Genomic DNA, 114848 nt, shown 5'->3' with positions numbered 1-114848 from the left:
GCGGATAGTTTTGATTGTAAAGGAGCTACATGTGTGGAAAGCGCTGGTACGCCGCCCCAGACCACTGACTGGGCAGCCTCCTGGAATGACGTGAAACAACCCCGTCCCGGTTTCCTGCATAAATTTGCTTATGACAGCGTGACCGCCGGAGGTCCGTATTACTGGATTACGCTGGGGACGGACTGGTCTAATTCACCGGCTAATGCTGATCATGGCGTATTGAAAGTACGCGTCAGTGATATGACCACGGTTGGGTATGTCGACCTGAAGGCCATCGGTGGGTTGCGTCCGCTGGATGCGGCGTTTGATGGCACTGCGGTGTGGGTGACCGCGTACGGGACTAATCAGGTGTATCGCATAAATCCGACGACCTTGGCGGTGGAAGCAACCATCAATCTGGTGAGCTGTGCTGACGCGCACGATACTGACCCACAATGCAATCCCGAAGGTATTGATTATGATCCAACCTCCGGAGATATTTATGTTATTAATCAGGAAGCTGGCGGCGGTGGCGCTGGTGGCAATTGGTGGGGTTCAATATCACGCATAGATCCCGCGACCAATACTGAAGTCCATTGTGATACTGGCCTCCCGGCAGGTGGTGCGCCGCGTCGCTGTGGTCGCTGTTCTAATTCAGCCTATGCCACTGAGGCGGCATGCATTGCCGTTGCTGGTACGCATTGGGGCACTGGTCGTCGTCCCGTAGATGCAAATATTGATGTGACCACTCATTCATTGTGGACAGGCCATGTTTATGAAACATCCATCGCGCGTCTCGACTTGAATACCGGAACGATTCAATCCATCCCGTTGCCATCGGGTTATGCCTTTGCGTATTATGACGTGGTGCGGGTTAATGCCAGTTTGTATGTACCGCTGACTGCGTCGTCAAGTCATCCACGAGGTCAGTTTGGCATTGGCGCGGTAATGATTATTGACCCAGTCGCCGGTTCGATAATTGATACGATAGAATTTGATCATCCCCAGTATCCGCAGGGCATTGCCTATGACGGCCGTTATCTCTGGATGACGGCACATACGGGACTAGGTAATTGTAATAATGATGCGACGATTCTGTGTAGCGCCCAGGGAAGTGAAGGAACCTGCGCTATCGGTGGAGCTGTCTGTGATTTTGATTATCAATGCAGTGGAGCGGGAAATTATTGTCAGCGGGCGGCTTGTAGTTCGGTCGGTGGCGGGTGCAGCAATTCCCAAGCTCGAATTTTCCAGTATGAGGCCTCTACTATGACACTGGTTAATAGTTATAAAGTTTCTTCACGTGATTATGTCATGGGTTCTCAGATTATGTATCGAAATAATGCGATTTGGACGGTCACGACCTCGGGCCTTCTCAGTGGCGGTGGCAATCTGGTAAAAGTCGCGCAAGCTACTTCGAGCGGGCACGGCTATGGGTATTGCTATGACCAAGCCGGATCGTCTGGCCAGCGGTATGGCGTGTGTTCCGATGGCATTGGTGCGTGCGTGGCCGATACCGATTGTCTGGCCGGTGAATCATGCGTCTTCGAGACATGCGCTACGCAGAGTGACTGTCCTGATTACGCTCCCACGGGCGCTGATGAGCAGTGCAAGGCAATTGCCACTGCCAGCTTCAGCGGTATCACTCGAGAAGTTACCGGATGGGCGCGTATCATGTCCCTGAAGTCAGAAGGGGAAGCGCTGGGCTATGATGATTGGGGCTGGATTCGCCTGGGTGGTACGTACGATGATGGGGCGACTCGTTCCGGTCGATACACATTATCCGGCACCGAGATAGATTCCCAGCAATTCCTGGGCGACCCTGATGTAAATCCAACGGACGTATCCCTCTACACATTGTTTGGATGGGGCTGGCAAGCTTCACTCATCCCGCAGACGCACAATAATTCAGTTTGGTTGCCGCATGTCCGCGTGACCGCCTCAGGTCGGGCGGCGAGCGATCAGGGGGATAATTACGGCTCGCCTTCACTGGTGGTTGATTCCATCGGGGATCCACATATGGCCTGGAGTGAATATAATAGTACTAATAACTCGTATCAAATTTATTATGCTCGGCTCAAGGCTGGTGAATGGGAGACGGCAAATGGAACTGCGTATGTGCCAGGCACGACCGATCCTCAATCATCACGTCTGAATGTGAGCAATATCAATGGCGTGGACGCATTTTGGCCATCGCTCCAATTAAGTGGAGATAGGCCATATATTGTTTGGCAGCAAGGAGGCACGTACGATCAAAATGGGGAAGTATTTTTCTCCTATTATGATGATGCAGGAGGAAATTGGACGACTCCGGAAAAGATAGATAATGGCGGCATGCCTGACCTCGCCCTGGACGCGGGATCGAATCCTCATGTGGTGTATCGTTTTGGCAATGGTAATACGGCTGAAGTGTATTATCGTTGGAAATCAGGTGGGGTCTGGATTGATCCCGACGGCGGAGTTGATGATATTCAAGTCAGTAATAGTCTTGCTGGATCAATTCCCGAATGGTTCCCAAAACTTACCGTTACCCAATCAACCCCAGCTATCCCCCATATTGTCTGGGTTAATGGTGCGCAGATTAATTATCGCACTTGGAATGGTGTGAATTGGGTAACCGCCAGTGGTCAAACCAACACAACTAATCTGCAGGTGAACGCAGGCGTTGATGCATTAGATGAGATTGTCACTATCAATGGGCAGGATCCGGACATCGCCCTGACATCGGCAGGACGGCCGGGTATCGTCTGGCGCGATCCACAGTTCGTACTGTATCGGACGTGGAACGGGACTAATTGGGTAACGGTCAGCGGAAGTACAGCGATGACTAATATATTGGTTAATGGTGTAGTCACGGGAGAAACCCAGCGCCATGCTCAGATGGGCGGGGCGCCAACTTTGGCGATTGATGCTGATGACCAACCGCATATTACTTGGGCTGATGATACCGAGCCTCCCGCGGTTCCTGATGTTCGATATCGGTATTGGGACCAAGAATCAAATGGTGGCCAGGGAGCCTGGGTTACTGCTACGGGGGATTATGGGATTGAGGGTGGCATGCAGAATTATGATGATCCTCAGTTAACAGCCGGGGTGACTGCGGATTCTTCGACGAGCCCAAGTCTAGCACTGGATCGAAATGCAAATCCGCATATTGCCTGGAATGAGCTGCACTACAGCGCCACCGCATGCAATCCCGCCAATGGCGATGCGGATTGTGGTGGCGAGGATCCCGTATGTCTCGAGGTTTCGACAGCGCCTGGCACCTACCGCTGCGCATCTTCAAATGTTTTGTATACAAAATTAAGCGGAGGGGCTATCCTCAGCGGAGTCGGCTGGATTGAATTCATCCCAGCCAGCGCGTTATTGGGCATCCCGTATATTCGGACGTCATTTGGTGATGTGTACTCTGGTGAAAATGTGACGCTGGCTCCACCGCCAGCTGGGTCAAGCCAATACACGGCCACCTATTTGATTCAGGCCAATGGAGACATCCAGGGGATCCCAGGGAATTATGCTTCATCTCAGACTGGCTTACCAACCAGCCAATTACAAGAGCCGGGATTGAATCCCTTGGTGACCGGTGCTGGATTGCCGTTTGGTGAAAAGGTGCTGTCTCGACTCGATATCGACTCATTGATTACCGACGTTGGTGGTGCGAAGAATCGTTTTGGCCATGATTTAAATGTGTTAACCGCAGGCGACTTGGCCAACGGATCGCGTCTGGGCACGGCGCCGGTTCTGAACGGAGAGGTTTACTATGTCAATGGTAACGCGGTGATTAATTCGGCAATGACGATTACGAAAGGTGCGGGTGGTACGACTGGCAATGGGTTAATCGTTATTGACGGTGATCTCGAGATCAATGCGGCAATAACCTATGACAATACGGCGCTTACTGATTTAAGTGAAATGCCGTCAGCCGCGTTTATTGTGCGGGGCAATATTACCGTAAATTCATTAGTTGACACTTTAGCTGGCGTGTATGTGGCGATCGATCGCGATCCTGATGATGGCGTTGCATCCGGCATCATCAGTACGGGGCGTAAAAATCCGGTGGCGTATACGGTTGCCGTATCACCTGATGACACGACGGTATTATCGACCGGCGCTAATACGCCGACGAGCACGACGGCTTCATTTGGCGTCAATGCATCGGGACAGGCAATTCGCACGTTCCTTCGTTATCAAATGCCCGATGTACCGGCGGGAGCCGAGATTCGCCGTGCTTACTTGCGATTTGATTCGACTGGGCTTACCAGCGGAGGGGATTTCACCGGCCGTATTTATCTCATGGATTCAAACAATGTTGGCGGGGTTAATTTTACCAATACTCCTAATCTGCCACTGTTTGATTCAGTTGTATCGAACAGCGTTACCTATGATACTACTGCGTGGAATACGGTTGATTCCCACGATAGTCCCGATATCACCTCATTGGTAAAACGATTCTTGAATGATGAGGCGTATGCCCCCACGAATTATATTGGTTTGGTTTTGCACGAAGGACAGGCCACTACCAACCAATTCAAGACATTCGCGTCGCAGGACCATTTGAGTTTAGCCGCGCCCGTGCTGGTTATTGAGTATGCCCCTCAGCGGACCATTTATACATTGGCTGATGTGGCAGCTGACCCATTTGACGATGATGCTGCTGCCTGGGGTACCGGCGGTAGCTGGAGTTCGAATTCGCCGTGTCAGAGCGTGGGCTGGTATCTGAATAATCCCAATCGAGTTTACTTACGTTTCGCGCCGCAGTCGGGCTTTACCCAGGTGCCCGATAATGCCCAAATCGTTGAGTCTCATCTGCGCGTACAGGGAAATGATTGCAATAGTTCAAGTGCACCGTTTGAGCTCCGCCAAGGATTGCTTGAGGCAGATGATATGCCGGTAATTGGAGCAAATCCATTTGAATACGCGATGACTCAGGATGTATCAGAAGTGGCAGAAGATGTAGCCGCCGGGGCCTGGGGAACAGGGAGTGTCCATTGGCTGACCGATAGCACATCGCTCATTCAATCCTGGATTGACCGCGCTGGCTACACCGTAGGAAATCACATTGGCATTCGTCTGCGCCGCGGTGGCAATGAAACATTTGCCGCGCTCAATGAAACGCGACCTATTAATCCAGCCACGAGTCAGCTGCATATTGACTATCAGACGCCGTTGTATGTGTCAGGGCTCTTCATCGCCAGCGGTTATAATTTTGATCGTACCTATACCAAAAACCTTGAAGGTGCGGAGCAGATTGTGTATGATGGTAGAGTCGTGGCCAATACGCCGCCGGGCTTAGCTGACTTCACTCGAGCGTTGCCACTTTATCAGCGCGTTGTTCCCTAAAGTATTTAATAATGAGTAATGTATGATGTATAATTTTCTGAACATAGATTATGCATTATAGATTTTACATTATACATTAATTACCTATGGCAAAAAAACAAAGTTACGTCGGAATCGATTTAGGAGGATCCAGTATTAAGATTGTTGAATTGCAGTTAGAGCAGAATCGCCCTCAGCTGGTGACGTATGGTTTTATTGATGAGACATACAATATCGTGAAGGATGATACGAAAGAAGCGCGGGCGGCAATCGCTGAGCATTTGCGTGAGTTGCTGAAGCGCGCCAAGGTATCCACAGAAAATGCGGTAGCGGCACTGCCAAGCTTTAGCGTATTCAGTTCGATCATCAGTCTACCCGCCATGAATAAGAAGGATTTGATTTCAGCGGTGCGATGGGAAGCGAAGAAATTTGTACCTATTCCCTTAGAGGAAATGATTTTGGATTGGGAGGTATTAGGCGGCATGCCTGGCGACGATGGTAAGCAAGAGGACAAAAAGAGGAAGAAAGAGAAAGAGATAAATACTGCAGGATTGAATGTCCCGAACACAAATCCAACGGATAAAGGGGCTTCAGCGAAAGATACCGTTGATAAGCGGAGTATTATTGGAGGAGACTCAAAACCAAATCTGAAGGTTCTCTTAACCGCCGCTCCCAAAAATTTAGTAAATAATTACGTTGCCCTTTTTAAAGACGTTGGCCTCCGATTAGTTGGTTTGGAAACAGAATCATTCGCTATCGAGCGCTCGCTGGTAGGGAATGATCACAATCCCATCATGGTCATTGATATCGGCGGCGGAGCGACGAGTATTATCATTTATGCTGACGGCGTGCCTATCTTGAATCGGAGTATTGACCTCGGAGGGAAAAGTATCACCCAGGCGATTGTGGATTCGATGCAGGTTTCGTATGAACAGGCTGAGCAAATGAAGCGTGATCTCACTATTTCAATGGCTAATCAGCCGCTTGACCAATTGCCAAAGCAAGTGAAATACGTGATCAACGCTATCATGAATGAAATTCGATATATTACTAATATTTACCGAAATCAGAATAAACAGCCGATTTCAAAAGTTGTGTTAACTGGCGGTTCGGCTTTTCTCGGTAACATAACCCAGTATATTCAAGAAAGCTTCAACATTCGGTCGTTTGTGGGCGATCCTTGGGCGCGCGTGGTGCATCCGGTTGAAATTGATTCATTATTACGTGAATTGGGTCCGCGCATGTCCGTTGCTATCGGTTTGGCCATGCGAGAGTTGCAATAATTTGAATTATGCATTTTAAGGTCAGAGGTGCTTGACTTTAGTTTTTAAATGTGCTAAAATATATGTATATTAAGGTAAATATAGGGAAAAACTATTATTTGCCTGAATAAAAAAGCCGAGCACCCTGATATGAGGGTCTTGGTTGTATCCGTGCATCTCGCCAAAGCACGTACCCCACAAAACAAAAAACAAAAGGAGGCAAAACTATGGCGATCAATCTCCTCCCTAGCGAGGAAAAAGCAAAAGCAAAAACCGAAAAACAATCCCGCGAACAAACCATTGTCATGACTGGCCCCACGCATAGCGAAAAATCGCGATCAAGCGTGAAGCGGGCAGGTGTTTTGACATTTTTTAAGGGTGCTTTTTCTCGACCAAAAAAACAAGTTGCTGACGAAACAGCAGTTCGTTTACCCGAGCGCAAAGTGAATATTGAGGAGCATATTGTATATCGAGCGGCACCCGCTCTACCTGAAAAGAAGGTAATCACATATGTGAAACCAGCGGCGAAACCAGTTGTAACGCCCCATCCATTACCAAAAGATTCGGGTGGATTTTTGGCGCGCTTTATGCGGCGTCAGTCGGCTCCAGTTGCGCCCGCTGTACCAACCCAGCCACTGGGCGAACGGTTTCCTAAATACTCGCCCGTACGTTCAGAAAGGGAAGTATCACAGCCCGTGGATGATCAGCATCGTCATGGAGACGTGATTACGGTGACGACTGTTGCTGGTTTGAGCAAGTCTACCCATCAGGGATCATTCTTTACTCGATTATTGCATTGGTTACGTGGGTTGTTTGCGCGAGCAGAGAAGCCGGCAGTGGTAAAACCTGCGGCAACAGAAATAGAGGCAATGCCCACACCGGTTGAGCCCGCCTTGTCAGTCCGTTTCAAAGCTGCGGCAGTTTCATCGCCAATCATTGCTCCAACGCCAAAAGTAATTCAACCGGTACGTCCAACGGTTATTGCGCCCACGACACCTTCTCCAGCTCCGGCGATTAAATTTTCGAAGCCGGTAGTTTCGAGTGTACCAATTCCGTCAGTTGCCAAACCGGCTGTGCCGGCAATGCCCGTGGTTCCGCCAGCCCCGACAATTCCGATAGTGCAGGCAGTGCCGAAGAAAAAACACGCAACAAACGAAGCTATGCGCATGACTGAAGCGCAACCCATGACCCAGGCTGAGCCAAAAAAACAGCAGCTCTCGGGGTGGATGCGTTTGCTGCAATGGTTCAAGGAATTATTTCATCGGCCAGCAGCGGCCTCTCACACGCTACAGGCTCAGGCTGGTTTGGGCGCTGGCGCACCGCTTGGCACGAATTGGGAAGTCAACCTAGTACCCGAAGAATCGCTTGAACAAGAAATTTCGATTTCGCGGGTGATGATGCTGGCAACATTTATTGTAGTGGCCGTGGGCGTCGTTTTTGGCGGGTGGCTCTGGGCAAACTGGTATTACAATTCGATTACTACCGAGATAAATAAAATGAATAACCAGATCGTCATTGCGGATATTCAAATACGGTCATACGAGAAAATGCTTAATGAGATTAATGAATTGCGCGTACAGATTGATAATGTTTCCACACTGCTGGATAAGCACGTGTATTGGTCATCATTCTTTTCAGAATTGGAGCGGGCAACCAGTCCTGACGTGTATTTCACCTCAATGTCTGCTGATGTAAATGGCACCGTAACACTGCAAGCGGTTGGCCGTAATTATGACGCCGCGATTAAGCAGCTTATGGTATTTGAAAAGGCTCAGTCATTTGTTTCTGACGTCACGGTTTCCGGGATTGCTTTTACTGGAACCCTGGCCGAATCAACAAACACAACCGCGACTTCGGCGATAGGGAGCGCGACTCCGGCTGCTCGAGTCGGGGACACGCCAGTGACCTTCACCGTCGAATTGACGGTTCAGCCAGCCATCTTTTATTTCTCACCGACCTTATGAAATCGAAATTACTCAAACGTCGAATAGCTTATATTTTTAGCAGGTACTTTATTTTTGTCGTCATCGGCTGCGTGGTGCTGATATTGGGATTGGGTTATCTCTTTTTTGTCCAGCGTATTGTGACCGATATTCAGGAAGCGGGCGTGGTTGATTTGAATACACAGCTCGAAGCGCTTAATCAGCGCCGGATTACCCTTGAGCGGCTCGAGGATCTCGAAACTCGCTATCGGGCGGTCACTCACGCACAGATTGCTCAGCTGCAGTCAGTCCTACCCCATGAGTCAGAAATCCCGCAAATTATGATTGAACTGAAGGATTTCGTCGCAGATAATGAATTATCATTAGTTAGTATTGATAGCGGCCCATTAAGCATACCGGACGGCTCCAAAAAAGCGGCCAAGGCAGCAATTAAGACACTTAACATATCTCTGGGAGTGCAAAATGTTACCAGCTACTCAAAAATGAAAAGTTTTTTGGATGCGGTGAGCACGCAATTGCCGCTGCTTGAATTAACCTCATTGGCATACGATCCAGATCAGACAAACTATACGCTCAACCTTACGCTGTACTATCAATAATATTATATGTTGATTCAGAAACACAGCCTCAATAAACGAACTGTCAATCTCATTATCGCGCTACTCGTGATTGTGCTGGGTGGTGGATATTTCGTCTACAGCCAATTTTACGCAGCGGCGCCCAGCCAGCAGCAGGTATCACCGACGGGAGTGGTCAGTACCATGCCTCAGGTAAGCGTGCCGAAGTTTGAGGAGGATATTTTTTCTGATTCCCAGTTAAATGGCTTATCACGCAAACCGCACGAGGGATATGCCGATCAATACAGCGGTGTCGCTCTTGATTTGAGTGTACCCTTGCCCCCCACCAATGTGCACATAGAAAATCCCGGCGTTGGTAATACGCTTATTATCTCATGGAAAAATCCGGCGTTTGTTAATTTTACGTCAGCGCAGATTTATCGATCGCAAAATACGTCTGATAGGGGAGAATTAATCGCTACACTGGAAACATCCGATGCATCCGCGGAACTTAATTACCGAGATACAACGGTGGAAAATTTTGTTCGATATTATTACGTAGTGCGCATGGCAAATGCTGAAGGTGATACATCACCGTACTCGTCTAATATAGCAGCTATCGCGACTGATGAAGTTCCACCCGCGAGTCCCACCAATGTGGCGGTAACCTCAAACGACGATTCATTGACCATCACCTGGCAATTATTAGATCCAAGTGACGTTGCCTTAGTGCGAATTTATCGTTCTGCAATAAGCGGTCAGCTCGGCAGTGTACTAGTGGAGGGTGCTCCTCAGGGGGGCAGCGGAGCCGATAGCGACAAATATTCATTTAGCGATACGTCAATCCAGCCGAATACGCCGTATTATTACACGGTTACTGCAGTCGATGCTGAGGGAAATGAATCGACACGCGAACTCGTGAGCGTGCCGTATCACGCTAATCCTTTTGAGCCAATCAATTTCTAAGCGAGCCGCTGAATATGGATGATCAATTGAATCAAAATTTTCAATCCCCAGCTCAATCAATTGTTGATGTTGTCACTCAGCAAGTACAGTTACCTGCTGACAAATTAGCCAGTGTCCGCGAGCACGCCACGGATGACGAGTCGATTATCGCTGAATTGCTCCAGCGCGGATTTGTTTCTGAGGAGGATGTGGCGCGTGGTCGATCGCAATTATTAGGGGTTACCTATATTGATTTATTTGGGAAAACAATTTCCCAATCAGTTTTGAATTTGATCCCTCGCGAATTATCCGAGAATTATCACGTGGTTGCCTTCGCAAAAGAGGGGAACACGGTTTCGGTCGCCATGGTTAATCCGGGAGACTTCAAGGCGATTGAAGCCATAGAATTTATTGCACGAGAAAATGGGTACAAATTAAATTATTTTTTGATTTCTGATGCAGGTTTCCGCCAAGCGTTTAAACAATATGCAACGCTCGGCGCTGAAGTCGAAGAGGCGCTCGCAAGTACCGAGCAGAAGGATGGCGACGAGGATATGTTGGAGCAGGCGCTAACGAAGGAAAAGGGAATGGAGGAGGTGGTCAAGAGCGCGCCTGTGTCTAAGATGGTGAATGTTATTTTGAAGCACGCGGTCGAAGGCAATGCATCTGATATTCACATCGAGCCGGTGGAAAATGAGACGCGCGTGCGGTATCGAGTTGATGGCGTGCTGCACACATCGTTGGTATTACCGCGGTATGTTCATAATTCTATCGTGGCTCGGATTAAAGTTATGTGCAATTTGAAGCTGGATGAAACGCGGGTGCCACAGGACGGCCGGTTCCGTACGGAGTGGGGTGGGCGTATTATTGATTATCGCGTTTCGACGCTGCCACTCTTTGCCAATGAAAAAGTCGTGATGCGTATTTTGGATCGTGCGGCGGTGGTGCTTGATTTAGAAAAATTGGGGTTTGAGGGACGATCATTAGACTTGATGAAACGCGCTACAGAAAAAAGCGTGGGTATGATTTTACTCACCGGGCCGACTGGTTCGGGTAAATCCACCACTTTGTCAGCGTTGTTAACTATATTGAATGACGAGGCAATTAATATCGTGACCCTAGAGGATCCGGTTGAGTATTACATCGAAGGGGTGAATCAGTCGCAAATCAACCCTGATGTTGGACTGACCTTTGCCGCTGGATTGCGCTCTATTTTGCGCCAAGATCCGGATGTGATCATGGTCGGTGAAATTCGTGATAGTGAAACTGCTGAATTAGCCGTGCACGCTTCGCTGACGGGACATTTAGTTTTATCCACACTACACACCAATGATTCATTTGGCGCGATTCCCCGCATGATTGATATGAAAATTGAACCATTCTTGATCACGGCTTCACTTTCAACAGTGGTGGCTCAGCGCTTGGTGCGTCGGTTATGTCAGTACTGCCAAGAAGAAGTGGCGCTTCCCGCTGAATTAATGAAAGAGGTAGAGAAGCAAATGATGGGCATCCCGCCAGAAGCCTATAAACGCCATCTCGGCGTGGAGAAGCCGGAATTCAAATTTTATGAAGGCAAGGGCTGCGTCCGCTGCGAAAACACTGGCTACAAAGGACGTATTTTGATTAATGAAATTATTGAGGTCAATGATGAGATGAAGAATATTATTGTGAGTAATCCTACGATTGACGCTATCCGCGAGACCGCTCTCCGCCAAAATATGGTCGTGATGGCACAGGACGGCATTATGAAGGCTCTGGAACGCAAAACGTCATTTAGTGAAGTATTAAGCGCAACTAAAAAATAGTCATATGGCCAACTCCAAAACAAAAATATTACTGGTTGAGGATGATGCATTTTTAGCCGGCATGTACGTTACCAAGATGAACCTTGAAGATTTTGAAGTGGTTTTGGCAGGTGACGGGGAGGCGGGACTTGAACAAGCGCAATCAATCAAGCCGGACATTATTTTGCTCGATGTCATTTTGCCGAAAATGAGCGGGTTTGACGTGCTAAAAAATCTCAAAAGCGACCCAAAAACAAAGAATATTCCGGTTTTGATGCTGACCAATCTCGGACAGCAAGAGGATGTGCAGAAAGGCCTGGCAATTGGTGCGGTGGATTATTTGATCAAAGCGCATTTTATGCCAGCGGAAGTGGTGGAAAAAGTGAAATCAATTATTAGCAAAACGAAAAAATAATTTTTACCCATGTCGGAATTTGCGTATAAAGCGCGTACAATCGAAGGGCAAACAGTAGATGGCGTCGTAGTGGCGCCGTCGGAAAATATTGCGTATGGCATGTTACGCGATAAGCGCTTATTTATCGTATCGCTGAAGGAGCGGAAATCCCGGCAATTATTTTCAGGACTGTCATTTGGATCGGGGGTCAGTTCGAAGGACATCGTAGTTTTTGCTCGGCAGTTGTCGGTGATGATTTCATCAAACGTGCCAATTGTGCGCGCGCTGAAAGTTATGGTGGCACAAACAAACAGCGTCAAGCTAAAATCAGTGCTGTCTGATGTCGCTGACGAAGTTGATGGTGGCGCTAAATTATCTCAGGCCCTGGGGAAATATCCTCGCGTGTTTTCAAACTTCTTTATTCAGATGGTGCGTTCAGCGGAAACGACTGGGCGACTGGATGAAATTCTTGTTTATTTGGCCGATCAACAAGAAAAAGATTATGACCTGAAAGCAAAAACGCGCGGCGCATTGATTTACCCTTCGTTTATTGTGAGCGCTCTTATTTTAGTCGGAGCGATGATGATGATTTTTGTGCTGCCGCAGATCACTTCAATTTTTGAAGGAGCGGATGTTGATTTGCCGCTGACCACTATCATCTTCATTGGTATCAGTGATTTTTTGCGTGGATTTTGGTGGCTTATTATTTTATTGGCGATCGGCGCAGTCATTTTATTCCGTTGGTATAATAAAACTCCAGCAGGCAAACGGGTAATTGATAAAGTAAAAATTCGGCTACCTTTGGTTGGGGCGCTGTTTAGCCGATTGTATTTGACGCGATTTGCTCGGTCATTGTCGACGCTGCTGACCTCAGGCGTACCCTTAACCAAATCTTTGGATATCGTAGCTGATGTAGTGGGGAATACCCTGTATCATGATTTAACTCGGGAAACCATTAAAAAGGTTGAAGGCGGCGCTTCAATCACGACCGTTTTTGTCCAGAATAAGGACGTGCCGTTGATGTTGTCGCAAATGATGAGCGTGGGTGAGCAGTCGGGTCAATTGGATAAAATTTTGGAGAAAATCGCTGACTTTTATCAGCGGGAATTGGAGAATTCTCTGGGGAATTTAACAACGGCAATCGAGCCAATTATTATGATTGCTATCGGTGTGGCCGTCGGTTTCTTGGTTTCTGCCATTATTCTGCCACTGTATAACCTGTCCAGTACTATTTAAGCTAATAGACGCTGGCTTTTTACGTAGTTTTAGTTGACAATACGTACGAAATGTGATATTATTGATTTATTCTATACACAGGATTTGCATCAGCTTGTCGTACGGCACATTCAATTATCAGTTTCAATCTAAGAAACTAATAGTATCCCAAGTGGTTTCCTAGACATGTGGTATCCGCTTTCGTTGCTCTGTGAAGAGCACGGGTCAGGCGGATCCGTGATCTGTGATATTTCGCAGAACGCGGAAGCATATTGCATGTCTTTGCCACTATATAGAAAGGGGGTGAAGACATGAAACGAAAAGGTTTTACCCTTATTGAGTTATTGGTCGTTATTGCCATCATCGGTATTTTGGCAACGATCGGTTTGGTAGCCTTAAATGGCGCCCGGGAAAAAGCCCGTGACGCCACACGTAAATCTGACCTTGGTCAGATTCGTACTGGTTTAGTACTGTACTCAGACGATTACGGCAGCACCTACCCGGCAACGAGTGGTATTGCTAACGTAGCTTTGAGCGCATTAGCGCCGACCTACATTACTCGAGTTCCGGATGATCCTCAGGATACGACTCGGCACTACCGCTACCAAGCATGTAACGGTGGTCTCACCGCGCCGTTCTATATCCTGTATGCACAGTTGGAGTCTCCAGCTGCCACAGGACATTATTACTGGTTGAAAGGTGATGGTACGAATGATGATGATTACACGACTGGTGCTATTGGCTGTGGTATCACTGCTGACTAGTATCTTCGGATATTAAAAACAAGAAGCGTTCTGGATATTCCAGAGCGCTTTTTGTTTTACCATTGCTGCGGAAGTGAGAAGGTGGTAGGTTCATAGTATGATTAATCGGCAGCTACAAATTCGGGATTATTTTTTTCTCGGCGGAATAAGTATTTTTAATTATGTCATGTATTCGATACATCTCGGAAGATACCACTGGTTTCGCTATGATGAGGTCGCCTATGTATCTGCAGCACGTGGGTTTTTTGATGGGGTACTGATTAATAGTGAACACCCGCCGGTTGGTAAATATATTATCGCTCTGGGCATACGACTATTTGGCGATAATCCTGACGGCTGGAGAATCTTTTCTGTTGTGGCTGGTGTCACAGGTGTTATTTTTGTGTATCTCTTAGCCAAGCGCATGTTTGGCGGGTACATCGTGCCGGTACTTGCTGCAACTTTTCTCTCATTAGAAACATATTGGTTTGCCAGCGGTCGGCTGGCGATGCTTGATACTTTTTTAGCTACGGCTATATTGGTGAGTCTGTATTGCATCTGGCGGTATATTGAGGCGGGGCGGGCTGCCTGGGCAGTTGGCGCAGCCGCTATGATTGGTTGCACGGCAGCTATTAAGTGGACTGGTGGAGGTTTGCTGGTGCTGCTCTGGGGAGCAGCTCTCATCAAACGGAATCATTGGGTACGAATGATGGGTTTCTCGACGGTGGTGGCGGTTGCCTGCTATTGCCTACTCTTCATGCCGCTGTATCTGCTTATTCCTGGTTTGCCAAATTTATTGACACTGCATCGTGACATGGCTGAATTTCATAGTGCATTTCGGTCCGGTGCGGATTGGTTTAATGGGGGGATTATTCAATGGTTTCAATCATTCCCCATCCAGAGTGGCGCTGCCTATGATAATCCCGTGACCTGGCAGAGAGTATATCAGGTAGTGTACTCGGGCAATATTATTATCTTGTGGGCAGGCCTGGGCGTTTTGATAGCTTCTGCTGTGCGTTTGATACGGAAGCGGGAGGCCGGGCTGGTGTTTATAGTTAGCAGCCTGTTTGTTGTGGCAGTGCCATGGATTATTATCCCTGGCACGTGGAATGTTTTTTTGCCCCTAGTGCCACTAATTGCCCTTGCCCTTGCCTACTGGTGCTGGCACCTGTGGTCGGAGCATGGGATGACGGGGAAGCTGAGCGTGGGGCTATTTGTTGTTCTGAGCCTCGGCTGGTATTTGGCACTGCTGCCTCGACTTTGGCCGCTCTTGTATCAGCATAGTTTTATTGATACATTGATCATATAATTTTTTCTCGTCTGTATGCAGCAGGCTGATACCGCAGTCATCGTATTGAATTGGAATGGTCGCCAGCATCTTGAGACCTGTCTTGCTTCAGTGTGCCGGCAGGACTCCGTCCGTGCGAAAATATTTCTTGTCGACAATGGTTCACGTGATGGTTCAGTCGAGTATGTGCGGAATTCATTTCCCGAAGTAACAATAGTTGCTAACAAAAAAAATGTAGGGTTTGCCGAGGGGAATAACATTGGCATTCGCGCGGTACTGGAGGATTCTACCATTCGTTTTATCGCGGTGCTGAATAATGATACCGAAGTTGATGCCGGGTGGCTCAGGGCATTGCACACGGCTATTGAGCGCGATGTTCGTATTGGAGCCGTGGCCAGCCGGATGATGAATTTTTTTCAGCGAGACGTCTTTGATTCAGCGGGGGATTATTTATTGCCCCATGCCTTCAAGGTAGTTACACGTGGCGCAGGCGAGAAAGATAGGGGTCAATATGCAGAGGAAAACGAATGCTTCATTGCGCGTGGCGGCGCCGCACTGTATCGAAGGGAAATGCTTGAGGATATTTGCCTGGATGGAGATTATTTTGATCGCCATTTTTTTGCCTATATCGAGGATACCGATTTGTCAGTACGCGCTCGTTTGCGCGGGTGGAAGATCGTGTATGCGCCGTCAGCGGTGGTTTATCATAAGGTGTCGGCTACCGTGAATACGCTCGCCTCAACGTTTCGACTGTTCCATTCTGGTCGGAACCGGATATTTTTTGCCATAAAAAATTTACCCATCTCGCTTTGGCCGGCGGCGGTACGCGATCGTGCGGCGCTGGCTGCCGGCACCGGTGGAACACTTGTCCGGGCGTGGCTATTTATCCGGATTGGAGTAGCGGCACTGATTGCCTTGCCTCGTTTATTCCGGCAGCGCTTGGTGATTGGGCATCGAAGAACACTGACAAAGCGTGATATACTGGATTGGCAGCGTATGTTTAGCATCTGAATGGTGAAACGTTTTCCCGTTATGAATCATATTATGCCGGCAGTATCAGGGCGTGACCGAATCATTATGGTTTTGTTCATGGCACTGCTCACGGTGACCTCATTTTTTTCTGCAGAATGGAGCAAATGGGTGCACGCAATTGTTCTAATTTTTTCTTTTTTATTTGCCTTTTTAATTCTCCGAGGTCATCGATTTAATACCGCATCGACTCGCTGGAGATCAGTCGTCAGCCATCCGCATACATATATGATTGGTTGGCTCGTCATTGGGCTGGCGGGGGTATTTTTTTCCGTACATTGGTATGGGAGTTTGAGCTACTGGTTTTTGCTGGCTGCCTATATACTTATTTATTTTTCCGCTATACATTTTTTTCGTACCTGGCGACATATTGAACTGTTTAATTGGGGAGTCATTGGGGTTGGCGTGCTTGGGGCACTCGCTGGATTCGTAATGTTTCTCAATCAATCGAGCCCTCGCTTGAGCGGTTTTTTGTTTAATGCAAATGCGATATCTGGCGTGTTCATTCTCCTCATACCATTGGCGTGTATACAGTGGATTCAGGCGGAGCGGAAACTGTACAAAACAATATGGGGATTATCTGCACTAACCATGATCGTGGGGCTGGCTCTGACATATTCATACACCGCCTGGGTCAGTAGTATTATTCCACTCTACATATTATTGCGTCGTTTTCATCGACAAATATTTAGTCGTACAACGGTAGTGATCATGCTCCTCTGTGCCATCCTTGGCGTAGGAGGACTAATTGGTTTTCGCTATGCTCAGCATAAAGACCTGGGGCGGGCGATTAAAATTTATGAGACCATTTCCTATTCCGATTTCATATCAAGTTTCAGCCAGCGTTGGAATTTTTTGGTCAGCGCGATTCACATGGCAATTGACCACCCTATTATTGGGACCGGTTTGAATACATATCAAGATATGTATGCTCGGTATGCTGAGACGGTCAATGAGCAACCGCGTTATGCGCACAATTATTATATGCAGGCATTTGCTGAGCTGGGCGTTTTTGGAGGAGCGGCCCTCGTTGCTTTTATCATATTAGTAGGCAGGCGCATCATAGTAGTGATTCGACGCGAGACTGATGAACACCGGCGAGGAATCCTGATCGGCGCAGCCCTGGGCGCGCTCGCATCAGCAACGCATGCAGCATTTGATTTTGGTTGGCATTTTGCCCTGGTGTTTATTTTGTTTTGGTTGATGCTGGGGGTATTGATGGCCTGGGGGCGTCAACAAACGGGCGAATTAGCTTCAGCAGAAGCCGACAGTGATCGCCCGTGGATATCAAAAATGATATCGGCCGGCGTGCTCATAACAGCGATAGTTGTATTGTTTCGCGGGCTCACTGTATTTATGGGTGCGTACTTATTTGACATGGCTGAGCGCCAGGCACAACGTGGAGAATTTGAATCAGCGTTTGCTTCATATGAGCAAGGGCAGCGCTTTGATCCGGATTTGGTTGTTTATACCCAGTATGCTGGATTAGCGATAACCAATTTGTCGCTGCTGACGGCAGATCAGCGGGCCGCTCTGGAGCAGCGATTACTAACTTTGACCCAGCGGCAGCCGGAGCAGTATCGCCCATTCTGGATGCTGGGGCGATTGTACATTGCGCAGGATCAGTATGAGCGTGCGATCGTGCCATTGACTCGGGCAACCGAGCTTAACCCTTTATTTTTGCCTGATATTTTTTACGACTTAGGTTTTGCACTGTATTCTCAAGAGCGCTATGATGAAGCGGCGCAGGTTATCCGCGAGTACCTCGATGTATATTATCCTGGTATACGTGTTCGTAATCCGAATTTACCCACTCAATTAGCCGCACTGAATTATTTATTGGGAGAAATTATGAAAACGCAGAGGAATACTGCACGTGCCGAGTATTATTATTTACAGTCCTTGCAGTACGTAGATCAATTTGGACCGGCTATTACCGGCCTCCAATCGTTGAGTGAAATGCAATAATAGGCTATACTTGTGTTCAGAATGCGGTAACCCGTAATACGAACTCGCATGAGACAAAGCGTACCAAAAGGATTTACATTGATTGAACTCTTGGTAGTGATGGCGATCATTAGCATTTTGGCGACGATTGGCATTGCTACGCTAATGGATACGCGACGAGACGCGCGGGATGCGAAACGATTTGCTGATCTGACCGCAATCAGAGCAGCACTCGAACTGTATCAGGAGACGTATCAGCACTACCCCATCCCCATCGCGGCGAGTGGTACCGGCCCGGATCTCAGTACCAGCGGTGCGGTTGGTAGCATATTTTCCGCATCAAACAACCCGCTCTTTCCCACGTTCATGAGCAAGGCAATAATGGATCCAACAAACACCATTGGCAATGGTCTCTATTATTACTATGATACCAATGAATCTGCGCAAGTCGGCCACCGAAATTATGTATTTTGCTTCCATCAAGAAGCAAATTCAGGACAATGGTTTTATTATTATTCCACTGGCGTCTCGGGCGAGGCGAATAATTGTCCGACATTGCCAGCGACATAATGTATTTACACATATGAAATTAAATCAATCAGGAGTTAGCACTGTTACCATTCTCACCATCATCATTGTGATTGGCGTGCTTGTGGGGGGCGGTTTTTTCTTACTCAATCAAGAGCGATCAAAAACGCGTGATGCCAAGCGGATGGCTGACATGGCGCGGCTGCAGGCCGCTTTTGAAATGATGTTTAATAATCGAGCAAGTTACGGTGATGCGGCGATCAATGGCTGCGCCACGGCTGGGGATTTAGTCAGCGCCTGCAATTTGTCTGGGTATCTTTCTGATAGTGCCCAATTCAAAGACCCGGGCGGTGGTGCGTATACCGTGACAACCGTGCCAAGTGAGCTAACCTATCAGGTGACCTTTTCCCTGGAAAATGCTTACGGAAATTATGCCGCCGGGCAGCACACCCTGTCTCCGGAAGGGATACAGTAGGCACCATTTCATTAAGCTTCTTTCTATACGAGAGGGTTATTTTTTGGTATAATAAAGCGACTATGGACGCTTTTTTAGTACTTATTTTAGGCCTGGTGGTGGGGAGCTTCTTAAATGCGGTGATCTATCGTTTGCACGCTGGAGTTAGTTTTGTCCGCGGGCGGTCGTATTGCCCGCATTGTAAACACGATTTATCTACCTGGGATCTTATCCCGGTTTTTAGTTTTGTGATGCTGCGCGGGAAATGCCGCTATTGCCACAAGCCAATTTCCTGGCAGTATCCACTCGTTGAACTAGCCACTGGATTACTCCTCGGGTTATTGTGGTGGAAGTTTGGGGTGTCGGTACAATTCTTCGTGTACAGTGTCTATACTATTTTTTTGATTGTCATGTTTGTGTATGACCTGCGGTATTATTTGATCCTTGATCGCGTCAGTATACCGGCGATGGTGGTTAGCGCTATCTTATCTATTGTGGTATTGCGCGTGGCGGTCATTGATTTGTTTATCGGTGCGGTGATCGGCGGGGGCTTTTTCTATGTGCAATACATTATTTCTCGGGGTAAGTGGATCGGCGGGGGAGATATTCGCCTGGGTGTCGTCATGGGTCTGATGCTGGGGTATCCATATATATTGATTGCGTTTTTCATTGCGTATTGCTGTGGCTCGTTGGTAGGCATCGGGTTAATCGTCGCTCATACTAAGAAATGGAAAAGCCAAGTACCCTTTGGAACCTTTTTAACCGCGGCGACGATTATTTCATTTTTTTTCGGTGAACGCATTTTAGAATTTTATCGTGGACTAATCGGTTTATGATAGCGAAACCCAATAGTCGAGGATTCACCCTGCTGGAATTATTGATTGTCATGTTTATTATTGGTGTGCTTACGATGATCATCGTCGTTAATTTTAACCGCGGCGATAAGACGCAGGATTTACGCTCGACCAGTACTCAATTAATTCAATCAATTCGGTTAGCACAAGGGTATTCCACGGGAGGTAATAGTTTATTTTTTTGCGGACTTGGAGCGACGCAGCATGCGTATGAGCGGTGTGCTAATGACGCGTACTGCGGGGGCGCAGTTAACTCATGCACTGACGCAGTACCGCCGGGCGGATACGGCGTACATTTTGGCGCCCCATATAGTTATACGCTTTTTGGCAATACTAATACCGCAGAAAATTATTTTTCAGTGGTTGATCCACTCATTTTCCAGGCCGACACGCTTCCTACGCATGTGGGCATGATCGCGTATCGCATCGGCGGCGTCACCCATGCGGCGGAGGTTGATTCGTTGGATATTGTTTTTATCCCTCCGACCGGCACCATTTCATTTTTTGTTGGTGCATTGCCTGATGCCAGTACCCAGGTCGATTTGCTGATGAAGCATCAAGAAATAGACACAATCTGTCGCATTATTTCCGTTAACCGGGCGTCTAATCAAATAAGCGAAAGCCAAGGCGGATGCACATTCTAGGGAGTAAAAAAAACCAATCCGGACAAACGCTGCTTGAGCTTATTTTCGCTCTCGGCATCATGATTACCGCGCTGACCGCCACGATTGTGCTTATCGTATCCAGTATTAACGCGAGTCGGGAAAGTCGGCAGAAATTAGTCGCCACCAGCTTAGCGCGCGAGGGGATTGAACTCGCGCGCGGGATTCGGGATAGTAATTGGGTGACGGTGCAGTATGGCATTTGCACTGACAGTGGGTCTGGCGTCACTAATGAAGGCTTGCCCTGTACCTCTGATTCCTTTTGTGGCGCTGGCACCTGTGCACATGAAGTATGGGATGCCGGATTGACAGGGGCGAGTCCGGCTATTCCCGTAATAACCGGTTCCAGTCCGTACGCCTTTGATTTTTCCGTTGCCGCATTTACTGATCAGACCGCGCGTATCTATTTGAATAATAATTTTTATCGGCAAGGCGCTGGCGTGACAGGTAATCCTACGGAATATCACCGATTAGTCTACCTCAATCCGATTTGCCATGACGCGGGCGGTGCAGAACGCATTGTGGATAAATTTGATAATTATACCTGTGGCCAGGGCGGCAGCCCAGTCGCGGCGTATCCGGAAACGGTCGGGTATCGGATTATCAGTGAAGTACGGTGGCCTGATGCTGCATCAAATCGAAAAGTGATTCTCGAAGATCGTTTGTATAATTGGCAAACGCTATAATATGTATACTCGACGACACAACCAATCAGGCTTTACCCTCATCGAGATGATCGTGGCGATGGCGATTTTCACCGTGACTGTATTAGTGGCGACCAATGTGTATCTACTGGTCAGTAACAGCCAGCGTCGTGCGCTCGCATCACAAAAGATTTTGGATGACGTGCGGGCGTTGTTTGAAACGATGACCCAGGAAGTGCGGCTGGGTACCATTAATTATGATTACTACGAATCGCAGGGAACCGATTTACATCCAGCCGCTGGCAGCGGGGTGGACACCCTGGCATTGCGCAGCCAGAGCGGCGAATTAGTATTCTTTCGCCATGCCACTGACCGGGTACAATATTGTACAGAGGTTACGGCGGGTGAATGCGATACTGCCGGGACCGGTTGGCTTGATGTGACACCAGTCGGCGTCAATATTGAAGCGCTTTCATTTACGATTACCCCGAGCGCCGATCCTTTTGCTAACATTCTTCCAGTTGATTGCCAATTATTGGGAGATGCTGCCTGTACTGCCGCTGGACTGGATTCCTATCGTTGTGGTACGGACGACATTTGTCGTTACTACAGTAATGGGGATAATGTTCAGCCGCACGTGCTGATTATGATTAAATCAACGGCTATCGGTCAGAGCCAGGCAGAACGAGCGAGTGTGAACATGCAGACTCTGGTCAGCTCTCGGATTATTACCAGTGCATTACAAAACCAGTACCATGATTAATCGACGCACAACTCAACCTCAGGGGATTGTATTGGTGTATGTTCTCTTGATTACTTTTTTGATTACCGCCATTGCCATCACGGTATCGGTGGTTATTATTAATGAGCTGAAGCTGACGACTACGGCGGCTGACTCCGTCCTGGCCTATTATGCGGCTGAGTCTGGCATTGAGCGCGGTTTGCATACGCTGAAACGAATGCGAATAAATGGCAGCAATACCTTGGCCGATGCGGTGACAGCTATCCAAGGATTATCCGCGTCATTATCCAATAATACGAACTATGATAACGCTGGCAGCAGCCAGCAATCGTCAGTCATTCAAAATCAGCTGGTATACGAGAATCAATTTGTTCAAGCTGATTATTATGATTTTGAAAATTCATTGACACTTGATTTGAATTCAGTGGCTGAATCAATAGTCGTGACGAATGGAGGAGCGGATCCAAGTACCTGGGCAGAGGTATCTTGGATTGCCTGGGATGAGCAGGGTACGCTGGGCGAGTCCGTGGCCGCTCGAAAACTTATTGGGCCGACTGATCTCGCCAATGGCTGGACTATTAACGAACTCGACGTATTTGACGATCCACTCAATAACATAGTTCCGCGCGGCTATCGCGTGCGGATTAAGGCACTGTTTGGGAATTTATCTCGCGTCTCGGTTATCCCGTATGACGAGCCCAATGGTGCCGGAAATGTTGTTGACCTACCCTCATTGATTCAGATCAAATCAGTGGGTGAACGCAGTGCCCTGAAGCAATCATTAACCGCGACAGTTCCATGGAAAATACCATTGTATGGACTGTACGATTATGTGTTATTCAGTGAGGGTGAATTATTGAAAACAATAATTTTGAGCAACCCTACCTACAGTTCAGGGCCTATTCATGTAGAGGAGTCGCTGGGTGCGGGTGTCAGCTGCGGAGATTGCGCTACATGTCAGGCGGCTGGTTGGCTGGCTAGCGCCTGCCACTCCACGACTAATACCTATGCCTCATGCGGCACCGTGTCAGGAGCGGGCGGCTGTCTTATCAAAGGGTTTAATAATATTTGGGGATTTACATTGCCTATTCCGGTGAATGTGTCGGCCGGGGATGCTTACTATGTCAGTTTGCGTATGAATTACAATTGTTCCGGTAATCCCTGTACTCCAGCTGGACGCGATTTGGCAGTCGAAATTAGCGGGCAGTCCGTCGTGGTTGATGACCAAGCGCCGGGAAGCAGTGATGTGTGGCGAACCTGTACTATTCCTGAGCCATTTCCCATTGGATCTACGACGTTACCAACGACTGATCCATCTCGTTCAATTCAGATAACCGATCATCCGTTTGGTTTGGCTGAGGGTGGTTGGAGCAATCATGAAGCAGTATTTGTTGATTGGTATCAGCTCAGTACGTTTAAGCTATTTGAAGACTGTATTTAACCTATGGACATGCACTCAGCTCGGCAACGCGTGAAACAATTGCGCGCTGAGATTAATCGCCATCGTTATCAGTATCATGTTTTAGACCGGCAAGAGATCTCAGACGCGGCGCTTGATTCATTGAAGCATGAATTGCAGCAACTTGAGGAGCGTTATCCTGAATTGATCACGCCCGATTCGCCGACGCAGCGTGTCGGCGGCAAGCCGCTTGATGATTTTAAAAAAGTTCATCATGAACATCCAATGTTATCGTTGAATGACGTTTTTGCAGCGGGTGAAGTAATCGCCTGGGAAACTCGCATCAGTAAATTATTGCCAGATGCGCGTCAGCTCGACTACTTTGCAGAATTGAAGATGGATGGCTTGGCACTTTCACTAGTGTATCGTGGTGGGGTATTGTATCGAGCGGCGACGCGGGGCGATGGTCGTATCGGCGAAGATGTCACGCAGAATGTCAGAACTATTGAAGCAGTTCCATTGCAACTGCAGCTGGATGGACTATCGCCGACATTGCGGAAGCAGGCGCTTGATGAAGTAGAGATTCGCGGCGAGGTATATATGACTAAGCGCACGTTTGATGCATTGAACCGTGAACAGGAGAAACGGGGCGAGGAATTATTTGCCAATCCGCGCAACATTGCTGCTGGTTCGATCCGTCAGCTTGATCCTACCATAACGGCATCACGCCGGCTCAGCTTCATGGCGTATGATTTGCCGACTGACCTGGGGCAGCAGACCCATGCCGATACACATGCATTATTAGTACAGCTGGGCTTCCGCGCTGGGGATCATAATCAGGTGTGTAAAACACTTGATGAGGTGGAGACCTATCATACGATGATCGGGAAAAAGCGATCAGGATTTAATTATTGGTCGGATGGAATTGTCGTTACGGTTAATGACATTGCGACATTTAAAAAGCTCGGCGTGGTGGGGAAGGCGCCGCGCGGATCAATCGCCTATAAATATCCGGCAGAGCAAGCGACGACCGTGGTGGAGGATATTCAGGTACAGGTCGGCCGCACCGGAGTACTGACTCCCGTTGCTCATCTACGTCCAGTCCAGGTGGCCGGTACTACGGTTTCGCGCGCCACGCTGCATAATATTGATGAGATTAATCGGCTTGATGTGCGAATTGGGGACACTGTAGTCATCCAAAAAGCCGGCGACATTATTCCCGACGTGGTGCAGGTGTTGGCGAACATGCGAGCCGGTTCAGAAAAGAAATTTGTCATGCCCAATAAGTGTCCGGTCTGCGGTTCGTCCGTGGCTCGGCGCGAAGGTGAAGTGGCGTATTATTGCACTAATTCGAGTTGCTACGCATTACAACATGAACAGCTCCGACACTTTGTATCGAAAAAAGCATTTGATATTGATGGATTGGGACCAAAGATATTAGAACAATTATCGGCAGCCGATTTGGTGAAGTTACCGGTTGACCTCTTTGATCTGACTGAGGCAGACTTAGAGCCGCTCGAGCGTTTTGCCGAGCAATCGGCACATAACTTGGTTGATGCAATTCATAAGGCCAAAAAAGTTTCATTGGCACGATTTATCTATGCTCTTGGCATCCGGCATGTCGGTGAAGAAACGGCTCGCTCATTAGCTGAGACGTTTCACACTATTGATCGCGTGATGGTAGCTTCGCTTGAGGATTTCCAGCGGATTCCCGATGTGGGTGGGGTGGTAGGAGAGAGTCTCTATTCTTATTTTCAAAATAAGAAAAATATGCAGCTGATTGCTGGATTGCAGAAACGCGGCGTGATCATTGAACGGGCGGTGGCGCAGAAAAGTGTGGGAGCGCTGCAAGGGAAAAAGCTTGTGATAACGGGAACACTGGCATCATTGTCTCGCGAAGAAGCTGCGGAACGGATACGACAAGCGGGTGGCAAGGTTCAATCTGCCGTTTCAGCTAAAACCGATTATCTAGTCGTTGGCGAAAATCCTGGCTCAAAGCGGGAGCAGGCAATGAAGCATCGTGTGCCCATCTTGAGTGAAATGGATTTTTTGAACTTGTTAAAGAAAGCGTGATATACTACCAAAACACTATGGCACTAACCGAACAAGACATTCAGCGATTGGCACATTTGGCGCGCATTGAGCTCACCCCGGAGGAAGCTCAGGTTTTTGGTGAGCAACTGTCGTCGGTTCTAGAGTATGCCAAACAAATTGAAGAAGTTGATACGAGCAGCGTTCAGCTGTCGTCACATATTGATTACCTGACGGACGTTTTTCGTGCGGATATTCCTGTCGACGCGTCATTAGCGGATGAGAGTATTGCGCAATTTCCTCAGGCAGCCGGCCGGCTTAATAAAGTAAAAGCAGTGATGGAATAATATGGCAGCACCCTGGACGATCCGGACAGCTTATGAGGCATTAGCTGGTAATAAGATTTCCTCTCGTGAACTTACAGAGGAATATTTGGCGCGCATAAAAAAGTATGATCAGCGGATTGGCGCTTTTCTCGAGACCTATACCGAATCAGCCTTAGCCGAGGCTGACGCGGCTGACCAGCGTCGAAAAGAAGGAATGGCTGCCGAATTGACCGGCATCCCATTTGCTATTAAGGATTTGATTATGATAGCTGGCCGTCGTTGTACTGCCGGTTCTCAAGCATTGGCTGATTATCGCGCTGCATACGATGCGACAGTGATTTCTAAATTAAAGGAAGCCGGTGCAGTATTTCTGGGGAAAACCAGCCTCGATGAATTTGCTATGGGTTCATCAAATGAAAATACACGGATGAGCCAGCCGAAAAATCCGTGGGATACGATGCGCGTACCTGGTGGTTCGTCAGGTGGCTCGGCGGCAGCCGTGGCTGCAGATGAATGCGTGGCAGCGCTTGGTACAGATACGGGTGGTTCAGTTCGCCAGCCGGCGTCATTTTGCGGGGTGGTTGGTCTCAAACCAACCTACGGCAGCGTTTCGCGTCATGGAGTTATTGCGATGACCTCTTCGCTCGATCAAGTAGGGCCGCTTACTAAATCAGTCTATGATGCGGCGCTGGTTTTTAATGCAACTTGTGGGCGCGATAGTCATGATAGTTCAATTGCTAAAGGTGTTCAGCACATTGATCTAGCTCAATTAGAAAAACCAATTAAGGGGATGAAGATTGGCTTGCCCGAGGAATATTTCGTTGAGGGAATGGATGCGGCAGTGAAAGATTTAATTGATGCGGGTATTAAAAAACTTGAGGAATTAGGCGCTGAGATTATTCATGTGTCCCTGCCACTCACGAAATACGCATTAGCGGTTTATCAAATTACCGCCACTTCGGAAGTTTCTTCAAATCTTGCCCGGTATGATGGGATGCGGTATGGGTTAAGTGTAGAGGCAGAGCAATTACTTGAGGTATATCAGAAATCTCGAGCGTTGGGTTTTGGAAGTGAAGTAAAACGTCGCATCATGCTGGGCACCTTTGCACTTTCGGCGGGGTATCATGATCGGTACTATGTTCAGGCACAAAAATTGCGGACGATGATTCGCCAGGAGTACGCAGACATTTTTAAGCACGTCGACTGTCTGGTGAGCCCCACCTCACCATCCACGGCATTTCTTCATGGCGAAAAATTTGCCGACCCACTGATGATGTACCTTTCTGATATTTATACTGTTCCGGCAAATATTGCTAGCATTTGCGCAATTTCAGTGCCGGCGGGATTGGCAAATGGATTACCTGCAGGAATACAGTTTATGGCCCCGGCATTTGCTGAAACGAGACTGTGCCATCTTGCTCATCAGTATGAGCAGGCAACCGACTGGCATACGTTACAGCCAAAGTTGGGTTGACACTGATGCGATGTATTGTATACTATACCCATCACCGCGTTAAAAATATTATACATTTGTATGACCGCAGAACAGAAAAAACAAGACAGAAAAATTATCCTGGTGGAAGATGACAAAATGTTAGCTGACATGTACACCACGAAATTTGAGAAAGAGGGTTTCCATATCATGCGCGCTCATGATGGTGCCGAAGGTTTGGAAATGGTCAAACAAGAGAAGCCGGATCTGGTATTACTCGATATCATAATGCCAAAATTAGACGGTTTCGCAGTATTGCGGGAGATTCGAAAAATGCCGGAATTAAAAAAGACGCACGTCCTTTTGCTCACCAATCTTGGCCAAACTGAAGACGTAGCCAAGGGTCATGAATTGGGCGCCGACGATTATTTTATCAAAGCTAATCACACGCCAGCGGAGATCGTCGAAAAGGTGAAATACATGCTGGCGCATTTAGACACGAAATAAGCATATGACAAAGAATACAGATCCGCGTCTCGAACGCACGGTTGTTTTACTCAAACCCGATACCGTCAAGCGGGCATTGGTTGGCGAGATTGTTACACGATTTGAGAAAGCTGGTTTTAAAATTGCCGGCATGAAGATGGTCTGGGTAGATAAATCAATGGTGGCAAAGCACTACACGGATGATAAAGATTATCTGACCTCAATCGGTAATAAAACCTTAAAGACGTATGAAGAGTATGGCCGCGATGCGAACGAAGAAATCGGCACGAAAGACCCTTATGAAATTGGCAAAATGGTACGGGAATGGAATATGGATTTCTTAAGCTCAGGTCCGGTGGTGGCATTACTGCTGCAGGGGATTCATGCCGTTGATGCAGTGCGGATGATGGTTGGGCACACCTTACCACGCTTTGCTGAACCGGGCACGATTCGTGGTGATTATTCACTCGATTCTCCCATTCTTGCAAATAAACAAAAACGCACGATTCGAAATATGATTCATGCTTCGGGTAATGTTGAAGAGGCTGAGTTTGAGGCACAGCTGTGGTTTCGGGAGAATGAAATTCACAGCTACAAGCGAGCGGATGAGGAGATTATGTTTGAATAGATCATGAAAAACCCCTTTTAGAAAAGGCGTTTTTCATCTCTTTTCGCCAAAATATTTACATGGCTCGTCGCAGGTAACCCGAGACCTCCATCTCGCCATTCGTTTGTATTTGACACGCGATGCGGCCGTGCTATTATTGTCTATACATTTATGGAATCAATCAATAAGCTCACAACTGAGAATCAAAATTACACCTTGATTGGTGCGGGGCTTATTATTGTCATTATTATTCTTACGAGCGGGTTGTTGGTTAGCCGGTAGGTTTTTTATCAAAACGCATACACAGACTAGCCGACAACCGGCTAGTTTTTGGTGCTATTCGATTTTCTTTGTTTGAACTGCTGGCAGCGCGAATGCCGGTATATCAAAACAAGAAAACAAACCATTCGTTCTTTACACAGGAGTACTATCATGAATACCGAGCTGTCGGTTAAGCAGGCGCGGGAGGTTATGGTGTCGTTGATTCAAGCAGGGATATGCCCAAAATGCGTTCTCGAGGGGCGGGGTGAGCGATTGCTCACTCTAAGCATTCACACTCACGACCCATGTATGGGCAATACGTATTTGGCGACTTGCCATGAGTCAAACCCGTGTGGATTTACTGCGGTTATTCAGTAAGTTCATAATCTAAATCTGGTTCATGATTGAATATTCGCCCCGGTTATATGCTGACTGGGGCGATCTTTATTTCGCAAATGATTATTATTATGTGTATGTGGGTAGTTTTTTAGTCGAAAAGTATGGTATTATGGTCATAGTAACGTAATAATTATTTTTTATATGAGAAAATTATTTGGCCTTATCGTCATTTTATTAGGCATCGGTTTTTTGCTTGAAGCCATGGATATTGCTGGTGCAGAGAATATTATTGCTACCTGGTGGCCTCTGTTGATCATTGGCATTGGCGTTATGTCTTGGTATTCTAATCGTCGAATCTGGTTTGGCCCCATGATTATCATTTTGGTTGGGCTGGCCATGCTACTCGATACATTAGATTATTTTGACGCATCGGCCTGGAATTATTTTTGGCCAATCGTACTCATTGCCATCGGCATCCGGTTGGTGATGGGTAAACAGTGGGGCAAAGATACGGCGGAAACAACGGGTGACGCGAATGCATTTGTCGGTTTCAGCGGGTTGGAGAAGAAAGTAAGTGGCACCTTTACTAAGGGTGAGGTATCAGCGTGGTTTGGTGGAGCCAAGATTGACTTACGCAATGCTGACATACAAGATCAATCAACGCTGGATGTTTTTGCGGGATTTGGCGGGATTGATATATTGGTTCCAAAAAATGTGCGCGTCGTGACGAAAGTGATGCCACTTTTTGGTGGCGCCGAGGATAAGACACAACCGGAGAACCCCACGATCACTCTAAATGTAAGTGGGACGGCCATGTTTGGCGGTATTGGGATCAAGAATTAGTTTCGCGTTTCATATAATAATCACTATGTATTCGCCAGCCGAGTAATGGCCTGGTTTGTGTTTTTCTCGCAATCTGATAGGATTATTACCTGCAACGGGGTGTGGCGCAGCTCCGACGCTCCGACTGAAAGTCGGAGGATCGGAGCCTCGACCGAAGCGTCGAGGTTGGCAGAAGTTTATATGAAAGCAGTCCTCTACATTTTACAGTCAGAAAAAGGAAGATATTACATCGGTAGTACAAGTAATTTAGCGCGTCGATTAGAACAGTATAGCCGGGGACATACAGTAACAACGAGACGATTTGGCAGTTTCAAGCTCGTGTTTACACAGTCGTATGGTGAGCTATCTCAAGCCCGGAGCGCAGAACGTAGGCAAACGCAATGATTTCATTCAAAAAATAATAAAAGATGGTAGAATAGATATCGTCTAATAACGGGGTGTGGCGCAGTTGGCTAGCGCGCAAGGCTGGGGGTCTTGAGGCCGCGGGTTCAAGTCCCGCCACCCCGAAATGAGTGCCATTTAATAAGCGTATAATTATTTTTGAATGTTTCTGATTTCACCACAACATATTAATAAACTCATATATTGGTGTCGATGACACCATTTATTGTCTTAGTTCTATTTCTCTTATTGTCGGCGTATACTGCTGCCGCAGAAGCTGCGCTCTTGGCAGTGAGTCGGATTAAGGTACGTTCATTTGTGAATCAAAAACGCTGGGGGTCGATTGCGCTTCAGCGGTTAAAGGCTCGCCCGCGAAGAATGATCATCACCACATTGCTGGGAAATAATATTGCCAATACCGGGGCGGCGGCACTGGCCACGCTGTTGAGTAGTTCTTATTTTGGCTCCTTAGGAGTCGGAATTGCCACGGGTATATTAACCGTATTAATTTTAATTTTTGGCGATATCATTCCTAAGTCATTTGCCGCGCGACATGCCGGATACTTCGCCCTTCGACTGGCGCCATCAGTAATGTGGATAGGTCGCATTTTATTTCCGTTTGTCCGTTTTTTTGAATGGGTCACTGGTTTTGTTGATCGGTTGGTGCTTGAGTCCCAACATGACCGCATGACCGTTGAGGACATACAGTCTATGATTCAATTTGGCGTGGAAGAGAAGGTTATTGCTCAACATGAGCATTATATTATTAATCGAGTACTGACTTTTAGTGATAATACGGTGCGCGATGTGATGATTCCCATTGAAAAAGTTTTTACGCTGCCTGCCCACACTCCCATTGATAGTTGCTTGCCAAAAATAATTCAGAGTGGTTATTCTCGCGTTCCATTGTACCAAGGGGAGCGCAACCATATTATCGGATTGGTATTGGTGAAAGATGTGGTCAAAGAGTCGGTTTTGGATTGGCCGCACGAGCGATTGCTTGATATCGCTCTACCGCCAATGATGGTTCCGGAACAGATGACGGTTGATTTTCTTTTTAGAATTTTCCAGAAGCAGCACCGCCATATGGCAGTCGTTTTTGGAAAACACCAAGAAGCGGTCGGAATTGTAACGCTGGAAGATTTGATTGAGGAATTAGTTGGCGAAATTGAAGATGAGGGTGATGATATTTAGTCGGCATCCGTAAATTATGGACTTTATCTATCTTGCCATGTTATTTTTGGGTGCCGGGATTGCTGGATTAGTGTATTACCGGTATGCACCAACCGCAGTAGATTTGCGCGAACGATTACCCAATAGAGTGACGCCGGCTGGCATCGTATTAGCGGTTGCTATCGGTAGCGCGGCGTGGTTTTTGTTTTCTTCTGTTTCCGGTGTAGTTTTGGTTGGACGAATTTTTCTTTTTATTTTTTCTCTGTTGTTTTTTGAATCGATCTTTTTACTCGCCATGCGCTGGATATCACGTAATACCTTCGCCACAGTGGTCGCTATCCTGAGTACACTGGGTATGTTTTGGTGGTATCAGGCGAAGCCGTCATTTGTGCTACTGAATTTTATTATTATCATCTCGACACTTGGCGCGGTGACTCTTTTGACTCGCTTGGGTTACCTTCGGACAAAGATATTATTTGCGATTTCAATTTTATGGACAATCTATGACATTTTATTGGTGCGATTTATTTTGCCAGATGTGACTCGTGAAACTGCTACCCCACATCCCACGTTTCTTTATCCAGCGGTAACGACAGGACGGGTTAGTTTGGGGAGCGGAGATTTTATGTTTTTGTCGCTTTTTACCCTTGTCATTGCTCGCGACGTTGGTCCACGTGCGGCATTGGTCCACGTCGTGGCACAGGTGACCGGGCTGCTTGTGACAGGGTTATTGTTGCCTGAGCGGGGGTTTACCGTGCCATTCTTGGTAGTCATGACCCCAATTTTCATCGTTTGTTATGTCTTGATGCGAAATTCGGGGAAAAAATAGGTCTATGCATCGTTGCTTAATGCTTTTTAATTCCCGCGGTACTCGTGCTACACTTAGGTCTATATGGTTGATGAAACGTTATCCCGCCATAACCCCATTGTGTATTGGATTGCTACGCTGGTATTAGCTGTGGTAGCCGGGTTTATCCTCTGGCTGAAATTTGATGCGGGTGATTCAAATAACACTAACTTTTCTACTGAATTAAACACGAACGTCCAAATTACGGATGGTCTCATGCATAGTGTGCCACTGGAGGACATTGTTGATGGTGCTTCATTAGCTGACGGCATCGGGGCGCTAGATATGCCGCAGTTTATATCGATCGCCGAGGCGCAACAGACCGTGACGTCTGATGCGGTTGGGATCGCGCTGGATATTAATGGTGTTGCTCGTTTTTATCCGTTTGACGCGCTACTACCCCATGAAATTGTAAATGACACCATTGGTGACCAGCGAGTTCTTATTGCATATTGTGCCCAGTGCCGTACTGGCGTGGTGTACGATCCAATCGTGCGCGGTGAGTCAGTTGGGTTCGATGTTTCTGGTAAAATGTGGAACGGGAATTTGCTGATGTATGATCGTTTGACTGGATCATTTTGGTCGCAAGCACTGGGGAAAGCCGTGGTTGGCCCGATGACTGGCGGCTCGTTGCCATTAGTAGCGTTTGATCAACCACGGTTTGAGGATTGGGAAAACGCACATCCCGATGGACGGGTGCTTTCGGTTTCGATAATTAATCCGTAGGAGGCAGGTATGCGCGTACCCACAATTATTACTCAGCAATTTACCTTACGAGCGCATCGAATGAGCGATGTAGCTTCAATTGTGCGTAACGTAAATGACCGCACGATCGCGCGGAACACCGCGGCCATTCCATATCCGTATCGTCCCAGTGATGCGCGCACCTGGATTCTACGATGTCAGCGCAAGAATCGGCAGGCTGTTCCCACAGACATTGTCTGGGTGATTGATGTTGGTGGGGGGGCAGTCGGGGCGATTGGCTTGCATCACATCAAGCCACGGCATAAGGCCGAATTGGGCTATTGGCTGGGGAAGTCGTATCGAGAGCAGGGTATAATGAGTGCGGCGGTTGCACTGGTTACCCGATGGGGTTTCCAGCATCTCTCACTAGCCCGTATTTATGCGTTTACGTATGTGTACAATCCGATATCCAGCCAAGTATTATTGAAGAATGGATTTCGATATGAAGGTCGTCTCAGAAAAAATACGCGCAAATCTGGGAAACTGGTTGATGTGAATGTTTACGCGAAAGTGAAATGATTTCGGTTGCGTATTTATCTTCTGTCGGTTACAATAATCACTACCAATCTGTAATGACTTTATTATGAATGAAATACCACAATTGACCAAGAAACAACGGAGAGAATTGCGTCGAGAGGAGAAATTAGCGAATCGAGAGCATACATCTCGCAGAAAAATGATAAACCGAATCATGATGTGGGCAATCGTGGTTTTAGTTTTGGGCGGAATTGTTTATGCGTTGACTCAGGCTGGTGGCGACACGAATACCGAGGCGCTACTCACTGATGCGGTGAGCGCCGATGATCATATTAAGGGAGTAGCTGACAGCTCAGTCATTTTAGTTGAATATAGTGATTTCCAATGTCCAGCCTGCGCCACTTATCATCCGATTATTGGGCAGATAATTGATGAATATCAAGATCGGATTGCTTTTGTATATCGCCATTTTCCATTGCGATCGATTCACCCAAATGGCCAAATTGCTGCTGAAGCCTCCGAAGCAGCCGATATACAGGGTAAGTTTTGGGAAATGTATGATATGTTATTTCAAAATCAGAATGAATGGTCAGGAGAAGGCGATCCAACTGAACGATTTGTGGCGTATGCCGAAGAAATCGGCCTCAATACAGACCAATTTCGTACTGATTTGACCTCGAGCGTGGTGACCGATGTCGTGGACGCGAATTATCGCAGCGGAATCGCGGCGAGCATTGATTCGACTCCTACTTTCTTTCTTAATGGCGCTCAATTAGACAATCCACGTAGCCTGGATGAGTTCCGCTCAGTCATAGATACCGCGCTTGAGGCTGCTGGACAATCAACCAACCAGAATACAAACGTGGACACTTCCACGAATACGAATGACGATTCAACTAATGAATCGACTGGAGAATAAGCTTTGATGGGTTCGCCGAAAATTTCACGCTGGATACCCTGGCTAATTCTTGTGGTGAGCCTCGCGGGGTTTGCTGATGCGACGTATCTGACGGTACAACACCTACGTGGTGTTGACGTGGGCTGTACGGTCATTGCTGGCTGTGAACAAGTTTTGACGAGTAGCTATGCAGAGGTCGCCGGGATTCCGACGGCCCTCTTTGGCGCGCTTTTTTATCTCGCCGTATTTGTTTTGACGATGACATACGTCGATACGAGGCGCCTGATCGTGCTACGCCTTGCGCTCTGGCTGACGGTACCCGGTTTTTTAGTGACTCTAGTTTTGTTGTACCTCCAAGCGTTTGTTATCGGCTACTGGTGCCAATTTTGTTTAGTCTCGGCGCTGACATCGTCAGTACTTTTTTTTCTCAGCGTGTGGCTGCTGCGTCAATTGCGTGATCAGGCCGGAGCGGAGAAGCGCCTCGTGATGGCGACAGGTAATGCGGGCAAGGTTGCAGAGATACAACACATACTCGCTTCATTGAATATCCCCATTGTATCCGCTGCCACCGCTGGGGTAGTCGGACATGCTGAGGAAGACGGGGAGACGCTGGAGGAAAACGCATTGAAGAAGGCTCGGTATGTTGCTCATCGGATTCATGTATGGGTTGCCGCAGATGATACCGGGCTTTTTATCGATGCCCTGAATGGTGAACCGGGTGTGCGCAGCGCTCGATATGCAGGAATTGGAGCGAGTGATGACCATATTCGCGATTTCATTTTGACCAAAATGTCCGCGGTGCCAGATAACCTTCGCTTAGCCCATTTTACCAGCGTGATTGCCCTGATTAGTCCGACTGGACAGGAGTGGACATTTACCGGTACGCTGGCTGGTCGCATCACCGCGAGACCATCAGGGGGGCCTCGGCGGCATTTACCGTATGATCAAATATTTATTCCAGAAGGTTCAGAAAAAACATTAGCAGAGTACTCAGACATAGAAAAAAATCAAATCAGCCATCGACGCAAAGCATTTGATCAACTTCGGAATCAACTTGAGCGTGAATTACGTTTGGCGCCAAGAAATAAATGATGAGATAATAAATATTTTTCTTGTATCGGACTTGTATTTTTATAAAATCTGTGCTATACTGCTGTTGTGGAAAAAAGTTTTGCATATTAAAACTATATTACTACGAAATGTATCCATTGTGATGTGAAGTGTAGTCATCGTGGGGCATAATTCTTTATTCTCCTACATGAATACATTCACACTACTACGAAAGGAGGTGAATATCACAATGGCAAAACGCAAGAAAGCAAAAAAGACAGCGAAACGCAAGTCAGTGAAACGAAAGGCAAAAAAAACCACCAAGAAACGAAAAGGTGGCAAGAAACGGAAATAAACGACCTATTCGTTTTCTCGCTTAAAGGCGGCCTCATTGAGAGTCGCTTTTAAGTTATCCGTGTCGAGCTATCTTCTTATTTTCAGATTGGATTTGGTGTATACTGATTAGTAATATGCAGCGGCTAGCCATGGTTATCCAAAACCTAAAACACCCGGAATTTTGGGTGATTACCAGCGTAGTGCTTATTTTGCCACCTGCGTATTTTTGGTTTTGGGGCCTACTCGATCGTCTGGGCGTTGATCTGTCAGTTGCTACTGATTTACTCCTATCATTGCCTACCCTCGTGGCTATGGCGCTCGTGTACTGGTTGCCCTTTCCCGCTCTTCTCACCAGCTACGTTTCATACCGTAAAATGCATAATGGGCTGACGTTGTTATTGTTACTTTTAAGTATTGGCTTTACTCTTCTCAGCGTAATCGCCATTAGTGCGCGCGGATTGTAGCTGAAAGATTAATGTGCATTTTGTGATGATAAATAATGTAATGCATATCCGCCCAGGTCGTTATCGCCATTACAAGGGAAATGATTACTTGGTGCTGGGTATCGCTGTGCATAGTGAGACCACCGAGCCGCTGGTAGTTTACGCATCGGCTCATGATCCAGAGGTACGCTGGGCTCGTCCCTACGCTATGTTTATTGGATGGGTGGCATATCAGGATGTCATTGTCCCCCGATTTATGTATCAAGGTTCTCAATGAAACAATTACTCGTTTTCATGGGTAAGCCAGGGGTGGGGAAGACCACGCTGATCAATGAATTGTTCCCTGGTCACACGATCATCGATGCGCGCCCGTTTGTATTGAAGTACATGGTGGATGGCGAAATTCCAGAGGATAAAACTATCCTCGGGTATCGTGACATGTACGCAGCACTCGGAAAATTGACGGATCCGATTATTATTTTAGAGCTCGGCACCAATCATGAGCAATTGAACGTTAAACAGTTAGCCGCTTTTGCCCAGCAGGCCGACGTTCGCGTCTTTATTTGTACCGCGTCGGTGGAGACATTGCGTAAGCGAGTCATTGAGCGGTCGATTCACGACGACATGGAGGCGATGGAGCGGCGTTTTGCTCGTGATTTTCCAAATTCCCACTTAGCTTTATTTGAACAAGTGGGTATTGAGCCGTATTTTCTAGATATGGAGCAACCGATGACCGATAATGTTATTTTGGTCCGCCAAGCACTGCGATGATAACCACGGCTGCCTTCCGAAAAATAATTTACGAGCATTACCGGCGCTACCGGCGTGATTTGCCCTGGCGACATACAATTGATCCCTACCACATCATGGTTTCGGAGCTCATGCTGCAACAAACGCAGGTGGATCGGGTGGTGGGAAAATACATTTCATTTATTAAAAAATTTCCCACGATAGGTTCATTAGCCCGTGCGTCATTATCCGCAGTGCTGAAAGCATGGCAGGGTTTAGGCTATAACCGTCGTGCTAAATATTTGCACATGGCAGCAGGGATGGTCGTCACTTCGCTCAGGGGGAAATTTCCTCGCACGATTGATGAGTTGGTTACGCTTCCCGGCATTGGCGTGCACACGGCGGGTGCTATTTGCGCATACGCGTTTAATCAGCCTGTTGCCTATATTGAGACAAATATCCGCTCAGCGTACATTTATCATTTTTTTCCTCGGGCTAAACAAGTGACTGACGCTCAATTAATGCCCTTAGTTATTCGCACGCTGGATGAGCGCCACCCACGTCGGTGGTATTCGGCACTCATGGACTACGGCACGTGGCTGAAAAAAAATCATGGCAATGCTGCACAGCGCAGTCGGCACTATACCAAACAATCACGGTTTGAGGGTTCGCATCGCCAAGTCCGCGGCGCCATTATTCGTGCGTTAGCCACTAGTCGGGGACTGACCACGGGTGAGCTCCATCAGACGATTGGTCTACCCGTCCCACGTATTCGATCAGCCCTCGAGCAATTAATAAGTGAGGGTATGGTGCGGTTACAACAAGGACAGTATCGTCTGGCTTAAGTTGGATTTGGCATACGTTGCACCAATGTCGTTTTTGCCGCATAATAGAGTTTCATAATATATATCGTGTGAAACAAGCACTCCCGCAACATATCGGCTTTATCATGGATGGCAACCGTCGCTGGGCTGAAGCCCACGGCCGGTCAGCTAATGATGGACACGCCGAGGGGTATGAATCGTTCCGCCGTGTCAGCGATTGGTGTCTGGATCGCGGTATTGAAGTGGCAACGTTTTGGGCCTTCTCCACGGAGAATTGGCGGCGGCCAAAACGGGAGATTTTTGCTTTATTAAAATTACTGCGCCATGCGTTGCGTACCGAACTTAAGCGGTTCCGCGAGCGCAATGTGCGTTTCAATGCATTGGGTCGGCTGGCCGCATTTCCTCGAGATATCCAGAAAGAAATTCGTACCGCTGTCGAGGAGACAAAACACAATACTCGCGCCGTTTTGAATATCGGCTTGAATTATGGTGGACGCGAGGAGATCGTTGATGCTATCAAAAAAATAGTCTCAGGAGGTTTTTCGCCGCGAGCGATCACAGCTCAACTGGTGAATCGTTTTCTCTATGCCCCGGAATTACCTGAACCGGATTTGATTATTCGCACCTCGGGTGAACAGCGATCATCTGGTTTCATGCTTTGGCAGGCGCCATATGCCGAGTGGGTGTATTCAGCGAAACTATGGCCGGAGTATTCCGAGAGTGATTTAATAAGCGCATTAGGAGAATACGCGGCGCGCTCGAGAAATTTTGGTGCATAAATCTATGCATACTGTCGACCAAGAAGTCGGCCGAATGATCCTGCGCATTACGAGTACGCTTCGGAAGCGTTTAGGGATGTATGCTCAGCAGGCTGCACGACAGCATCCCATGTCTGGGCTGTTAGCCAGCGCCGTCGCAGAATTTGTACTACGTCCGGGCGCTAAGCGCACTCGCGGTTTGTTAGTTTTGATTGGTTATTTAAGCAATTCCCAACGGCAGTTAGATGAGGATATTCTGAGAATTGCTGCTGCCTACGAAGTGCTCCATGGTTATTTACTGATCCATGATGACATTATTGATGAAGATATTGAACGGCGGGGGAAACCAACTCTGCACAAACTATTTACCCGGTTAGCCCCAGCCCGGTTACCAAAAACATATCAAGCAAAAATTGGCCGCGATATTGCCATTATCGCGGGAGATGCGGCGGCTGACCTGGTGCAGCGGTTTGTACTGGAGACATCATTTTCATCGCGCCAGCAATTAAGTACCCTGCGACAGATTGAAGAGACCTTGCATACGACGTATGTTGGTCAAGTTTTGGATATTTTGGCGCTGCCCGGCCGACTGCCGCGGCTGTCAGATCAATTGCTCCGGTATCGGCTCAAGACCGCTCAATATTCAATTGCCGCGCCTTTCCTAGTTGGTGCAGCGCTGGCTGGCTCACGATTTAATGCCACCGCTTTTCGGAAGTTTGCCGAGCACGCTGGAATTGGTTTTCAGTTAGCCGATGATGTTGCGAATATTTTTGGTGAGGGCGCTGCCGCTCGAAATTCTGATATCCGCAGCGGCAAAGTGACCCTGCTGATGACATTGGCGCTGCAATCCTCGCGCTATCGCCAGCCATTATTGAAGCTACTCAAAAAAACGAAACGCAGCCCGTCGGATGTCCGGGAGCTGCAACGTTTGATCCGCTCAAGCGGGGGATTGACCCGGGCGCAGCAGATGATTAGTGAACGATATCAGCGTGCGGAAGCGCTGGTGGATCATCTTGGTGTATCAGCGCGCGGGCTGGCCTTAATTCGCTGGCTCATCGCTCGATTCCGCGCATCGGTTACTTGATTTTTCCTTGTTTGATGAGCGTGCGAAGCGTACGGGTAGAGACGCGGTAGGTCTTACCCTTGATCTTAACTTTTTGCAGATTCACCTGCTGTTTTCGCTTGGTAGCGATGTTTGAGTGACTGCGGCTATTGCCGGATAAAGCTCCCCGGCCAGTTAATTCATCTTTTCGGGCCATAGTAGTGTGTGTTTGAGTTCAATCGTTAGGTACCGTATACTGTAGACTATAGAATATCATAACGTCAAGTCACCATGATTTTCAATTTGCTCTCAGAACCCATGCTACTTGTGGTTTGGCTGGTCGGCATTATCTACGCAATCACCATTCATGAGTTTTCCCACGCGTTAGCCGGATATTGGCTCGGGGATATGACGGCCCGGGACCAGAAGCGGCTTACGCTTAATCCCCTGTCGCATATTGATCCAATTGGCTTTATTGTTTTATTATTTGCCGGATTTGGCTGGGGACGACCCGTACCTTTCAATCCCTATAATCTGAAATTTCATCGATGGGGTCCGGTGTTGGTCGCCATGGCTGGTCCGATTTCAAACGTGGTGAGTTTTTTGATTTTTGGATTTGCTTTACGTTTTTTGCTCATGGCCGAGGTAATTGGGCCGGAAAATCTATTAACCACGTTTTTTATTGTACTTTTGAATATTAACCTTGTATTAGCTGTCTTTAACTTGATTCCAGTCCCGCCCTTGGATGGCTCGAAACTGATTCGTGCCTTGGCGCCGCCGCGATTCGAAAATGCTGTATTTACGTTGGAACGGTACGGCCCATGGGTGCTGTTAGCCATTGTTATTTTTGGGGGGAATATATTCTCCGGTCTCTTTAGCACGCTTTTCTCCTGGTCGCTTCAGATATTTGGGTAAATAGTGTGGGACGGGGAGGGGGATTTGACACGATGATAGCCAGGTTGTATGATGTGCGTGCCTTTTAAGTATCTCCCGATACTTTTTTAATACTCGTAAACTCTCAATTTCATAATCCATGCCAAGCATCAACCAACTTGTCCGTAAGGGCAGAAAAATCCTCAAGAATAAGTCAAAAACGCCTGCTTTGGGGCCGGTTTTAAATACCATTCGCCGACAGCGGACTCAATTGCCAAAAGGCTCACCCTTCAAACGTGGCGTGTGTGTAAAAGTCACTACGATTACTCCGAAAAAGCCAAACTCTGCTTTGCGCAAGATTGCCCGTGTTCGATTATCCAATGGCATGGAAGTGACTGCCTATATCCCTGGAGAAGGTCATAATCTCCAGGAGCACTCAATCGTGATGATACGCGGGGGCAGGGTAAAGGATTTGCCAGGCGTCCGGTACCACATTGTCCGGGGTGTTTTTGATACTCAGGGCGTGGCAGACCGCAAACAGGGACGCAGCCTATATGGCGCAAAACGAGATAAAGCAGCTAAGAAATAATATATATGCGAGGTAAACCAGCACCAAAACGTAAACGAATCCCGGATCCAGTCTATCAGAGTGAAGCGATTGGCCAATTCATTAATTTGCTCTTGAAAGAAGGGAAAAAGCTGACTGCACAGCGTATTTTGTATGATGCTTTTGCCGTGATTAAAGAGAAAACTAAGAAAGATCCGGTAGTTGTTTTTGAAACCGCAATCAAGAATGTCGCTCCGATTTTGGAAGTAAAATCACGCCGGGTCGGTGGCGCTAATTACCAAGTACCGGTTGAAGTGAAGGGTGACCGCAAAAATGGCTTAGCCTTCCGCTGGATTATCGGTGCCGCGCGTAGTCGCAAGGGTAAGCCTATGTTTGAGAAATTAGCCCAAGAATTGATGGAAGCCTCAGAAAAACAAGGCGAAGCCATGAAAAAGCGGGAAGATGTGCACCGGATGGCCGAAGCCAACCGCGCCTTTGCCCATTTTGCTCGATAATTTAAGCATTTTAATTGATTTACCCTCACCACTACCATGCCGCGAGAGTATAGTTTAGAGAAAACAAGAAATATCGGTATCATTGCACACATTGATGCTGGCAAAACAACCGTTACTGAACGGATTCTTTATTATACTGGTAAAAAACATAAAATTGGCGAGGTACATGAGGGTGCGGCAGAAATGGACTGGATGGAACAGGAACGAGAACGCGGCATTACTATTACCTCAGCTGCTACCACGTGTTTTTGGAAAGATCATCGTATAAATATTATTGATACCCCTGGCCATATTGATTTTACCGTTGAAGTGCAGCGCAGCTTGCGTGTATTAGACGGTGGTTTTATCGTCTTTGACGGTGTGGCTGGCGTCGAACCTCAATCAGAAACCGTATATCATCAGGCAGAAAAATTTGGCGTACCACTGATGGGTTTTGTCAATAAAATGGATCGGACGGGCGCTGATTTTTATAATGATGTAGCCTCGATCAAAGAGCGTTTAACGCAGAATGCGCTGCCTATTCAATTGCCGATCGGGGCGGAGGCGAATTTCAAAGGCATTATTGATTTATTCACGATGAAGGCGCAAGTATACAAAGAGGAAGATGCGACCGGTAAAGAATTTGATGAAGTTGAGATTCCGGCTGATATGTTGGAAAAGGCTAAAGAATATCGCGCTGTGATGATTGAAAAAATCGCTGAACAGGATGACCAATTGATTGAGAAGTACCTTGGTGGCACTGAGCCAACGAACGAAGAATTGAAAAAAGTTCTTCGCAAGGCAACGCTCGAGAAAAAAATATTGCCAATTTTGGTTGGCTCAGCCTTGAAGAATAAAGGAGTTCAATTTTTACTCGATGCGGTTGTTGATTATCTTCCCTCGCCAGTGGATGTCGAAGATGTGCAGGGCACTAATGAAGCAGGGGAGACTGAAACACGGAAAACTGCTGATGACGCTCCATTTGCTGCGCTTGCATTCAAAGTAGCTACAGATCCGTATGTGGGGACCCTATCATTCTTTCGAGTGTATTCAGGTATGTTACAGGCTGGTTCATATTTGTTAAATATGTCCACCGGCAATAAAGAGCGCATTGGTCGTATCGTCCGGATGCACGCAAACCATCGTGAAGAGGTGTCCGAAGTGTATGCTGGTGATATCGCCGCCGCTGTTGGTTTGAAAAAAACCACTACTGGCGACACGCTCTGCGACCCAGAACATCCTATTATCCTTGAATCTATTGAGTTTCCTGATCCAGTTATCTCTGTTGCCATCGAGCCCAAAACAAAAGGCGATCAAGAGCGCATGGGTATGGCATTGCAGAAACTGGTTGAGGAAGATCCGACGTTCCGCGTTCATACTAATGAAGAAACAAATCAGACGATCATTGCTGGTATGGGTGAGTTGCATTTGGATATTATCGTTGATCGCATGCGCCGAGAATTTAAAGTTGAAGCTAATGTTGGTCGTCCGCAAGTCGCTTATAAAGAAACAATCAGCAAGATCGCCGAGGCTGAAGGAAAGTATATTCGCCAATCTGGTGGACGTGGTCAGTACGGGCATTGTGTTATCCGCATTGAACCAAAAGAACGAGGCTCTGGTTTTGAATTCGTCAACGAAGTCAAAGGCGGAAATATTCCAGCCGAATATATCGCCCCAATTGAAAAAGGTATCAAAGAGGCCCTGGATCGTGGTGTATTAGCTCATTACCCGATGATTGATGTACAGGCAACCCTTCTCGATGGTTCCTATCATGACGTAGACTCCTCTGAAGCCGCCTTTAAAATCGCTGGGTCAATGGCATTGCAATCAGCTTGTCAGCGAGCAGGTATGCAGTTGCTTGAGCCTATTATGAAAGTCGAAGTGGTAACGCCAGAGCAGTTTATGGGTGATGTGATTGGCGATTTGAATTCAAAACGTGCAACTATTCAGGAAATGCGCGATCGTGGTATGATGAAAGTGATTGATGCGGATGTGCCGCTGGCGGAAATGTTCGGATATGCAACTCAGTTGCGGTCAATGTCACAAGGTCGGGCATCCTATTCTATGGAATTTTCTCATTACCAAGTAGTACCGAATAACATCGTTCAGGCGGTAATCGGAGAAAAGGAAACAGCCACAGCAAAAAAATAATTTGCTGGAGCCTCATATGAATAACGGGGCAACACAAAAAAATCAGCTTTGGACAAGCATCACCTTGCTCGTCGTCGTTGCGCTCCTGATCGGTGTTTACTTTATTTGGGCATCTACTCTTGATGAAGATATTTATTCTCCCGCGCAGCTCCTTACTAATTCTGCGATTAATCCAGTACCAGGCGAACATTTATACAAAACGTACGTGAATGATGAACTGGGATTCCGTATCCAATACCCTCAGGAATGGTTTGTCGAGGTGACCAGCTCAGGAGCCTCAACTGATAACGTTTATTCCGTTCAATTTCGCGGTGAAAGTGAGGGAGCGATCATTAGCGTCATGCCGCCCTCCCTTGAATCAGTTGTTCGCGGATCGCTCACCATTACCTCAGAAACTACCATTTCAGTAAATGGATGGTCGGGGCAGCGCCTGGTGGCCACCAGCGCCAGTAATGGCTCTGAAGGCTATACAGTCATTATTGACGCGGGGGAGCATCTGTATGTCATCAGCGGGGGTGGACAGACATTCGATGAGATAGTAGACTACTTTGAACTGCTATAGCTATCCACATGCTTGGGGATAACAAAGGCGGCATCACACCATCATATTTTCCCATTTTTTAACTTTTTCGCTAATTTTAGCGAAAAATCAATTGCTCATTACATGATGCGGAAAATATGATGATGTGGCGCCACGGTGAGGCTTGATTCTAGTCCTGATGCCTGCTATAATCGTGAGTGCAATTTCTCGACAATTTTAATAATTTAGTATTTTTTTTAAAATAAGGAAGATTTCGTATGGCAGAAAAATTCGATCGGTCAAAACCGCATGTAAACGTTGGAACTATTGGCCACGTTGACCATGGCAAAACCACGTTAACCGCTGCAATTTTAAAGACGCTTGGCGACAAGGGTTTTGTTGCGCAAAATAAGTCAATTGACCAGATTGACAATGCGCCTGAAGAGCGAGAACGCGGTATTACCATTGCCACCGCCCACGTCGAATATCAGACCGAAAAGCGCCATTATGCGCACATTGACTGTCCGGGACACGCCGATTATGTGAAAAACATGATTACTGGCGCAGCTCAGATGGATGGCGCAATTTTAGTTGTTTCTGCTGCAGACGGCCCGATGCCTCAGACCCGCGAACACATTCTACTTGCTCGACAGGTTGGCGTGCCGTATATTGTTGTTTTCCTGAACAAAGTTGATATGGTTGATGACCAGGAATTGATTGACCTCGTAGAGGTAGAAGTCCGTGATTTATTGAAGAAATACGAATTCCCTGGTGATGAGGTACCCGTTATTAAAGGATCAGCTTTAAAAGCGCTCGAAGGAGACGCCAAGAATCAGGATGCCATCATGGAACTCATGAAAGCTTTGGATGAAAAGATTCCTGAACCAGTTCGCGACGTTGAAAAACCGTTCTTGATGCCGGTAGAAGACATCTTTTCGATTGAGGGCCGCGGTACTGTGGTGACTGGCCGTGTCGAGCGTGGTATTGCTAAGGTTAATGATGAAGTTGAAATTGTCGGTATCAAAGACACGTCAAAAACCGTTATTACTGGTATCGAAATGTTCAATAAAGAATTGGATGAAGCTCGCGCTGGTGATAATGCTGGTATCTTACTTCGCGGTACCAAGAAAGACGAAGTTGAGCGTGGCCAGGTACTCGCTAAGACTGGTACGGTTACTCCACACACTGAATTTGAGGCTGAAATCCTAGTATTGACCAAGGAAGAAGGCGGTCGCCATACCCCATTCTTCAAAGGCTATAAACCGCAATTTTATATTCGTACTACTGACGTGACGGGTGAGGTTATTCTTCCCGAGGGCACTGAAATGGTTATGCCAGGTGATAATATTAAACTCAATGTGAAATTGATTGTACCAGTCGCATTATCAGAGCAGCAGCGTTTCGCCATCCGTGAGGGTGGTCATACCGTCGGCGCCGGAGTTGTAACCAAGATTATTAAATAAGATCCCACTGAAAATTCCAGGTTTCCTGGAATTTTCTTGAACTTAATCGCTCATTCATTGATCGTTCCAAGAAGACGCACCCATGACTACCGCAGCACCCCAAGTAGCCCCAACGCCAACACCAGCAGAAAACGAAGAACTTCAACGCGTTCGGATTCGTATTCGCGCTTATGATCATAAAATCATTGATCAGGCGACGCGGACGATTCTGGAGACCGCCCAACGATCAGGTGCGACTACGAAAGGCCCGATTCCATTGCCGACTGAAAAGAAGAAATATACCGTCAATCGCTCAACGTTTGTCCATAAGGACGCTCGTGAGCAGTACGAGATGCGCATCCACAAACGATTAATTGATATCATTAATCCGACGCCAAAAACTATTGATGCCATGATGAACCTCAATTTACCCGCTGGTGTCGATGTCGAGATAAAAATGTAATTGAGGGCCCGTCTCGCCAAGACGCGAGTCGTGGCGGGTATCCCTCACGTATTGAAAAAATATAAAGATAGAGTAAGTAGGTTCTAAGGATGATAATTGGAGAGATTTCATCGGACGCGATAATCCTTAGATAACGATTTACGACAGGTATAGCCGGTTATCAATCTCCGATTCTGGCAATATAACAGTCGTGAGTAACCGGTTTTTAGTTTACATACAGTATCATGAAATTTATTCTTGGAAAAAAAGTAGAAATGACCCAGCGTTTCGCCGCCGATGGCGCCGTGACGCCGGTGACTGCCATCCAGGCAGGTCCCTGTCTCATCACTGCGGTGAAAACTGCGGATCGTGACGGGTATGCTGCTGTGCAAATTGCTTATGGCCACCGACGTCGCCTCGCCAAACCAGTGGCTGGCCAGGTCAAGGATCTGAAGATTCAGCCGCAGTTTCTCCGAGAATTCAGGGTGGAAGACGCTGGCACGCTTAAGCGGGGAGATGAAATTACGGTAGCTGCATTTAGCGCCGGCGATGAACTCGCTGTGACCGGCGTGTCAAAAGGTAAAGGGTTTCAGGGCGTGGTTCGCCGACATGGATTTAAAGGTTCTCGCGCAACGCATGGTAACAAAGACCAATTACGCATGCCGGGATCCATTGGTTCTACCGCACCCCAGCGCGTCTGGAAGGGGCGTCGTATGGGAGGTCACATGGGCGATGAGCAGGTGACTGTTCACAATCTGACCGTTGTCGACGTTGATCTCGAAAATAATCTTTTGTATGTAAAAGGCGGAGTTCCGGGTGCTCGTAACGGTTTAGTGCTTCTTTCTGCAGAAGGCGAAATGAAACTTGAGGCACCCAAGGCCGCTGAACCAGTGGCAACACCGGTTGCCGAGACCACCGCGACCCCAGCATCAACTCCTGCCGCACCGACTGACGCAGCTCCGGTAGCTGAAGAAAAGAAATAATTTACAATCATGGCACAAGCACCAGTATACAATCTAGAAGGGAAAAAGACGGGTGATATTGATTTGGAAAAGAAGATTTTTGATATTGCCGTTAATCCCATTGTTGTTCAGCAAGCGATTCGTACCCAGCAGGCAAACCGCCGAATAGCGATTGCGCATACCAAGGGCCGCGGAGATGTACGCGGTGGTGGTAAAAAGCCGTGGGCTCAGAAAGGCACTGGCCGGGCTCGCCATGGTTCAATCCGATCACCGTTATGGTCGGGCGGTGGCGTAACCTTTGGTCCGACAAAAGAACGAAACTTTACATTGAAGATGAATCGGAAAGCCCGCCGCAAAGCACTGTGCATGACGCTTTCTGATAAAGCACAAGAAAAGAAAATTATTATATTGGAATCATTAGAATTATCAGAAATTAAGACCAAGACAATTGCTGCATTGCTGAAAAAGTTGCCGGTAGGGAAGCATACTTTGCTCGCACTCCCTTCGGTTCAGACTACCGTTATCAAATCAGCACGTAATATACCTCAGATTACGACTATTCAAGCAAACAGTCTGAACACCGAAGCGGTGCTTGGTCATGAGACATTGGTCATGCCGAAAGCAAGCCTCGAGGTTATTAGCAAAACGTTACTCGCATAATTATGGGATTATTCGATTCACTTAAACGGAAGAAATCCGACAAGCCCGCTGACACAGCGGTCTCGTCTGAAAAAAAGGATACGGCGAGCCGTCGTTCTGCTGTGCTGTCCGAGAAATCATCTTCGGCAGTAGCTCAGGCGAGCGATGCGAAGAAAACGACGGGCACCAAAGAAAAAAAAGCGACTGAAGCCAAGGGAAAGAAATCGGATACTGGACAAGCATACCGAGTATTACTTCATCCGTTGATTACTGAAAAAGGCTCGTATCTTGGCGCCTACAATCAATATATGTTCGCTGTCGCCCTTCGCACCAACAAAATTGAAGTAAAGAAAGCGATCCGAGCGGTGTACGGCGTTGATCCAGTTAAGGTACGCATCGTGACGGTAATGGGGAAATCAGTGCGCTATGGCAAAACCCAAGGACGAACAAAGAATTGGAAAAAAGCTATTGTTAGTTTGCCCGAAGGCCAGAAAATTGAAATTCAAGAAGGACTATAATCTACTTCCATGGGAATTCATTCTTACAAACCAACAACGCCCGGTCGCCGCTTTGCCTCAGTGGTAGATTATTCTGAGCTGTCCAAGAAGCGTCCGGAAAAATCGTTGATCGAACCGAAGCGCCGTCGTGCAGGCCGAAATGCCCAGGGTAAAATTACCGTACGTCACCATGGGGGCGGCCATAAGAAATTTTATCGAATTATTGATAGTCTGCGCGAGCGATTTGATCAGGTTGCCACCGTACGTGCTATTGAATACGATCCGAATCGTACTGCCTGGATTGCGCTAGTTGAATATGGTGATGGAGAAAAACGGTACATCATCGCCCCGACGGGATTGAAAGCAGGGGATACCGTCGTCTCCTCTAAGACTAAAGCGGAAATTAAAACTGGCAATCGATTGCCGTTGGATAAAATTCCGGTTGGCGTAATGGTGCATGATTTGCAATTTAAACCTGAGAGTAAAGCCACTATTGTCCGTTCTGCTGGATCCAGCGCCTTGATCCAATCGGTGGAGGGACCGTTTGCACAGGTTAAATTACCCTCTGGTGAGATCCGCATGTTTGTTAAAGAATGTATGGCAACTATTGGCCAAGTTTCAAATATTGATCACGCTAATGTTCGTGTCGGCAAAGCTGGTAAGACCCGCTGGCGCGGTGTAAAACCGTCTGTGACCGGTAAATCTATGAACCCCGTTGATCACCCACATGGTGGTGGTGAAGGTCATAGCCCAATTGGTTTGAAACATCCAAAGACAAAATGGGGCAAGCCGGCACATGGCGTCAAAACCCGCCGCAGCCATCATCAATCAGATAAGTTTATTATTAAGCGCCGTCGCGGATAATCAACATATATGTCACGCAGCCTTAAAAAAGGACCGTTTACCGATCCAAATCTCATCAAGAAATTAGAAAAAGTTCGTATTGGTGATAAAACCGTGATTAAGACATGGTCGCGCTCATCAGTTATTACACCAGCGATGGTAGGCTTTACCTTTGGAGTGCATAATGGTAAAACACATCTTCCGGTCAATGTCGTTGAAGATATGGTAGGTCATCGATTGGGCGAATTTGCTCCAACGCGCAAATTTGTCGCCCATGGTGGTCGAATGCAAAAAGAACAAGAAGCGGCCGCTGCAGCAGCTCAGAAACCAGCTGCCCCAGCTCCGACGCCAGCTAAATAATCAATTATGGAAGTTCGAGCACGATTACGATTTCTCCGCATGGCCCCTCGAAAAGTCCGCAGTGTTGTGGATTTGATTCGTCGTTTGAAAGTTGAGGACGCCGAGTATCAATTGCAGTATATGTCCCGTGACGCCGCTCTGCCGATTCTTAAATTGCTCAAGTCAGCCATAGCTAATGCGGAAAATAATAATAAGTTGAAAAAGGAGAATCTATTTGTAAAAAGCGTTTTTGTTGACCAGGGTCCGGTATTGAAGCGTTACCGTCCGCGAGCTTTCGGCCGTGCGGCTGAAATTCGCAAGCGATCTGCGCATATCACATTAGTACTGGATGAAGTGACCCCAAGTACAGCCCGCAAGCCAAAAGGGGCGACAAAAAAAGAAAAACCAGCAAAAGTGAATAAGGCAGACCGACCAGTGGTTGATTATAAAGATATTAAACATACCAGCAAAGGTCGCTCTACTGACCATGCCGATGATAGCGCTTCAGAAGTTGCTCCGGAACATCGTCGTGCGGCACCGGCGGGTAAAGAAACATTTAACCGACGTTCAGGAGAAAACTAATATGGGACAGAAAGTACATCCACGAGCATTTCGAATCGGCATCTTACACGGCTGGAAATCAAAATGGTTTTCCCGCAAGGATTATCGCATGCAGCTTGAGCAAGATGTGAAGATTCGCAAATACCTCCTCAAAAAGTTGCGTGAGGCAGGAATTGCCGAAACCACTATTGAGCGATCGGCTAGCGGTATTACGGTCAATGTGCATACCTCAAAACCGGGAGTGGTGATTGGTCGTGGCGGTACTGGCGCAGAAGAATTAAAGAAAGAGATCCAGAAAAAATTTCTTAATAAGAATACTAAAGTTACTTTGAATATTCATGAAGTTACCCACCCATTCCTTGATGCGCAGTTAGTCACCTATAATATTATCGAACAGCTGGAGAAGCGCATTCCTTTCCGCCGTGCTGGCAAGCGCGCCATTGAGCAAGTGATGCAGGCTGGCGCAAAGGGCGTCAAAATAATTATCAAAGGCCGTTTGAATGGTGCAGAAATTGCTCGAGATGAAAAGTTTGGCCAAGGATCAGTGCCATTGCACACGCTTCGCGCTGACATTGATTACTCTCGTGGCGCCGCTCATACTACCTATGGCATGATTGGTGTCAAAGTCTGGATCTATAAAGGAGAAGTTTTTGAGAAAGATGTTAATCAGGCAAACAGCTAAACCATTATGTTAATTCCAAAAAAAGTTAAACATCGAAAATGGCAGAAAGGCCGCATGTACGGGCGGGCTATGTCGGGCAATTCAGTTGCTTTTGGTAGCTATGGCCTCAAATCAATGGGTCGCGGCTGGGTGACCTCCCGGCAAATCGAATCAGCTCGCCGTGCCATGACTCGTTATATCCAAAAAGGTGGCAAAGTATGGATTCGTATTTTTCCCGATAAGCCTATCACCAATCACGGTTCTGAAGTGCGTATGGGTGGCGGCAAGGGGAGCGTGGACCATTATGTTGCAGTGGTGAAACCAGGTACCGTTCTTTTTGAGATGGATGGCGTTGATGAATCAGTTGTCAAAGAAGCGTTTCGTTTGGCGGCTCATAAATTGCCAGTGCGCACTAAACTCGTTACTAAAGTATAATTATGGACATTGCAGAATTGCGCAAAAAATCAGAATCAGAATTGCAGTTGCTCGTGAAAACGCAGCGTGAGCTGGTTCGCGATTTGCGATTCCGCATTGCTAATAAGCAGCACAAAGATGTGCGCGAAATCCGAGACGCCAAGAAGTCGATTGCCCGCATCCTCTCGGTATTGAAAGAAAAACGTGTAATCGCCGATTACCAGCGCGTTCATTCGCAGACGTCTACTCCTAAGAAATAATATATGGCACGAACAAAGCGAACATTTATCGGTGTGGTCATGAGTGACAAAATGGATAAAACCATCGTGGTTTCAGTTGAAACAGTCAAACGTGATCCGAAATACCGCAAGCAGTATATGACCCGCAACACCTTCAAAGTACACGATCCGAAAAACGAATTTCACGTTGGGGACCGGGTTGAGTTTGTAGAAACGCGCCCATTAAGCCGAGATAAGCGCTGGAAAGTTTTAACTAAATTGAACTAGGCCGTTGTATTTGTATGATTCAATTACGAACAATATTAAAAGTAGCCGATAACACAGGTGCGAAGCGAGTCGCCGTTATTCGAGCGTTGGGCGGCTATAAAAAGCGCTATGCCCGCATCGGCGATATTGTTACGGTTAGCATTAAGGAGGCAGTGCCTCACGCAATGGTCAAAAAAGGCGAAGTGGTACATATGGTGATTGTTCGGCAGCGCAAAGAATTACGCCGTCCGGACGGTTCCTACATCCGGTTCGATGAAAATGCTGGTGTTATCATAGACATGAAGACTAAAGAGCCTCGAGGCAGTCGTATTTTTGGGCCAGTCGCTCGTGAGTTGCGCACCAAAGGATTTATGAAAATTATTTCATTAGCCCCTGAAGTACTCTAAACATATGGCGAAGATGCATGTAAAAAAAGGTGATATGGTACGCATTCTTACTGGGAAAGACCGCGGTAAGAAAGCAAAAGTGCTTCAAGTTTTTCCTTTATTGAACAAGGTTGTGGTTGAAGGCGTTAATATGACCGTGAAGAATGTTCGGCCGAAACAGCAAGGCCAGAAGGGTCAAGTGGTTCGCTATAACGCCCCGATCCATATTTCTAATGTGCAGCGCACTACGACTGAAGCGGCTGCGGTCACGACTGCCAAGAAACCGTCAGCCAAGGCTGCAAAACCAGTATCACCGACTAAGGCCTCTTAATAACGACATCATGAAATCACTACTTGAACAATATCGAACTCAAATTGTACCGGAATTGCGGAAGCAATTTGGTTTTACCAATAATCTGCAAGTACCTCGAGTGACCAAGGTTACGCTCAATAGCGGTACTGGTAAGGCGCTCGTGAACGAAAAATTACTTGAAGTAGTGGTGAATACCTTAACGCGCATTTCCGGCCAGCGCCCTATTCGCACTAAGGCACGCCAGTCAATTTCTGCATTTAAGATTCGCGAGGGACTCGTGGTTGGTGTGGCAGTCACATTGCGCGGAAAACGAATGTATCATTTCCTTGAGAAATTAATTAATATTGCACTGCCTCGTGTTCGTGACTTCCAGGGGATTGATCCGAAGAGCGTCGATCCCAGTGGTAACCTCACCATCGGCTTCAAGGAACACACTGTTTTTCCGGAAATTCGATCTGATGAGGTAGAGTCAATTCATGGTTTGCAGGTAATTATCACTACTAGCGCCAAAACAAAAGCGGAAGGACTGGCGTTATTGACAGCAATGGGAATACCCTTTAAAAAGAATCAAGCTTAAGTTTACCTTAACCGACGTATGGCAAAACAATCACAAATCGCCCGCGCAAAGAAGAAGCCGAAATTTTCCAGTCGCATCGTGAGACGATGCTGGCGCTGTGGTCGTCGCCGTGGGTATATGCGTGATTTCAATATGTGCCGCATCTGTTTCCGGGAATTAGCAAATAACGCCGAAATCCCTGGAATCAAGAAATCAAGCTGGTAATAATATTTAATGAATGTTTCTGACCCGTAACACTATCGTATGACAGACCCAATCGCAGACATGTTAACTCGAATCCGCAACGCCCTGATGGCTCGCCAGCAGGAAACGGTGGTTCCGTATTCTCGAACAAAATTTGAAATCGCTCAGTTAATTGCGCGCGAGGGTTTTATTACCAGCGTGGATAAGGTAACGCCTCCCGTTGATGATCACGGCCGTGTATTAACTCCCGTTATGCGCATTGCCTTGAAATACAAAGAGCGCCGTTCAGTTATTTCAGGATTAAAGCGCGTGAGCACCCCCGGTCGCCGTGTTTATTATGGCTACCGCGATATTCCTAAAACATTACCATCGCTTGGTGTATTGATCGTATCAACACCTCAGGGCATTCTGACAAATCGTGAAGCCAAGGAAAAGAAAGTCGGTGGTGAAGTATTGTGTGAAATTTATTAAATACGTATGCCGAGAGTAGGAAAAAAACCAGTAGTTATCAGTGCGGGGGTGACCATTACCATTGCGGGCAGCCACGTGACTATTAAGGGACCGAAAGGTACCCTCGAACAAAATTTCCATCCCTGGGTGCATGTTACCCAAGTCGGAGATACGCTTGAGGTAACCGTCGATCATGTAGAGGAAAAATTAGCCCGTTCCCTCTGGGGTACTTCACGCATGCTGTTGGCAAACATGGTGACCGGCGTTACTACCGGATTTACAAAACAGTTAGAAATTAATGGTGTCGGATATCGCGCTCAGGCCGCTGGTAAAAAATTAACGCTCAATCTTGGATACTCTCATCCTATCGAATTTGAGGTGCCCAGCAGCATTACCGTTGCGGTAGAGAAAAATGTACTGACTATTTCTGGCGCTGATAAACAACAGGTAGGACAAATCGCCGCTCAAATACGTGATTACCGCAAACCAGAGCCGTATAAAGGAAAAGGAATTAAGTATTCCACCGAAACGATTCGCCGCAAAGCCGGTAAAGTCGTGAAGAGCGCTGGTGCCGCATAACCAATAATAATTGTATGGTAGATATTCGCAAAAAAAATCTTTTTAAACGCACCGCCCGAGCACTGCGGGTCCGGGCTAAGATCTCTGGCACGGCAGAGCGGCCGCGGGCGTCAGTGAAGCGCAGCCTGAAACATATCAGCGTACAGCTCATTGATGACCAGAACGGCAAGACACTGGCAGCCGCCTCAGACGTAAAAATCAAACGCAGCAAAGGCCAGACTAAAACGGATGTAGCCCGAGCCGTCGGTGAAGCAGTTGCGGCCGCCGCGCAAAAAGCAGGCATTACCACCGTTATTTTTGATCGAGGCTCACATGCCTACCATGGTCGAGTAAAAGCCCTGGCAGACGGCATGCGCGCGAAAGGATTAATGTTTTAACCCTATATGACACCACAAGAACAACGCAAAGAACGCCGACCACGTACTCGTGGCAATGAGCGAGTCGAAAAAGAATTTGATCAGAAGATGATTGAAGTCGCTCGGGTGACCCGCGTGATGGCTGGTGGCAAACGCATGAATTTTCGTGCTTGCGTCGTCATTGGTGACCGTAAAGGCCGAGTGGCCATGGGTCTTCGCAAAGGCGCCGATGTATCCATTGCAATCAATAAAGCAGTGGCCGCGGCAAAGAAAAATTTAATTCGAGTTACCATCATCAATGATACCATTCCGCATCGCATCGAGGAGTATTATGGTGGTGCGCACGTCTTGTTGAAGCCAGCGCCGAAAGGCACCGGTATCTTAGCCGGTGGCGCGGTACGCGCCGTCCTCGAATTAGCCGGTGTCAAGAATGTCGTTTCAAAGATGCTTGGGTCAAAGAATAAGGCTAATAATATTAAGGCAACCTTGATTGCCCTGGAAAAACTGAAAGACATGAAATTTATTAAAGCACTTCGTTCATAATTTTTTTGTATGGCATTATCGTTATCACATTTGCAAGCAGCACCCTATCGCACAGCCAAACGGGTGGGACGCGGTCCAGGGTCGGGTAAGGGGACCTATGCCGGTCGTGGCAATAAAGGCCAGCGTGCACGTTCCGGTGGCCGTTCAGGATTGCAGCGCCGTGGCGTGAAACAATTTTTGCAGCAAATTCCTAAACTTCGTGGTTTCCGCAGTCCTCACACCGTGTTTAGCACGGTTAATATTCTTGATTTGAATCGCGTATTTGCCGATGGAAGCGTAGTAACCCCAGAACGGATGCATAAGCAGGACCTGACGAAAACCAATAAATTGATTAAAATATTAGGTGCCGGTAAGCTCGACAAGAAATTGACTGTACGGGCGCATGCTTTTTCAGAAACTGCCCGTACTGCTATTACCGCTGCCGGTGGCACTGCCACGATTATTTCATTAGAAAAATCAATTCCCTATAAACAAGCAGCGAAACGGAAGGCAGCCGCCGCAAAAGCCTGATTATCGCTATGTGGGAAAAACTGAGACAAATTTGGAAAATAAAGGAATTACGCAATAAGATTCTCTTTGTTTTGGGAATGTTGATTATTTTTCGTGTGGTCGCCCATATCCCTATTCCCGGTGTGGACATAGAGAACCTGAAGAATCTTTTTTCTAGCAATCAACTACTTGGTTTATTAAATATTTTTTCGGGTGGCGGCATGGAGAATTTTTCAGTAGTTATGTTGGGCATCGCGCCATACATCACTGCTTCTATTATTTTCCAGCTTTTAACCATGGTTATCCCAAAGCTGGAAGAGATGCAGAAGGAAGGCGAAGCTGGGCGTGCCAAACTGAATCAGTATCAGCGATTGCTGACTGTACCGCTCGCAGCCATGTCTGGCTATGGCATGATTACTTTTTTGCGCCAATCGGGTCAGGGTATTTTAACTGACGTCAGTGGTTTTCAATTAGTAATCACCTTGATTACCATTACCGCTGGTACTATCTTCTTGATGTGGATAGGTGAGCTGATTACTGAAAAACAAATTGGTAACGGCATTTCATTGATTATTTTTGCTGGCATCGTTTCTCGCGTTCCGACGTCACTTCAGCAGACTATTGCTACATTTGATTCGTCTCAAATACCGCTTTACATTGCATTTCTGCTTGTCGGGCTAGTCACGATTGCCGCCGTGGTTATTGTGACAGAAGGCAAACGAAACATCCCCGTATCGTATGCGAAGCGTATCCGCGGCATGCGCATGTATGGCGGTGTTGATACTCACTTGCCATTACGGGTCAATCAAGCTGGCGTTATTCCAATTATATTCGCTGTTTCGATTGTTTTATTTCCGCCCATGATAGCGCAGTTTTTTATCAATTCATCGATTGGCTGGCTTGCCAGCGGAGCCGCTTTTATCGTTGATTTGTTTGCTAATCAGGTTCTCTATGCGGCATTGTATTTTGTGTTGGTGGTGGCGTTTTCTTATTTTTATACTGCAGTTATTTTTCACCCGCAGCAAATCGCAGAAAATTTACAGAAACAGGGCGGCTTTATTCCGGGCATTCGACCAGGAAATCCAACCGCTGATTTCCTGAGCTACGTGAGTAATCGTATTATTTTAGGCGGTGCATTATTCCTCGGTATCATTGCGATTTTACCAAATATCATTCAGGCAACGACGTCCGTGAAATCGTTGGTTATTGGCGGCACCGGGCTGCTCATCGTCGTTTCGGTGGTCATCGAGATTGTTAAACAGGTTGAGTCCCAGCTGGTAATGCGAAATTACGAGGGTTTTTAGTGCTTACTGGGGAGTCTGATATGAATCGGAGACGAGCCTGGCTCGTTTTTTTATGTGAATTTGAGTATACTAGTGAGGCATTACTATGAACAAACAACCGTATATCATTATTATTCTCGGGCCCCAGGGTTCCGGCAAAGGCACTCAAGCCGAAGCGCTTGCTCGTCGGTTCAAGCTGCGCCATATTGATATGGGCGCACTCTTGCGCTCATTTGCAGCATCGCGTCATTCTCAGGCACGACGCGTCCAACAGATCATGAACGAAGGGAAAGGATTAGTGCCAACGACACTTGTATTGGCAATTTTGCAACGAGCCCTAACTCAAATTCCTCGATCAGCTGGGATTCTCTTCGATGGCTTTCCTCGCAATCAGGTTCAGGCAACTGCGCTTGATCGCATTTTACGCAGTTCGGGTCGAACAATTACTCATGCTTTTTATCTTCCGATTTCTACGCGTACTACGATCGCTCGTTTGGCGAGACGTGGTCGGGTAGACGATACGCCGGCGGCTATTACCAAGCGTCTGGCGACCTATCGTAAAAAAACTAAGCCCGTGATAGATCACTACCGCCGACGAGGCGTATTGGCGACCGTTAACGGCGAACCAACAATCCCCGAGGTAACTCGAGCTATCTTAACTCGTTTCAAATAAATTCATGAAGATAAAATCACCGCAGGAAATTGCAGTTTTGCGCGAGGGTGGGAAGCGGCTGGCTGCGGTGGTTCAGATTGTCGCGGATGCGGTGCGTCCGGGCGTGACGGCGCTGGAATTGGATACAATTGCGGCACGAGAAATCAAACGGTACGATGCGACGCCAGCTTTTCTTGGTTATAATGGGTATCCAAACGTTGCTTGCATTTCGGTAAATGAGCAAGTGGTGCATGGCATTCCTCGCCAGCAGACCGTGATACAGCCGGGCGATATCGTGAGCGTGGATCTTGGTTTGGTGTATCAGAAATTATTTACGGATATGGCCGTGACCGTGGGTGCAGGTACGCTTGATCCGGAGGTTGCAAAATTATTAGAAGTTACCCGTGCTTCGTTGTATGAAGGTATCCGTGCGGCTCGCGCAGGTAGTACAACTGGAGATATTGGTTATGCCGTGCAGCAGTATGCGGAGGGATTTGGTTTTTCTGTGGTACGACAGCTGGTGGGGCATGGTGTCGGATATCAGGTGCACGAGCCTCCCCAGGTGCCGAATTTCGGCAAAGCCGGTACGGGCGTTCAGCTTATTCCTGGATTAGTGATTGCCATTGAGCCCATGCTCAATCTCGGGAGTGCAGCGGTTGAGACTATGCCTGATGGGTGGACAATTGTTACGCATGATGGAGCTTGGTCAGCGCATTTTGAGCATACCGTCGCTATTACTGATGGTGATCCAGAGATTTTAACCCGCGCTTAAGCTTATGGGACGAGTATTAGGTATTGATTATGGCACCAAACGAATCGGCACGGCGCTGTCTGATGAAGCAAAACATTCGGCATTTCCCCATACGATACTGTCGGTGACTCATGATGCGGATGCAGTGCGCCAGCTCAAGCAATTGATTGACTCCGAGGATATTGATGGGGTGGTGATAGGTTTACCGCTTGATCAGAACGGCGATGAAGGTTTAATGGCCGGTCGTGTGCGTCAGTTTGGCGAGCAGCTGGGGCAAGTAAGTCACCACTCTATTGCTTACCAAGATGAACGGATGACTTCACGTATATCGCAGCAGCGGATGCAGACGCATACCACGACGCGTACATCGCGGGGAGCATTGGATGCAATTGCTGCCCAGGAAATATTACAAACATATCTTGAGCGAACCTATGGACCTGCTGAGTATTAATGCATATATCATTCCTTTTGGTGTAGCCTGTGCCGTCTCGATGCTCTGCACCGTGGTGGTACGGCGGTTCGCGATACGGCGTGGCATCGTTGATCGTCCGGAGGAAGCACCTGATCGTAAGCGACAATCGCAACCCGTCCCCTTGCTTGGTGGTGTTGCTATTTTTTGTACGTTACTATTAGTAGTGGGCGGCTATGCGTTTTTTACCGATCGGGTTTTGGGTGGGTATATGCTGCCAAAATATTTGATCGGCATGGCGGTGGCCGGGTTACTACTTATGATCGGTGGCTATCTCGATGATCGATTTCATCTGACACCCGGTAAGCAAATTATTTGGCCGGTTTTGGCGTGTTTAATTGTAATTGGATCGGGTATTGGTGTCACCTATATTACCAATCCCTTTGGCGGCACTGTCGCGCTCGATACTATTAAGTTGCAACTCTTTTCTATTAGTCATATCCCGTATTATTTTGTGGTGCTCGCTGACCTCTTTGCTTTCGTTTGGTTGATGGGCATGATGTACACTACGAAGTTTTTAGATGGATTGGATGGTTTAGTTTCTGGTATTACGACGATCGGAGCCTGTGTGCTTTTCTTTCTCAGTATTCATCAGGATGTGGCGCAACCGGAAACTGCGCTCCTTGCCGTTATTTTAGCTGGCGCCTGTGCTGGCTTCCTCATTTTTAATTTTCATCCCGCCCGCATCTATCTGGGCGAGGGGGGGAGCGTCTTGACTGGTTTTATGTTGGGCGTGCTGGCGATAATTTCTGGAGCGAAAATTGCCACCGCCATGCTCGTCATGGGCATTCCTATCCTGGATGTAGCGTGGGTAATCGTCCGGCGCCTGTGGCGCGGAGCATCGCCGTTTCGCACCGCTGATCTTTCGCATTTACATTTTCGTTTACTGGATATCGGTATGTCACCGCGGCTGGCAGTAGTAAGCCTGTACGCTCTCTCTATCGTTTTTGGGGGAGCAGCTGTGTTTATCAGCAACAGCGAGCAGAAATTAACCGCTTTGTTGGTACTCGCGGCGGTCATGCTTTTGCTTATTGCATTAATCGTCGCCCGGTATCATCGCCGGGAGAAAGGGGAGACCGTATGAATCGTCGAAGTTTATGGATCTTTATATTAATAGCTATCGTTCTTGGTATCACGCTGTGGTCAGTCGGCGGCGATCGAGCTTTGTCAATGGCGCCATATTATTGGCATCGGCTGCGCGATGAAACTGGCGTAGTACAAATTGGTGATGATCGGGTATTGGTAGAGATCGCGCGGACGTCTCAGACTCAGCAGACCGGCTTGTCCCACCGGAACTATTTGCCATATGAGAAGGGGATGCTCTTTACCTTTACCGTAGCCGGACAATATATCTTCACTATGCGGGATACCAAGATTCCTTTGGACATTATTTGGATTAATGAGGGGGCTATTGTACATATTGAACATCGAGCACAACCGGGAGTGGAATTGATCAACCCGCAGGTTATCGCTACTGATGTACTCGAGATTACGAGTGGCGGTGCAGCGGCACGTGGTTGGAAGATCGGGGATACCGTCAGTATCACCTTTGACAGGGATTAGCCGCTTTGCTAGTATGGGGTATACCCACTGATAGCCCGAAATCAGTGCGGCATTATATCTATATCATTACGTAACCTATGAAATTCGCAATTATCCGCACTGGAGGAAAGCAGTACCCCGTTCACGAGAAACAGGTGCTGACAATCGAAAAATTACCCGAAGCGGTCGGGGGAAGCGTTATTTTTCCAGACGTTTTGCTGTATGCTGATGGAAAAACCACCTCATTTGGCAAGCCAACCTTACCGAATGTGAAAGTAGAGGGTCGGGTTATGGTCCAGAAGAAATCGAAGAAGATTTTGGTGGTAAAATTCAAGAATAAAGTTCGGTATTTACGTACCCGTGGTCATCGCCAATTCCAGACCCAGGTGATGATTCAAAAAATTATCGCTTAATTTCAATACAAAAAAATGTCCCCGATATCGGGGACATTTTGTTTTATCTTTGAATATGGTTTAATTCATCCGTTGGCGTCCTTTGAAGGCGCTGGAGAGAGTTACTTCATCGGCGTACTCAATCGTGGCTCCCATGGGTAAGCCGGTCGCAAGGCGGGTCACTACGACTGACAGTTCTTGGAGCTGGCGTTTAATATACAGCGCGGTGGTTTCGCCCTCGAGATCCGGATTCGTGGCAATAATAATTTCTTTGAAGGCTGGATTATTGTTTTTGACGCGATCCACTAATTGCTGAATGCGAAGTTTTTCGGGAGTGATTTGGTCCACGGGATTCAATAATCCTCCCAGAACATGGTAGCGTCCCCGAAAATCACCGGTTTTTTCGATGATAATAATATCCTGCGGCTCGGCGACGATACAGAGTGTGCTCTGGTCGCGTTTTGGATCGGTACAAAGGGTGCAGGGATTGGTGGTAGCTATATTGCCGCAGATGTTACACACTTGTATGTCGCGTTTGATGGCAGTTAGGTGCTTTATCAAATCGTCCGCCATGCCATTACCATTTTTTATGAGATAAAAAACGAGTCGCTCAGCCGATTTTGGCCCCAAGCCCGGAAGGTGGCAGAGCGCAGCAATCGCATTTTTTATAGAATCAGGATATGTGTTCATGCAATTACATGCCAGGCATGTTTAGTCCACCCATGCCCCTCAGTTTTTCCGCCATAATACGCTGCGCTTTTTTAATGGCGTCATTCGTTGCTTCACGTATCGCGGTTTCCAGTTTTTCTTTTTCAGTAGGGGCGAGAAGTGAGGGGTTGATATCAATGCTGAGCACTTCTTGATTACCATCCATGACGAGCTGTACAGTGCCGTGGGCGGCGTCAGTATGAACCGTTTCTTGGCTGAGCATTGTTTTGATTTGATGCGCTTGGTCGCGTAAGTGTTTGAGTTCTTTGATTTTATTGAACATGGGGAGTAAGTAGTAGGTAGTTAATAAGTGAGTAGTTTTTAGATGGGGTTTAAAAGGCGGGGATATCGCTAGTTTTGCGATCAAGATTGCGGAAGCTGACTCGATTCTCGTCGAAGTATAGTTGAATTTCACCGGTCGGACCATTGCGATGTTTCGCAACGTGGATTTCCGCCACATGTTTGCGCGCTGGGTCAATATCTTTTTTGTAGATCGCTTCGCGATAAATAAAAAGTACCACGTCGGCGTCCTGTTCGATTGATCCGGATTCACGGAGGTCAGCCAGTTTCGGGATTGGGGGAGTGCGGGACTCCACAGCGCGCGAGAGCTGGGATAGGGCGATTAAGGGGACGTTCAGTTCACGGGCAATAGCTTTGAGTGAACGCGTGATCTCACTGATTTCCTGTACTCGGTTATCAGTACCGGACGTACCTTGCATAAGTTGGAGATAATCAATGACAATCAGGCCAAGATTGTGTTCCGATTGTAGCCGACGTGCTTTAGTTCGGATTTCCATAATATTCGCTGAGGCCGAATCATCAATATAGATAGGCGCTTCGGACAAGATACCCATGGCATTGCCAATATTGGTAAAGTCCTCGTCAGAGGATAATTTTCCGCTCCGCATGCGCCAGAGATCAACGCCCGCCTCGGCACAAAGAAAACGATCAATGAGTTGTTCTTTTGACATTTCCAGTGAGAATATTCCAACGGGAACTTTTGATTTCACCGCTACTTGTCGAACAATGTCCAGCGCCAGGGTTGTTTTACCAACTGACGGCCGGGCTGCAAGAATAATCAGATCTGATTTCTGTAGGCCCGCCAATATGTTGTCGAGGTCAGCATAGCCCGTTGGAATACCGCGGAGCTTGCCGCTTTCGCGATGCAATTCATCAATACGATCGAATGCTTCAGTTAAAATTGATTTTATTGGAATAAAGTTTTGCTTGAGGTATTTTTGGGAAACGCCGAAAATTGCCTGTTCGGCCTTGTCCAACAGCTCTTCAATATTTTCTGATTCATCATAGCCGTACTCGGTAATGCGAGAGGCGACCGTCAATAACCGGCGTAGGGTTGCTTTCTTCTGAACGATGTGTGCGTAGTTAGTGACGTGGGAGGCGGTTGGTACGGCATTTGCCAGTGATGCTAGGTAACTTCTGCCACCAATTTCCTCGAGACGGTGTTCGCTTTCGAGTTGATTTGAAAGTGACAATACATCAATTGGTTCACGCTTTTCGTAGAGGGTGAGCATAGCTTCAAAGACAGCGCGATGGGCATCTTTGTAAAAATCGTCCGGGGTAACTATATCTGCTACTCGGATAATTGCGTCTTTATCAATCAATAAAGCCCCTAAAACAGACTGTTCTGCCTCAAGGTTTTGTGGTGGTAATTTTTCAATACCAGCGGCTTTTTTAGCCATAGATAGGGGAATAAAGCGTTTATTCGGTGGTTATCAGTGTATCCTGAAAGCTACCCTAAATCAAGCCGTGGGCCATACACATGTTTTCCACCTGTTTAGCAATAAACAAAAATACCGCGGTATTACCGCGGCACTCTTGAGGTGGTGCGCGCAGAGGGATTTTGGTCACCCGTCAATTGCCTGACGGCAATTGCGGTCGACCCCGCCTCGCGGCGCTCGCCTCCCCTCGACAGGCTCGGGGAACTCGCGCATCGCTGCGGCTTTCTCATCCCTACACGACACACATTGGTGTGTCGTTCTGCTTGCTCCTGCACTTCGTTTGGTGCGCGCAGAGGGATTCGAACCCCCGACCGTTGGCTTAAAAGGCCACTGCTCTACCAACTGAGCTATGCGCGCGCGTCCAAACGGTGCTATCGGCTTCGTGTCCGATTATCATCGGTCATTCCGCCTTCGCACGCGTTTTTCCTTTTCCTCGCCGCGTAAAAATTCTACGCGGCTCGGTGTAAGAATATTATGAACTCTCCCCAATAAATATAGGAGGTATGCAACAAATACTATCAAATGTAAGGGAAAAAGCAAGCAACTTGCCATTTTGCGTCTATTTTGCTATAATTCACGAGAAATGCCAATAGAAACCGGGATTTTAGTAGAGACTTCTGACTATATAGTTACACATTGACGTGTTCAGTCCCCGGGTATACAATGAGATGATTTAATATGGATTCAACTGGCGGTCAAATCTTCATTATTATACTACTTCTCATTTTTGGGGCATTTTTTTATTTTTATACAAAAGGAAAACTTCAGTAAGTAATTTATTCATAGCGCAAACGTTATGGAACACATGAAAGGGGGTGAATGGAATGACTAAAAAAATTATTACCGCTCTTACTCTGGCCGTCGTTTTGGTAATGCCAGTGGTAGCCTCAGCTCAGGTGAATATTGGTAACTATGGCAACACCTTCGGTCTCGGAACTGCTGACCTCGAATCAACCGTTGTTAACATCGTTCAATGGGTACTCGGCTTCCTCGGTTTGATCGCGGTTATCATGATTCTGTACGGAGGCTTCGTTTGGATTACGGCTGGTGGCAATGAGGATAAAGTAGGCACCGCCAAAAAGATTATCAGCGCAGCAGTTGTCGGTTTAATCGTTGTACTCTTAGCTTGGGCAATTGTGACTTTTGTCGTCAATACGGCAGACACCGTGACCAGCTAAACCAATTCGCGTTATAACGCATCAAAAACGACTCAATCTGAGTCGTTTTTGTTTTTCAGGTATGGTAGTATAGAAGTGCCTATGAGCGAATCATATTCTACTCAATCAATTGCGCATGTACTCAGTTCAGTCGCAACCACGGCTGAGGGATTGACGGTGCCAGAAGCGACACGTCGCTTAGCCACTCATGGGGCCAATCAAATCGCCAGCCGCGATCGAATTGCCGCACCCCGGATTTTAGCCGAGCAATTCAAAAGTTTGCTCATAGTCATCTTGCTCGTTGCAGCAGGTATCACGTATCTTCTGAATGATCATATTGATACGTTTGTTATTTTAGCTGCAGTTGGCGTTAATGTTCTCGTGGGGTTTATTCAGGAGTATCGGGCGCAGCGTTCACTGGAACGATTGCGCAGTGTTGTCACTCAGTACGCAGTTGTTCGCCGTAATGGCACACGCATTCGTATCAATGCCATTGAGGTTGTTATCGGAGATATTGTCTATGTGAGTAGTGGCGACACGGTGCCAGCTGACATCCGTTTGTTAACTGCCGAGGATCTAGCGATTAATGAGTCAAGCCTGACCGGTGAATCCGCACCCATTAAGAAAATAACCGAAGCATTGCCATCTTCTGTTCTCCTCGCTGAACAACGCAACATGGCATTTATGGGTACGACGGTGGTGCAGGGATCGGGTGCGGGAGTGGTAGTGCACACCGGCATGCAAACCGAACTCGGCAAAATAGCGGCCATGATTGCTGCAGCGCCAGAGGAGCAAACGCCATTGCAAAAGAAGCTGATTGGTTTAGGTAGATTGATTGGATATATTGTATTGGGAGCAGCGTTGCTCATTTTTTTGATTGGATTGCTCTTCGGGTATGAGCTGAGAGAAACATTCGCCACGGCAGTGGCTCTCGCCGTCGCGGCTATTCCCGAAGGCTTGGCAGTGGTGGTCACGGTGACGCTGGCGATTGGCATGCAGCAGATACTAAAAAAGCGCGCTTTAGTGCGTAAATTAGTAGCAGCCGAAACGCTTGGCTCCATAACCGTCATTTGTACTGATAAGACTGGTACCTTAACTGAAGGGGAAATGCGAGTCGTTCGGATTATTACTTTTGATAATGATGTCGCCACTCACGCGATCAGTGAAGCGGACGAAGCACCGGCTAAGAGTTTTTTTACGGCATTGCAGGTCGGTGTGCTGGCCTCTGATGCATCGATTGAGAATCCCGATGAGGCGATTGAGCATCGGAGCGTCATCGGCACCCCGACTGAAAAAGCTTTGATTTTAGTTGCTTCTCAGGCGGGAATTGATTTGGTGGCACTCAGACGACAGCATCCTCGTCTGGATGTTGCGCCGTTTAATTCCAGTACAAAATTCATGGTGAGCCTGAATGCGCACGCAACCGATGGCGCCATGCTTAATATCAAGGGCGCACCGGAAATTATTTTACGTCATGCGAAATTTGTTGATTTAGATGGTAAGAAGCGCGCATTGGACAAGCGGATGCGCGACACTCTACAACATCAGTATCAAGATTTGAGCAGTCAAGGTTTGCGATTGTTAGCATTGGCGTATACTCCCGCTGATTCTAAACTGAAGAAAATTCCTGAGGGCGAAGCGGCGTTAGCCGATTTGATCTTTGTGGGATTTGCGGTTATCAAAGATCCGCTGCGGAGTGACGCCAGTGAAACCATTCGACGGTGTCAGGCGGCGGGCATTCGACCGATTATGCTTACCGGCGATCATCGGTTGACGGCTCGAGCGATTGCTGCAGAAATTGGCCTGCCGCATGCGGATGAAAATATTATTGAAGGCGCGGCCTTTGCTCAATTGTCGCGCGAAGAGCTTATGGCTCGGATTAGCTCTATTTCGGTGTATGCACGCGTCACGCCTGCTGATAAGCTGCGCATAATTGATGCGTGGCAAGAACGTGGTGAGGTCGTGGCGATGACTGGTGATGGTGTAAATGATGCTCCCGCATTAAAATCGGCTGACATTGGTGTGGCGCTTGGTTCCGGAACCGATGTCGCGAAAGAAACGGCTGACATGGTGCTACTGAAAAATAATTTCAGTACCATTGTTCATGCTGTGGAGCAGGGGAGAATCTTATACGACAATATTAAAAAGTCAGTATTGTTTTTACTCTCAGATAGCTTTACGTTGATGATCTTGGTGGTCTTGTCATTATTTTTTGGTTGGCCACTGCCGCTGTTGGCCGCACAGATTCTTTGGATTAATTTAGTAACTGATTCCTTTCCCAGCATAGGTTTGACAATGGAGCCTGGTGAGCCAGATGCAATGCAACAGCCTCCCGTGCCCCGTACGCAACCCATCGTGGATCGAAAAACAAAATTATTAATCGCTTCAGTCAGCGTACTGACTGGATTTTTGCTATTGGGTGTATTTTATCTGCAGTGGAAAATAACCGGTGATTTGGAACGAGCCCGTTCGACCACATTTGTAGCGGGGGCAATCGGCACTTTGATGTATTCTTTTGCATACCGGAGCATACGTCATCATGTATGGGAACGAAATCCGTTTAGCAACCGCTATTTATTGCTCGGAGTTCTAGTAGGCATTTTACTTCAGTTGCCCGTGATCTATATGCCGGCTTTGCAGGAAATATTTCAAACTGTGCCGCTTAATCTTACCGATTGGCTGATTGCCATGCCTACTGGTTTTGGTGCAATTGCAATTATTGAATTGCTTAAAACGGTGTTTCAGACCAGGATTCGGCGAGTTCAGCAGGCATAAAATTGAGAAATACTGAACGTGTGTCATTTGCCATTATGGGAAAAAAGTGGTATAATTTTTGCACTCTATGAAACCTATCCATCTTTCGCAGCTCAAGTCGCATGAAGGGGAGCAAGTAACCATCCGTGGATGGGTTTTTAATTTTCGAAGTTCAGGCAAGATATATTTTCTACAAATTCGAGATGGATTTGGCCGAATTCAAGGGGTGGTTAGCCGTGAAACCGTTGACGAGCAGAGCTGGGTTGCTTGCGAGCAGCTGACACTTGAATCAAGCGTGGAAGTTTCGGGTACGGTCAGAGCTGATACTCGCTCGCCATTTGGCTATGAATTGCACGTTTCGTCAGTCGTATTAGTTCATCGGGCTGAGGAATACCCGATTGGCAAGAAAGAGCATGGCGTTGATTTTTTGCTCGACCATCGGCATTTGTGGCTACGTGCTGAACGGCAGCGGGCGATTATGCGTGTCCGAGATGAGATTATCTGGTCCATGCGTGAGTTTTTCCGTCAAGAACAGTACACGCTGACTGATACGCCCATTTTGACGCCAACTGCCTGTGAAGGGACGACCACGCTTTTTGCCACTGACTATTTTGAAGAAAAGGCGTATTTATCCCAGTCGGGGCAATTATACCTTGAGGCGCTCGCCATGGCGCTTGGGAAAGTCTATGATTTCGGACCGACCTTCCGAGCAGAGAAGTCAAAAACGAGGCGCCATCTGATGGAATTTTGGATGCTGGATGCTGAGGCGGCCTTTGTCCAGCATGAAGAAAATTTACAAATCCAAGAGCGCTTGGTGACGCATATTGTGCAATCAGTATTAGCCAATCGTGCGGCAGAATTACAAATTCTCGAGCGTGATGTAGCGGCGTTACAAAAAGTACAGGGGTCATTTGTTCGCCTGCGCTATGACGATGCCATCGTGGCACTACAAAAGTTAGGTTCAGATATTAAGCACGGTGATGATTTCGGGGCTGACGATGAAACGATGTTAATGAAGCAATACGACAAGCCCGTGTTTGTGACCCATTACCCAGTTGCGATAAAGGCCTTTTACATGCAGCCAGACCCGGAGAATCAAAAATTTGCTTTGTGCGCTGATTTGCTTGCCCCCGAGGGCTATGGGGAAGTCATTGGTGGGTCGGAGCGCATTTGGGATTATGAATTATTGCGTTCACGGCTGAAAGAGCACAAACTGTCAGAATCTGATTTTGGTTGGTATTTAGATTTACGGAAATACGGATCCGTGCCGCACTCAGGATTTGGTATCGGGCTTGAGCGGACAGTGGCGTGGCTGTGCGGCCTGGATCATGTGCGCGAAACTATACCTTTTCCTCGATTATTAAATCGTTTGCGACCCTAAACATATGCATGGTGGAATATCAGCACGATGGATTATTTTATTCGGTCTTTTAGCTTTGTCATTAGTGCTACTGAATGGCATCGCTATTAACGTTAATCAGGCCAACCCTGATAAGGAAATAGCTGAACGATTTTGTGGGCAGCGGCATGCGCAATATCCCATCGAATGCCAGGTAGATCAGGTATTTGGCTGTGCCGATCATTATGTATTGCGCAGCACCTGCGTTGGCGTCGGTGATGTCGTGGTGAAGGCATCTGGCGAAACGATTCTCTGGTGCGGCTATACTACGTTTGGTGGGGCTGAATCACCGAGTTGCGATGCGTATGAACGTATCGCGGCAGGCCAAACATGCTTGACTCATAACCTTTGCATTTAAGTATGAATTTTTTCGCACAGCGAGGCATTTCGACATTTTGGGGGATCTCTATCATTCTGATGGAGGTGACCATCGTCTTATTTGTGTTTTACATTTTGTATTTCTTCTGGATTGAGAATCCTACACCAACTTCAAATATTTTAATTATTAAAACATTTCGCTCGAACGTTGTCCGCATTCCTGAATCTGTCGATACGTCCGGCTGGCAGCAGTATACATCGGACGAACTGAGCATAGCATTCAAATACCCTGATGATTACACGCTTTTTGAGGATTCAATTGCCTACGGCGTGTATGAGGGGACACTCATTGAATTGCGCGCTGCTGATGCGGCGGATTCTTTGAGCTTTAAAGCTTTTCCATTGACGCCGGGTGAAATCGAGGATGAAACGCCAGTGGGGAAAATTTATCAGCGTTTGACTGGCGTTTCTCCAAATATTTATCAATCGTACACCGAAAAGGTCGCTGATGAAATCGCAACGGTGTATCGGCAGACCTCCGGTGATCCAAATGAAGACAATCTTTTTTTCATCAATGCCAATAACTTATTTGAAATAGAATTTAATGAAGCCAGCGCGCAGATACTGGCGACGGTAACACTGTAATACGCTTATGTCACGTTCATACATTCGAAATACAATAAACCAGATCGGCGATACCGTCGAACTTAAAGGCTGGATACATGTCACGCGTCGTTTAGGCAAGATGGTTTTTGTTGAATTGCGCGACGTAACGGGGATTGTGCAAATTGTGTTTACTCCGGACGATGCAGCAGTTCTCGAAACAGCCAAGAAACTTCGTCCCGAATTTGTGGTGGCCGTCACCGGTATTGTCAAAGCCCGTCCAGAGAAATTAGTGAATCATGATTATCCAACCGGCACAGTCGAGATTCAGGCTACCGGACTTGAAATCATTTCAGAATCCCAAACTCCTCCGTTTGAAATCGTGGATACTGATAAGGCGGAAGTGGGGGAAGAGTTGCGCTATAAATATCGCTACCTTGATTTGCGTCGTCCGCGTAAGCAGCGGCAATTGATCATGAGGTCCAAAGTCATTCAATTTATTCGCGCTGAATTGCACAAGCTTGGCTTCATCGAGGTAGAGACGCCTATCCTAGCCAAATCAACTCCTGAAGGTGCGCGAGATTATCTCGTTCCATCCCGAGTTTATCCGGGCAAGTTTTATGCACTACCCCAGTCTCCTCAGCAGTATAAGCAGATGCTCATGGTTGCGGGGCTGGATAAGTATTTCCAAATAGCGCCTTGTTTCCGTGATGAGGATTCCCGCGGTGATCGGTCGCCGGATCAGTTTTATCAGTTGGATATCGAAATGTCATTCGTCACGCAGGAGGATATTTTGCAATTGATTGAGACGCTGTATACCAATCTGGTGAAGACGCTATTTCCCGAAAAGCACATAACTTATTCCCCCTGGCCGCGTTTGACGTATGATGAGGCGATGCAGAAATACGGCAATGACAAGCCTGATTTGCGAAAAAATAAAAATGATCCGCATGAACTTGCTTTTTGTTTTGTAGTTGACTGGCCGCTCTTCGAACCAGAAAAAGAAGATGGTCATTATGCTCCAGCACACCATATGTTTACCGCACCAAAAACTGAGGATATTCCACTGCTCGCTACAGAACCGCAAAAGGTTCGCTCCTGGCAGCACGATATCGCCCTCAATGGATATGAGGTGGCCGGTGGCAGCCTGCGGATCACTGATCCGAAGATTCAGGAAAAAATATTTGAATTGGTGGGCATTACGAAGGATGAGGCGCGAGAGCAATTTGGGCATATGTTAGAAGCGTTTACCTATGGCGTTCCACCTCATGGCGGCATTGCCCCGGGGATTGATCGGTTATTGATGATTCTCTTCAATGAATCGAGCATCAGAGAAGTGGTGGCGTTCCCCAAGACCGGTGATAATCGAGAACCAATGACCGGCTCGCCAAGTAACGTGTCGGCAAAACAGCTGAAGGATCTCCATATCTCCATAACTGACAAGAAAAAAGCATGATCATTTCTCCGCTCCAGCGATTCATCCTAACGAGCGCCTATGACGCCAAGGGGAGGCTGCAGCGTACAAGGTTGAAACAGTTTTATTCGAGCCAAAAGAAGAAACCCTCGGCGGATGACCAACAGCGCATTATCAGTCGGAGCATCGAGCGTTTGATTGAGCGGGGACTTCTCATCGGTTACGGCCGCCGCACGCCGGAGAAATGGTTTATTGACGAAGTGCGCATGACCGTACCGGGACGCCGATACGCAAAAAAAATGTTTAATACCCAGCAGCAATTACCCTTTAAACCTTAACCATATACTTGTATGGCACTATCAAAGAAAGTAATCACCATGCTTGAAAAAGGCAAAGCGGCATTTGAGGTCGTCGAGCATCGGACGGTATATACCGCGTACGATCTGGCGCAGACGCTGAAGATGAAAATGCAGGAAATTGCCAAGACCCTCTTGGTTAAAGTTGATTCTGCCTATTATCTGGTGGTTATACCCGCGCATTACAAACTTGATTTACCCAAAGTAAAAAAATTATTCAAGGCAAAAAAAGTGCAGATTGCTCGCGAAGGAGAAATGAAGAAGAAGTTCAATGTAAAACCAGGCGCGATTACTGCGTTTGGCACAGTGCATAAGGTCGGCGTGGTTATGGACAAAGCATTATTGAAGGCACAGCGCGCGTTATTTGGCGCAGGCAGCTTTACCGAGAGCGTGCGCATGAAAGTCAAAGATTACATGAAGCTTGAGGGGGATAATTTGCAGACTGCGGTGATTGCCAAGCGCGACGCCACAAAAAAATAAGCATGGCCTACCAATTTAAAACAGAAAAATTTGAAGGACCGCTTGACCTCTTGCTCCAACTGATTGAGCAGGAGGAGCTTGATATTACCCAGGTGGCCTTAGCTCATGTTACGGACCAGTACATAAAACATTTACAAAACACGGACGATATTGCCACTGAGGAGTTAGCTGACTTTTTAGTGGTGGCCGCTAAGTTATTACTGATTAAATCCCGACAGCTCCTGCCACAATTAGCCGAGGAAACCGGAGATGAAGGTGTTGATCTAGAATTTCAGCTAAAAATGTATCGTGAATTTTACGAAGCATCGAAGGTGCTGCAAAAAATGTTGAATCGCAAGAAGTTCCTTTTCCCCCGGCAGAAAATGATCATTAAGATTGATAAGATATTTAATCCACCCACAACGCTGAATCAGGACGTCATGCGCCAATTATTCGTGGGAGTACTTCAGGAACTATCCGTCTGGGTATCGCTGCCGCAAGAACAGATTGCCCGGACCGCTTCGATCCGTGAGCGGATCGACAGCATCCAGCAATTGATTTCCAATCGGGCGCAAATACATTTTTCAGAATTACTTAAATCATCTAATAACAAAGTAGAAGTCATCGTAACCTTTTTAGCCCTGCTTGAGCTGGTTAAACAGCGCGCCGTTGCGGTCGTCCAAGACGGCATTTTCGACGAGATCGTCGTCCAGCGGGCAGAAGAGCCACCGACTGACGTAATCGAATAATCAACCATGGAACTTCGCTACCTTATCGAAAGCCTGCTCTTCATTTCAGGCAAACCATTATCCGCTCAGAAATTAGGGGAGATTTTGAAAGAAAAAACGGAAGATATTACCGTAGCTGCGGAAGCCCTCATGGCGGAATATAACACTGCCGATCGAGGTATTCATGTGCAAAAAGTCGGCCAATCATATCAAATGGCAACCAGTCCAAAGTATTCGACGGTGATTAAAGAATTTATTAAATCTGAGCAAACCGGCGAGTTAACCAAGCCGGCGCTCGAGTCGCTCACCATTATTGCGTATCGGGGGCCGATTACCAAAGCGGAATTAGAGCAAATTCGCGGCGTTAATTGCAGCTTGATTTTACGTAACCTGATGATTCGAGGATTGATCGAGGCGCATGATGACAAAGAAAAAATGGCGACCGTGTACACCATAACGTTTGACTTCCTGCAATTCCTCGGAATTGATCGTGTTTCTCAATTACCCGACTACGGCAAACTGAATAGCGATGAAAATTTACGCAAGTTGCTCCAGGAAAAAATGACGAATCAGACTGAAGCAGTCAGTGAATAAGTATGTTCACATTGTTGCTGGGTTTTTTATTTGCCCTGCAGGATATTGATCGGCCGGATTTATTGCATTCTTTTTCGAGTGCAGCCCAGGTAGAGATAATCACCGGGCTTAACCGCGAGGCGCCCGCACTCGTTTTTCCGGATGTCGCCATAAGTGCGCATGCGGGTATTGTGATTGATACCATCACGAATGGTGTGCGCTGGTCGCGATTGCCCAATGAGCCGATGCCCATTGCGAGTCTTTCAAAACTGATGACCGCGCTTGTTCTGGTAGATCTCAATCCTGACTGGAATATGCCAGTCACTATTTTGCCGGATGATAATGATTCGATTGAGGGGAGTAGATTATATGTTGGTGAAGGTGAGATAGTTTCACTTCAGGATTTGTTTTACACCAGTTTGGTCGGTTCGGCCAATAACGCGACACGGGCTATGGCTCGCGCCACTGGCTTATCGACTGATGCATTTGTCCGGCGAATGAACAAGAAAGCCGCGGCGCTTGGTATGACGGACAGCATTTTTTATGAAGTGACCGGACTCGATCCACGCAATCAGGCCAGTGCAGCAGATGTCGCACGGCTTGCCCAGGCGGCGTTTGCCGAGCCCCGCATCCATGCCGCGCTTCAAACGCCCGTCCACGATTTAGTAACGATTGATAAGGGAAAGTTTCACCGTATTAAAAGCACTAACGCGCTATTGGATGCTGGCGTCATCGCCAAAACGGGCTATCTCGATGAAGCGGGGTATACCTACGCCAGTTTGTCTCCGGCCGGGACGTTGGTCGTCCTGCTCCGCCAGTGGTCGAGCGATGAGCGTTTTAGCCAAGCCGGAGCCCTGATTCAATGGGCTGAACTTCCATTTATCAAATCAATTTTTACAGAACAAGAAAAATACGCTAGACTAAGGGAAGAATAGAGACTCGCTATGCCGGAAAAGCCCTATATTATCGCAAATTGGAAAATGAATCTCGATGGCAGTGCTGTGGAACGATTCATGAACATGTTTCCTGTGGCTGATCCGCTGGTGGCGGCGTCTCACGTGCTGATTGCTCCCTCGTATGTATTTATTCCTGCGGTGCGCGCGGCCGTGCCGGAAAAGGAAATTGCCGTTGCTGGGCAAGATCTTTACTGGGAAGATCGCGGCGCTTTTACGGGAGCGGTTTCCGCGCGACAGTTAGCTGATGCTGGATGCTCATATGTCATCATTGGCCATTCAGAACGGCGAGCATTTTTTGGAGAAACTGATGAAGCGGTGAATCGGAAAGTGCATGCTGCGCTCTCCCGAAGACTGCGCCCGATTATTTGTTTCGGTGAAAGTTATGCCGAGAAGGAAGCTGGGGAGACGAAGCGGGTGATTTATGAGCGTATTGTTGCGGCGCTGCAGGATGTTCGTTCCGCGGACGCGCGTCGAATCCTTCTGGCCTATGAACCGCTCTGGGCGATTAGCACCAGCACAGAACTCGCTCAGCCAGTCTCCGATACTCCCGAATCAGCGCAAGTCATTCATAAATTAATTCGTCGAACCATCGCTGATTTGTACGATGCGCATGTAGCGACTGAGATGCGAATTATCTACGGCGGCTCTGTCGATGAAAAAAATGTTGCTGGTTTTGCCGCGATGGATGACATTGACGGCGTGCTCGTCGGAGGAGCCAGTGTTGATCCACAATCTTTTTTCCGCGTGATACAGGCTTATCATTCATCACCCCGTTAAGTTATGCTCGTCCATCTTTCCAAATTAGTTCAGCATGCGCACGAGAATGGCTATGCACTCGGCGCGTTTAACGTAGAAAATTTAGAAACCACGCTGGCGGTGGTTCAGGCGGCGGTGCGGAAAAAATCCCCCGTGATTCTCCAAGTGTCAGAGCGGAGCATTGAGTATGCTGGTTTGCGTTCGATCACGAATATCGTGCATACGGTTGCGACCATTCAAGCAGGGAACATTCCTGTTGCGCTGCATTTAGATCACGGCCGATCATTCCGCTCGGTGGCTGAATGCGTGCAGGCGGGCTTTTCCTCGATTATGATGGATGCTTCTGACATGCCCTTGATTGAAAATATTATTCTCACCAAGCAAGCAGTTGATTTCGCTCACCGCAAAGGCGTCTATGCTCAGGGAGAGCTGGGGGTGGTGAAGGGCCTGGAAGAAATGAGCGAAGAAGACCGCCGGGCACTGATGACAAAACCGGAAGAGGCAGCGGAATTCGTGGAAAAAACGGGGATCGATACGCTAGCCGTGGCCGTGGGCAATGTGCATGGCATTATTAAAATGCAAAAGGGCAATCCTGGACTGGATCTCGAACGGCTGGCAGCTATTCATAAATTGATTCCTCATACACCGCTTGTTTTACACGGCGCCTCTGGCGTGCCTAAAAAGCAAGTGTTGGCAGGCGTGCAGCGGGGGATCGCGATTATTAATATTGATACTGATTTGCGGCTGGCGTTTACCAATACCCTGCGAGAAACGCTTATCAATGATCCTGACGAATTTGATCCGCGGTCAATTTTGACCCCGTCTATCGAAGCTATGCGAAATGTGGTTGAACAAAAAATGACCATGTTTGGCAGCGTCGGTATGGCGGATGAAATAGTGTAATGAAGTTCCAATTATTAATTACTAATTTCTAATACACGTGTATGGGCATTCGTATAGCAATCAATGGATTTGGCCGCATCGGACGTGCGGCGTTTAAGGTGGCACTTGAAAAAAAAGGCGTTGAGGTTGTAGCCCTAAATGATTTGACTGATACCAAGACGCTGGCGCATTTATTGCAGTACGACACTGCCTATGGCGTGTTTCCGAAGAAGGTAACGCATACCGATTCGGCGATCGTCGTTGAGGGAAAAACCTATCCCGTTTTTTCTGAAAAGGAACCAGCCAACCTACCCTGGAAGAAACTAAAGGTAGACGTGGTGATTGAATCAACCGGACATTTCTTGAGCCAGGAAAAAGCCCAGCTCCATATCGACGCGGGCGCCAAGCGGGTTGTTATTTCCGCGCCACCCAAAGGCGGTGAAGTGCAGACGTTCGTGATGGGCGTGAATAGTGACGCGTTGGGCAATCAAACGATCGTCTCAAATGCGTCATGTACGACTAATTGCATTGCGCCGGCGGCGCAGGTGCTGCAGGAAGCTTTTGGCATCAAGAAGGCTATGATGACTACGATCCATTCGTACACCGCTGATCAAAATTTAGTGGATGGACCGCATAAGGATTTGCGGCGGGCGCGAGCGGCGGCGGTGAATATTGTGCCGACAACGACCGGTGCGGCAATTGCCACGGCAGAGACCATTCCGGCACTTAAGGGTAAATTTGATGGCTTGGCGGTGCGGGTACCGACGCTGGTTGGTTCGCTGTCAGACATGACCGTATTGCTGAATCGCACGGTTACTGTCGATGAGGTCAATGAGGCATTTCGGAAAGCCGCTGCCGAATCGCGATTTGCTGGTGTGATGACGGTGACTGAAGATCCGATCGTTTCGTCAGATATAGTGGGCAATCCACATGCTTCGATCATTGATTTGAGTTTGACCAAGGTGGTGGATGGAAATCTGGTGAAAGTGATTGCCTGGTATGATAATGAATGGGGGTACTCGCATACATTAGTGCAATTAGCCCTGGAAATAATGGGTTCTGCGTAGTATACTTATCTATATCAACGAAAGGGGGTGATACCATGAAATCGAAATATTTTTCCATGTCATTCGCTGTGTTTGGTTTGATGTGTGGTGTTTTTGCGTTCTTTACTGAGGTCAATAATACGGTTATTATCATTCCGTCATCGTTCTATCTGCAGATGGGTATCCTTTCGATGTTAGCCGGCTTGTACTTCGAAAAGGCGAACAATAAGATGTAAGTATATTGGTCATGCACAAGGGGATGCGGGCACCATAGGCGGGCGCTTGATTAATAGGGAAAAGTTATTTATACTGCAGCACACCGATTAGGCCGCTATCGTCTAGCCCGGTCCAGGACGCATCCCTCTCACGGATGAAACTGGGGTTCGAATCCCCATAGCGGTACCAGTATGAAGGAACACCTGCGGTTTTCCTTCATTGCATCTTTTCCCTTCAATAGTATGCCTCGCCCGGAATATCGTGCCATAGGCAGATCCGCCTTTGGCGGAAATCCGAAGCTCGGCATTCAAGTTTGTTTCTATGAATCTCATCATTCGATTAATTCTCAATGCCGCCGCACTCATTGCCGTCACCTATGTGGTGCCGGGATTTGAGGTAGATAGTTTCTGGTATGCACTGATTGCCGCTGTAGTGCTGGGGCTGGTGAATGCTATTATTAAACCAATTCTGATCATCTTTACCTTACCCATCACTATCCTGACGCTTGGGCTATTCACTTTCGTAATTAATGCATTATTGATCTGGGTGGTAGCATCATTTTTGCCAGGGTTTGAGGTCGAAGGATTTATTGCCGCACTGTTGGGCGGTCTGGCGATGTGGGTGATGTCGTGGTTTACGAACGCGATCACGAAAAAGTAGTTATTGTTCAATCATTGAGTGTGAGCGGCGGGGTCATCCCGGCGGCTATTTTTATTTGACCAATTAATCCAGCAGGGTTAAGATGATGAAACTCCATTTTTTGGAGAATACAATAGAAATAAGGAACTTTTGAAAACTTTTTTTGAGAGGAGTAGCGAATGGCACACATTCAGAAAGAATCCATGCTCGTCATTCAGGGCGTGGAGATCACTGGTGTTGGGTCGCATATTATTGATCCAGAACATGAACAGTGTAAGGTCCGGGCTGTATCAAATCCAGCTATCAGCGAATCGTTAGCTGGTCATGAACGGTACTTTCGAGGGCTCTTTCAGCTTTTACGAAATTGGGAGGCTTCGCCTTCGTCAGTCGTCGATCAGGCGCCGCTCTACGATAGTGCTGACTGGCGACAGCTGAACCCCGACGATCAGATCACGGCACTGGTGCTGTGGCAGAAGTATCGGGGGAATATTCCCACGGACGCAGATCCTCGATGGATTCAGTTTGATGCTTTGCCGGACAAGATTTTTGATTTGACCGGCATCCGTTCTCGGTACTGGGCACTGCCTGGAGTAGCAACTAGCGATTTAGGAAAGCAGGCGGCGGAGCAGGCACTTGCAGTTTCTGGACTTAATCCCGAATCCGTCGGCTTCATCATGGTCGCGACAACGACGCCGGATCATCCACAGACTCCCTTGACCGCCACGCGGATCAAGGGGAAGCTCGGTATTCAGAATCCGGATGTTTTCTGCATTGACGTAACTGCCGCATGCACCAGTTATGCTTCGGCGATGCAGGTGGCCTATGGGTTGATTGCGTCAGGCCAGTACAAATCAGGCCTGGTGATCGGCGCTGACGTCATGTCGGGCACGGCCAGTCCGTACAATCGGAATCTTCGCATCGTCCTCGGGGATGGCGCATTTTGTGCCGTGCTTGAGGCATGCCCAATTGCGCAGAACGCATTTATCCCGGGCGGGTTCTTCGCTCGATCTGACCCATCACTGGGGGACCTCATAGTCGTTCCAGCTGGCGGATCAGCTTTGCCGGTTTCTCCGGAAATGATAATCGATCCCTTTGATCAACGACATTTAATGTTTATGGATGGACATACCGTCCGTAAACGCGCCGAGCGCATGCTGCTGCAGAAGAAGACCGATGGGGAACTCCCCCGGCTGGTCGGACTCATGGCAGAGGCCGCAGAGCGTGCTGGCCTGTTATTTCCGGATATTGATTTTGTCGCCATGCATCAGGCGAATTTGCGGATTATTAATCCGCCAATTCAATTGATGCGTGAGTTTGGGTTTGCCGGTCAAGTTCATAATAATATCGAACGCTTTGGTAATACTACCTCAGCGTCTGGTGGACTTTGTCTGGATGAAGCCTGGCAGTGCGGCGAATTGGAAGAGGGCGACCTGGTTGAGTTCGTGGCATTTGGCGGTGGCATGACTGCGGTGACCTTTATGGTTCGTTGGACGCTTGGATCATATCCGAGCGAACATTTACCGTATCGGTTGCTTGATTCTAACCGTCGGCCGCGCGTGCCTATTTCCTAAACATTTTCTAAAATCGTTTGTTAGCCTTTAACCCCGTTATCATTTCTTGATGGCGGGGTTTCTCTTTACTTTTGTATAAAAACGTGTTATAATTCACATCAGTATGGAAGTTTTCCAAACAAAAACAAAAAAAATTATACTTACCCATACCCATTACATTATTATCAGCATCGTCAGCGCGATGCTCTTTGTTGGGTTAATCGCCGTGGTCATGGGGGGTAAATCGCCGCAACCAACTATCATCAGTATTGTCGATGATATACAGCCGCTTGATCAATCATTGGTTATTAATTTTGATTGGCCGATTGCGCGTGATGTGGAAGTATCGATTACCCCGCAGGTATTTGGCACCGTCAGTTACGATGAAGCGGTGATTCGCGATCAATTGGTTCGCACACTGGTGTTCACCCCGGAATTAACCTGGCTGCCGGATACAACCTATGAAATTACGTTGCACGCGGTCCACGGCGCTACCCCGTCTTTTACTGAACCGACTGACTATGTGTTGACGTTCAAAACTCCTCCAGCCCAGGCTGTCACGAGCATTATGCCGAATAGCGATGAGCCTTTTCGTGCTGACGGTTCCTGGACCATCGCTTTTGACCAACCAATCGAAACAACGAGCAGCTGGTCGGTTCGATTCGAACCGGCTATTGAATTTGATATGGTAGCCGGCAGCGATCAGGAGTCCTATGTGGTAACGCCAAAAAGCAAATTATCCCAGGGTGCGCAGTATACGATGATCGTCAGCCAGCAAACACTGCGATATTTGTTTGGCACCAATGAGATTGCCGCACGAACTGAACCGGTGGTAGCTCGCAAACAATCGTGGACGGTACGCGAAGCGCCGGGCATTGATTCATTTGCACCGCAGGGCACTGGTGTACCGCTGAATACGCCGATCACGATCACGTTTTCAGAAAATATTGATATGGAATCGCTGCCTGCATATGTGACGTTTGATCCCAGCATTGATGGAGCGTGGGCAACGACTGATTATCGAACCGTAACCTTTACTCCAAAAAAATTAGAGCGTGATATGACGTATACGGTGACGCTTACAGAAGGGCTGCCTACCTTCACCGGCGGTTACCTGACGGAAAGCGCTACGCATAGTTTCACCACGATCGGACCGGTGCGCGTGGCTATCTCTACACCAACCTCGGATAGTACCGGTGTCAGCGTCAATGCCCGATTGCAGTTTGGGTTCAATCAGGCAGTGGATCATGCATCGGCCGAAGCCAAATTGTCGCTTAGCCCATCCGTAGACGGAACCGTGAGCTGGGATGAGAATACGATGATATTCACCCCTGGCGAACCATTTGATTTCAATACTACCTATACGGCCACCATTGCCGCTGGGGTGAAGGGAACCGGCGGCTTGACGCTCGAATCAGATTATTCATCTTCATTTTCTACTGAACTTTCCGTTACTAAATTAGGCGTGGTTTATGATCACCAAGACCATAATTTAAGCTGTGAAGTAGCCACCCTGAAAATGGCGCTCAATTATTTCGGAGCCAACGTCGGTGAACAGGAATTGATTGACGCAATTGGTTTTGATCCTACACCAAAATCAAATGGTATTTGGGGTGATCCCTATGAAGCATTTGTCGGCGATATCGACGGCCACCAGCCATCAACGGGATATGGAGTGTATTGGGATCCGATTGCGGCAGCCGGATCGGCGTATCGCACCACGCGCGCTTTTACCGGCGGAGAGCTTGGCCACTTAATAGGTGAAATACAGAAGGGTCATCCCATCGTTATCTGGGGAACAGCCGGGAGTGGAACACGAATTGACTGGAAAACGCCGGAAGGAAAAGATATTATCGCGGTGAATGGCGAGCACACGTTTGTGGTGACGGGATTTGTCGGCTCTGCCGCCGCGCCGACGAAAATCATTGTTATGGATCCATTAGCGGGTGAGCGTTATTTGTCGCTGAGTCATTTCCTCTGGATGTGGGGACTCCTCGGAAATAGCGGAGTTGTGGTAGAATAACATTACCATTATGGCAATTACGGCAAAAGTATTACGCGATGGGGCGGTAGCAGCCGCTGATTTTGACGCACTCAAAGGGCATGTTCCAGCTTGGGTTGATGTGGTGGCTCCGACGGATGAAGAATTGACGCGGATTGGAGCACTTGTTGGATTATCGAAGGATGAGATTGGGCAGATGTTACAACGTAAACAACGGCCGCTAGTGCGCAATCTGGAGCACTACTCATTAATTATTGTACATATCGTAGAATCAGTGGAGCATACCTGGCGAACCACACCGCTTATTTTATTTGTCTCAAAAAGTCGACATGATATTATTTCGGTACACAAACGTGAAAGTATAGGTATTAATCGGATTTACGCCTATTCAGCTCAACGGCTGCATGGGATATTTAAGCAAGGAATTACGCATTTAGTATCTGCAATTTTAGATGAGATTATGGATACGTATTTTCTGAGCATTGACGAATTGAGCGACCGGATTGAGCGAATTGAGGAAGAAATGTTCGATTATACCCGTAGTAAAGAGGTGATGCAGCGAACGTTCATTACTAAAAAAAGCATGATTTATATTCATAAGGCGTTAGTGGCGAATCGCGACGTGATTGCCGGCATTGAAAAAGAGTATGCCACCTTCCTTGATCAAAATCAGCTGGCCGGTTTTCGCGAACTCAATTCCGATATTGTCCAAATGATTGAAATGGTGACGACTTACCGTGATATTTTGACGTCAGCCATTGAGATTCATTTGACCACGATATCAAATAGCCTGAATGTGACCATGAAGCGCGTCACTTCCTGGGGCGCTATTATTCTCGTGCCGAGCTTGATCGCGGGCATTTTCGGAATGAATTTTCAGGATATCCCGATGCTGAATTCCCATTTTGGTTTTTGGTTGGCGATCGGTTCAATGGTCGTGTCAGTGTATGTCTTAGCGTTGTATTTTAAGCGCAAGGATTGGTTTTAATATTGACTAAAATTTGAGAGAGGCGTATAGTGCGAAGTTAATAAGCGCCATTTTTATCGTATGCGAAAAGGCCTATTTACCTTTAATTTACTGCTGATTGTTTTTATCGTTGCCGGTCTGGCTTATTTAGGTCGGCACCGGGTTGTTGAAGTCTGGGATAATTGGATGTCAGAGCCAGCGCCTGAGCCGGTTTCATTTTCTGAGATTGTCAATGAGCAACGCGCCCTCAATGCCAATGCGGGTTCGGAGGCAAATCAGAATATTAATACTGCCTCAGTCGTCACTGAACCTACCACTATCCCAAATGAATTTAATCTGGCTTTACCCTTTACTACTCAGGCACCGTTTGCGAATTGGGATTATCCGTATCAGGAAGCCTGCGAGGAAGCCTCGGCATTAACCGTGCATTATTACTACGCACAAAAAACATTCTCCGCGGAAATTGCTGACCGCGAAATTTTGGACTTGGTTGCCTGGGAGGAAGACATCCTTGGATACTATAAAGATACTACTGCCGAGGAAACCGCTCGGGTGATTAAGGAGTATTGGGGATATCAGCGAGTAGATGTAGAATATGATCCGACGATAGATCAGATTAAGCGCCACGTGGCCGCTGGGCGCCCCGTTATTATTCCGGCAGCAGGCAAGCAACTGGGCAATCCAAATTTTCGCAATGGCGGACCGCTGTATCATATGTTTGTGGTACGAGGATATACGGCTGATACGTTTGTTACCAATGACGTCGGCACCCGTAAGGGCGAAAACTACATATATGATATCGACGTGGTGATGAGCGCCATGCATGATTGGAACGGGGGAGACGTGGATAACGGCAGGAAGGCAATTGTGGTCGTCTATCCGAATGACTAGGTCATAGGATTGATTAACCAGTTCATTTCGGAGTATACTAGGGGGGTGAGGTAGTTCACTCGTTTTTTTAGGCATCGATGAAGAAAATAATATTCTTTGGTATTTCCTTACTGGTCGGCATCGCATTATTTGTCGGCGTTTTTTGGCGGTTAGGCTGGGATTCGATATTCATTGCCGTCCAATCATTCACGCTCTGGAAATGGCTTGTCATCGTCTTTTTTTATTCCCTGGCACTCTACGTTACGCTGTATCGCTGGCATTTGATTTTGAAAAGTCAGGGGTATGATATTCCTACCCAGAAGCTGTTCGCTTCTCGGCTCGTCGGTTTTGCCGGTGACTATCTTACTCCGTCACCGAATATTGGCGGTGAAGCGATTCGCGCCCTTGTTTTGAAAAAGGGGACCGGTGTGCCTATGGCGCAGGGGCTTGCTTCGATCATTTTGGACAAAGTGATGGATTTTTCTTATGCGTTGCCTTTTTTGGTTTTTAGCATTTTTTATGCCCTCATCTATTTTGATTTGTCTGCAAAGATCGTATTAGGTCTGATTGCGGTGAGTGGCACTTTTATCTTTTTACTTGGACTCTTTTATTATCGTACACTGACTCGTCGACATTTTTTTGGTGGCATCATTCGATTTGTACAGTTGCATCGTTTTTCTTTCATGGCAAAAGCCATGCAGAAAATTGCGAACTTTGAGCAGATTATTGTTGAGTTTTTCAAAAATCATACTCGGGTATTTTGGCAGGGAATTGGGTTATCAATCGCGGGCGGTTTGTCTACCCTGACCGCCATGTGGCTGATTACCCGGTTTATCGGCATGAGTACGTCATTTCTGGACATCATTTTGATTTCAACGTTAACGGTCATCACTTTCCTTTTGCCAATCCCGGGCTCAATCGGCTCTACTGAAACTGGACTGGCGTTGATTTTTACTTTGATTGGGTATCCAGCTGAGCAAGGTGTTGTTTTTAGTCTAATATTTCGTTCTGTTGATCTCGTTAAGGTCGGCATCGGGTTGTTCTACTTATCCCGATTTGGTTTGACTCTCGGGGAAACCATGTTTGCAAAAAAGGTAGACGCTATCCCGGTGAATGGCAATGGCCAAGAGACACCGGCAGCGGTCACATCCATCCATGAATCAGATAACCATGAATAGTATTATTTTGATGCATATCCGTGGACTTCAGTGCTGCGGCGGTGACTGCCCGTGCGGCGGTAGCTGTGGCTGCGGGGAGTAACGATTGTATGTGGTAGCAAACGTATTCATCAGGCGCTTTTCTACAGCGCTGATTTTGTCGTACTTGACAGGCAGGCAGTCGGGGAGTATCCTATCTATAGAATATATATAATTCTATAGATACCGATGGTTACCCATCCACTTACTCATCACATCAGCCCTGAAATCCACGGTTCGGTCACCGTTGCCAGCCAGGGGCAGATTGTTATACCAGCGAAACTGCGCAAACAATTGGGAATTAAGCCAGGGGATTCATTGATTGTTTTCACGAAACATAATTCAATCATTGGTCTCATCCGCGAGCAGGACGCCGGTTCAATGATTACCCTATTCGAATCACATTTGAAGCAGGCGCAAGCGTCAGTTAAACAATTAAAGAAAATTACTAAAAAGAAATCATGAATGAAGCGAATACAATTATTGAAGTAAGCGACTTGGTTCGATTTTTTGGGGATTTCCAAGCAGTGAAGGGGGTTAGTTTCACGGTGAAAGAGGGGGAGGTATTTGGTTTTCTTGGCCCCAATGGCGCAGGGAAGACGACGACGATAAAGATGCTCTCTACGTTACTGAAACCAACCAGCGGTGAGGCCCGCATTGCCGGGTACTCGGTCAAGACTGATCGGATCGCTGTCAGGAAATCCATCGGCATGGTGTTCCAGGAGCCTACTTTGGACGAAGAATTAAGCGCGTATGAAAATCTACGGTTCCATGCGGAATTTTATGGAGTACCCTCCAGTATTTATAAACCCCGAGTGGATGAGCTACTCGAATTAGTTGATTTGAAAGATCGGGCAAAGAAACCGGTGCGCGATTTTTCGGGCGGGATGAAACGTCGCTTAGAAATCGTGCGTGGCATGCTGCATTATCCGAAAATATTATTCCTCGATGAGCCGACGATCGGCCTCGATCCCCAAACCCGTGCCACTATGTGGCAGTACATATTGAAAATTGCCAAACAGGAGCGAATTACCCTCTTTATGACCACCCATTATCTCAATGAGGCGGAGTATTGCGATCGGATCGCCGTGATTGACCATGGTACGATCGTAGCGTTGGATACCCCCACTCAGCTGAAAGAAGGCGTAGGCGGAGATATCATTAGTTTGAAAACAGATGATAACGCTGCGGCATTGGATTATACTAAGGCGCATTTTTCAGAAAATGTGCGGATCGAAGATGACCAGGTAGTTGCGGTGGTTAAAGATGGCAATGAGGTATTGCCAAAATTGGTGCGTGAGTTGCCGCAGAAAGTATTGAGCATTGCGCTTCAACAGCCGACCTTGGATGATGTGTTTATCAAACTCACTGGTTCAAAAATTCGGGATGAAGCGCCGAGTGCTGCTGAAAAATCGAAACGATTTTTAAGAACCAGAGGATTTAGACGTTAATACTATGCATACAAACTATACAACCGGTTTTGCGCTTGAACTCCGCTCGGTGAGAAATATTTTTATCCGTGACATCCTGCGCTTTTTTCGAGATAAGGCGCGTATCATTGGCTCGGTGATGCAGCCGGTAATCTTTCTTGGCATTTTTGGCGTTGGGCTTGAGGCAACTCTCAATATGAGTGGGGGGCCGGGGGTTGGCTTTAATTTTGTTCAATTTATGTTTCCTGGGATTATTGCTACGACGACGCTTGGCGTGGCTCTCAATACCTCCATCTCCATCGTGACTGACCGAGAATTTGGATTCCTCAAAGAAATATTGGTGGCACCGGTCTCGCGCGCATCAATAATGTTTGGAAAGATTTTGTCCGGCATTGTGATTGGTTTATTTCAAGCAATTCTCTTGATTGTGTTGTCGCCGATCTTCGGGCTAGAAATCGTTTGGTCAACCATTCCCGGCATTCTTTTCTTTTCCTTCCTCTTATCGTTTGCCGTGACGGCATTGGGGCTCTTCATCGCTTCGCGCATGCGCAATGCCGAAGGTTTCCAATTCGTTTTCCAGTTTCTTTTTTTCCCCATGATGTTTCTGTCCGGCGCATTTTTTTCACTGACCAATGTGCCGAAATGGATGGAGATTTTGTCTACGGTGAATCCATTGACCTATGCCGTGGACGGTTTGCGCAATATCGTCTTTAGCGACGCACCGCAGCAGCTGCGGGATAGCATCATCAACCACAGTGCTAGCATGGATATGGGTATTATTATTGCTTTTGGTATGGTTATGTTCATTTTGGCATTCTGGAGCTTCAATCGAGCTGAGTAGGGTTTTTATATTGCAGGAAATCGCGTGGTGCGTTGCCGCGCGGTTTTTGGTATACTATGAGCATGGCTATGAATACGAAACCAGCACCGGATCCAGTCCGTCAGGCTAAACTCAAATTATGGCTTGGCGTCGGTACCATTGTGGTTATTGGTTTTATCATTGCTTTTTATGTGGTGTTTGTCAGTCCGGCAGAAGCACCGACGGTCAATGGTAACGCCAATACGGTGAATGCTAATCGCCGGTCTGATATTGCCCTGGTGGATGCGACGCCGCAGGCAGGTAGCACGGTGGACGAGTTATCGGCGGTTACGATTACGTTTAGCGAACCGATTGATTCGACGACGATCAGCCAGGAAAATTTCTATGTACTACAGGGGGTTGAGGAGAAGGTGCCGGCCACCATTTCCTTCAGTGAAGACGCGAAAACTGCGACGTACACGTTTGCTGAGGCTAGAACCATAGATGGTGACACAGTCCAGGCGTACACCGTGGTCATTGAAACCGCGCAGATGACGGGAGCAGCTGGGGCATCAGTCTACGTACCTGGTGGGAAAGCCACTTGGAACGTGTATGTGGCTGCCGAAACGTACGTCGGCGATTAATATTATAATTTTTGTATGACGACGGGGGATCAGCATCATAAACGGCACGTCATCACGTGGCTTGCCTTGGTATTCATCACGCTGGTAGCGTTAAATGCCGTACTGTTCAGTTATCTTTTTGAGCCGGGTGACGGATCCGAGGTGGTCAGTACGGTTGTTTGTGGTGATGACATTTGTTCGGTAACAGAGCAGACATGCGTACCGAGCGAGTGCACTGACGAAGCTCTGTGCCAGCCGTGTATAACGCATTATTGCCCGGCGGACTGCGAGTATCCGACATTGTCAAATACTAATGCGAATACCAATAGCGCGACTATGGTCACGACTGCAAACGGTGAGGCCTCGACTCAGTGTACCAGCGATACGGGTTGCCGTTTGGTGGATGTGACGCATGATTCAAGCGACTGCTGTGCTGCGCCGACGTGCACTGATTACTCAAGTGATGATTATATGGCGGTCAGCGGCGCGGCCTATGAAGCGCTCGCTGAGATAGCCACCGGGGCATGCGCGGCCGTGCTCTGCCCGCAATATTCGCCACCGCAATGCCCTGACAATGACAATGAGGATTACACCGCAGCCTGTGTCAGTGGTTTTTGCCAAAAAGTTTTTAGTGATATTTAATTACTGAATAATTATTATATGAAAGATCAACGGGGCTTTGTCTATTTTGTTCCGGTTATTGCCATTGTCCTGGTAGCAATCGTCATGGTGGGTGCGGCCTGGTACGTAGAGTACAATGATACTGAGGATAATGACGGTGGATCGCAGAACATAACGATAACCAATGGCCCCCAGTCACAGGATCCGTATTTAGCGGATAATGCAAATTATGTGGTTGATCTTGAGCCGGTGAATATTGCGCCTCATGATACGACCACCACTGCGGCGGCTGACGGTTGGCAGACGATTACCTATCAGAAGGCTGATCACGGAATCGCCATCGATATTCCCAGCGATTGGGATGATGGCTCCTCCAGTATGGGCGTCAATGACAATGATTATTTATTATGGGTCAATGGTATTGCGCAGGGTGAGAGTAGGGTCAGCGGAGATGTCATCTATCATAAGAATGCGAGCAATGACAGTCTGGCAACGTGGGTGAGCAAATATCAAGAGACATTCGCGGATGAATATGTCTTCAATGAACCAAAAACGATAGAGGGTACTGAAGGCGAGATTATCGTGCTGGACGTATCCCAAAATACCAGCGACTACACGACGGTCTGGGCGTTTATCGCCGGCGATGAGCGGGTGTATGAATTTGCTTTTCATGGTTATGCGCCCGATCTAGCGCTGGTTAGCGGAACAATCAATACTATTTGGAAAAGTTTCCGGTTCATCGATCCACTACCCTTGATTACCATACCTGCTGAAACCAAGACCACCGCCATTGCCGCTAGCCAAGGATATGAGCTCGAAGTGATTTGGCGCGAGTCACCACTAGAATTAAATCTGATTGATCCAGTTATAACCAGCAGCGGGTCACTGTATACCCGGCGATTCTACTATGACGTGGGGCAAATCACTAATGGCCGGTACGAGGGAGACGCGCTCGTCGTTATTCTCGAGTGGCCTGAGGGTCCGGCATTCTATCCAAATCTGTATCGAGTGGTATTTGACGAGACGGCTAAGACGTTTGTCTACCTCGAGAAATATTCAGACAATCTGTCATATCTCGGTTCAAAATTCACTTATGATATTGGCTCGACCATTCCCGATCTGGTGACGCCAGAAGAGATCGATATCCCCAATAGCGATGTTGATTTGGTAGCTGAAGCTTTTGATACTAACGAATTTTATACTGATCATGCCGAGGCCCGCGAAGCGTTTAAAGATGACGATTTGGGTTCGGTATTCTTTGACCCGGCGGACGATTGCTACCTGATCGTGCGCGATGATGGCACGGTGAAGCTGTATCATCTCAAACTTGATTTCATCCGTGATTTTACGGAACGCGAATATTCTGTTGGAACAAATCAGTCCGTCCCCGCGATTACCTGGAGCGACGGCACGACCAATGACGATGAGTACACTTTCAGTGAGCCAGCCGGCGGGTGCGGCTCCACCTCGTGCCACGCCATGTATACCGAGGAAGAATTAGGCGGCATCAGCGCGCTGAAAGTGATGGGCACGACGTCATCAGGGGACAAGGTATATACGTTTAAGGATACCGATGCTCAAATACTGAAGTCCGCGTATGATATGTATTACGCCCCCTACCAGGAAGAAAAGATGGACTATGATGATTTCGTGGCCGACCGTCCGATGTTCTTCTGGAAAGACCCGTTGGATCACTGGGTGCGGTTTACTCGGGTAACTTATTTACCAGCCGTCGAGTGTGGCAAACCCGTGATTTACCTGTACCCGCAGTCCACGATGGAGGTGAATGTGCAAGTTGATCCCAATGGCGGGTTCTCCATCACTGATCCATTATATCCCGTGGGTGGATGGAACGTGATTGCGCATCCTGATGGCACGTTAGATTACGCTGACGGCCTCACTTATCCCTATCTCTTCTGGGAAGGAAAGGGGATTAATTACGTCACGCCAGAAAAAGGCTTCGTGGTAGCGCGAGCGGATGTTGGGTCATTCCTTGAGGAGAAATTAGCCTTGCTCGGATTGAATGAAAAAGAATCAGCTGACTTCATAAAGTTCTGGGTGCCCCGCATGCAGCAGCAGCCGTACTACTTCGTGACCTTCGTTGACCAGGCGGTCTTCGACACCCTGGCGCCACTGACTGTGTCACCGCGGCCAGACAGCGTTATCCGCGTCTTCATGGATTATCAGGGCCTGGACAAACCGATTACCGTTGAGCCGCTGGAAATACGGACGCCAGCACGCGATGGATTTACTGTTGTCGAATGGGGCGGTGCGTTACGCTAAGGTTGTTATCATTCTTAGTATCAGTCTATTCCTGATCGGCAGCGCCATATATTTTAGTAATGCAGTGAATGGCCGGCCAGCATCCACCGTGGTGCACCGGTCATTCTTCGTGGAGCAAGAATTCTTTGATCTGGCGTATACGCGTAATACGCCACCTGCGCCAGAGGGGATGGTTCGCGGCGGCATTATCCCGCATCATTTGATCGCCTCACATGTGATCGCGGAATTTTTTCAGGGGATTGAATCAGTCCAATCCCCGGAAGTCATTGTGCTCATCGGACCTGACCATTTAAATCGCAGTGATTACCATATCGCCACCTCGGTGGGCAGTTGGTACACGCCTTACGGGATATTATATCCGCACACGCCCATCATAGAATCGATGGCAGCCGATGGCGTGGTTACGATTGATGAGTCGCTCTTTGACGTGGAGCATTCCATCACTTCTGAAGTGGCTTTTATCCGTCGCAGTTTCCCTCGAGCCAGTATCGTACCGATTACTATCCAGCAGCATACGTCAGCGGAGGAGCTGACACAGCTGGGGGATTGGCTGGCGCAGCGGTTGCCGGAAAATAGTCTGGTGCTAGTCAGCGTGGATTTCGCGCACAATGTAAATCATCGGCAGGCTATGCTGCAGAACGCGGCCAGCATTGAACTGCTGAAAACTATGGATCCGGAGACGACCAAAGGTATCTATGTTGATTCGCCGGCCAGTTTGTCGGTACTTTTCCATTACCTCCATGAGCGCCGAGTTGGCCACGTACAAATATTGGATTCCCTGGATACGGTGGACGTGACCGGTGATACCTCAATCCCGGCCGTCACTAGTTACATCACGGCATATTTTTGGTAACATAAGAGGGTAATCACTAATACAAATATATGAATCAGCGAGGCTTTGTTCACATCGTGGCTGTTATCGCCATTTCTTTGATTTCCATCTTAATGCTGACCGTGGCAGTGGTCACTGAGCGGGGGAGTAGGGATATCGAAGTTGTGGCAGTCCAGCCGAACATCAAGGACTCAACTATAGTGATACCAGAGGCAGAAAAAGTTGATTATGCCATATATCAGAATGATACATTTGGATATCGGTTTTATTATCCCAAAGAGTTAGCTATCAAAGATTATTCTGATAATCGTAGTAGTATGTTTCTTGGTAACGTGATTAATAGTATTGGGGTCAAGCAGGCGGATGGATTTATGTATATCATCGTTGATCAAGCAAATCTGAGCGAGAGTGAATTGAAAGACTATTTGTATGAGTCTGAAAGTATTGATATTTCCTCCTGGGAGGAGTTCCAGGTTGGCCATATTATCGGCCGACATGCGAGTGTCGAAGTGGGGACGACAATGAGGCATTATTATCTGATACCCCGTGGTAACATTTTTACCGTGGTTACGGCAAATACTTCGCTACAAGAGGAAGAGGATGTTATTTATCGGTTTGAAGTTTATTCAGAAATTAAGCCTTCGGTACTGGTTAACGAAGCAACTCAGCCACTCAACACGAATGAAAAAATAAATACCGCCGCTGGATCAACCAGCTACCGTGAGAGTCAAGAACTAATTGATGAAGCATTGAATGGCACCTGGCAGAAATATATTTCCGCCGGAGGTGAATATTCATACGAATATCCTGGCAATTGGACCCTCGAAGCCGGGTCAACTCACATCTATTCATATGATAGAAAGGTAGCGCAAAGTTCTGATTTAGTTGTTGGAGACGATGGTACCAGTCCGTGGAGTAGTCATATTACCAAGCAAGGAATGTCAGTTGGTATTGAAGCTTGGGAGTTTGAACCACCTTCAACGTGGTGGGATCCAGAGACATTTCAAAGTCAGGGCGTCATTTCCGGCGTTAATGGTTATGTAGCGTTAGATAAGTGGAGTATTGCGAAGCGGGAATCCTATCATACGCAAATTGGATTTATAAAAGATGGAAGGTGGTTTATGTTGGATGGCTGGGCAAATGTTGAAAATCATCAACAACTCGAGCAAATATTTTTACGCATAGCCGAGAGCATTACCGTTATGACACCTGGGTATGCGGCATCTATCCCCCAATATAAGGATTGGGATCAATATTATTCTGATTTCAGGTCAGTAATCATTAATTTCTATCATCCAGCAAGCTGGCAAATAGGGAGAGATACGCGAATTTTCTTAGGCGATACTGAAAATTTGAAGAAGAATCATGCGCGCCAAATTGAGTTCATTGTAAAGCCTTATGATTTATCATCGCCACTTTTTGACCAATGCAAAGCAATTGCTTGGGCAAATGTATCAGTAAAAAGTCTGTCAACCACTGAAACTATTAGTGTGTCGGGGATTGAAGCGGAATATTTGATTGGAAATAATGGCACAACAGATGTTGCTGCTTATACATGTTTTCCAATTTTTGATGATCAAATGATAGTTTATTATACAAATTTTGAGTTCTATGATGATTTGCTGGGTGTTTATTTGGAAATAAGGGATACCATTCAGTTCCCATTTCTTAAGTAAGGCTTACAATGCTCAATCGCGGTTTTATCGCCATCGTCGTCGTTATCGCCATTTCCCTGGTGGCGGTTTTGATGGTTAGCACTGCATGGTATTTTAATCAGCATCAATACGATTCCGTTGATAGTTTTGAGGAATGCGCGAAAGCTGTCGGTCAGGTTTTAGCTATTTATCCTGGGCAGTGCACCATCAATGGCAAGACATTCATAGAGAATGTGAACGTCAATCTAAATCTCAACGCAAATTCGAATATCAATACGAATGCCGATATTACCACAGTAGATACGTCGGATTGGCTGACGTATGAGAATGAGGAGTATGGGATTAGTTTTCAATATCCGAATAACTGGGGTGTCGTTAAGGTGACAAATAATGATTATAGAAATGACGAACGGAGTTATTATGAGGGGCAGGGGGTTAATATTACATTTGAGAACTCAACAAAACCAAACATACGATTATCCTCAAGTGATTATCGAGATTTTGTTGCACTTACCTCATATAATGGTGGGGCGAATTTAGCTCAAGAATGTTCGACTCCCGGTGTTATTGAGGATTATTCGTACTGCGTCAATAAGACTGTGGCAGGTCAGAATACCTTTGATAGACTACGTTTTGATGCTCCTGAGTGTTCACCCATGTTTATCAGAGAGAGTTGGCTGAACATTGATCATTCGATTTATAAAGGACTTATTATCAGTTCAATATTATTTACCGATGGGGGATGGGACTGCACGAGTAATGACACCCAAGCTTGGGATAGTGTAACCGATTCTGAATTGCGAAGGTTGATAAACAGAAATAACCTTACTGAGGAAGAGTCAGCATTGCTTCAGGGAATGGATAAAATTATTGAGACATTCCGTTTTCTTTAGTCTAGAAGTAATAAAGAACGACTTTAGCACTCTTGACGTGAGAGTGCTAAATGATTTATAATACCTCTGCGTAGCATATGAAGGAACGAAAAAGAGCTATACTTAGCGCAATTATCAAGGAGCACGTCCATGGAAATGGAAAACCCGTTGCTTCTCAGGCTCTTGTGGATAAGTATCAACTCGAATTATCATCGGCTACCGTTCGGAATGAAATGGCTGACCTAGAGTCAGAAGGCCTGATTTTTCAGCCTCACACCTCTGCTGGCCGCATCCCCACGGAAAAGGGCTGGCAGTACTACATTGAGAATTTCCTCGTAGAAAAGCAGCCTGCTGCGCCACAGATGACGCTGCTGGAGAAGGCGCTTAACAAACAAAACCAAGCAAATACACAGGTTTGCGTTAAGAATGTCGCACGCACGCTTGCCGAAATATCACAGAACGCGGTTTTTGTCGGCTTTTCTCGCGACAACGTCTACTATACTGGTTTATCAAATTTATTCAGCCACCCGGAATTTGCGGACATTGATATGGTGCGGCATTTGTCAGCGATTGTGGATCATTTGGATGACGTGATTGCGGAGCTCTTCGTGAAAGTGACTGACACCCCGCGCATTCTCGTGGGATCAGAAAATCCATTTGGCAAAGAATGCAGTACGATATTTAGTCCGTATCAGCTGAAAGGCACCGAGCCCGGCTTGATCGGCGTACTCGGACCGATGCGGATGGATTATGAAGACGCCTTTGCCCTGGTTAATTATACAAAGAAATTATTTTCAACCGCGTAACATACTATGCACGATCATAAAAAAACAGAAGAGCAGCAGCCAACACCGATCCATCATGATTTGGAAAAGATTTCTGCCGAGCTCAAACTCGCGCATGAAAAAATGGAAGAATACATGAACGGCTGGAAACGGGCGAAAGCAGATTATCTCAATCTCAAGCGCGAATCGGAAAAGAAAGAACAAGAGATGGTTCAATACGCCAACGCCGGCCTGATACTCCAGATATTGCCGATTTTCGATAATTTCAAACTGGCCTGGAACCATATCCCGACTGAATATGAAAAGTCAGATTGGATCACCGGCCTTGCACATATTAAAAAGCAATTCACGGATTTTCTGAAAGAGTTGGGCATTGAAGAAATCAAAACCGTCGGTGAAGTATTTAACCCTGAGATGCACGAAGCAGTGGCCAAGGAAAAGAAAGACGGTTTCAAAGCTGATGTCGTTTTTGAAGAAGTGAAGTCAGGCTATACCTTGTACGGGAAAGTATTGGAACCGGCGAAGGTAAAAGTCGCCGCCTAGGCGATGCTGAGCCTGCCGAAGCATCTCGGTTCCGTATAGCTGACGTCATAGAGATTCTTCAGTCGCGTGCGCTCCTTCAGAATGACAACATTAACAATACTATTGTCATCGCGAGCCTCGAGTAACTATGAGAGGCGTGGCGATCTCCTAGGGATTGCTTCGTCATCGCATACTGCTCTTCCTCGCAATGACAACTATTGAATCACTAATCATTAAGCCCAACACGGGCATGAAAGGACAACATTATGAGAGGTTTAATGCAATGGCGTCCATTCATGGACATGTCTGAATTCGATAAATTTTTCAACGACATGCCAATGGTCGCATCAAATATTCACTCGTTCACTCCAGCAGTGGACATCTACCAGGACAAAGATAATGTCATCGTGGAAACACCGTTAGCCGGCGTCGATCCCAAGAACGTCGAAATCACTATTGAAAATGACGTCTTGAAGATTGAGGGCTCTATGGAGCACAAGAGCGAAGTGGATGACAAAAATTATTATCGCAAAGAAGTGCGCGCCGGTAGTTTCTATCGCGCGGTGGCACTGCCGACCCATGTCAAAGGCGGCGATGCCAAGGCCGACTTCGAGAATGGCATGCTGAAAATTGTCATCCCGAAAGCAGAAGAAGTCAAACCGAAATCAATCAAAGTTAACGTCAAATAGTATTTTGAGCGGCAGTATCAGTTTTCGCTGAGTGCGGGGCTGGTACACCGCGGTGCGGATAGGGAAGCGCACACTTCATATCCGGACCGGGGAAACCCATTGAACATTTCATGGAAAATAAATGAGAGCCGCAAAGGGTAAACCTTAGGGCTCTCGGGGACAACGGTCGGGGTCGACTGGAGTCAGACGACGTATTCAGCTTCTGCTGAATTCTTCCGGATCTGGATCTGGCGACCATGCTCGCTGGTCGCGGGGAAATTGATGAAAACGCAGACAGGCTGCGCAGACGATACGATACGTGGTATCGAGATTCGCTCAGCGACTGGTTTGCCGCAATGCATCTTCTCACCGTCAGCGGCAAGGTATTCGGCGATAATTTTCGCCTCCCCCTCCGTAAACACACGGGAGATCAAGACTTCCACGCCCTTCACTTGAGTCCGCCAGAATTCATCGGTAACCATGGATATGGTGCACATAGGTCCTCCTCTGGAATGTACAAAAAACCCAAACGAATGTTCAATGTTCATCACTCTAGAGTAAATAATACGTTTTGACAAGTACATGGCAATTAATAATCATTTTTCAAACAATCACTTCTCTGGTGCCGGCACGCCGGGCAATGGGCGATCGGAACGCATCCGCATCGACGCACGCTGCCCCGTCTGTCAGACGATGTATGATTTCAATCGCATCGAGGTGCTCCAAGAGCTGGACGGCGCTACGCTGATGTATATCAAATGCGCAGTGTGCCAGAGCGGCGCGATGTCCTTGATCGCGCTGGGGTCATTTGGACTGAAAGTCGCCAGTGCCCTGACCGATCTGAAGCAGAATGAAGTACTGCGGTTCCAGGGAAATCGTCCGGTGAAGAGCGAGGATGTGTTGGCACTACATCAATTACTTGAAGGCCCGATGGATAATTTTATTAAGTAAAAATAGCCTGTCATCGCGAGCCCCGTCTGCGGGGTGTGGCGATCTGAAGAGATTGCTTCGTCACTCACTACGTTCGTTCCTCGCAATGACTAACAAAAATAACTAACAATTTTTAGAAAGCAATTAACCAAACAACTATGTCAAAAATACTCGGAATCGATCTCGGCACCACCAACTCCTGCATGGCCATCATCGAAGGCGGTGAGCCGAAGGTCCTCGAAAATAAAGAAGGCAATCGCACCACGCCATCAGTGGTGGCTATTTCCAAGACTGGCGAACGCCTGGTCGGCCAAGTGGCCAAGCGCCAAGCCGTCACCAATCACCAGAATACCGTCTTCTCGGTGAAGCGCCTGATTGGCCGTCACTGGAACGATGACGAAGTGCAGCATGACGTGAAAACCATGCCCTACATCATCGAGCAGGCAGGCGAGGGCGTCAAAGTGAAAATGGTGGACAAGCTCTACACTCCGCAGGAAGCCTCGGCCATGATTCTCCAGAAAATGAAAGCTGACGCTGAAGCGAAACTGGGCGAGAAAATCGAAGAAGCGGTGATTACCGTGCCTGCCTATTTCGATGACTCACAGCGCCAAGCCACCAAGGACGCGGGTGAAATCGCTGGACTGAAAGTGCGCCGTATCATCAATGAACCAACTGCCGCTGCGCTCGCTTACGGATTTGATAAGAAAAAGAACCAGCAAGTAGCAGTCTACGATCTGGGCGGTGGTACGTTTGATATTTCCATCCTGGACATCTCAGAGGACACCGTGGAAGTGAAATCAACCAATGGCGACACCCACCTGGGTGGTGACGATTTTGACAAGCGCATTATCGACTGGTTGGTTGATGAATTCAATAAAGACCAAGGTATCAACCTGGGTAATGACCAGATGGCACTCCAGCGCCTCAAGGAAGCTGCGGAAAAGGCGAAGATTGAATTGTCCACGACCAATGAAACGGAAATCAATCTGCCCTTCATCACCACTGACGCCAGTGGCCCGAAACACATGAATCTCAAACTGACTCGCGCAAAACTTGAGTCACTCGTTGCAGACTTGATCGAGAAAACCATTGAACCAGTCAAGAAAGCATTAGCGGATGCGAAAGTAGAAACCAAAGATATCCAAGAGGTGATCATGGTTGGTGGTATGACCCGTATGCCGAAAGTACTCGAGACTGTGGAGCAATTCTTTGGCAAGAAACCCCACATCGGTGTGAATCCTGACGAAGTGGTCGCCGTTGGTGCTGCGGTGCAGGCCGGTGTCCTCCAGGGCGATGTGAAAGATGTATTGTTACTCGACGTCACTCCGTTGACGCTCGGCATTGAAACCCTCGGCGGTGTCTCCACTCCATTGATCGAACGCAATACCACCATCCCGACAACCAAATCACAAGTATTCTCCACAGCCGCTGACAATCAAACGTCCGTGGAAGTCCACGTGCTCCAGGGCGAACGCCCCATGGCCTCGGACAATAAAACACTGGGTCGCTTCATCCTCTCCGGCATTCCGCCATCACCGCGCGGCGTCCCGCAGGTGGAAGTGTCATTCGACATTGATGCCAATGGTATCCTGAATGTGAAAGCAAAAGACAAGGCCTCCGGCCAGGAGCAATCCATTACTATCACTGCGTCATCGGGGCTCTCCAAGGAAGACGTGGAGAAAATGAAACAGGATGCCCAGGCCCACGCGGCAGAGGATAAGAAGAAGAAAGACCTCATCGACACGCGCAATATGGCCGAGACCCTTATCTACACCGCGGAGAAAGCTATCAAAGACGCAGGCGATAAGATCAAAGACGACGTGAAGAAAGAAGTGGAAGAAAAGATCAAAGCGGTCAAAGACGTGAAGGACAAAGATGATGACGCGGCCATCAAGAAAGCCGTGGAAGATCTGAATCAGACCGTACAAAAGATTGGCCAAGCCATGTACGCTGATAAGAAGCCGCCACAGGGACAACCGGGCGCCCAGGGGCAGCCAGGAGCCAATCCACAAGGCGAAGCGCCGAAAGACGGTCCGAAGAATGACAAAGGACCAGTCGACGCCGAGTACGAGGATGTTAAAAAGTAATTAAAACAAGAGCGGGTTCTATTCAGGACCCGCTTCTTGGTTGATATAGGAAAAATATGTGGAGTATACTAGGAAATATTTTTGGGGATTCAGCTAAGAAAAATATTTTTAAGCCTGATATCAAAATAATCAACAAATCAGTTGATGTTCAAGGCAATGGAGAATTAAAAGTTCTTAGAGTGGAAGTAAAAAATGAAGGGAGTAATAACGCGAATGATATTGAAGCAGATTTGGTAAAGATTATTGATCCGGGCGATAAATTAAGAACAGTAATTATATCTCCGCTTTGGTGGATGGATAATCAATTTCGGCAGGGCGATCAAAGGTTGAATGATATTCCAATGCACCAAGCGCGATGGTTAGATATAGGCAATCTTTTCCAGATTGCAAATGGCTACCAACTTCGTTTAAGCAATGCCGTTTTTAGATCCAATGATGAGTCGACAAAAGTGAGCCCAGGTGTGACTCAGTTAGAAATACACTTTAATGTAAAGCAAGGGCACCAAAAAAAATTTATGGTATCAGTCAATTGGGACGGGAGTTTTAACGATCCCAGCATTGAGTGGAGAGAAGCTTAGTAATTTTCAGCGATCTCTATAAGTTTAATAAATATGCCTCAAACTATCTTCAAGAGGCGGGAGTGGGGAATTTTTGGTATACTGAAAATATTAGATAATTGCTAATGTTAATAATATGGAAGATTTAGTAGGGAATTTAATTAGCTGGATAAGTGCTGTGGCTACAATTTATGGTATTTTATTAGCCGTGGTGCTAGCGTTTATTGGCTTTATTACTTTTAAGTTGCGCAAGGAAGCAGTAGATGAATTGAAAGAGTTACGCGAGATAAAGAAGGAAGCCGAGAGACAATATCTACTGGCCGCTGAAGAAATTAAAAAAGCGAAAGCTGAATACAGCAAACTATATGGTGAAACTAAACAAAAAAGTGATAAATATTTTCAGGAAGTTTATTCAGCCTTTGATCGAGTAAATGATTTAATCCATAAGCTCGAAGAACGGGAGAAAGAATTGACAAAAAAGGGTAAGAAAAAGGCAAGGAAGGAAGATGAGCTTGCGAGATCTCTGGAGGAGGTTAAGAAATTGAGGAATGAATTAGTGCATAGCATGTATAGTGCCGCTACAATAAGTCCTACGGTCAGCGGACTCGGGACAACGTTTAGTGCAAATAACCGTATGTCGAATGCTGGGGTGCTTATGGGTGACTATGAATTTTGTACCAGTTGTGGGAAGGGGTATATCTCGCCATTGACTGGAGCCTGTTCAAATTGTGGTGTGCATCAAATGACATTTAGAAATAATGACAACGATTTAGAGTCAAATACCAGGAGATTTATAAGTAACCTTAAGAGTGATAATGATAAAACAGAGTAGCGTGTCTTTCATTAGCACAATTTTTTCTATTGTTAAGGATGCCGTAGCGCTAAAAGATAAGCACACGGCAGAGAATGGCGTGCCAGTGAATTACGCGTGTATTTTTGCGCAGTCGGAGGTGGAATATCAGGAAATGGACAAAGTAGCTGCGGGGATGGGCAGAGTGGTTAAAGGAACCAAGATGGGTCATGTATATCTATTGGAGCAGGCGATTGAGACGGTGGCTGGGCCGCTGCGAATAGTGAAGGTACGCAAACCAGACCCGGCACGAAAAGAGCGTGGGGATGCAGATTTTACTATACGTGATTACCCAGCGTTTAAGGAGAAGTATTTAGGCCAGTCGGGATTCAAACTGATTGAGAAGTCGGACATGGAGATGATTGAATTAGCTGACCCCGAGTTCAAGGTGTTGGCGTATTTTTCGTATCCGATACTGAGTAAAGTCTTGGGACTCTAGTCTGTCATTGCGAGGAGCGAACGGAGTGAGTGACGCGGCAATCCGGCGGATCGCCACGCCTCTCGTAGTTACTCGAGGCTCGCGATGACAGGAGATGCTGAAATAAATTCAGCATGAGGACAATAACAACACCCCTCATCCTGAACTTGGTTCAGGATCTCATAGATAAAAATTGACCTGCCTTCTCCGAAGAAAAGACAGGTCGCAATAGGAAATCCTAACGAATCCCCGCCAATAGTGTTGTACCCGAGGTCTCGAGTACAAGTATCCGGCACGTGAGCGTGCTGGTGCGCCTGGACAACCGCCTGGGGGTCCGATGGGGTGTGCGGCGTAGGCACGGGTGGGAAAGAACAAGTATCAAAAGGATACGCGTATTATTGACGCGCGTCAATAAAAATCACCCCGATGTTCTGATGAGAACACCGGGGGAAGCTGATGTGCATCACGCGAAGTGAGGCGATTAGGACAGGAGAACCAGTTTGCAGACCGTGGGAAAGGTCACCGGGTCGCCGGCCATCGGAAATACGATCAGCGGTTTACCGAGGACGATGGTATTGGTCGCCTGATTGAACATGTCACCCACATCAGACGCTGAGATAATGAACATATGACTTGGGATAGCATCCCAGCCGATATGTCCTGCCCAGTTCGCTTTGTCGCCGGCCAGTGCCAGCGGGAGCTGGCCGCAGGGAATCTGGCGGTAGTGGTACTGATCGGGCGTGTCGGCACGATCGATGCAGTGCACCAGGCACGCTTCACTGTCGCAGCCGGTGACCGCGATGATTCGCTGGTCGCTGGTCAGGTCTTGCAGTGAGATTGATGGCTTATCTTGAGCCGTCAATCCCAGTTTGGTATGCGTGGTCATGATACCTCCTCCACAATATATGGTGTATAGTTCGAAATTCAAAAAGCAGTTTTCGTTTCGCGTCATTGTATGGGAGCGGCGGTTTTTTGTCAATAAAAAAACAGGGAAAGCGGCGGCGCTTTCCCTGTAGGTTATAGGTTTGTTGAAGTCAAATAGCGATGTTGGTCATTCTTTCCGGATCTGGAGACAGATCTGGATTTCGTGCCCGCGAGCGGGCGGCGGATCAGAGGTAATCACCACCCAGATACCACTTGAGGACGTCGTGTAATCGAGCGAGAGCTCTTTCTGCGTGCCAATCGGCCAATCGTAGGTCAGTGCGCCGATCTGCACGGTGAGCTGCTGCTCGGGCTTGTCTTTCTCGGTGGTGCCGAAAAAGTCAAAGGTGTACTGCCCCGGCTGGAGCGGAATAAACCACTTGATCTGCTTGGTTTTGCAGTCGAGTGTGCCGCAGGAGGGCTTCAGGGTACAGGAGTCAACCAGTATCGTGTCGATAATCACCGTGGTGTCATAAATAGTGTCATGTACCGTGGTGGTGTCGTGTACTTCCGTCGTATCGTGTATCGCGGTTGTGTCATGAATCGTATCATGTACCGTGATAGTATCGGCTACGACAGGCGACGTGGGCGCCGGGAGTTTCTCGGCGCAACTGGCCAGTATCGCTAGCAGGCCGATGATGGCAAGAAACATGATTCTATGCATCACTTACCTCCAGCGATGACGGTGAAGAAGTTAAGGCCGACGTAAAATCGGTTGTTGTCCCACTTGACTTGGTCGCGTCCGCGGAGCTGCTCTTCGCTGGGGGTCCAGAGACCGGTCAGCGTCAGATGCTCATTGAGCAGCAGTCGTATGCCGACTGCGGGTCCCTCGAGCTTACGGGCATAGTGTCCGTAATGCGTCGAATAGACTTCGCTGCGCTGCCAGGCAGCGAGCAGGTCGAATTGGCTGTAGCGGATGGCGCGCCAGGCAATTCCGACGAAGACATACCGGTAGGTGACATCCAATTCCTCATCTGCGAAGACGCGTTCATTCTTATAGAATGAATAACCAACTTCACCGATGATACGGACCGCCTCAGTGCCCCAGAGGACTTGGGCATGGGGAACTAAGCGTTCGTGTGGCGTGTAGGATGCGCCGATGCCGAGCCAGAGCTGGGTGCCCTGACAGCAGGTGTCCGATAGATCCATCGGCGGTTTTGCCGGCGGGTGGCAGGTCGCATCGAAGCGAGGAGGCTCCAGGCGAGCGCCGTTGAGCGCGATCAGGCCGGCACGCGGAGAGGTCCGAGGGTGGGATCGGGAAAAGATAAAGATGATGTAACGATCTGCATTGCCGGTATCGGCTTCATGATTGAGGGGAACGACATTAATGCGTGTCAGGTCGGCGCAGTAGTAGTCCAGCAGCGTCGCGCCGGTGACGGATCGCTCCTCGGTCATGAGGGTGTTGCGTTTGCGGTGATTCGCCTGATAGCGGACGCCGTCTGAATTGCTGATGACGGTGATCCAGCTGAGCGAATCAGCCAGTTGGCGCTCGACAAGTGCAGCGATTGACGATCCCTGTTCACGAATGATGCGTTCAAAGGCGTCACGGCCTTCATCACGACCAAACGTGATTTTGAGGGAATCATCGGTTCCGGCGGTGCTCAGTGACGGCACAATCGGAATGATAAGCAGGATTACTGCCATGATAAATCGTTTCACGAAAAATACCTCCGTGTGGTTATTGGGGTTGATGGGTTGTCGAAGGAACGGTCTTATGTGAAATTTCCGACAGCTATTGTTTGCCGGAATTACCGATAGTATCACAAAAAATCGATATTCGTCAAGCCTCGGTACATTCAATTGAGTAATAAAAAACGCCGGATTGAGTAGATACTACTGTCCGGCGTTATCAGTGGTGGGGCGTGGTCGCAGAATTACTGCGCCACGACTACCCAGACGTTATGAAATATTCGACCACTGAATCGTGCTGTTGGTGTGTGCGAACCGCCATTGCTGATGGTTAGTTCGCAGGTTCCGTTGTCCCAGCGTTGATCATTGTCGTTGACAATGCAGTGCGCCCGGACTTTTTTTCCAGACGCGAGATGGATGCAGAGTGACACTGATCGATTAGTATCACCATCATTATACCGGGCGGATATTATGTCCATCCGTGTGAAGGTGATCGGAGCCTTGAGCTCCACCAGTGCAGCGCGTGTCAATTCGACGCTCGCCATCAAGCTATGCGTTACATTAATCTTTTCCATGACATCTCCTGTCTTGAGGATACGTTTCTGGGTCATTCCAGAAATGTCTGCCGTCTCAGCAGAGAAGCGGCCAGTAACGGAGCTACTGAGCATTTCACTGCTGAACGGAAATTGTATATGAAAGAACTGATTAAACATCATAGAATACACCACTGCACCTCTCTTGTCAAGTGTAGCGGTGGCTGATTGACTTGGGCACACCTTTTTGCTAAGGTAGACCAACTCATAAAAACACAAACACACATACAGAGAGGATAGGATCCCATGTACTTTCACTATTATATGCAGGAGGCTATTGACCTATACCGGCAGAGCTTTACTGCTGCATCGCCTGACTTGACTATCTTTTTTGCCGAATTGGCCGCCGTGCCCGCAACCGCTGAATTTTCAGCTATCATAGGCAAGGCGGCGCTCTACCCCATGAGCCACAAGCTGGACGTGGTGATTCATGTCGCCACACAGATGGAATCACCCGCCACGTTAGCTAGAGCTCTGAAGCAAATGAGTGAGGGGTTTATTCTTACCCCGATTCATCATTTGGGTACCACCATTCATCCAACACGCGAACGTATGCGCATGATCGTTCCCGTGATGTACCTGGATTCGTACTGGTCGACCGATATCTGCTTTACCAATTATGCCGCTGAAGCAGGGGTCACCGACCGTATTGTCCGTCGTAAATTCCGTGCCATGTTTGCCGGAAAGGATATCGAGCCGCGTTTTGCGGATCCTCGAGCCTTAGCAGAGCACTTTCTTCATCGTAATTAGCTCGTCACCCTGACGACATTGTATCGGCCCGCGCTTCCTGTATCAGGACGCGGGCTTTCTTTATGCACGCTTGAGGCCTTGACAAATCGGCCATTTGGAGTATAATGGATTGTTTCTTTTCGCACATTACAATTGAGCTATAGAAATAGAATATTCCGAATTCTGATACATGTTAAACGAAAGAGGTTGTGTATGAAACGATTATGTTTGATCCTGGGTATTGGGGTGTGGGCGGCGCTAACTATTCTGTATTTCGTTGGCCTGAGCAATGACTTCGGTGCTCCGATAAAGCCCGTGACGTTCGGCCAGATCATGGACGATCGTCCGACATCTCTGTATTATTCCACAAGGAATTTTTCAGATGGGGTGGTTGTCTATGTGTACCAGCGGGATAATCGATCCGTGCTGGTGGTTGCGCACCTGCCGCTGCCGGAACTTGAAGCGGGCAAGCTTTCTGAAGAGGATGTCATCGCTGTAGTCGTCGATAACGAACAGTATGCCAAGGTGAAGATTGGTTCCGTGATCAGCGTGTATGGCTCTGTCACGTGTCAGGATACTGATACCGGCAGGCTGTACTATATGATCGGGCAATCGGTCACCGTAACTGGCGTCATGCTTATCGACAATCCCGATTTCGCGATGATAGCAGCTGCTGCTATTGATGCGGCTAATGACTTTCCGCTTGGCGCTTTCTGCTTTCTCTCGTTGCTCCTGTAATTGCGCATGACTACCAATCATGCGCGACCCCATGTCTCGACTGCAAGACATGGGGTTTTATTATTCATAAATAATCGGCCATTACAATAGTGCAATGGCCGATGGTTAGACGTGAACGAAATGGTAGATTACGGTATCGTAATCAGTTCTTGTTTCGACTGGTTGCCGAAAAACATAAGTGCCCAGGGGGCGTAGATCAGGTAGAAGTAGGTTAGCGCACCGAGGAGATAGGCTGTTTCGTCAGCGATGAGATGATACTGATGAAGGAAATTGAGACCAATTTCAATCTCTAGCCCAACTATAATCACCAGCGTAGCAACTCGAAGTTTAATGTTCCGGCAGGCATAGACGGTGGATAGGGTGAGAGCGACGCCAGTACCAAAGAGTGTCAATCGTATCCAATTCAGGGCAATGGGAGGGTTGGGGAATAATAAGAGAAATAACCCCAATCCATAAATGAGTACGCCGGTGTAGGGGGCATTGCGCTTGAAATGAGTTTCGGGTTGGTGAGTCACCCAGCTCCAGAGTATGGCACAGGGGATTACCACGATGGCAATAATTCCCAGTATACCGGTCAGGAGCAGTAAGCCCAGTATGACACCAAAGGTCACGGGCTCGTCATCATCGAAGAAATACGTCGTTATCATAATACACTCCAGTCTGTATGTGAAAAGAACTGTTTTTTTGTCTGTCCCCATCCTAGTGTCGGGTACGGGATTCGTCAAGTAGTCCGTGGACAGAAAAAATCAGCCCGCGCAAGAATTGGAGAAGTGCGCGGGCTTTCTGGGGAATAGCCTGGGGCGGCTATCCGACTGCTTTGTGACGAGCGCGTTTGGCTCGCCGTGTTTGTTCGGCATGGAGATATGCCCATCGGATCAAGCGTATCTTGAAGAAGGGCAGTATCAGACAAGCGAATATTCCGATAATCGTGACAACAATGTGCCAAAAGGACGGGGGACCGTGTTCCATGTTCCTCCAAACATGTTTAATACATTTACTGATCTCAGTGTAGCGTGTTGCTGATGTCATTGTCAATAATAAATCACCCCGCACACGACGAATGTCAGTGTACGGGGTTTTGGTGCAATCAGGCGAGTGTCGTCTCAAGCGGAGACGGACGTTCGCCAATGATCGGCGGCGGGTGCCAAGCGCAGGCTGGCTAGCTCGTTGTTTCGGGCAGCATGCCTTCGCGGATTTTGCGGAGGAGCTCGTCCGATCCCCGTAGTTCGATAGTGCCATTTTTGTTGACCGTGACCGTCGTCGCATCTGAGGCAATGAGATGAATGCGGACGCCGACCTGAATCGGCTCAAAATGAATATCGGGCATCTTCGATGTTGGCATCTTGATGCGATACCGGCCGTGGCGGTAGCACACCTCTTCATAGGGGAAGGCGGCGCCATAGCCGACCCATTCATCGATTTCAGCAATCCGCTGTGCGGTTGTGACGATGGTCGCACAACGGACGTCATTCGTATTACCGTGGAAGAAATGCGGGTGATCACCATCTTTGACTGTTTCGAGTCGAGCGGTACCGTCCAAGATATCTGTCTTGTTGATGTACACGGTCATCTGTCCGAGACCATCAGGTGACTGAACTATCAGTACGTCGCGATCGTGGTCGATCCACAATCGATCCAATCCGTACCAATGCGCGGATCTGTTGAGCGTAGTCATGATTCCTCCAAACCATTTCGCAGGTTATTATTAGTAGGTTCTTTTTGTATTTTCTATAGTAACGGTAAGTACGTTATCCTAGGCAAACGAGGGTATTTTGTCAATAAAAAAAGAGGGCTGCAGCGATTGTGATGTCCTCTCTATAATGTCCACTAATGTGGTTAAATGCTGCAGCCCAAGTCACAGTGAGTGAAATGTCAACACGATCTCCCCCTCATGGAATTCGCGTGACACAATTAGCGTAGCACTCCCGGGAAAAAAGTAAAGAAAAAAGGGCTTTCAATCCTATGAAAGCCCGTACGAGAGATGTGCAATCATCCTATGATTAATGCGCCTTTTTAAGCGCGATGCCGATCTGCATGATGCAGACAGAACCGAACCAAATGGCGAAGAGCAGTACCGCTGCATGCCGGCCATCCTCGTTGCCGAGGTGGGAGAGCGAATTAGCGGTCAAAGCTCCATGGTGCAGGAGGTTTGCCAGCATTCCCTGGTACGGACCGGTGACAGTCCAACCAAAGAAGGCAAACGGAATGATGCACAAGATGAGGAAAAAGAGCCACACCACTGGTTTCATAACGAAACCTCCTTTCTTGGTTTTGTGGTGAACGAACCATACTACCACAGGGAGCGTGCCTTGTCAAGCCCGGTTGAGGCACGGCCATGAGCGAGCCTCAGGGGTAAAGAAAACCCAGGCGGAAAGGGTAGTGTAACCGCCTGGGGGTGGAGGAACCAACAACTCGTGGTCATTGGTGATGAGTTGCCCAACAGGAGAGGACGTGGCGTTCTGACGCATGGATGTAGGGCACGCGTTTTCCCTGGTCAAATCTGACAAAGGGCTTTTGCTCCTGGGAGCAGACGCGGACTTTTGCCACGCTGCCAGCTGGAATGCGCACGATACGGCCACCGGCACAGTGCAGGATGCACTGCTTATTGCGCAAAACCAGGCGCTGGATGGAACGGCGAAATGATCGCATCTATCGCCTCCGATTGTTAATGGTGAGCGGTTTCTGTTCTAATTGTACCCTAGCCTGGGAGCGGATGATTTGTCAATTCGGCGAGAGCTGATATGATATACAGAGTGATTAGTTAGTAGTATTGAGTAGGTAGTGATAAGTAACTAGTAATAAGTAAATAGTAAGAAGTAATAATATGAATGGACAACCGCAAGCCCAACCAAACCAGCAGCAGATTAATATCAAAATTGATGACACGACTCTTAAAGGCGCGTATTCAAATGCTATGGGTGTCTCGCACACCAAGGAAGAATTTGTGCTTGACTTCATGAATTTGTATCCTCATCAGCGCGCCGGTATCGTGGCTGCGCGAGTCATCACCAGTCCTGGACACATGAAGCGGATTTACAAAGCCTTGGAGGAGAATATCAAGAAATATGAGGATCGGTTTGGCAGCATCGAGGAAGCGCAAGCGCCAGGTAGTGGGGAAGTCGGGTTCAAGACCGTCTAAGCGCTGAAATAGATCTACTATGCGCGTCGAACAACCGAAAGCAGAATTGCCTAAGCTTAAAGATTTTAAACCAGCCCAGCCCATGCAGAAATTGATGGTGCTGTTTGGCTTGGTGATTGCGGCCACGGCATTGTTTTGGTTGGCGTGGCACAATGCCTTGACCTCGGTTGAATTTTCATTTCATCTGAGTAATTTAGTAACGATCGCCTCGACTCTTTTAGCTTTCTGCCTCATGTTTTCTGTAGTTGCCCTCACAGAAATTTTCGTCACCATGCGTTGGTATTTTTTGCTCGTATGCGTAGTTGCCGCTGCGACTGGTTTGCTGTTCTTCGGCGTGAGTATCTGGAGTCTGCTGGCGGCGGCGATCATGGCGGCGGGGTGGTACATCTGGCGTCGCAGTATTTCAAATGACATGAAAACCCGCACCATGTTTAAACCGCGGCAGACGTTGGACACGGGTTTGCGCAGCACGGTTTCTATAATCCTTTTGGCTCTGTCAGTTATGTACTTCGGCTTTATCACTGATCGAGCGCAGTCCGAATCAGATGTGATCAATGGCCTGGTCGATGCGAGTATGGAGGCAGTCAATCTGGGTCTCAATCAATTCTACGGAGAGGGGTATAATCCGGACATGAGTTTAGACGCCTTTATTGCAAATATTATTCGCATCGGCGATCTCGAGAAGCAGGGACTGTCTGAGATCGAGGAATTGACGCCAGATATTGAGGAGCTCGATCGGCAGATCAAGGCCGGCATTGCCATCGCTGAACAGGAAGTGATTGCCAAAGCGCGCGATGAATTTCTCAAATCATTCGAGATCGAAGCGACCGGTGATGAACGGATGGATTCAGTAGTGCGAAAAGTGGTGGCGAAAAATATTACACGGTATGTGGGTCCGTATGAGAAATTTATTCCCGCTTTGCTTGCCTTGAGCATGTTCTTTTTGCTCAACGTGTTTGCCCTCTTTTGCCGCGAGCTCATAAAAATATTTGCGGCTATACTCTACCATGTCCTGAAGTGGCTTCATTTTTTCAAGGTGACGAAGGTGCAAACCGAGGTAGAAAAAGTATCATTGTAAGCCTTGACCATACGTCCTTTTTCCCGTAGACTGCATGGTTCAGAGGGAGTATTCACGCTATGTCAAAAGATTTATACGAAATATTAGGCGTTGCCAAAGGCGCCACCCAAGACGAGATAAAGAAAGCCTATCGTAAACTAGCGCATCAGCATCACCCGGACAAGCAGGGCGGTGACGAAGCTAAGTTTAAGGAGATTAATGGCGCCTATCAAGTATTGAGTGATCCAGAGCGTCGGCAGCGCTATGACCAGTTTGGCAGCCAGTACGAGCAGGCGGCCGGTGCGCGCGGGCAAGGGTTTTCCTGGGAAGACTTTGCACGAGCCGCAGGTGGCGCTCAGGGCGGCCAGCGGGTGGAATATGACTTTGGCGATTTTGGAGATATCTTTGGGGACATTTTCGGTTTTGGCCGTCGGGGTGGTCGGGGATCGCGCCGATCAGCCGGCCAAGATATTCAGACGACATTGACACTTACATTCCGTGAGGCGGTTTTTGGCACTGAAGAAGTTGTCGAATTATACAAGCAGGTCGTGTGTGATCATTGTCAGGGAAATGGCGCGGAGCCTGGTGCAAAGATTGAAACCTGCTCTACCTGTGGCGGCCGTGGCCAAGTCGAACAAGTACAGCAAACGATACTGGGAGCTTTTCGCACCGCGGCGGTTTGTTCCTCGTGCCAGGGCGAGGGCAAGAAGGCGAGTAAGCAGTGCAAACAGTGCGGCGGCGATGGACGGGTGCGCGCTTCAGAAAAGATTAAGGTGAAAATTCCAGCAGGTATCCAGGAAGGTGAATCAATCCGCGTGTCTGGCAAAGGCGAAGCGGGTGGTCGGGGAGCGCATCCCGGAGATCTCTATATCACCATGCGGGTAGAGCCGGATCCGGTATTTGAGCGCAAGGACGACGATATTCTTTCCACGCTCGAAATCAGTTTCAGTCAGGCGGCGCTGGGAGATAAGGTTCCTGTAGAAACTTTAGACGGCGAGGTTATTTTGAAGATTCCTGCTGGCACGCAGTCAGGTAAAGTATTTCGTTTAGGCGACAAAGGCGTGCCGCACCTGCGTTCTCGGGGTCGTGGTGACCAGTTGGTGACCGTACAGGTCGTGACGCCGACAAAATTGTCGCGCAAACAAAAGCAGCTGCTGGAAGAATTAGCCCAGGGCGAGTAGGTATTTAATTTTTGTATCGGCCGCATACAGCCTTGACCGCCTGAGAAAATGGTGGTAGGTTTTGAGGCTATTCCGAAACAGAAAAACAGCAACTTTCATCAATATTCCATAGGAGGATTGTCATGATACATTCGAATATTACGGTGATTGACCCGGTCAATGATCCGTATCAGTGGTATGTCGTCTGGACGACAACGCGTGCCCACGTGTATCTGATCCAGACATTCAGAGATAGCCCTCGTCATCAGGCAAGCACCCTTGGCTGCGTGGCATATCGGTATATCGAGCCGGTTCCGTTCATGAGCGAGCTACAGCTGGCCACCATGGTGCTTCGGGAGCCCGCCTGCTGGACCCATAACGGTGAGGAAAAATTGATCATTCAGTTGGTTGACTTCTCCTTTTCCGGCGAGTGCGTGCTTCAGGTGGTTGACGGACCCAAGAGTCTTATCACCGGGTTAATACGAGTCGGCGAACAAGCATTTTTTCATGCCACTGGCTCACAGGGGAAGACCAATTATTGGTTTCAGACCAGCCCGGTCACGCACATCTTTTCTGCTGACCCCATTCCTCGATAAACACAATATCAATCGTTGCCGCTTGATCACCGCTATTCTATATGGATGGCGGTGATTTTACTTTTGACTTTCTGAATTTTACGCTATACTTATTGTATTGATAATTATTAATATATAATCATATGGAACGCGGCGAAGCATCGATGGACCAAATGGCAAGAAAGCCAAAAGTATATGATCTTTCTCGGGAAGAGTGGAACACCTTAGTTAATAGTGATGTTAATAGCCCGGAATTTCAGGCAATTCAGCAGGAAAAAGACATTCAATTTTCTGACCATTTTTTCTTTCGAGTTGATGGCGGCGATGTGCGGGTGGTGACTGGAACTGCTGATGATTTTGGCACTGCATCAGATGATGAGGAATTAAATCAGTCGCTCTTGAAGCAAGTCGAATAGTCAGTATAGTTAATAAACACAAACCGCTCATATTGTAACTGGGCGGTTTTTTGGTGTTGGTATATTTTGATTTATTCTGACTTTTGTGCTATACTATACAGTATTCAAAAAACAAACATGCTATTCTCACTGATTCCGACTGCGTTTGCTCAGGAGGCTGCCACCACGGCGAATGCGTCGGCACAATTTATGCAGAATGTTGATTGGACCAGGCCCACCTGGGACTTATTTATTATTCTCTTTTTTATCGTTGCGGCGTTTCTCTACGGACTGTCGCTCGGGCGCGATCGGATTATTGTCATTTTAATCAGTTTGTATGTATCCCTGGCGTTGGTTGACCATGCGCCATTCCTTAATTCCCCAGCACTCCAGGATTGGCTGAATAATTTTCTGGGGCAGTTCTTCGTAGTACAGATTTCGGCATTCCTTTTTATTTTTATTTTCCTGTTTGTGGTGATCACGCGATCAGCCCTGATGCGCTCTATTGGCTCTGCAGATACTGCCGGCCCATGGTGGCAGGTGCTTCTCTTCAGCGTGATGCATGTGGGTTTGCTGGTGAGCATTATTCTTTCCTACTTGCCAGCGGAAACGACTAATACGGTACTGGCGCCGCTGACGAAGCAAGTATTTTCCACAGATCCCGCTCAGTCGTTTTGGATCATTGCTCCGATTGTTGCGCTATTTGTGCTAAAGGGTACCGGCGCGCGGAAGCGCAAGGTCCGTGAAGAAGCCGACGAGACATAAATAATATGTAGGAACACCTTCGGGTGTTCAGACAAACCTCATCCTGAACTCGTTTTAGGATATCTTGTATTACTTTGTCACTTTTCTTGTCAGCAAGAAAAGTGACAGAAAAGAACTGCCGGGGGCTTCAATGCGCCACTGACCAAAACCCGAAAAGCAAAAACATGGGCTTAGTGAAGCCCCCGGACCCCTTCTAGGAAAAATTGATGTTAGTATTTTACTTTTTGATGACTGATCCGGCTGGGGTGTCGTCCACGCGAAACCCCGCCTTGGTAATTTGATCGCGGAGCGCATCGGCACCCGCAAAGTCTTTTTTTGTACGTAACGTTGCACGTTGCTGTGCTAAATCACGCACCTCATCTGGCACTTCAATTGGCTTGGCATCCTTCAGGCTCAATCCAAGCACTTCATCAAATTTGAGCAGTGACGCTTTTTTGGCGGAATTGGGATAATCAGATTTAAGTAGATTCCAGACTACGGCGAGTGCTTGGGGAGTATTTAGGTCATCATTGATAGCATTCATAAATTTTTGCTCAAATTCTGCGCAGCCGATTTTCGGCCCACCGAGGTCAGCCGTCAATGACAGTAAATTTTCGTAGACATTCTGGGCGGCCGTGAGCGCTTCCCATGAAAAGGTGAGTGGTTTGCGGTAGTGTGTGCCCAGAACAAAGTAGCGGTAGGCAAGCGGGCTAATGTTTTTTTCCTTGAGCGTCTCAAGGGTAATAAAGTTGCCGGCTGACTTGGCCATCTTGGCATCTTTCTGTACCAAGAACTCTCCGTGGATCCAGTATTTCACAAATTGTTTGCCCGTGACTGCCTCGGTCTGGGCAATCTCATTCGTATGGTGGATGGGGATATGGTCGATACCGCCGCAGTGGATATCAAATTGCTCACCTAAATATTTCGAGGCCATCACCGAGCATTCTAGATGCCAGCCAGGGAAGCCGATGCCCCAGGGGCTGTCCCATTCCATTTGGCGTTTCTGCCCGGCCGGTGAGAATTTCCAGAGCGCGAAATCGGTTGGGTGGCGCTTCTCGTCATTCTTTTCCACGCGCGCACCCTCTCTAAGTTCATTTAATTTTTGGCCTGTCAATTTGCCATAGTCCGCCAGTTTGCTGGTATTAAAATAAATGCCGTCGCTGGTGTGATAGGTAAAGCCTTTCTTCTCAAGTTTTTGCACCCATTTAATCTGTTCAGGGATATGGTCAGTTGCTTTGGCCCAGATGTTCGGTTCCAGAATATTAAGATCCTGCATGTTCTGCTTGAACGCATCAGTATAATATTGAGCGATGTCCCAGACAGATTTTTTTTGTGCGGCAGCGCTTTTTTCCATCTTATCTTCACCATCATCAGCGTCATCGGTTAAATGTCCAACATCGGTAATATTCATCACGTGATTGACCGTATAGCCATTGGCAACTAATGTTCGCTTCAAAATATCTTCAAATACATAGGTACGTAAATTACCAATGTGGGCAAAGTTATACACGGTCGGGCCGCAGGTATACAGACCCACCTCAGCATCGTGGAGTGGGGAGAAAGTCTCTTTTTTTCTGGAAAGAGTATTGAATAGCTGTAGCGCCATATGCGGCTATTGTAGCTGTTTTAGTTTGTATTCGCAACGGATAAAAAAAGATGGGAGCAGGTATCTGCGTCCCATCGTACGAAATGATGAATAACGGTAAGCGGATCAGGCACTATCGGCTTTGATGCGAAAGAGCACTTGATCTTTTTCGACCAACGTTCCATTGGTCACCAGGATTTCCATGATCGTCCCCGAGCAGGGTGCGGGTATTTCATTGAACATTTTCATGGCTTCAATGATGCAGACCGGTTGGTCAACCGCGACGTGGCTCTGCAGCGAAACATACGGTGGTGCATCGGGTGCCGGTGCGGCGTAGAAAGTACCCGCAAGCAGGGCGGTAATGTCGCGTAGTGTCGGGTCGGGGGCAGACGCTACCGGTCGGGCAGCTCCCACATGGCTATTGGTTACCACTGGCGTGGGTGGTTCGGAGGAACCGGGCGGCACAATGATGCCAATCGGTTGTCCAAACTGGACCGGCTCGCCGTCGTGGACTAAGAGTACACTCAGGGTACCCCCGATATCCGCAGTGACATCATGACTGATTCCGAGCCCAGTGATAGAGCCGATAATGGCTCCGAGCGTGATCGGAGTCCCAGGACGAAGTGTGGTATGGAACGTACCAACAGTTTGAGAAAAAATGACAGGGACTTTTTTAGTTACTGTCACCGTGTTACCGTTATCCACTGGTTGGTGAGCCATACGGCCTCCCTTCAGTGAAAGATGTGAAGTGTGCTAACGGTTTATCGATGAACGCGCATCAAAAAACCGCCGCAACCGTACCACGGACGGCGCGCCTTGTCAATGCTGATTCATCTACTACCGAGAGCCAAATACAAGAATAAAGAGGAGGCCAATAATGGTTATCAGAGCTCCGCCAATGCGATATTTGATGTTGCGCTCATGAAAAAAGGCCGCGCCCAGCAGGATGCTGCCGGAGATGAGGAAAGCGCGTTTGATGGCGATGACATATGATACCAGCGTCGTTTCCATACCGACGAATATGAACACATCCGCGGCAATGGCCAGCAGCGCGACGGTGCCCAGCAGTTTCGCATGCTCATTATGGAAGAATTTACCGATATCTTTTCGGCGTTTGGAGAGCATCCATACGTTCATAAAGATTGCTTCCGTCACTACCGTGATCCCTAGGAAAAACCAGACGTTACTTTCTTGGATAGCCAGTTTAGCAAAGGTAGCGGAAAAACTATACATAAAAGCAATCGCCAGAATATACAGGCTGGAGCGATGGGTAAAGATGTCTCGCATGCGGTAGAATAATCCGCGGCGCAATTCTTCTCCTTTGAGTAGTATTGCGCCGAGCACGACGAGAAATATGCCGATCACGCCGTAGCTATTAGGTAATTCTCCCAGTAGAAAAAAAGAAGTGAAGATGAGGAAAACAGGCGTAAAAGAAAGTAGTGGGAGGGTGGTGGAGAGGGGAGCGATTTTTTCATCTTTGATCAACATAAGGTTGCTCAAGATCAGCAGCGGCGTATTAATGCCAATGAGCAACCAAAAATTCGGACCTAAACTTGGAATACCAGTCCAACAAAGGTAGCCGATGTAGACGGGTGCGGTAAAGGTCGCGATTGCCCAAAAAATAATAGGCACCGGGATGGATTGGGTGGCCCGTTTTTTGATCGCCTCAATAATCGGAAAGAGGATTGAGCCGAGAATGACAAATACAAATCCAGACATAGTGTCAGGCTATGGGTTGTGTTTATGTTTTTGAGACATGCGGTTTTGACTCGAGCGACTCGTCGCGCCATTCATTCAGCACTTCGTCGACGTCAGA

At 47.7% G+C, this 114848-nt stretch carries 134 protein-coding genes and 3 tRNA genes (2 of these 137 cut by a window edge); 119 read left to right on the top strand and 18 right to left on the bottom strand.

Features of this window, described 5'->3' with window-relative positions; genetic code table 11:
• The 39 genes from HZC01_01215 to HZC01_01025 form a co-directional block, all read left to right on the top strand.
• Window positions 1-5316, top strand: the 3' portion of a protein-coding gene (locus HZC01_01215; protein MBI5037317.1) for a hypothetical protein. It extends 6489 nt beyond the left edge of the window; 5316 of the gene's 11805 nt are visible here — the last part of the coding sequence; the start codon falls outside the window, past its left edge; it ends in the stop codon at window positions 5314-5316.
• Between the two features lie 86 nt (window positions 5317-5402).
• Entirely contained in the window at window positions 5403-6578 is a 1176-nt protein-coding gene (gene pilM, locus HZC01_01210) for a pilus assembly protein PilM (protein MBI5037316.1), read from the top strand.
• Window positions 6579-6784: 206 nt separating this feature from the next.
• Complete coding sequence (locus tag HZC01_01205) at window positions 6785-8521, top strand: hypothetical protein (GenBank protein ID MBI5037315.1); 1737 nt, start codon at window positions 6785-6787, stop codon at window positions 8519-8521.
• Entirely contained in the window at window positions 8518-9099 is a 582-nt protein-coding gene (locus HZC01_01200) for a hypothetical protein (protein ID MBI5037314.1), read from the top strand. Before HZC01_01205 ends, HZC01_01200 begins: the two co-directional genes overlap by 4 nt.
• A gap of 6 nt (window positions 9100-9105) precedes the next feature.
• Window positions 9106-10023 (top strand): hypothetical protein, encoded by a 918-nt coding sequence (locus tag HZC01_01195; protein MBI5037313.1) that lies wholly within the window; start codon window positions 9106-9108, stop codon window positions 10021-10023.
• A 14-nt stretch (window positions 10024-10037) separates the two neighbouring features.
• Window positions 10038-11807 carry a type II/IV secretion system protein gene (locus HZC01_01190; protein ID MBI5037312.1) on the top strand — a complete coding sequence of 590 codons (1770 nt, stop codon included), beginning with the start codon at window positions 10038-10040 and terminating at the stop codon, window positions 11805-11807.
• A 4-nt stretch (window positions 11808-11811) separates the two neighbouring features.
• Complete coding sequence (locus HZC01_01185) at window positions 11812-12201, top strand: response regulator (GenBank protein MBI5037311.1); 390 nt, start codon at window positions 11812-11814, stop codon at window positions 12199-12201.
• Between the two features lie 9 nt (window positions 12202-12210).
• Complete coding sequence (locus HZC01_01180; GenBank protein MBI5037310.1) at window positions 12211-13416, top strand: type II secretion system F family protein; 1206 nt, start codon at window positions 12211-12213, stop codon at window positions 13414-13416.
• Window positions 13417-13706: 290 nt separating this feature from the next.
• On the top strand, window positions 13707-14159 hold the full coding sequence (locus HZC01_01175; protein MBI5037309.1) for a type II secretion system protein: 453 nt from the start codon (window positions 13707-13709) through the stop codon (window positions 14157-14159).
• Window positions 14160-14256: 97 nt separating this feature from the next.
• Entirely contained in the window at window positions 14257-15447 is a 1191-nt protein-coding gene (locus tag HZC01_01170; protein MBI5037308.1) for a glycosyltransferase family 39 protein, read from the top strand.
• Window positions 15448-15462: 15 nt separating this feature from the next.
• The gene (locus tag HZC01_01165) at window positions 15463-16437 is read left to right on the top strand and encodes a glycosyltransferase family 2 protein (protein ID MBI5037307.1); all 975 of its coding nucleotides are present in this window, start codon (window positions 15463-15465) and stop codon (window positions 16435-16437) included.
• 33 nt (window positions 16438-16470) lie between these two features.
• Complete coding sequence (locus tag HZC01_01160; GenBank protein MBI5037306.1) at window positions 16471-18423, top strand: O-antigen ligase family protein; 1953 nt, start codon at window positions 16471-16473, stop codon at window positions 18421-18423.
• A 48-nt stretch (window positions 18424-18471) separates the two neighbouring features.
• Window positions 18472-18972 carry a type II secretion system protein gene (locus HZC01_01155; GenBank protein MBI5037305.1) on the top strand — a complete coding sequence of 167 codons (501 nt, stop codon included), beginning with the start codon at window positions 18472-18474 and terminating at the stop codon, window positions 18970-18972.
• A 13-nt stretch (window positions 18973-18985) separates the two neighbouring features.
• Window positions 18986-19405 carry a hypothetical protein gene (locus tag HZC01_01150; GenBank protein MBI5037304.1) on the top strand — a complete coding sequence of 140 codons (420 nt, stop codon included), beginning with the start codon at window positions 18986-18988 and terminating at the stop codon, window positions 19403-19405.
• Between the two features lie 62 nt (window positions 19406-19467).
• Window positions 19468-20220 carry a prepilin peptidase gene (locus tag HZC01_01145; GenBank protein MBI5037303.1) on the top strand — a complete coding sequence of 251 codons (753 nt, stop codon included), beginning with the start codon at window positions 19468-19470 and terminating at the stop codon, window positions 20218-20220.
• Window positions 20217-20882, top strand: a complete 666-nt coding sequence (locus HZC01_01140; protein ID MBI5037302.1) for a prepilin-type N-terminal cleavage/methylation domain-containing protein — start codon at window positions 20217-20219, stop codon at window positions 20880-20882. The genes HZC01_01145 and HZC01_01140 overlap by 4 nt, the downstream gene beginning before the upstream one ends.
• Window positions 20870-21586, top strand: a complete 717-nt coding sequence (locus HZC01_01135) for a type II secretion system protein (GenBank protein ID MBI5037301.1) — start codon at window positions 20870-20872, stop codon at window positions 21584-21586. The genes HZC01_01140 and HZC01_01135 overlap by 13 nt, the downstream gene beginning before the upstream one ends.
• Before the next feature lies 1 nt (window position 21587).
• Entirely contained in the window at window positions 21588-22307 is a 720-nt protein-coding gene (locus tag HZC01_01130; GenBank protein MBI5037300.1) for a prepilin-type N-terminal cleavage/methylation domain-containing protein, read from the top strand.
• Window positions 22300-23727, top strand: coding sequence for a pilus assembly PilX N-terminal domain-containing protein (locus tag HZC01_01125; protein ID MBI5037299.1), 1428 nt, complete (start codon window positions 22300-22302; stop codon window positions 23725-23727). The genes HZC01_01130 and HZC01_01125 overlap by 8 nt, the downstream gene beginning before the upstream one ends.
• Window positions 23728-23730: 3 nt before the next feature.
• Entirely contained in the window at window positions 23731-25758 is a 2028-nt protein-coding gene (ligA, locus tag HZC01_01120; protein ID MBI5037298.1) for an NAD-dependent DNA ligase LigA, read from the top strand.
• A 17-nt stretch (window positions 25759-25775) separates the two neighbouring features.
• Window positions 25776-26063: an Asp-tRNA(Asn)/Glu-tRNA(Gln) amidotransferase subunit GatC gene (gene gatC, locus HZC01_01115; protein MBI5037297.1), complete on the top strand. Its 288-nt coding sequence runs from the start codon at window positions 25776-25778 to the stop codon at window positions 26061-26063.
• 1 nt (window position 26064) lies between these two features.
• The gene (gatA, locus tag HZC01_01110; protein MBI5037296.1) at window positions 26065-27516 is read left to right on the top strand and encodes an Asp-tRNA(Asn)/Glu-tRNA(Gln) amidotransferase subunit GatA; all 1452 of its coding nucleotides are present in this window, start codon (window positions 26065-26067) and stop codon (window positions 27514-27516) included.
• Window positions 27517-27576: 60 nt separating this feature from the next.
• Window positions 27577-27981 carry a response regulator gene (locus HZC01_01105; GenBank protein MBI5037295.1) on the top strand — a complete coding sequence of 135 codons (405 nt, stop codon included), beginning with the start codon at window positions 27577-27579 and terminating at the stop codon, window positions 27979-27981.
• A gap of 4 nt (window positions 27982-27985) precedes the next feature.
• Window positions 27986-28588 carry a nucleoside-diphosphate kinase gene (locus HZC01_01100; GenBank protein MBI5037294.1) on the top strand — a complete coding sequence of 201 codons (603 nt, stop codon included), beginning with the start codon at window positions 27986-27988 and terminating at the stop codon, window positions 28586-28588.
• Window positions 28589-29368: 780 nt separating this feature from the next.
• Window positions 29369-30010 carry a hypothetical protein gene (locus tag HZC01_01095; GenBank protein ID MBI5037293.1) on the top strand — a complete coding sequence of 214 codons (642 nt, stop codon included), beginning with the start codon at window positions 29369-29371 and terminating at the stop codon, window positions 30008-30010.
• A gap of 180 nt (window positions 30011-30190) precedes the next feature.
• On the top strand, window positions 30191-30394 hold the full coding sequence (locus HZC01_01090; GenBank protein ID MBI5037292.1) for a GIY-YIG nuclease family protein: 204 nt from the start codon (window positions 30191-30193) through the stop codon (window positions 30392-30394).
• A 49-nt stretch (window positions 30395-30443) separates the two neighbouring features.
• A tRNA-Pro gene (locus HZC01_01085) sits at window positions 30444-30517 on the top strand.
• A gap of 87 nt (window positions 30518-30604) precedes the next feature.
• Window positions 30605-31585, top strand: coding sequence for an HlyC/CorC family transporter (locus tag HZC01_01080; protein ID MBI5037291.1), 981 nt, complete (start codon window positions 30605-30607; stop codon window positions 31583-31585).
• Window positions 31586-31601: 16 nt separating this feature from the next.
• Window positions 31602-32393, top strand: a complete 792-nt coding sequence (locus tag HZC01_01075) for a hypothetical protein (GenBank protein MBI5037290.1) — start codon at window positions 31602-31604, stop codon at window positions 32391-32393.
• 63 nt (window positions 32394-32456) lie between these two features.
• On the top strand, window positions 32457-33137 hold the full coding sequence (locus HZC01_01070; protein ID MBI5037289.1) for a DUF3179 domain-containing protein: 681 nt from the start codon (window positions 32457-32459) through the stop codon (window positions 33135-33137).
• 9 nt (window positions 33138-33146) lie between these two features.
• A complete protein-coding gene (locus tag HZC01_01065) occupies window positions 33147-33674 on the top strand; it encodes a GNAT family N-acetyltransferase (GenBank protein ID MBI5037288.1) in 528 nt (175 codons plus the stop codon).
• Window positions 33675-33738: 64 nt separating this feature from the next.
• Complete coding sequence (locus tag HZC01_01060; GenBank protein MBI5037287.1) at window positions 33739-34551, top strand: thioredoxin domain-containing protein; 813 nt, start codon at window positions 33739-33741, stop codon at window positions 34549-34551.
• A 51-nt stretch (window positions 34552-34602) separates the two neighbouring features.
• On the top strand, window positions 34603-35622 hold the full coding sequence (gene rdgB / locus HZC01_01055; protein MBI5037286.1) for an RdgB/HAM1 family non-canonical purine NTP pyrophosphatase: 1020 nt from the start codon (window positions 34603-34605) through the stop codon (window positions 35620-35622).
• 428 nt (window positions 35623-36050) lie between these two features.
• Complete coding sequence (locus HZC01_01050) at window positions 36051-36380, top strand: hypothetical protein (GenBank protein ID MBI5037285.1); 330 nt, start codon at window positions 36051-36053, stop codon at window positions 36378-36380.
• Between the two features lie 25 nt (window positions 36381-36405).
• Window positions 36406-36636, top strand: a complete 231-nt coding sequence (locus tag HZC01_01045; GenBank protein MBI5037284.1) for a DUF1653 domain-containing protein — start codon at window positions 36406-36408, stop codon at window positions 36634-36636.
• Complete coding sequence (locus HZC01_01040; GenBank protein ID MBI5037283.1) at window positions 36633-37130, top strand: 50S ribosome-binding GTPase; 498 nt, start codon at window positions 36633-36635, stop codon at window positions 37128-37130. The genes HZC01_01045 and HZC01_01040 overlap by 4 nt, the downstream gene beginning before the upstream one ends.
• A complete protein-coding gene (locus HZC01_01035; protein MBI5037282.1) occupies window positions 37127-37933 on the top strand; it encodes an A/G-specific adenine glycosylase in 807 nt (268 codons plus the stop codon). Before HZC01_01040 ends, HZC01_01035 begins: the two co-directional genes overlap by 4 nt.
• Before the next feature lie 68 nt (window positions 37934-38001).
• On the top strand, window positions 38002-38691 hold the full coding sequence (gene uppS / locus HZC01_01030; GenBank protein MBI5037281.1) for a di-trans,poly-cis-decaprenylcistransferase: 690 nt from the start codon (window positions 38002-38004) through the stop codon (window positions 38689-38691).
• Window positions 38692-38695: 4 nt separating this feature from the next.
• Complete coding sequence (locus tag HZC01_01025) at window positions 38696-39754, top strand: polyprenyl synthetase family protein (GenBank protein ID MBI5037280.1); 1059 nt, start codon at window positions 38696-38698, stop codon at window positions 39752-39754.
• Here HZC01_01025 and rpmB read toward each other — a convergent pair.
• A complete protein-coding gene (gene rpmB / locus HZC01_01020) occupies window positions 39747-39929 on the bottom strand; it encodes a 50S ribosomal protein L28 (protein MBI5037279.1) in 183 nt (60 codons plus the stop codon). The two genes, HZC01_01025 and rpmB, sit on opposite strands and share 8 nt — an antisense overlap.
• Before the next feature lie 74 nt (window positions 39930-40003).
• On the opposite strand from rpmB, the gene HZC01_01015 reads away from it, so the two are divergent.
• The 33 genes from HZC01_01015 (at window position 40004) to rplU (ending at window position 60568) form a co-directional block, all read left to right on the top strand.
• Window positions 40004-40627, top strand: a complete 624-nt coding sequence (locus tag HZC01_01015) for a site-2 protease family protein (protein MBI5037278.1) — start codon at window positions 40004-40006, stop codon at window positions 40625-40627.
• A 118-nt stretch (window positions 40628-40745) separates the two neighbouring features.
• Window positions 40746-41174: a 30S ribosomal protein S12 gene (gene rpsL / locus HZC01_01010; protein ID MBI5037277.1), complete on the top strand. Its 429-nt coding sequence runs from the start codon at window positions 40746-40748 to the stop codon at window positions 41172-41174.
• A gap of 5 nt (window positions 41175-41179) precedes the next feature.
• Window positions 41180-41647 carry a 30S ribosomal protein S7 gene (gene rpsG / locus HZC01_01005; GenBank protein MBI5037276.1) on the top strand — a complete coding sequence of 156 codons (468 nt, stop codon included), beginning with the start codon at window positions 41180-41182 and terminating at the stop codon, window positions 41645-41647.
• Window positions 41648-41683: 36 nt separating this feature from the next.
• Window positions 41684-43777 (top strand): elongation factor G, encoded by a 2094-nt coding sequence (gene fusA / locus HZC01_01000; protein ID MBI5037275.1) that lies wholly within the window; start codon window positions 41684-41686, stop codon window positions 43775-43777.
• 16 nt (window positions 43778-43793) lie between these two features.
• Window positions 43794-44339 (top strand): hypothetical protein, encoded by a 546-nt coding sequence (locus HZC01_00995; GenBank protein ID MBI5037274.1) that lies wholly within the window; start codon window positions 43794-43796, stop codon window positions 44337-44339.
• Between the two features lie 236 nt (window positions 44340-44575).
• Window positions 44576-45760 (top strand): elongation factor Tu, encoded by a 1185-nt coding sequence (gene tuf / locus HZC01_00990; protein ID MBI5037273.1) that lies wholly within the window; start codon window positions 44576-44578, stop codon window positions 45758-45760.
• Window positions 45761-45842: 82 nt separating this feature from the next.
• On the top strand, window positions 45843-46202 hold the full coding sequence (rpsJ, locus tag HZC01_00985; GenBank protein MBI5037272.1) for a 30S ribosomal protein S10: 360 nt from the start codon (window positions 45843-45845) through the stop codon (window positions 46200-46202).
• Window positions 46203-46423: 221 nt separating this feature from the next.
• Window positions 46424-47164 (top strand): 50S ribosomal protein L3, encoded by a 741-nt coding sequence (gene rplC / locus HZC01_00980; protein MBI5037271.1) that lies wholly within the window; start codon window positions 46424-46426, stop codon window positions 47162-47164.
• A 9-nt stretch (window positions 47165-47173) separates the two neighbouring features.
• Window positions 47174-47803 carry a 50S ribosomal protein L4 gene (rplD, locus tag HZC01_00975; GenBank protein MBI5037270.1) on the top strand — a complete coding sequence of 210 codons (630 nt, stop codon included), beginning with the start codon at window positions 47174-47176 and terminating at the stop codon, window positions 47801-47803.
• Between the two features lie 2 nt (window positions 47804-47805).
• On the top strand, window positions 47806-48300 hold the full coding sequence (gene rplW, locus HZC01_00970) for a 50S ribosomal protein L23 (GenBank protein ID MBI5037269.1): 495 nt from the start codon (window positions 47806-47808) through the stop codon (window positions 48298-48300).
• Between the two features lie 9 nt (window positions 48301-48309).
• Window positions 48310-49143: a 50S ribosomal protein L2 gene (gene rplB, locus HZC01_00965; GenBank protein MBI5037268.1), complete on the top strand. Its 834-nt coding sequence runs from the start codon at window positions 48310-48312 to the stop codon at window positions 49141-49143.
• A 9-nt stretch (window positions 49144-49152) separates the two neighbouring features.
• Window positions 49153-49482, top strand: a complete 330-nt coding sequence (rpsS, locus tag HZC01_00960; protein ID MBI5037267.1) for a 30S ribosomal protein S19 — start codon at window positions 49153-49155, stop codon at window positions 49480-49482.
• Between the two features lie 6 nt (window positions 49483-49488).
• Window positions 49489-50043, top strand: coding sequence for a 50S ribosomal protein L22 (rplV, locus tag HZC01_00955; GenBank protein MBI5037266.1), 555 nt, complete (start codon window positions 49489-49491; stop codon window positions 50041-50043).
• A 1-nt stretch (window position 50044) separates the two neighbouring features.
• Entirely contained in the window at window positions 50045-50704 is a 660-nt protein-coding gene (gene rpsC, locus HZC01_00950) for a 30S ribosomal protein S3 (GenBank protein MBI5037265.1), read from the top strand.
• A 6-nt stretch (window positions 50705-50710) separates the two neighbouring features.
• Window positions 50711-51118: a 50S ribosomal protein L16 gene (rplP, locus tag HZC01_00945; GenBank protein ID MBI5037264.1), complete on the top strand. Its 408-nt coding sequence runs from the start codon at window positions 50711-50713 to the stop codon at window positions 51116-51118.
• 2 nt (window positions 51119-51120) lie between these two features.
• Window positions 51121-51357: a 50S ribosomal protein L29 gene (rpmC, locus tag HZC01_00940; GenBank protein ID MBI5037263.1), complete on the top strand. Its 237-nt coding sequence runs from the start codon at window positions 51121-51123 to the stop codon at window positions 51355-51357.
• Between the two features lie 3 nt (window positions 51358-51360).
• Complete coding sequence (gene rpsQ, locus HZC01_00935; protein MBI5037262.1) at window positions 51361-51603, top strand: 30S ribosomal protein S17; 243 nt, start codon at window positions 51361-51363, stop codon at window positions 51601-51603.
• A gap of 14 nt (window positions 51604-51617) precedes the next feature.
• Complete coding sequence (gene rplN, locus HZC01_00930; protein ID MBI5037261.1) at window positions 51618-51989, top strand: 50S ribosomal protein L14; 372 nt, start codon at window positions 51618-51620, stop codon at window positions 51987-51989.
• 4 nt (window positions 51990-51993) lie between these two features.
• The gene (locus HZC01_00925) at window positions 51994-52299 is read left to right on the top strand and encodes a 50S ribosomal protein L24 (protein MBI5037260.1); all 306 of its coding nucleotides are present in this window, start codon (window positions 51994-51996) and stop codon (window positions 52297-52299) included.
• Between the two features lie 10 nt (window positions 52300-52309).
• On the top strand, window positions 52310-52858 hold the full coding sequence (rplE, locus tag HZC01_00920; protein ID MBI5037259.1) for a 50S ribosomal protein L5: 549 nt from the start codon (window positions 52310-52312) through the stop codon (window positions 52856-52858).
• An 18-nt stretch (window positions 52859-52876) separates the two neighbouring features.
• Entirely contained in the window at window positions 52877-53062 is a 186-nt protein-coding gene (locus HZC01_00915; GenBank protein ID MBI5037258.1) for a type Z 30S ribosomal protein S14, read from the top strand.
• A 39-nt stretch (window positions 53063-53101) separates the two neighbouring features.
• Window positions 53102-53512, top strand: coding sequence for a 30S ribosomal protein S8 (gene rpsH / locus HZC01_00910; protein MBI5037257.1), 411 nt, complete (start codon window positions 53102-53104; stop codon window positions 53510-53512).
• Window positions 53513-53518: 6 nt separating this feature from the next.
• Window positions 53519-54070: a 50S ribosomal protein L6 gene (gene rplF / locus HZC01_00905; protein MBI5037256.1), complete on the top strand. Its 552-nt coding sequence runs from the start codon at window positions 53519-53521 to the stop codon at window positions 54068-54070.
• Between the two features lie 14 nt (window positions 54071-54084).
• Window positions 54085-54447 (top strand): 50S ribosomal protein L18, encoded by a 363-nt coding sequence (locus HZC01_00900; protein ID MBI5037255.1) that lies wholly within the window; start codon window positions 54085-54087, stop codon window positions 54445-54447.
• Between the two features lie 6 nt (window positions 54448-54453).
• The gene (gene rpsE / locus HZC01_00895; GenBank protein MBI5037254.1) at window positions 54454-54969 is read left to right on the top strand and encodes a 30S ribosomal protein S5; all 516 of its coding nucleotides are present in this window, start codon (window positions 54454-54456) and stop codon (window positions 54967-54969) included.
• Window positions 54970-54978: 9 nt separating this feature from the next.
• On the top strand, window positions 54979-55479 hold the full coding sequence (gene rplO / locus HZC01_00890) for a 50S ribosomal protein L15 (protein MBI5037253.1): 501 nt from the start codon (window positions 54979-54981) through the stop codon (window positions 55477-55479).
• Window positions 55480-55487: 8 nt separating this feature from the next.
• Window positions 55488-56762, top strand: coding sequence for a preprotein translocase subunit SecY (gene secY / locus HZC01_00885; GenBank protein MBI5037252.1), 1275 nt, complete (start codon window positions 55488-55490; stop codon window positions 56760-56762).
• Between the two features lie 85 nt (window positions 56763-56847).
• Window positions 56848-57414 carry a nucleoside monophosphate kinase gene (locus HZC01_00880; protein ID MBI5037251.1) on the top strand — a complete coding sequence of 189 codons (567 nt, stop codon included), beginning with the start codon at window positions 56848-56850 and terminating at the stop codon, window positions 57412-57414.
• Between the two features lie 4 nt (window positions 57415-57418).
• A complete protein-coding gene (gene map / locus HZC01_00875; protein MBI5037250.1) occupies window positions 57419-58165 on the top strand; it encodes a type I methionyl aminopeptidase in 747 nt (248 codons plus the stop codon).
• Between the two features lie 4 nt (window positions 58166-58169).
• Window positions 58170-58595 carry a Holliday junction resolvase RuvX gene (gene ruvX / locus HZC01_00870; GenBank protein ID MBI5037249.1) on the top strand — a complete coding sequence of 142 codons (426 nt, stop codon included), beginning with the start codon at window positions 58170-58172 and terminating at the stop codon, window positions 58593-58595.
• Window positions 58576-59697, top strand: a complete 1122-nt coding sequence (locus HZC01_00865) for an undecaprenyl/decaprenyl-phosphate alpha-N-acetylglucosaminyl 1-phosphate transferase (GenBank protein ID MBI5037248.1) — start codon at window positions 58576-58578, stop codon at window positions 59695-59697. The genes ruvX and HZC01_00865 overlap by 20 nt, the downstream gene beginning before the upstream one ends.
• Window positions 59694-60176, top strand: coding sequence for a DUF192 domain-containing protein (locus HZC01_00860; GenBank protein ID MBI5037247.1), 483 nt, complete (start codon window positions 59694-59696; stop codon window positions 60174-60176). Before HZC01_00865 ends, HZC01_00860 begins: the two co-directional genes overlap by 4 nt.
• Before the next feature lie 77 nt (window positions 60177-60253).
• Window positions 60254-60568, top strand: a complete 315-nt coding sequence (gene rplU, locus HZC01_00855; GenBank protein MBI5037246.1) for a 50S ribosomal protein L21 — start codon at window positions 60254-60256, stop codon at window positions 60566-60568.
• A 60-nt stretch (window positions 60569-60628) separates the two neighbouring features.
• On the opposite strand, the gene recR is transcribed toward rplU, so the two are convergent.
• The 4 genes from recR to HZC01_00835 form a co-directional block, all read right to left on the bottom strand.
• The gene (recR, locus tag HZC01_00850) at window positions 60629-61237 is read right to left on the bottom strand and encodes a recombination protein RecR (protein MBI5037245.1); all 609 of its coding nucleotides are present in this window, start codon (window positions 61235-61237) and stop codon (window positions 60629-60631) included.
• A 4-nt stretch (window positions 61238-61241) separates the two neighbouring features.
• On the bottom strand, window positions 61242-61538 hold the full coding sequence (locus HZC01_00845) for a YbaB/EbfC family nucleoid-associated protein (GenBank protein MBI5037244.1): 297 nt from the start codon (window positions 61536-61538) through the stop codon (window positions 61242-61244).
• 49 nt (window positions 61539-61587) lie between these two features.
• Window positions 61588-62955 (bottom strand): replicative DNA helicase, encoded by a 1368-nt coding sequence (dnaB, locus tag HZC01_00840; GenBank protein MBI5037243.1) that lies wholly within the window; start codon window positions 62953-62955, stop codon window positions 61588-61590.
• Window positions 62956-63275: 320 nt separating this feature from the next.
• Window positions 63276-63351, bottom strand: a tRNA-Lys gene (locus HZC01_00835).
• Window positions 63352-63818: 467 nt separating this feature from the next.
• Between HZC01_00835 and HZC01_00830 the strand changes: the two genes are divergently transcribed.
• The 34 genes from HZC01_00830 (at window position 63819) to HZC01_00665 (ending at window position 94946) form a co-directional block, all read left to right on the top strand.
• Window positions 63819-64172 (top strand): hypothetical protein, encoded by a 354-nt coding sequence (locus HZC01_00830; GenBank protein ID MBI5037242.1) that lies wholly within the window; start codon window positions 63819-63821, stop codon window positions 64170-64172.
• Between the two features lie 81 nt (window positions 64173-64253).
• The gene (locus HZC01_00825) at window positions 64254-66926 is read left to right on the top strand and encodes an HAD-IC family P-type ATPase (protein ID MBI5037241.1); all 2673 of its coding nucleotides are present in this window, start codon (window positions 64254-64256) and stop codon (window positions 66924-66926) included.
• Between the two features lie 67 nt (window positions 66927-66993).
• Window positions 66994-68286, top strand: a complete 1293-nt coding sequence (gene asnS, locus HZC01_00820) for an asparagine--tRNA ligase (protein ID MBI5037240.1) — start codon at window positions 66994-66996, stop codon at window positions 68284-68286.
• Window positions 68287-68290: 4 nt separating this feature from the next.
• Entirely contained in the window at window positions 68291-68662 is a 372-nt protein-coding gene (locus HZC01_00815) for a hypothetical protein (protein ID MBI5037239.1), read from the top strand.
• 2 nt (window positions 68663-68664) lie between these two features.
• Window positions 68665-69267: a hypothetical protein gene (locus HZC01_00810; protein ID MBI5037238.1), complete on the top strand. Its 603-nt coding sequence runs from the start codon at window positions 68665-68667 to the stop codon at window positions 69265-69267.
• Between the two features lie 7 nt (window positions 69268-69274).
• Complete coding sequence (gene aspS, locus HZC01_00805; GenBank protein ID MBI5037237.1) at window positions 69275-70681, top strand: aspartate--tRNA ligase; 1407 nt, start codon at window positions 69275-69277, stop codon at window positions 70679-70681.
• Complete coding sequence (locus tag HZC01_00800) at window positions 70678-70977, top strand: hypothetical protein (GenBank protein MBI5037236.1); 300 nt, start codon at window positions 70678-70680, stop codon at window positions 70975-70977. The genes aspS and HZC01_00800 overlap by 4 nt, the downstream gene beginning before the upstream one ends.
• Before the next feature lie 12 nt (window positions 70978-70989).
• Window positions 70990-71475, top strand: a complete 486-nt coding sequence (locus HZC01_00795; protein ID MBI5037235.1) for a YbaK/EbsC family protein — start codon at window positions 70990-70992, stop codon at window positions 71473-71475.
• A 2-nt stretch (window positions 71476-71477) separates the two neighbouring features.
• Window positions 71478-72203 (top strand): segregation/condensation protein A, encoded by a 726-nt coding sequence (locus tag HZC01_00790; protein MBI5037234.1) that lies wholly within the window; start codon window positions 71478-71480, stop codon window positions 72201-72203.
• 6 nt (window positions 72204-72209) lie between these two features.
• Window positions 72210-72776, top strand: coding sequence for an SMC-Scp complex subunit ScpB (gene scpB / locus HZC01_00785; protein MBI5037233.1), 567 nt, complete (start codon window positions 72210-72212; stop codon window positions 72774-72776).
• Between the two features lie 2 nt (window positions 72777-72778).
• Window positions 72779-73690, top strand: a complete 912-nt coding sequence (locus HZC01_00780; protein MBI5037232.1) for a D-alanyl-D-alanine carboxypeptidase — start codon at window positions 72779-72781, stop codon at window positions 73688-73690.
• A gap of 9 nt (window positions 73691-73699) precedes the next feature.
• Entirely contained in the window at window positions 73700-74488 is a 789-nt protein-coding gene (locus HZC01_00775) for a triose-phosphate isomerase (protein ID MBI5037231.1), read from the top strand.
• Between the two features lie 3 nt (window positions 74489-74491).
• The gene (locus HZC01_00770; protein MBI5037230.1) at window positions 74492-75370 is read left to right on the top strand and encodes a ketose-bisphosphate aldolase; all 879 of its coding nucleotides are present in this window, start codon (window positions 74492-74494) and stop codon (window positions 75368-75370) included.
• A 41-nt stretch (window positions 75371-75411) separates the two neighbouring features.
• Window positions 75412-76416, top strand: coding sequence for a type I glyceraldehyde-3-phosphate dehydrogenase (gene gap / locus HZC01_00765; GenBank protein ID MBI5037229.1), 1005 nt, complete (start codon window positions 75412-75414; stop codon window positions 76414-76416).
• 35 nt (window positions 76417-76451) lie between these two features.
• Window positions 76452-76631 carry a hypothetical protein gene (locus HZC01_00760; protein MBI5037228.1) on the top strand — a complete coding sequence of 60 codons (180 nt, stop codon included), beginning with the start codon at window positions 76452-76454 and terminating at the stop codon, window positions 76629-76631.
• Between the two features lie 91 nt (window positions 76632-76722).
• Window positions 76723-76800: transfer RNA gene (locus HZC01_00755), tRNA-Glu, on the top strand.
• 132 nt (window positions 76801-76932) lie between these two features.
• Window positions 76933-77271 (top strand): phage holin family protein, encoded by a 339-nt coding sequence (locus tag HZC01_00750; protein ID MBI5037227.1) that lies wholly within the window; start codon window positions 76933-76935, stop codon window positions 77269-77271.
• Between the two features lie 158 nt (window positions 77272-77429).
• Window positions 77430-78821 (top strand): ketoacyl-ACP synthase III, encoded by a 1392-nt coding sequence (locus HZC01_00745; GenBank protein MBI5037226.1) that lies wholly within the window; start codon window positions 77430-77432, stop codon window positions 78819-78821.
• A 103-nt stretch (window positions 78822-78924) separates the two neighbouring features.
• Window positions 78925-80823 (top strand): Ig-like domain-containing protein, encoded by a 1899-nt coding sequence (locus HZC01_00740; protein ID MBI5037225.1) that lies wholly within the window; start codon window positions 78925-78927, stop codon window positions 80821-80823.
• Window positions 80824-80923: 100 nt separating this feature from the next.
• On the top strand, window positions 80924-81790 hold the full coding sequence (locus HZC01_00735; GenBank protein MBI5037224.1) for a magnesium transporter CorA family protein: 867 nt from the start codon (window positions 80924-80926) through the stop codon (window positions 81788-81790).
• A gap of 60 nt (window positions 81791-81850) precedes the next feature.
• The gene (locus HZC01_00730) at window positions 81851-82660 is read left to right on the top strand and encodes a C39 family peptidase (protein ID MBI5037223.1); all 810 of its coding nucleotides are present in this window, start codon (window positions 81851-81853) and stop codon (window positions 82658-82660) included.
• A gap of 77 nt (window positions 82661-82737) precedes the next feature.
• Entirely contained in the window at window positions 82738-83817 is a 1080-nt protein-coding gene (locus HZC01_00725; protein ID MBI5037222.1) for a flippase-like domain-containing protein, read from the top strand.
• A 207-nt stretch (window positions 83818-84024) separates the two neighbouring features.
• Window positions 84025-84300 carry an AbrB/MazE/SpoVT family DNA-binding domain-containing protein gene (locus HZC01_00720; protein ID MBI5037221.1) on the top strand — a complete coding sequence of 92 codons (276 nt, stop codon included), beginning with the start codon at window positions 84025-84027 and terminating at the stop codon, window positions 84298-84300.
• Window positions 84297-85286 carry an ATP-binding cassette domain-containing protein gene (locus HZC01_00715; GenBank protein ID MBI5037220.1) on the top strand — a complete coding sequence of 330 codons (990 nt, stop codon included), beginning with the start codon at window positions 84297-84299 and terminating at the stop codon, window positions 85284-85286. The genes HZC01_00720 and HZC01_00715 overlap by 4 nt, the downstream gene beginning before the upstream one ends.
• Before the next feature lie 4 nt (window positions 85287-85290).
• Window positions 85291-86106, top strand: a complete 816-nt coding sequence (locus HZC01_00710; protein ID MBI5037219.1) for an ABC transporter permease — start codon at window positions 85291-85293, stop codon at window positions 86104-86106.
• 68 nt (window positions 86107-86174) lie between these two features.
• Complete coding sequence (locus tag HZC01_00705; GenBank protein MBI5037218.1) at window positions 86175-86708, top strand: Ig-like domain-containing protein; 534 nt, start codon at window positions 86175-86177, stop codon at window positions 86706-86708.
• 15 nt (window positions 86709-86723) lie between these two features.
• Window positions 86724-87329, top strand: a complete 606-nt coding sequence (locus HZC01_00700) for a hypothetical protein (protein ID MBI5037217.1) — start codon at window positions 86724-86726, stop codon at window positions 87327-87329.
• A gap of 18 nt (window positions 87330-87347) precedes the next feature.
• Complete coding sequence (locus tag HZC01_00695) at window positions 87348-89591, top strand: hypothetical protein (protein MBI5037216.1); 2244 nt, start codon at window positions 87348-87350, stop codon at window positions 89589-89591.
• Window positions 89578-90444, top strand: coding sequence for an AmmeMemoRadiSam system protein B (amrB, locus tag HZC01_00690; GenBank protein MBI5037215.1), 867 nt, complete (start codon window positions 89578-89580; stop codon window positions 90442-90444). The genes HZC01_00695 and amrB overlap by 14 nt, the downstream gene beginning before the upstream one ends.
• 29 nt (window positions 90445-90473) lie before the next feature.
• On the top strand, window positions 90474-92099 hold the full coding sequence (locus tag HZC01_00685) for a hypothetical protein (protein ID MBI5037214.1): 1626 nt from the start codon (window positions 90474-90476) through the stop codon (window positions 92097-92099).
• A gap of 8 nt (window positions 92100-92107) precedes the next feature.
• Window positions 92108-92971 (top strand): hypothetical protein, encoded by an 864-nt coding sequence (locus tag HZC01_00680; protein MBI5037213.1) that lies wholly within the window; start codon window positions 92108-92110, stop codon window positions 92969-92971.
• A 77-nt stretch (window positions 92972-93048) separates the two neighbouring features.
• A complete protein-coding gene (locus HZC01_00675) occupies window positions 93049-93756 on the top strand; it encodes a hypothetical protein (GenBank protein ID MBI5037212.1) in 708 nt (235 codons plus the stop codon).
• 6 nt (window positions 93757-93762) lie between these two features.
• On the top strand, window positions 93763-94278 hold the full coding sequence (locus HZC01_00670; protein MBI5037211.1) for a nucleotide exchange factor GrpE: 516 nt from the start codon (window positions 93763-93765) through the stop codon (window positions 94276-94278).
• A 281-nt stretch (window positions 94279-94559) separates the two neighbouring features.
• On the top strand, window positions 94560-94946 hold the full coding sequence (locus HZC01_00665) for an Hsp20/alpha crystallin family protein (GenBank protein ID MBI5037210.1): 387 nt from the start codon (window positions 94560-94562) through the stop codon (window positions 94944-94946).
• 182 nt (window positions 94947-95128) lie between these two features.
• Here the strand turns inward: HZC01_00665 and HZC01_00660 are convergent, their stop codons facing one another.
• Window positions 95129-95422 carry a hypothetical protein gene (locus HZC01_00660; protein ID MBI5037209.1) on the bottom strand — a complete coding sequence of 98 codons (294 nt, stop codon included), beginning with the start codon at window positions 95420-95422 and terminating at the stop codon, window positions 95129-95131.
• Window positions 95423-95507: 85 nt separating this feature from the next.
• On the opposite strand from HZC01_00660, the gene HZC01_00655 reads away from it, so the two are divergent.
• From HZC01_00655 to HZC01_00635, 5 genes are all read left to right on the top strand, one after another.
• Window positions 95508-95876: a hypothetical protein gene (locus HZC01_00655; GenBank protein ID MBI5037208.1), complete on the top strand. Its 369-nt coding sequence runs from the start codon at window positions 95508-95510 to the stop codon at window positions 95874-95876.
• Between the two features lie 137 nt (window positions 95877-96013).
• Entirely contained in the window at window positions 96014-97942 is a 1929-nt protein-coding gene (gene dnaK, locus HZC01_00650) for a molecular chaperone DnaK (protein ID MBI5037207.1), read from the top strand.
• 56 nt (window positions 97943-97998) lie between these two features.
• Entirely contained in the window at window positions 97999-98520 is a 522-nt protein-coding gene (locus tag HZC01_00645; protein ID MBI5037206.1) for a hypothetical protein, read from the top strand.
• 115 nt (window positions 98521-98635) lie between these two features.
• Window positions 98636-99331 carry a hypothetical protein gene (locus HZC01_00640; GenBank protein ID MBI5037205.1) on the top strand — a complete coding sequence of 232 codons (696 nt, stop codon included), beginning with the start codon at window positions 98636-98638 and terminating at the stop codon, window positions 99329-99331.
• A 1-nt stretch (window position 99332) separates the two neighbouring features.
• The gene (locus tag HZC01_00635) at window positions 99333-99788 is read left to right on the top strand and encodes a hypothetical protein (protein MBI5037204.1); all 456 of its coding nucleotides are present in this window, start codon (window positions 99333-99335) and stop codon (window positions 99786-99788) included.
• Between the two features lie 460 nt (window positions 99789-100248).
• On the opposite strand, the gene HZC01_00630 is transcribed toward HZC01_00635, so the two are convergent.
• The 4 genes from HZC01_00630 to HZC01_00615 all read right to left on the bottom strand — a co-directional run bounded on the left by HZC01_00630 (window position 100249) and on the right by HZC01_00615 (window position 103033).
• Window positions 100249-100695: a hypothetical protein gene (locus tag HZC01_00630; protein MBI5037203.1), complete on the bottom strand. Its 447-nt coding sequence runs from the start codon at window positions 100693-100695 to the stop codon at window positions 100249-100251.
• 123 nt (window positions 100696-100818) lie between these two features.
• Window positions 100819-101340 (bottom strand): hypothetical protein, encoded by a 522-nt coding sequence (locus HZC01_00625; protein MBI5037202.1) that lies wholly within the window; start codon window positions 101338-101340, stop codon window positions 100819-100821.
• An 11-nt stretch (window positions 101341-101351) separates the two neighbouring features.
• Entirely contained in the window at window positions 101352-102452 is a 1101-nt protein-coding gene (locus tag HZC01_00620; protein MBI5037201.1) for a hypothetical protein, read from the bottom strand.
• A gap of 110 nt (window positions 102453-102562) precedes the next feature.
• Entirely contained in the window at window positions 102563-103033 is a 471-nt protein-coding gene (locus tag HZC01_00615; GenBank protein MBI5037200.1) for a hypothetical protein, read from the bottom strand.
• 141 nt (window positions 103034-103174) lie between these two features.
• Here HZC01_00615 and HZC01_00610 point away from each other — a divergent pair, with 141 nt between their 5' ends.
• Together HZC01_00610 and HZC01_00605 are read left to right on the top strand one after the other, a co-directional pair.
• The gene (locus tag HZC01_00610; GenBank protein ID MBI5037199.1) at window positions 103175-103660 is read left to right on the top strand and encodes a hypothetical protein; all 486 of its coding nucleotides are present in this window, start codon (window positions 103175-103177) and stop codon (window positions 103658-103660) included.
• Between the two features lie 192 nt (window positions 103661-103852).
• The gene (locus tag HZC01_00605; protein ID MBI5037198.1) at window positions 103853-104377 is read left to right on the top strand and encodes a hypothetical protein; all 525 of its coding nucleotides are present in this window, start codon (window positions 103853-103855) and stop codon (window positions 104375-104377) included.
• Between the two features lie 128 nt (window positions 104378-104505).
• On the opposite strand, the gene HZC01_00600 is transcribed toward HZC01_00605, so the two are convergent.
• From HZC01_00600 to HZC01_00585, 4 genes are all read right to left on the bottom strand, one after another.
• On the bottom strand, window positions 104506-105024 hold the full coding sequence (locus tag HZC01_00600; protein ID MBI5037197.1) for a hypothetical protein: 519 nt from the start codon (window positions 105022-105024) through the stop codon (window positions 104506-104508).
• A 512-nt stretch (window positions 105025-105536) separates the two neighbouring features.
• Complete coding sequence (locus HZC01_00595) at window positions 105537-106052, bottom strand: hypothetical protein (GenBank protein ID MBI5037196.1); 516 nt, start codon at window positions 106050-106052, stop codon at window positions 105537-105539.
• 325 nt (window positions 106053-106377) lie between these two features.
• On the bottom strand, window positions 106378-106626 hold the full coding sequence (locus HZC01_00590; GenBank protein MBI5037195.1) for a hypothetical protein: 249 nt from the start codon (window positions 106624-106626) through the stop codon (window positions 106378-106380).
• A gap of 169 nt (window positions 106627-106795) precedes the next feature.
• Window positions 106796-107026 (bottom strand): hypothetical protein, encoded by a 231-nt coding sequence (locus HZC01_00585; protein ID MBI5037194.1) that lies wholly within the window; start codon window positions 107024-107026, stop codon window positions 106796-106798.
• 175 nt (window positions 107027-107201) lie between these two features.
• On the opposite strand from HZC01_00585, the gene HZC01_00580 reads away from it, so the two are divergent.
• The 6 genes from HZC01_00580 to HZC01_00555 all read left to right on the top strand — a co-directional run bounded on the left by HZC01_00580 (window position 107202) and on the right by HZC01_00555 (window position 111468).
• Window positions 107202-107516, top strand: coding sequence for a DUF3467 domain-containing protein (locus HZC01_00580; protein MBI5037193.1), 315 nt, complete (start codon window positions 107202-107204; stop codon window positions 107514-107516).
• Between the two features lie 19 nt (window positions 107517-107535).
• On the top strand, window positions 107536-108594 hold the full coding sequence (locus tag HZC01_00575; GenBank protein MBI5037192.1) for a hypothetical protein: 1059 nt from the start codon (window positions 107536-107538) through the stop codon (window positions 108592-108594).
• Window positions 108595-108653: 59 nt separating this feature from the next.
• Window positions 108654-109754 carry a molecular chaperone DnaJ gene (dnaJ, locus tag HZC01_00570; protein ID MBI5037191.1) on the top strand — a complete coding sequence of 367 codons (1101 nt, stop codon included), beginning with the start codon at window positions 108654-108656 and terminating at the stop codon, window positions 109752-109754.
• 122 nt (window positions 109755-109876) lie between these two features.
• Entirely contained in the window at window positions 109877-110329 is a 453-nt protein-coding gene (locus HZC01_00565) for a hypothetical protein (GenBank protein MBI5037190.1), read from the top strand.
• Window positions 110330-110451: 122 nt separating this feature from the next.
• Complete coding sequence (locus tag HZC01_00560; GenBank protein ID MBI5037189.1) at window positions 110452-110724, top strand: hypothetical protein; 273 nt, start codon at window positions 110452-110454, stop codon at window positions 110722-110724.
• A gap of 117 nt (window positions 110725-110841) precedes the next feature.
• Entirely contained in the window at window positions 110842-111468 is a 627-nt protein-coding gene (locus HZC01_00555; protein ID MBI5037188.1) for a hypothetical protein, read from the top strand.
• 217 nt (window positions 111469-111685) lie between these two features.
• Here the strand turns inward: HZC01_00555 and HZC01_00550 are convergent, their stop codons facing one another.
• The 4 genes from HZC01_00550 to HZC01_00535 form a co-directional block, all read right to left on the bottom strand.
• A complete protein-coding gene (locus HZC01_00550) occupies window positions 111686-113053 on the bottom strand; it encodes a cysteine--tRNA ligase (GenBank protein MBI5037187.1) in 1368 nt (455 codons plus the stop codon).
• 105 nt (window positions 113054-113158) lie between these two features.
• Window positions 113159-113752, bottom strand: coding sequence for a hypothetical protein (locus tag HZC01_00545; protein ID MBI5037186.1), 594 nt, complete (start codon window positions 113750-113752; stop codon window positions 113159-113161).
• A gap of 117 nt (window positions 113753-113869) precedes the next feature.
• On the bottom strand, window positions 113870-114751 hold the full coding sequence (locus HZC01_00540) for an EamA family transporter (protein MBI5037185.1): 882 nt from the start codon (window positions 114749-114751) through the stop codon (window positions 113870-113872).
• 22 nt (window positions 114752-114773) lie between these two features.
• Window positions 114774-114848, bottom strand: partial view of an ATP-dependent Clp protease ATP-binding subunit gene (locus tag HZC01_00535; protein ID MBI5037184.1) — the 3' portion only. It continues 891 nt past the right edge of the window; the window shows 75 of its 966 coding nt (coding positions 892-966); its start codon lies off the right edge, out of view — the gene reads right to left on this strand; the stop codon is at window positions 114774-114776.

It is taken from the genome of Candidatus Kerfeldbacteria bacterium, from assembly GCA_016214565.1.
Classification (GTDB): Bacteria; Patescibacteriota; Patescibacteriia; order UBA10025; family JAHIVO01; genus JAXDBW01.
The sequence above is the reverse complement of the archived record's forward strand: the minus strand, read 5'-3'. Positions and strand labels throughout refer to the sequence as shown.

Coding starts and splice junctions, on each gene's coding strand:
- HZC01_01195 (MBI5037313.1), top strand. CDS start 9,106: ATGTTGATTCAGAAACACAGCCTCAATAAACGAACTGTCAATCTCATT.
- HZC01_00825 (MBI5037241.1), top strand. CDS start 64,254: ATGAGCGAATCATATTCTACTCAATCAATTGCGCATGTACTCAGTTCA.
- HZC01_00555 (MBI5037188.1), top strand. CDS start 110,842: ATGCTATTCTCACTGATTCCGACTGCGTTTGCTCAGGAGGCTGCCACC.
- HZC01_00660 (MBI5037209.1), bottom strand. CDS start 95,422: ATGTGCACCATATCCATGGTTACCGATGAATTCTGGCGGACTCAAGTG.
- HZC01_00700 (MBI5037217.1), top strand. CDS start 86,724: ATGACGACGGGGGATCAGCATCATAAACGGCACGTCATCACGTGGCTT.
- HZC01_00770 (MBI5037230.1), top strand. CDS start 74,492: ATGCTCGTCCATCTTTCCAAATTAGTTCAGCATGCGCACGAGAATGGC.
- HZC01_00865 (MBI5037248.1), top strand. CDS start 58,576: ATGGACCTGCTGAGTATTAATGCATATATCATTCCTTTTGGTGTAGCC.
- HZC01_00760 (MBI5037228.1), top strand. CDS start 76,452: ATGAAATCGAAATATTTTTCCATGTCATTCGCTGTGTTTGGTTTGATG.
- HZC01_00685 (MBI5037214.1), top strand. CDS start 90,474: ATGAATCAGCGAGGCTTTGTTCACATCGTGGCTGTTATCGCCATTTCT.
- fusA (MBI5037275.1), top strand. CDS start 41,684: ATGCCGCGAGAGTATAGTTTAGAGAAAACAAGAAATATCGGTATCATT.
- HZC01_00585 (MBI5037194.1), bottom strand. CDS start 107,026: ATGCGATCATTTCGCCGTTCCATCCAGCGCCTGGTTTTGCGCAATAAG.
- HZC01_01135 (MBI5037301.1), top strand. CDS start 20,870: ATGCACATTCTAGGGAGTAAAAAAAACCAATCCGGACAAACGCTGCTT.
- map (MBI5037250.1), top strand. CDS start 57,419: ATGAAGATAAAATCACCGCAGGAAATTGCAGTTTTGCGCGAGGGTGGG.
- HZC01_00780 (MBI5037232.1), top strand. CDS start 72,779: ATGTTCACATTGTTGCTGGGTTTTTTATTTGCCCTGCAGGATATTGAT.
- HZC01_01040 (MBI5037283.1), top strand. CDS start 36,633: ATGAAACAATTACTCGTTTTCATGGGTAAGCCAGGGGTGGGGAAGACC.
- HZC01_00595 (MBI5037196.1), bottom strand. CDS start 106,052: ATGACTACGCTCAACAGATCCGCGCATTGGTACGGATTGGATCGATTG.
- HZC01_01185 (MBI5037311.1), top strand. CDS start 11,812: ATGGCCAACTCCAAAACAAAAATATTACTGGTTGAGGATGATGCATTT.
- HZC01_00705 (MBI5037218.1), top strand. CDS start 86,175: ATGAATACGAAACCAGCACCGGATCCAGTCCGTCAGGCTAAACTCAAA.
- rpsH (MBI5037257.1), top strand. CDS start 53,102: ATGACAGACCCAATCGCAGACATGTTAACTCGAATCCGCAACGCCCTG.
- HZC01_00750 (MBI5037227.1), top strand. CDS start 76,933: ATGAATCTCATCATTCGATTAATTCTCAATGCCGCCGCACTCATTGCC.
- HZC01_00810 (MBI5037238.1), top strand. CDS start 68,665: ATGAATTTTTTCGCACAGCGAGGCATTTCGACATTTTGGGGGATCTCT.
- HZC01_00720 (MBI5037221.1), top strand. CDS start 84,025: ATGGTTACCCATCCACTTACTCATCACATCAGCCCTGAAATCCACGGT.
- HZC01_01025 (MBI5037280.1), top strand. CDS start 38,696: ATGCATACTGTCGACCAAGAAGTCGGCCGAATGATCCTGCGCATTACG.
- rplF (MBI5037256.1), top strand. CDS start 53,519: ATGCCGAGAGTAGGAAAAAAACCAGTAGTTATCAGTGCGGGGGTGACC.
- HZC01_00655 (MBI5037208.1), top strand. CDS start 95,508: ATGGCAATTAATAATCATTTTTCAAACAATCACTTCTCTGGTGCCGGC.
- HZC01_01180 (MBI5037310.1), top strand. CDS start 12,211: ATGTCGGAATTTGCGTATAAAGCGCGTACAATCGAAGGGCAAACAGTA.
- HZC01_01200 (MBI5037314.1), top strand. CDS start 8,518: ATGAAATCGAAATTACTCAAACGTCGAATAGCTTATATTTTTAGCAGG.
- ruvX (MBI5037249.1), top strand. CDS start 58,170: ATGGGACGAGTATTAGGTATTGATTATGGCACCAAACGAATCGGCACG.
- HZC01_01070 (MBI5037289.1), top strand. CDS start 32,457: ATGGTTGATGAAACGTTATCCCGCCATAACCCCATTGTGTATTGGATT.
- recR (MBI5037245.1), bottom strand. CDS start 61,237: ATGAACACATATCCTGATTCTATAAAAAATGCGATTGCTGCGCTCTGC.
- HZC01_00695 (MBI5037216.1), top strand. CDS start 87,348: ATGAAAGATCAACGGGGCTTTGTCTATTTTGTTCCGGTTATTGCCATT.
- HZC01_00580 (MBI5037193.1), top strand. CDS start 107,202: ATGAATGGACAACCGCAAGCCCAACCAAACCAGCAGCAGATTAATATC.
- HZC01_00815 (MBI5037239.1), top strand. CDS start 68,291: ATGCATGGTGGAATATCAGCACGATGGATTATTTTATTCGGTCTTTTA.
- HZC01_01125 (MBI5037299.1), top strand. CDS start 22,300: ATGATTAATCGACGCACAACTCAACCTCAGGGGATTGTATTGGTGTAT.
- rpmC (MBI5037263.1), top strand. CDS start 51,121: ATGGACATTGCAGAATTGCGCAAAAAATCAGAATCAGAATTGCAGTTG.
- HZC01_01205 (MBI5037315.1), top strand. CDS start 6,785: ATGGCGATCAATCTCCTCCCTAGCGAGGAAAAAGCAAAAGCAAAAACC.
- gap (MBI5037229.1), top strand. CDS start 75,412: ATGGGCATTCGTATAGCAATCAATGGATTTGGCCGCATCGGACGTGCG.
- HZC01_01015 (MBI5037278.1), top strand. CDS start 40,004: ATGATTTTCAATTTGCTCTCAGAACCCATGCTACTTGTGGTTTGGCTG.
- HZC01_01060 (MBI5037287.1), top strand. CDS start 33,739: ATGAATGAAATACCACAATTGACCAAGAAACAACGGAGAGAATTGCGT.
- HZC01_01035 (MBI5037282.1), top strand. CDS start 37,127: ATGATAACCACGGCTGCCTTCCGAAAAATAATTTACGAGCATTACCGG.
- rplD (MBI5037270.1), top strand. CDS start 47,174: ATGGCACAAGCACCAGTATACAATCTAGAAGGGAAAAAGACGGGTGAT.
- HZC01_00665 (MBI5037210.1), top strand. CDS start 94,560: ATGTCTGAATTCGATAAATTTTTCAACGACATGCCAATGGTCGCATCA.
- rpsJ (MBI5037272.1), top strand. CDS start 45,843: ATGACTACCGCAGCACCCCAAGTAGCCCCAACGCCAACACCAGCAGAA.
- aspS (MBI5037237.1), top strand. CDS start 69,275: ATGTCACGTTCATACATTCGAAATACAATAAACCAGATCGGCGATACC.
- HZC01_01190 (MBI5037312.1), top strand. CDS start 10,038: ATGGATGATCAATTGAATCAAAATTTTCAATCCCCAGCTCAATCAATT.
- HZC01_00880 (MBI5037251.1), top strand. CDS start 56,848: ATGAACAAACAACCGTATATCATTATTATTCTCGGGCCCCAGGGTTCC.
- HZC01_01080 (MBI5037291.1), top strand. CDS start 30,605: ATGACACCATTTATTGTCTTAGTTCTATTTCTCTTATTGTCGGCGTAT.
- HZC01_01095 (MBI5037293.1), top strand. CDS start 29,369: ATGAGAAAATTATTTGGCCTTATCGTCATTTTATTAGGCATCGGTTTT.
- rpsS (MBI5037267.1), top strand. CDS start 49,153: ATGTCACGCAGCCTTAAAAAAGGACCGTTTACCGATCCAAATCTCATC.
- HZC01_01100 (MBI5037294.1), top strand. CDS start 27,986: ATGACAAAGAATACAGATCCGCGTCTCGAACGCACGGTTGTTTTACTC.
- HZC01_00625 (MBI5037202.1), bottom strand. CDS start 101,340: ATGTTTCTTGCCATCATCGGCCTGCTAGCGATACTGGCCAGTTGCGCC.
- rpsC (MBI5037265.1), top strand. CDS start 50,045: ATGGGACAGAAAGTACATCCACGAGCATTTCGAATCGGCATCTTACAC.
- dnaB (MBI5037243.1), bottom strand. CDS start 62,955: ATGGCTAAAAAAGCCGCTGGTATTGAAAAATTACCACCACAAAACCTT.
- rplP (MBI5037264.1), top strand. CDS start 50,711: ATGTTAATTCCAAAAAAAGTTAAACATCGAAAATGGCAGAAAGGCCGC.
- HZC01_00560 (MBI5037189.1), top strand. CDS start 110,452: ATGGAACGCGGCGAAGCATCGATGGACCAAATGGCAAGAAAGCCAAAA.
- rplN (MBI5037261.1), top strand. CDS start 51,618: ATGATTCAATTACGAACAATATTAAAAGTAGCCGATAACACAGGTGCG.
- HZC01_00915 (MBI5037258.1), top strand. CDS start 52,877: ATGGCAAAACAATCACAAATCGCCCGCGCAAAGAAGAAGCCGAAATTT.
- HZC01_00715 (MBI5037220.1), top strand. CDS start 84,297: ATGAATGAAGCGAATACAATTATTGAAGTAAGCGACTTGGTTCGATTT.
- HZC01_00860 (MBI5037247.1), top strand. CDS start 59,694: ATGAATCGTCGAAGTTTATGGATCTTTATATTAATAGCTATCGTTCTT.
- HZC01_01145 (MBI5037303.1), top strand. CDS start 19,468: ATGGACGCTTTTTTAGTACTTATTTTAGGCCTGGTGGTGGGGAGCTTC.
- asnS (MBI5037240.1), top strand. CDS start 66,994: ATGAAACCTATCCATCTTTCGCAGCTCAAGTCGCATGAAGGGGAGCAA.
- HZC01_01065 (MBI5037288.1), top strand. CDS start 33,147: ATGCGCGTACCCACAATTATTACTCAGCAATTTACCTTACGAGCGCAT.
- HZC01_00740 (MBI5037225.1), top strand. CDS start 78,925: ATGGAAGTTTTCCAAACAAAAACAAAAAAAATTATACTTACCCATACC.
- HZC01_00610 (MBI5037199.1), top strand. CDS start 103,175: ATGCAGGAGGCTATTGACCTATACCGGCAGAGCTTTACTGCTGCATCG.
- HZC01_00795 (MBI5037235.1), top strand. CDS start 70,990: ATGGCACTATCAAAGAAAGTAATCACCATGCTTGAAAAAGGCAAAGCG.
- tuf (MBI5037273.1), top strand. CDS start 44,576: ATGGCAGAAAAATTCGATCGGTCAAAACCGCATGTAAACGTTGGAACT.
- HZC01_00730 (MBI5037223.1), top strand. CDS start 81,851: ATGCGAAAAGGCCTATTTACCTTTAATTTACTGCTGATTGTTTTTATC.
- HZC01_01165 (MBI5037307.1), top strand. CDS start 15,463: ATGCAGCAGGCTGATACCGCAGTCATCGTATTGAATTGGAATGGTCGC.
- HZC01_00565 (MBI5037190.1), top strand. CDS start 109,877: ATGATACATTCGAATATTACGGTGATTGACCCGGTCAATGATCCGTAT.
- rpsQ (MBI5037262.1), top strand. CDS start 51,361: ATGGCACGAACAAAGCGAACATTTATCGGTGTGGTCATGAGTGACAAA.
- rplU (MBI5037246.1), top strand. CDS start 60,254: ATGAAATTCGCAATTATCCGCACTGGAGGAAAGCAGTACCCCGTTCAC.
- dnaJ (MBI5037191.1), top strand. CDS start 108,654: ATGTCAAAAGATTTATACGAAATATTAGGCGTTGCCAAAGGCGCCACC.
- rpsL (MBI5037277.1), top strand. CDS start 40,746: ATGCCAAGCATCAACCAACTTGTCCGTAAGGGCAGAAAAATCCTCAAG.
- rplV (MBI5037266.1), top strand. CDS start 49,489: ATGGAAGTTCGAGCACGATTACGATTTCTCCGCATGGCCCCTCGAAAA.
- HZC01_01155 (MBI5037305.1), top strand. CDS start 18,472: ATGAGACAAAGCGTACCAAAAGGATTTACATTGATTGAACTCTTGGTA.
- HZC01_00745 (MBI5037226.1), top strand. CDS start 77,430: ATGGCACACATTCAGAAAGAATCCATGCTCGTCATTCAGGGCGTGGAG.
- HZC01_00925 (MBI5037260.1), top strand. CDS start 51,994: ATGGCGAAGATGCATGTAAAAAAAGGTGATATGGTACGCATTCTTACT.
- gatA (MBI5037296.1), top strand. CDS start 26,065: ATGGCAGCACCCTGGACGATCCGGACAGCTTATGAGGCATTAGCTGGT.
- HZC01_01090 (MBI5037292.1), top strand. CDS start 30,191: ATGAAAGCAGTCCTCTACATTTTACAGTCAGAAAAAGGAAGATATTAC.
- HZC01_00590 (MBI5037195.1), bottom strand. CDS start 106,626: ATGAAACCAGTGGTGTGGCTCTTTTTCCTCATCTTGTGCATCATTCCG.
- HZC01_00790 (MBI5037234.1), top strand. CDS start 71,478: ATGGCCTACCAATTTAAAACAGAAAAATTTGAAGGACCGCTTGACCTC.
- gatC (MBI5037297.1), top strand. CDS start 25,776: ATGGCACTAACCGAACAAGACATTCAGCGATTGGCACATTTGGCGCGC.
- HZC01_01105 (MBI5037295.1), top strand. CDS start 27,577: ATGACCGCAGAACAGAAAAAACAAGACAGAAAAATTATCCTGGTGGAA.
- rpsG (MBI5037276.1), top strand. CDS start 41,180: ATGCGAGGTAAACCAGCACCAAAACGTAAACGAATCCCGGATCCAGTC.
- HZC01_00900 (MBI5037255.1), top strand. CDS start 54,085: ATGGTAGATATTCGCAAAAAAAATCTTTTTAAACGCACCGCCCGAGCA.
- HZC01_00710 (MBI5037219.1), top strand. CDS start 85,291: ATGCATACAAACTATACAACCGGTTTTGCGCTTGAACTCCGCTCGGTG.
- HZC01_01150 (MBI5037304.1), top strand. CDS start 18,986: ATGAAATTAAATCAATCAGGAGTTAGCACTGTTACCATTCTCACCATC.
- scpB (MBI5037233.1), top strand. CDS start 72,210: ATGGAACTTCGCTACCTTATCGAAAGCCTGCTCTTCATTTCAGGCAAA.
- rplB (MBI5037268.1), top strand. CDS start 48,310: ATGGGAATTCATTCTTACAAACCAACAACGCCCGGTCGCCGCTTTGCC.
- HZC01_00830 (MBI5037242.1), top strand. CDS start 63,819: ATGACTAAAAAAATTATTACCGCTCTTACTCTGGCCGTCGTTTTGGTA.
- HZC01_00725 (MBI5037222.1), top strand. CDS start 82,738: ATGAAGAAAATAATATTCTTTGGTATTTCCTTACTGGTCGGCATCGCA.
- HZC01_01045 (MBI5037284.1), top strand. CDS start 36,406: ATGATAAATAATGTAATGCATATCCGCCCAGGTCGTTATCGCCATTAC.
- HZC01_00545 (MBI5037186.1), bottom strand. CDS start 113,752: ATGGCTCACCAACCAGTGGATAACGGTAACACGGTGACAGTAACTAAA.
- HZC01_00995 (MBI5037274.1), top strand. CDS start 43,794: ATGAATAACGGGGCAACACAAAAAAATCAGCTTTGGACAAGCATCACC.
- HZC01_01170 (MBI5037308.1), top strand. CDS start 14,257: ATGATTAATCGGCAGCTACAAATTCGGGATTATTTTTTTCTCGGCGGA.
- HZC01_00600 (MBI5037197.1), bottom strand. CDS start 105,024: ATGATAACGACGTATTTCTTCGATGATGACGAGCCCGTGACCTTTGGT.
- pilM (MBI5037316.1), top strand. CDS start 5,403: ATGGCAAAAAAACAAAGTTACGTCGGAATCGATTTAGGAGGATCCAGT.
- rplW (MBI5037269.1), top strand. CDS start 47,806: ATGGGATTATTCGATTCACTTAAACGGAAGAAATCCGACAAGCCCGCT.
- dnaK (MBI5037207.1), top strand. CDS start 96,014: ATGTCAAAAATACTCGGAATCGATCTCGGCACCACCAACTCCTGCATG.
- HZC01_00540 (MBI5037185.1), bottom strand. CDS start 114,751: ATGTCTGGATTTGTATTTGTCATTCTCGGCTCAATCCTCTTTCCGATT.
- HZC01_00845 (MBI5037244.1), bottom strand. CDS start 61,538: ATGTTCAATAAAATCAAAGAACTCAAACACTTACGCGACCAAGCGCAT.
- HZC01_00800 (MBI5037236.1), top strand. CDS start 70,678: ATGATCATTTCTCCGCTCCAGCGATTCATCCTAACGAGCGCCTATGAC.
- HZC01_00605 (MBI5037198.1), top strand. CDS start 103,853: ATGAAACGATTATGTTTGATCCTGGGTATTGGGGTGTGGGCGGCGCTA.
- HZC01_00640 (MBI5037205.1), top strand. CDS start 98,636: ATGGAAGATTTAGTAGGGAATTTAATTAGCTGGATAAGTGCTGTGGCT.
- HZC01_01050 (MBI5037285.1), top strand. CDS start 36,051: ATGCAGCGGCTAGCCATGGTTATCCAAAACCTAAAACACCCGGAATTT.
- rplO (MBI5037253.1), top strand. CDS start 54,979: ATGGCATTATCGTTATCACATTTGCAAGCAGCACCCTATCGCACAGCC.
- HZC01_01130 (MBI5037300.1), top strand. CDS start 21,588: ATGTATACTCGACGACACAACCAATCAGGCTTTACCCTCATCGAGATG.
- HZC01_01160 (MBI5037306.1), top strand. CDS start 16,471: ATGCCGGCAGTATCAGGGCGTGACCGAATCATTATGGTTTTGTTCATG.
- HZC01_00675 (MBI5037212.1), top strand. CDS start 93,049: ATGAAGGAACGAAAAAGAGCTATACTTAGCGCAATTATCAAGGAGCAC.
- HZC01_01140 (MBI5037302.1), top strand. CDS start 20,217: ATGATAGCGAAACCCAATAGTCGAGGATTCACCCTGCTGGAATTATTG.
- rpmB (MBI5037279.1), bottom strand. CDS start 39,929: ATGGCCCGAAAAGATGAATTAACTGGCCGGGGAGCTTTATCCGGCAAT.
- secY (MBI5037252.1), top strand. CDS start 55,488: ATGTGGGAAAAACTGAGACAAATTTGGAAAATAAAGGAATTACGCAAT.
- HZC01_00775 (MBI5037231.1), top strand. CDS start 73,700: ATGCCGGAAAAGCCCTATATTATCGCAAATTGGAAAATGAATCTCGAT.
- HZC01_00680 (MBI5037213.1), top strand. CDS start 92,108: ATGCTCAATCGCGGTTTTATCGCCATCGTCGTCGTTATCGCCATTTCC.
- HZC01_00670 (MBI5037211.1), top strand. CDS start 93,763: ATGCACGATCATAAAAAAACAGAAGAGCAGCAGCCAACACCGATCCAT.
- ligA (MBI5037298.1), top strand. CDS start 23,731: ATGGACATGCACTCAGCTCGGCAACGCGTGAAACAATTGCGCGCTGAG.
- HZC01_00615 (MBI5037200.1), bottom strand. CDS start 103,033: ATGATGTTTAATCAGTTCTTTCATATACAATTTCCGTTCAGCAGTGAA.
- rpsE (MBI5037254.1), top strand. CDS start 54,454: ATGACACCACAAGAACAACGCAAAGAACGCCGACCACGTACTCGTGGC.
- HZC01_00575 (MBI5037192.1), top strand. CDS start 107,536: ATGCGCGTCGAACAACCGAAAGCAGAATTGCCTAAGCTTAAAGATTTT.
- HZC01_00550 (MBI5037187.1), bottom strand. CDS start 113,053: ATGGCGCTACAGCTATTCAATACTCTTTCCAGAAAAAAAGAGACTTTC.
- rplE (MBI5037259.1), top strand. CDS start 52,310: ATGAAATCACTACTTGAACAATATCGAACTCAAATTGTACCGGAATTG.
- HZC01_01175 (MBI5037309.1), top strand. CDS start 13,707: ATGAAACGAAAAGGTTTTACCCTTATTGAGTTATTGGTCGTTATTGCC.
- HZC01_00645 (MBI5037206.1), top strand. CDS start 97,999: ATGTGGAGTATACTAGGAAATATTTTTGGGGATTCAGCTAAGAAAAAT.
- HZC01_01075 (MBI5037290.1), top strand. CDS start 31,602: ATGGACTTTATCTATCTTGCCATGTTATTTTTGGGTGCCGGGATTGCT.